This window comes from Ectothiorhodospira sp. BSL-9 (genome assembly GCF_001632845.1).
Classification (GTDB): Bacteria; Pseudomonadota; Gammaproteobacteria; order Ectothiorhodospirales; family Ectothiorhodospiraceae; genus Ectothiorhodospira.
In genome coordinates, this window is the sequence record NZ_CP011994.1 from 730,774 (window position 1) to 842,749 (window position 111,976).

Sequence of the window (111,976 nt, forward strand, 5' to 3'; positions counted from 1 at the left end):
TACACCTCGCTGACCTGGTCGGGCTCCAGGTAGCTCTCCAGATAGGCGCACAGATCCTTGGCCATGAACCGGGTGGTGTCCAGGGACGCGGAGGGATTGGTGGCCTGGCTGGGTGTGGCACTCTCGACCATGGGGCATGCTTGCGGGCCTGTCTTGCCCGCGGATCCCGATGAGGATCCGCACGGGGGACTAGATCTCCGTTCGCACCTCCTCTTCGCTCACCTGGGAGGGGCCGGCATGCTCCCGTGCCACCACTTCATCCAGCACTTCGGGGCCCACCAGTCCTTCGGCGATCTCGCGCAGGGCCAGCACGGTGGGCTTGTCGTTTTCCCAGTCCAGATGGGCATGGGCACCGCCGGCCAGTTGCCGGGCGCGCTTGGCAGCGACCAGCACCAGGTGGAAGCGGTTGTCCATATTGTCCAGGCAATCTTCAACGGTAACGCGGGCCATGGTCGGCTCAACTCCTGATTCTTTCGGAAAAAACGGTTAATACTAGGGGTTTGCTTCCCCGGACGCCAGCAAATCCCGCAACAGCGCTTCATGGCGATGCCGCTGCGGTCGGGTGTGCAGGCGGTTGGCGGTAAAGATGGCAGCCAGTTCTGCCAAGGCCCGATCGAAGTCGTCGTTCACCACCAGATAATCGTATTCATCAAAGTGGCTGATCTCTTTGACAGCTTCCCCCAGGCGCCGTTCGATGACGGCGTCGCTGTCCTTGCCCCGGGCATGCAGGCGCTGGCGCAACTCATCACGGGAGGGGGGCACGATGAACACCGACTGACAATCGGGCATCAGACGCCGCACCTGCTGCGCCCCCTGCCAGTCGATCTCCAGGATCACGTCCAGACCGCGCCCCAGTTCCGCCTCCACGGCCGCCCGGGACGTGCCGTAGTAATGATCGAAGACCCGGGCATGCTCCAGGAAGGCGCCATCCTCGATCATGCCCAGAAACTGCTCGGCATTCACGAAGTGATAGTGCTCCCCATCCACCTCCCCATCGCGGGGTTTGCGGGTGGTGTGGGATACGGATACCACGAGACTGGGCCGCGCCTTGAGCAGAGCGGCCACCAGCGAGGTCTTGCCCGCCCCGGAGGGGGCGGAAATGATGTAAAGGGTTCCCCTGATCAAGGGTCGGGCCTCCGGCCAATATGCAACGAAGGCCCTAGGTTAACCCAATGAACGGCCTGAGTGCAGGCGCCAGGCGCCTCAGTCCATCAGATCCACCTCGATGCCCTGTTCGTACAGGGACTGGGCGCGGCCATCCAGATAGCGCTGCAGTTCCGGTTCCTCCCGATAGGCGCCGGTGGCCACGTAGGCCATCACCGACTGCACATGGAAGCTGCGCAGATACCCCTCCGTGCGGATCACCTCGCCATCCTCGGCCGTGTAGAGGGCCATGGTGGGGGTGTAGAGCACGCCGGCCTCACGGGCCCATTCCCGGGCCGTGGTGCTCACACCATCGGGGGTGACCAGCGGGGTGTCGGACCAGATGTCCACCTGGGCCACCTGGAAGCGCTCCAGCTGGGCCTGAGTCTCCTCACGCTCCAGGATATCCCCATGCAATTCATCACAGGCAGAGCATTGGGCCTGTTCAAAGAAGACCACCAGGGGCTTGTCACCTTCCTCGAGGGCCGCCGCCAGATCCATGGGGGGCTGCATCCAGTCCTGGCGCACATGCAGTTCTCCCGAAGCGGGTTCACCGCCGGCCTGCTCGAAATACTCGGGGAAGCTCATCTCATTCTCGAGGCCCTCGCCGATGTAGGACAGGGCGGCACGGAAACGATGCGGCTCGTAATAGCCATTGAGACGTGCCACGGTCTCGAAGTCTTCATTGAACATGAGCAGGGTGGGGGTGAACTGCACGCCCAGATCTCGGGCAAAGTCCCGCTCCGTGGTGTCACGGCCCTCCATGTCGGTGACCTCTCGGGCCCCCCACATGTTGATGGCGATGACGTGGAAGTATTCCTGGGTCTTTTCGGCGATGTCCCGCTGACCGAAATTATCGCGGATCAGCTTCTCGCAGTAGGGGCAACCGTCCTGGTAGAAATACAGCATCAGCCGCTTGCCCTCAGCGGCGGCCTCCTCCACATCCTCGCGGATATCCAGGAAGGACTCATGGAACCAGGGGGGCGGCTCCACCCACCCGGGATTGACCATGCCGGGCGCCAGCCGGGGGCCGTCTTGCGCGACCCCCGCAGCGGGCAGGCACATCAGGGCGATCAAACTCACCCAGCGATAGAGTTTTATTGTCATGTTGCCTCCTTTGGCTCAGGCCACCGGCCTTGAATGAACGTAGACCAAGGGCGCGAGGCGGGCAACTTGATAAAACTCAATCCGAACCGCCGTCACCCTCCGACGCTGCATCACCGCTACGCTCACCCATGCCGGTCTGCAGCGCGTTGTAGCGCGCCCAGGCATGGAACCCGCGGGCATTGGCGGTAATGGGCTCTTCCACGGTTCGGGCATGGGGGATCCGCTCGCGCAGATAGCGGGACATCACCTGACCACCGCCGCCCGTGATGAGCACAAAGGGATAGTCATCCACCTGCCACAGGGAGTTGATCTCCACCAGCAACTTGGTGGCCAGATCCTGGAACACCTGATCCCGCAGGCCACTGATATCCACCTTGCGCCCGGAGACATTCAGCTCGCCGTCGATGATGGCCTCGTCCAGGGTGTAGGTCTCACGCTCCAGGCCGTACCTGGCATTGAGCAGCTCGGCGATTTCGTCGTATCCGTGGGAGATGCCGATGGGCACCGTGCGGCTGAAGGCCGGGGCGTATTCGCCGTCCACGATGGTGGCGAAATCGCTGGTGCGAAAGCCCACGTCGATGATGCCCACCCGGCCATCCAGCATGGGGCTGTCCTCGCGCAGGTTGCCCCTTTCATCCAGCACCATGGACCAGAAGGTGCCCACTGGCTGAGGCACCACGTCGATGCGGTCCAGGCGCACGCTGTAGGCATGACGCTGACTGCCGATGCGGCGGATGACCTCGTGATCCCCCTGCAGGCGTCGCACCAGGTCGTCGGCCATGTGCATGCGCCCCGGCGGCAGGCCGGTGACCACGAAAAAGCTGTTGAGGCTCTCCTTGCAGTACAGGGCCAGCGTGCCCAGACAGAGGATGAGGATGTCATCCCCCTCGGCGCGGGTGGAGGACAGCCCCCGGTAGGCGATGCGGGAATGGCGGATGGCCAGATCTCCCAGGAAATACTCCCGCCCCCCAACCGAGACGCGCAGGTCCTCCGTCGGCGGCGGGCGCCTGAAGCCCAGGGACATGGGGGCGTGGGTCCCTGCCTCGCCCACCACGCTGGGGAAGACGTAACCGTTCTGCCCATCCTCCGCCTTGATGTAGCCGTAGCCCATGTCCAGCCCGATACAGCGATCCATAAATGTCGTCCCCTCTTGGATGGAGGTCAGTGGGTGGGTGGTTCAGTGATGACGTGGGTGTATTACAGACCCTTCAGCCCCGGTTTGGCAAACACATCATTCGCAAAACGCACAAGACCCGGCAGTGCCGGGCCTTGTGGGATGAAGTGACCCGTGGGTCACCCTACTCCCGGTGGTAACCGGTGACCCGGTCCACCTCGTTGCGGGACCCCAGGATCACCGGCACGCGCTGATGGATCTCATTGGGGCTCAAGGTCATCATGCGCTCCCGACCGGTGGTGCAGGCGCCGCCGGCCTGCTCGATGAGAAAGGCCATGGGGTTGGCCTCATACATCAGGCGCAGCTTGCCGCCCTGCCCCTTGGCCTGGATCTTGGAATCCAGGGGATACATGAACACCCCGCCACGGGTCAGGATGCGATGCACCTCGGCCACCATGGAGGCGATCCAGCGCATGTTGAAGTCCTTGTCCCGGGCGCCGTCCCTGCCCTCCAGGCATTCGCCGATGTAACGCTTCACCGGCTGTTCCCAGAAGCGCATATTGGAAGCATTGATGGCGAATTCCTGGGTATCTTCCGGGATCTGCACATTGGAGTGGGTGAGCAGGAACTCACCGAAATCACGGTCCAGAGTGAACATGTTGGTGCCGGTGCCGGTGGTCAGCACCATCATGGTGGAGGGCCCGTACACACAGTAGCCGGCGGCTACCTGCTCCGTACCGGGCTTGAGGAAATCTTCCTTGCTGGGGTTACGCACGCCGGGCGGCGCCTTGAGGATGGAGAAGATGGTGCCCACCGAGACGTTCACATCGATATTGGAGGAGCCGTCCAGGGGGTCGAACAGCACCAGATACTTGCCCCGGGGCGCATCTTCCGGCAGATGATAGACGTCGTCCATCTCTTCGGAGGCCAGGGCGGCCACGTGGCCGTTGTGGGCCAGGGCCTCGATGAAGATCTCGTTGGTGATCACGTCCAGCTTCTTTTGCTCCTCCCCCTGCACGTTCTGGGTGCTGGCGGTGCCCAGCACACCCACCAGATCACCCTTGTTGACCAGGTCGGAGATCTTCTTGCACGCCACGGAGATGTCGTTGAGCAGGCCGGTGAACTCCCCGGTGGCCCCCTCGAACTTGCGCTGGGTTTCGATGATGAAGTTGGTGAGAGTGGTACCGATATGCATGTTGCCGTTTTCCTATGGTGGTGTTGAAAGATCCTGACGCAGCCATCGTTGTTGTGGTTTCGGCCGGAGTACTCCGGGGGCCACGCATCACTGTTGGCTATACTAACAGAACCTTTTATCACCTCCCATGGCGGGAGGGGGGCCAAAGCCCCTCTCCCGGGGAAAGCACCTACTCCACCGTAATCGTGATCTGCTCGGACACCACCGGCGGATCAAAGCTGGCGTGCCGGTAGTCCATGAACAGCAACTGCAGGGTATGCGTGCCGGACTCCAGTTCCAGCTCCGCCTCCGTCTGGCCACCACCGAAGTGCACCGTCTGATCGGTGAAGGGCAGCGGCGCATCCAGGTTCACATCATCCAGATCCTTGTTCACCAGCAGGTGATGATGACCCGTATCAGGGCGATCCACCCCGGCTGGAGCAACCCCCGCCCCCTTGAGCCCCATGCGCACCGTCACCGGCGAACTCACGGTCTCCCCATCCGTTGGTGTGATGAAATAAACCTCTACCCCTTCTGGCGGCGCCGGGCGATTGAGATCCGCCTGGACAACCCCCAGGGGCAACAATGCGGCGACAGCCAAAGTGACCACTGCGCGGGACATCACGCTCATAACACGCCTCCTTCCAGTTATTCTGTTCGTTTGCCTGTTCCTGCTTGTTGACTATAGCACTGCGGATTAATTGGCGCAGATGGCCGCTTTGCAAATGCCGCACCGCTTGATCGGCATGGCCAAACTCCAGATACTCACAGGCACATCTTCAGGATTCTGCCGTTCCCTATGGGAAATGGCAGCCGCACATCCACACGACCGGGAGTCATCCATCATGTCCAGCACAATTTCCCTTGAGCCGCATCCCGCGGCCGCTCTACCCACCCATCCAACGATCCAGCTGGCCGAGGCCGCCACCGATGGCGCCGCAGACAAGGCCGAGGCATCCGCACACACCCTGCCCTCAGCCCTCACCGGCGAGCGTCGCACGCTGCAAAGCAAGGCGGGCAGTCTGTGCTATTACCACGCAGCCCCTAAAAGCGAGGAGCAGCGTACCGACGTCCCCCTGCTGCTGATTCACAGCGTGAACGCCGCTGGCTCCGCCTATGAGGTCAAGCCGCTTTACGATCACTACGCCAAATGGCGTCCGGTGTATGCCCTGGAACTGCCCGGCTTTGGTGGCTCGGATCGCAGTGACCGTGCCTATACGCCCCGCCTGATGACGGACGCCGTTCATGCCATGGTGGAGGAAATCAAACGCCTGCACGGCGAGGGCCAGGTGGACGCCGTTGCCCTCTCCCTGGGCTCGGAGTTCCTGGCCCGCGCCGCCCATGAGTCTCCCGACGCCTTCCGCAGCATCGGCCTGGTGAGCCCCACCGGCTTCAAGGGCACCGGTCGCCTGGATGGTCCGGCGGAGAGCACCCGGGGCATGCCCTGGCTGCACACCTTCTTCGTGCGTGCCCCCTGGAGCCAGGGGCTGTTCAATGCCCTCACCAAGCGCAGCGTGATCCGCTACTTCCTCAACAAGGCCTGGGGCTCCAAGGACATCGACCTGGGCCTGCTGGAATACAGCGTGGCCACCACCCGCCAGCCGGGCGCCAAGAATGCTCCCTACCACTTCCTGGCCGGCAACCTCTTCAGCGCCGACATCACCACCATCTACGAGTCCCTGAAGCTGCCGGTGTTCATGGTGCATGGTGAGCGGGGCGACTTCGTGGACTTCAAGGGTAAGGCAGTGGTGGCCAAGCGCCCCAACTGGCTCATCTACGAGATGCCCACCGGTGCCCTGCCCTATTTTGAAATGCCCGAGTCCTTCGTGGCCGAATACGAGGCCTTTTTGCAGAACCAGGTGATGAAGGCGTAAGGCGGATTCCCTCTGATGGAATTCATCTACGATTTCGCCATCTTCCTGGCCAAGGCGCTCACCATCGTGGTGGCCATCCTGGTGGTGCTGGGCAGTCTTGCCAGCACCGCCGCCAGCGCCCGGGATCGCGGCCAGGACCACCTCAATGTGCGTCGTCTCAACGACCGCTACCGCCACATGGAGAACACCTTGAAAAGCCGTTTCGCCGCACCCAAGGGGTGGGCGGCGCGGCTCAAACGCCTGCGCGGTGGCAAAAAGGCCGAGACCGGGCTGGATCCGTCCCCGGACCCGGATCGAGCCCGGGTGTTCGTGCTGAAGTTTCACGGCGACATCCGGGCCTCCCACGTGGAGAGCCTGCGCGAGGAGGTGTCCACGGTGCTCACCCAGGCCCGGGAGGGTCTGGATCACGTGGTGGTCTGCGTGGAAAGCGGCGGTGGCATGGTGCCCCATTACGGCCTGGCGGCCTCGCAGCTGGTGCGTCTGCGTGATGCGGGCCTCAAGATCACGGTCTGCGTGGACCGGGTGGCGGCCAGCGGCGGCTACCTGATGGCCGCCGTGGCCCACCGCATCATCGCGGCGCCCTTTGCCATCGTCGGCTCCATCGGTGTGGTGGCGCAACTGCCCAACTTCCACCGCTGGCTCAAACGCCGCAACGTGGATATCGAGCTGCTCACCGCCGGCGAATACAAGCGCACCCTCACCGTCCTGGGCCGTAACACCGCCGAGGGCCGGGCCAAGTTCCAGGAAGACCTGGAAGAAACCCACACCCTGTTCAAGACCTTCCTGTCCCGCTATCGCCCCGCTCTGAACATGGATCAGGTGGGCACCGGGGAGCACTGGTACGGCGAACAGGCCCGCCCCCTGGGCCTGGTGGACGAACTGGGCACCAGCGACGATGTGCTGATGAAGCTGGCCCGGGAGCATGATCTCTACGAGATTACCTACAAGCGCCGCCAGAGCCTGGGCAAGCGCATGGGCACCGCGATGGAGAGCATCACCGACCGTTTACTGGGTGGGCGGGGATAACAAAAACGAAGCCCGGATATCGACCAGTCTCCCTGGTGTCGGGGGCCGGTGCGCGGGTTTCAGCCGCAGGAAGCGGCTGCAAAGCCTACATGGATGTATTCACGGCGTCCCGCGCACCGGCCCCCGACACCAGGGAGACGCCCCCGGACTCTGAACCCAGGCACCCTGGCATTTGTGCAACAAGGAAGCAGGCCAAAAAAAACGCCACGAAGGGCAACCCTCATGGCGTTTTTCCATCTGGTCGGAGTGAAAGGATTCGAACCTTCGACCCCCGCCTCCCGAAGGCGGTGCTCTACCAGGCTGAGCTACACTCCGATTGACTGTGGAACTGGCCGTCCCGACAGGGTGCGTATTGTGCTACGAAGCATCGTGAAAGTCCAACACCGCAGAGCCCCGTCCATCACCCACCGTACTCAATACCCCCGACCCACGGAAAACCGCGCCAGGGACGCCATGGCATCCCGGTAAGGGCTCTCCGGCAGGACGGACAGGGCCTCAATGGCATTATCCGCCTCCTGCTCCGCCATGCGACGGGTGTACTCGATGGAATCCGTGGCCTGGATGGCGGCCAGCACCCGCTCGGCATAATCACGCCCGCCCTTCTCGATGGCCTCACGCACCAGGGCCGCATCCGCCTCGCTGCCCACACGCATGGCATGGATCAATGGCAGCGTCGGTTTACCCTCGGCCAGATCATCACCCATGTTCTTGCCCATCGCATCAAGGTCACCGCTGTAATCCAGCACATCATCAATGAGCTGGAAGGCCGTGCCCAGGTGCATCCCATAAGCCGCCAGCCCCTGGATCACCGCCTCGGGCTGCTCCGCCAGCACCGGGCCGACCCGCCCGGCGGCATCGAAGAGCTTGGCCGTCTTGGACTGGATCACATGCATGTACCGCTCTTCGGTGGTATCCGCGTCATGGCAGTTGAGCAGCTGCATCACCTCGCCCTCGGCCACCGTGCTGGTGGTGTGGGAAACGATCTCCATGATGCGCATGTCGCCGATCTCCACCATCATCTCGAAAGAGCGGGAGTAGAGGAAATCGCCCACCAGCACACTGGCCTCGTTGCCGAAGCGCGCGTTCGCGGTCTCCCGGCCTCGGCGCATTTCCGAGGCATCCACCACGTCGTCGTGCAGCAGGGTGGCCGTGTGGATGAACTCGATGACCGCAGCCAGCTCGATGTGCTGCTTGCCCTGATAGCCGCAGGCCCCGGAGGACAGCAGCACCAGCATGGGGCGCAGGCGCTTGCCGCCACTGCTGATGATGTAGTGGCCCAGCTGGTTGATGAGCACCACAGGGGATTGCAGACGCCGACATATGCAGTCGTCGACCGCCTTCATGTCGTCGGCGATCAGGTCGCGAATCTGGTTAAGGTCCATGGACGGAATTTGATCACTAAGGGAGGGAGCCTCGGGCATGCTAGGAACGGAGTGGTTAAGTGTCAAGGCGTATCCCTGAGTTTGCGTGTGTTTCTATTTGACCACCGCTTGCGGCGCAGGTAAACTTCCGCGTCTTTGGATTGAAGACCTTTTCGGAGAACATCAAAGATGTACGCGGTTATCGCTACCGGTGGCAAGCAGTACCGGGTTGCCCAGGGTGAAAAGCTCCGGGTCGAGAAGCTCGACGCGGAGGAAGGCACCTCTGTGGAATTCGACAACGTCCTGCTGGTCGGCAGCGGCGAAGACATCAAGGTGGGTGCACCCTACGTGGAAGGCGGCAAAGTGACCGCGACCATCAAGTCCCACGGGCGCGGCGAAAAGGTGGAGATCATCAAGTTCCGCCGTCGCAAGCACTCCCGCAAGCAGATGGGGCACCGCCAGCACTACACCGAGCTGGAAATCACTTCCATCGCCGGCTGATAGAAGAGGTAACAGCAAATGGCACATAAGAAGGCAGGCGGCAGTACTCGTAACGGCCGCGACTCAGAAAGCAAACGTCTTGGTGTGAAGCGCTTCGGCGGCCAGGCCGTGATCGCCGGCAACATCATCGTTCGTCAGCGTGGCACCCAGTTCCACCCCGGCCTGAACGTGGGCTGCGGCAAGGATCACACCCTGTTCGCCAAGGCGGACGGCAAGGTGGTATTCGAGACCAAAGGTCCCAAGGGCCGCAAGTACGTGAGCGTACTCGCCGCCTGATTGCCGGCCACAAGCGGCAGCAAGGACTCCAAAGCCCCGGCCTTCCGGGGCTTTTTTAATGCCCCTACCTCCCCCGTGGAACCACAGGAGAGGGTGTCGCTTTGCCCCCGGGCGACGTATCCTGACAGGGCACCCACCACCCCGGAACAAGAAGCCACCCCATGAAATTCGTTGATGAAGCCACCATCAAGGTCAAGGCCGGAGACGGCGGCAACGGCTGCGTGAGCTTTCGCCGGGAGAAATACGTCCCCTTTGGCGGCCCGGACGGCGGCGACGGGGGCGACGGCGGTTCCGTCTACCTGGTGGCCACCCACGACCTGAACACCCTGGCGGATTTTCGCTTCCAGCGGCACTTCGAGGCCGGGCGCGGTGAGAATGGCCGTGGCCGCAACATGACCGGCCACGCCGGCGAGAACCTGGAAGTGGAAGTGCCGGTGGGCACCCTGGCCTTCGACGCCCAGACCGGCGAGCTGATCGGCGATCTGGTGGACCATGGCCAGAAGCTGCTGGTGGCCCAGGGCGGTTTTCACGGCCTGGGCAACACCCGCTACAAGAGCTCGGTGAACCGGGCGCCGCGCCAGTCCAAGCCGGGTACGCCCGGGGAACTGCGCCAGCTGCGCCTGGAACTGAAGGTTCTGGCCGATGTGGGTCTGCTGGGACTGCCCAACGCGGGCAAGTCCACGCTGATCTCCAAGGTCTCCGGCGCCCGCCCCAAGGTCGCTGATTACCCCTTCACCACCCTGCACCCCAACCTGGGCGTGGTCCGCGTGGGGCCGCTGCAGAGTTTCGTGATGGCCGACATCCCCGGGCTCATCGAAGGTGCGGCGGAGGGGGCAGGACTGGGCATACAGTTCCTCAAGCACTTGTCCCGCAACCGCCTGCTGCTGCACCTGGTGGACATCGAACCACCCGATCCTGAGCAGGCGCCTGAGCAGGCGGTTCGCGTGATCGAGCAGGAGATGGCCCAGTTCGACCCGCAATTGCTGGAACGCCCTCGCTGGCTGGTGATCAACAAGGTGGACCTGATCCCGCCGGATGAGCGCGAGGCGCGCTGTCAGGCCGTGATCGAGGCTCTGGACTGGAAGGGACCGGTCTTTCACATCTCCGCCTTCACCGGCGAGGGCACGGACACCCTCACACAACAGGTCATGAGATACCTGGAAGAGCATGACAGCGACACGTGAAGCACTGGGCAAGTCCCGCCGCTGGGTCGTCAAGATTGGCTCGGCACTGATCACCAACGACGGCCAGGGCCTGGACATGCAGGCTCTGGCCGGCTGGGCTGACCAACTGGCCAGGCTCAGCCGCGCCGGCCACGAGATCATCCTGGTGTCCTCCGGGGCCGTGGCCGAGGGCATGACGCGCCTGGGCTGGACGGAGCGACCGTCGGCCCTTTATGAGTTGCAGGCGGCGGCCGCCGTGGGGCAGATGGGCCTGGTGCAGGCCTATGAGAGCCATTTCCAGAAGCATGGCCTGCATGCGGCACAGGTGCTGCTCACCCATGATGACCTGGCCGATCGGCGTCGTTATCTCAATGCCCGCAGCACCCTGCGCACGTTGCTGCGCATGCACGCCATCCCGGTGGTGAATGAGAACGACACCGTTGCCACCGAGGAGATCCGCTTTGGCGACAATGACACCCTGGCGGCCCTGGTGTGCAACCTGGTGGAGGCGTCATTGCTGGTGATCCTCACCGATCAAAAAGGCCTTTATGACCGTGATCCGCGCACCTTTCAGGATGCCCGCCTGGTCTCGGAAGGGCTGGCCTCGGACCCCAGTCTGCTGCGTCTGGTGGCTCCCACCTTCGGCCGACTGGGCAGCGGGGGCATGGCTACCAAGCTCACGGCCGCGGCCCGCGCGGCCCGCTCAGGCACCCACACACTGATCGCCTCCGGGCGCACGTCCGGGGTGCTGGAGCGGATCGCTGCCGGTGAGGACCTGGGCACGCTGCTGCGCCCTGACCGGGAGCCTCTGGCTGCACGCAAGCAGTGGATCGCAGGGCAGTTGGTTTCCCGCGGGGAGTTGCTGCTGGATGCCGGTGCTGCACGAGTGATCAAGGAGGCGGGCCGCAGTCTGCTGCCGGTGGGGGTCACCCATGTGAAAGGGCGTTTCTCCCGGGGCGAGGTGGTCACCTGTCTGGACCCGGATGGCCGCCCGGTGGCCCGGGGGCTGGTGAATTACGCCGCTGACGAGGCCCGTCGGATCATGGGGCGGCGCGCCGACGAGATCGAGTCCATCCTGGGCTATGTGGATGAACCGGAGCTCATGCATCGGGACAATCTGGTGGTGTTGTAGGGTGCGGGGAGCGCAGCCCGGCCGGGTGCGGACAGACTGCAGAGGTAGCGGCCCTGCCGGGTGCGGACAGACTGCAGAGGTAGCGGCCCTGCCGGGTGCCGGATGTCTGTTGGCGGGACGCCGTGAATACATCCATGTAGGCTCTGCAGCCGCTTCCTGCGGCTGAAGCCCGCCAACAGACATCCGGCACCCGACAGTGCCTTGATGCATTCCAGCCTGGATGCCTGTTACTCGATCTTGATGTAGGCGAAACCCTTGGTGTTCTGCAGCTCGGCCAGGCGCACCACGCCGGATGGCACCATGGAGACCCCGTCGTACAGTTCATCCTCCGGCAGATCCAGGGCCGAGCGGGTGAGGTCGCACAATTCCACCTTCACGCCGTGCATGGAGATCAGTGAGCTGAGCCGACCGCGCAGGTTGTCACGTTCGGCGGCCAGGGTGTCGTCCTCGGCGAAGGGGGAGTCTTCCAGGGGGTCGTCGGTCAGGAAGCGGATGCCATGGGAGACGGCGACGATGCGGATGTCGTGATCCATCAGTTCATTCTCGTAGTGCACCGCCATGTTGTTGATGCTGGTGAGCATGGCGCTGAACCGGCGGGGATCAGAGAAATCGGCGTGGTAGACCACGCGAGCGGCGGGGTCCGCAGCGGCAGCCGTGGACGGCACCACCAGGAAGGCCAGGCTGATGAGAAGCCAGGCCATGGCCAGGCCCTGCCAGCGTTTCAGTCCCGAAGCCGCGGTTCGGCCTTCGTGAGCGCTCATCCCGTTCGGACAGGATTGTGTCATGACGTATCCTCCATTGGTGTTCCCCATCGCCTCCTCTGGCGGCGGGTGCAGCCAAGAGTGGCAGCCGCACTGCGGTGGATCAATCTGCAGCGCAGCAAGTTCATGAAAGATGCGGGCATCAGGGGAATTGACATTCCCCCCGCTTCCATGCAAGATTGCCGGCTTTTCCGGAACTGACCCGAATTTTCAGGAGATTACCTTGGCCAACATCGCCTCAGCTCGCAAGCGTGCCCGCCAGAGCGAAAAGAATCGCCAGCACAACATGGCCGCGCGTTCGCGCTTTCGCACTGCCATCAAGAAGGTGCTGAAGGCTGTGAAAGCAGGTGACAAGGACACCGCCACCAGCGCCTACCAGGCGGCTGTGCCGGTCATCGACAAGTCCGTCTCCAAGGGCGTCCTGCACCGCAACAAGGCAGCGCGTCACAAGAGCCGTCTGAACGCACGAGTGCGGGCGCTGTAATCGACGTGGCTCCCTTCTCCCCTTGGGGGAGAAGGGCTGGGGATTCCCTCACCCCAACCCCTCTCCCCGGGGGAGAGGGGCTTTCTGGTTCATCTGTGATGATGTGCCTGTGAACCCGGTCATTCCGGGTTTTTTTGTACCCGGCCACCCGTGAGCTCGCGTCAACCGATGAGCCGACTGCTCAAGTCCACTGCCGTCGTCAGCGCCATGACCCTGGTGTCGCGGCTGTTTGGCTATCTGCGGGACATGGTGCTGGCAGTGAGTTTCGGGGCCAGCGGGGCCACCGACGCCTTCTTTGTCGCCTTTCGCATTCCCAACTTCCTGCGCCGGTTGTTTGCCGAGGGGGCCTTCTCGCAGGCCTTCGTGCCGGTGTTTGCCGAGTTCCGCGAGCAACGCGGTCACCAGGCCCTGAAGGATCTGGTGGATCATGTCAGCGGCGCCCTCACCCTGGTACTGTTCATCACCACCTTGCTGGGGGTGATTGCGGCGCCCCTTTTGATCAGCGTGTTTGCCCCCGGATTTCACGGGGAGGATGGCCGTCATGCCCTGGCCACCGACATGCTGCGCATCACCTTCCCCTACCTGCTGTTCATCTCGCTCACCGCCATGGCCGGGGGCATCCTCAATAGCCTGGGGCGGTTCGCCGTGCCGGCCTTCACGCCTGTGTTCCTGAACCTGTCCATGATCGCCGCCGCCGTCTGGGGGGCGCCGCATTTCGAGGAGCCCGTGGTGGCCCTGGCCTGGGGCGTGTTTGTGGCCGGCATCGTTCAGCTGGCCTTCCAGGTGCCCTTCCTGATGCGCCATGGCCTGATGCCACGCCCCCGGCTGCGCCGGGCCCACGAGGGCGTGAAGCGCATCGCCAAGCTCATGCTCCCGGCCATCTTCGGCACCTCGGTGGTGCAGATCAATCTGCTGGTGGACACCCTGATCGCCTCGTTCCTGGCCGCCGGCTCCATCACCTGGCTGTATTTCTCCGACCGCTTCGTGGAACTGCCCCTGGCCCTGTTCGGCATCGCCATCGGCACGGTGATCCTGCCGCGCCTCTCCGGAGAATATGCCCGCAAGGACCCGCAGGCCTTCAGCAAGACCCTGGACTGGGCCCTGCGTCTGTCCCTGCTCATCGCCCTGCCCTCGGCCCTGGGCCTGATCCTGCTCGCTGCCCCCATCCTCGCGGCACTCATCCAGTATCAGGAGTTCCTGGAGAGCGACACCCGCATGGCCGCCCTGTCGCTGATGGCCTATGCCATGGGTCTGCCCGCCTTTATCCTGATCAAGATCCTGGCGCCGGGGTACTTCTCCCGCCAGGACACCAAGACCCCGGTGAAGGTGGCGGTGATTGCCATGCTGGCCAATATGGTGCTGAACCTGGCCATTGTCGTGCCCTGGGTGTGGATGGGCTGGCCCGGGCCCCATGCCGGCCTGGCCCTGGCCACATCGCTGTCGGCCTACCTGAATGCCGGGCTGCTCTATCGCGGGCTGCGCCGCGATGGCATCCTGGTGATCCTGCCAGGCTGGCTGGGACTGTGGTGGCGCATGCTGCTGGCGGCCGGCCTGCTCACCCTGCTGTTGCTGCTGCTGACCCCGGAACTGAGCCAGTGGAGTGAATGGCCGGCGCTGACCCGGGTGAGCGCCCTGCTGGGCCTGATCGCCCTGGGTGGCGGGGCCTATGGGTTGGCACTGCTGGCCACGGGCGTACGACCGCGGGCGTTCCTGCTGAGGTGACCCGCCGGGACGGCTGCGACCCTGTAAACGTTCCACCCCCCCACGTATAATCGAGGCTTTTGCGGCCAATCCCATGGAACTGATTCGCGGTGCCCACAACCTGAGGCCCCGACACCGGGGCTCGGTGGTCACCATCGGCAACTTCGACGGTGTGCACCTGGGGCATCAGGCGGTGCTCGGGCAACTGGCCGAAAAGGGGGCCGAACTGGGCCTGCCCACCGTGGCGGTCACCTTCGAGCCCCTGCCACGGGAATACTTCATGGGCGAGCGCTCGCCGGCCCGGCTGCAACGCTTCCGGGACAAGCTCCTGGCCATGCGCCGTTTTTCCATTAACCGGCTGCTGTGCCTGAACTTCAACCCGGCCCTGGCCGGGATGAGTGCCCAGGACTTCATCCGGGAACTGCTGGTGGAGCGCCTGGGTGTGCGTCACCTGGTGGTGGGTGATGACTTCCGCTTTGGCAAGGGCCGCGCCGGCAACTTCGAAACCCTGCGCGAGGCGGGGCGTGTGCATGGTTTCGATGTGGCGCACATGCACACCTTTCACATCGATGGGGCCCGGGTGAGCAGTACCCGCATTCGTGGCGCCCTGGCCGAAGGCCGCATGGACGAGGCCGAAAAACTCCTGGGCCGCCCCTATCGCATCAATGGGCGCGTGGCACATGGCGACAAGAAGGGCCACCTGCTGGGCTTCCCCACCGCCAACCTGCGCCTGGGCCCCTGCCCCATGGCAGTGCGCGGCGTGTTTGCGGTGGAGGTGTTCGGCCTGCCCGGCGAACCGGTGCAGGGCGTGGCCAACGCCGGCACCCGTCCCACGGTGGGGGGCATCCAGAACCGCCTGGAGGTGCATCTGTTCGATGTGGATGCCGACCTCTACGGAAAACACCTGCATGTGGACCTGCTCCACCGCCTGCGGGATGAACAACGCTTCGCCTCCCTGGATGAGCTGCGCGCGCAGATCGCCCGGGACGCTGACCATGCCCGTGCATTCTTTCAGGTGCGGCCCAGCGACGCCCGTTCGCCGGACTGAATCGAGGATTTCCAGCTTGACCGACTATAAAGACACCCTGAACCTGCCCAAGACCGACTTCCCCATGCGCGGCAACCTGGCCAAGCGCGAGCCGGACATGCTGGCCACCTGGGAACAAGAGGGGCTGTACCAGCAGATCCGCCAGGCCAGCGCCGGTCGGCCCCGCTTCGTACTGGCCGACGGTCCGCCCTATGCCAATGGGGACATTCACATCGGTCATGCGGTGAACAAGATCCTCAAGGATGTCATCGTCAAGAGCCGCACCCTGGCGGGCTACGACGCCCCCTACGTGCCCGGCTGGGATTGCCACGGCCTGCCCATCGAACTGCAGGTGGAGCGCAGCCAGGGCAAGGCCGGCAAGGGGGCGGACGCCCGTGCCTTCCGCGAGGCCTGTCGCCACTACGCCCAGGATCAGGTGAACCGCCAGCGCGAGGACTTCAAGCGCCTGGGCGTACTGGGTGACTGGGAAAACCCCTACCTCACCATGGACTACGCCGTGGAGGCGGACATCATGCGCGCCCTGGGCCGCATCATCGACCGTGGCCACGTGATCCAGGGCAACAAGCCGGTGCACTGGTGCGTGGACTGCGGTTCCGCCCTGGCCGAGGCTGAGGTGGAATACGAGGACAAGACCTCCCCGGCCATCGACGTGCGCTTCCGTGCCCTGGAAGACGAGGATCTGCTCAGACGCATGCATGTGGATGGTGATGCCGGCAGCGGCCCCATCAGCGTGGTTATCTGGACCACCACCCCCTGGACCCTGCCCGCCAACCAGGCCGTGGCCCTGAACGGGGAACTGGAGTACGCCCTGGTGGCCGTGAATGACGAGCGCCTGCTGGTGGCCACCGAACTGGTGGACAACCTCATGCAGCGCTACGATCTGGAAGGGCACCACATCATCGGTCGTGCCCAGGGCGCAGCCCTGGAAGGCCTGCTGCTGCAGCACCCCTTCTACGACCGCCACGTGCCTGTGATCCTGGGTGAGCACGTGAACCTGGAGGCCGGTACCGGCGCTGTGCATACCGCCCCGGGCCATGGTCAGGACGACTATATCGTCGGCCGCCGTTACGACCTGCCCGTGGAAAACCCGGTGGGGGGCGATGGCCGCTTCCTGCCCTCCACCGAGCTGTTCGCCGGGCTGAACGTGACCGAGGCCAACGGCCGCATCCTGGAAGTGCTCAAGGAACGCGAGGCGCTGGTGCATGTGGAGAAACTGCGCCACAGCTATCCCCATTGCTGGCGCCACAAGACCCCCATCATCTTCCGGGCCACCTCCCAGTGGTTCATCAGCATGGACAAGGCGGAACTGCGCGACGGCGCACTCAAGGCCATCGAGCAGGTGCAATGGGTGCCCGACTGGGGCCGCGCCCGCATCGAGGGCATGGTGGGCAACCGCCCGGACTGGTGCATCTCCCGACAGCGCAACTGGGGCGTGCCCATCCCCCTGTTCATCCACAAGGAAACCGGCGCCCTGCACCCGGACACCCAGGCCCTGATCGAGGCCGTGGCCCAAAAGGTGGAGCAGGAAGGCATCGAGGCCTGGTTCTCGCTGGACCCGAAGGAACTGCTGGGAGAAGACGCCGAACGCTTCGAAAAGCTGAGCGACACCCTGGACGTGTGGTTCGATTCAGGCGTGACCCACACCACGGTGACCGAGCGTCGCCCGGGCCTGGGCCTGCCGGCGGACCTGTATCTGGAGGGCTCCGACCAGCACCGGGGCTGGTTCCAGTCGTCCCTGCTCACCTCCGTGGCCATGCGCGGTGCCGCACCCTACAAGGCGGTGCTCACCCACGGCTTCACCGTGGACGCCCAGGGCCAGAAGATGTCCAAGTCCAAGGGCAATGTGGTGGCCCCCCAGAAGGTGATGGACACCCTGGGGGCCGACATCCTGCGCCTGTGGGTGGCAGCCACCGACTTCAGTGGCGAGATGGCCGTATCCGACGAGATCCTCAAGCGCACCGCCGATGCCTATCGGCGCATGCGCAATACCGCCCGGTTCCTGCTGGCCAACCTCAACGGTTTCGATCCGGCCACCGACCTGCTGCCTGCCGAACGCATGCTGCCCCTGGACCGCTGGGCCGTGGACCAGGCCCTGCAGGTGCAGCAGCATGTCATCCGCGCCTACGAGCAATACCAGTTCCACCAGATCTACCAGCGGGTGCATAATTTCTGCTCGGTGGAGATGGGCAGTTTCTACCTGGACGTGATCAAGGACCGTCAGTACACCACCCAGGCGGACAGCCGCGCGCGCCGCTCGGCGCAGACGGCCATGTACCACATCATCGAGGCCATGACCCGCTGGCTGACGCCCATCCTCTCCTTCACCGGCGAGGAGATCTGGCAGCAGATCCCCGGCGAGCGCAACGCCTCGGTGCTGCTCAACACCTGGTATGACGGTCTCTTCCCCCTGCAGGACGATGCGCCCCTGGGTGTGGAGGACTGGCGCCGGGTGCTGGAGGTGCGCCAGTGCGTGAGCCGTGAACTGGAAAAACTGCGCAACGAAGGCGGCATTGGAGCCTCCCTGGATGCCGAGGTGGATCTCTACTGCGATGCCGGCCTGCAGGAGATCCTCAGTCGCCTGGGGGATGAACTGCGGTTCGTGCTGATCACCTCCTACGCCCGGGTACATGCCCTGGGTCAGGCACCGGCCACGGCCGTGGCTTCCGCCCTGCCCGACGGCACCGCCCTGGCCATCCGCGCCCTGCGCTGCGAGCATGCCAAGTGTCCCCGCTGCTGGCATCATCGGGAGGATGTGGGCAGCAGCGCCGAACACCCGGAGTTGTGTGGACGCTGCGTGGAGAACGTGGCGGGCGAGGGGGAGCAACGGGCGTTTGCCTGACCGGGCCGCCGCTTGCCCTCCCCCCAGAAGACAACCCAAGGCAAACAGAGACCCAACAACATGCTCAAATGGCTATGGCTCTCCTTCGGCGTGATCGTGCTGGACCAGATCACCAAGCGTATCGCCGAATATCAACTCGTGCAGTTCGCCCCCATGGAGATCCTGCCCTTCCTGAACCTGGCCCTGGTCTACAACCAGGGCGCCGCCTTCAGCTTCCTCAGTGACGCCGGGGGCTGGCAGCGCTGGTTCCTCACGGCCCTGGCACTGCTGGTCAGTGCCGTCATCATCTGGTGGCTGCATCGACTCCAGCGGGGCGAGACAGGCACCGCCATCAGCCTGGCGCTGATCCTGGGCGGTGCCATCGGCAATGTCATCGATCGGGTCCTGCACGGGCACGTGATCGACTTCATCGACGTTCACTACGCCGGCTACCACTGGCCCACCTTCAACATCGCCGACAGCGCCATTACCGTGGGCGCCGTGATCCTCATCGCCACCAGCTTTCTACCCGCCTCCCGTCAGAGGCAGGGCTCGTGATCGCCCCCGGCAGCCGGGTGCGGATGCACTACACCATCACCCTGGAAAACGGCCAGGTAGCCGACAGCACACGGGAAGATGACGGCGAGCCGGTGGAATTCACCGTCGGCGAGGGAGAGTTGCACGGCGCCCTGGAAGGACTGGTCACGGCGCTTTCGGAAGGGGCGTCGAGCACCACCACCCTCCCCCCGGAGCAGGCCTTCGGCTTCGCCACCGCCCAGGCGGTTCAGACCATGGAACGCAGCGACTTCCCCGAGGACATGCCCCTGGAACCCGGCCTGCTGGTGGGCTTCGACACCCCCAAGGGCGAGCAGATCCCGGGGCTCATCCGGGAGATGGAGGGGGACCGTGTCATTGTGGATTTCAACCACCCGCTGGCGGGACACACCATCACGGTGGAGATTGAGGTGCTGTCGGTGGAAACGCCGAACTGAATCAGTAGTGGCCTGCCCACTCCACGAAATGTGATCAGGAGAACAACTTCACCAAAGTGGCCACCAGCGCAGCTTGAGCAAGCAGCAAACCTGCCATCCACTTGATCAGGTCCGCTTTCAATCGATGCTCCATCTCACGCACTTCGGATCTCACCAGCGCGATATCCTCCTTGGTGGCAACCTCTGCCTCGCGTTGAGCATTTTTGAAAGCCAGCGCCACAGCTTCTGCTTGCTTCTCATCGAAGCCTGCCTTCTCAAGGGTCTTGATAAACTCGTGAGTGTCGAAGGTGATGCTTGCCAAAGCCTGTAGCCCCATGAACGAGCGGAGAATTCGAGGATAGTCCAATTTGCATAAGGAGGACAGCCCCCTTTGCCCCCAAGCATCGCAGGCCCATTCGGCAGCCGCGCGCCGTTGTTGTAGGATATCGCCCTACCAGCCATCCTCACTCTCAGGCCAGAAGAACATGCATATCCTCCTCGCCAACCCCCGTGGATTCTGCGCCGGTGTCGACCGGGCCATCGAGATCGTGGAACGGGCCCTGGACCTGTTCGGCCAGCCCATCTATGTGCGCCACGAGGTGGTGCATAACCGCTACGTGGTCAACGAACTCAGGGGGAAGGGGGCCGTCTTCGTGGAGGAACTGGATCAGGTGCCCGATGGCGCCACGGTGATCTTCAGTGCCCACGGCGTGCCCCGAAGCGTGCGGGACGAAGCCGACAAGCGCGGCCTGCGGGTCTTTGACGCCACCTGCCCGCTGGTCACCAAGGTACACATGGAGGTGGCCCGCCATGCGGCCCGGGGTGAAGAAGTCATCCTCATCGGCCACGCCGGGCACCCGGAAGTGGATGGCACCCTGGGGCAGTATGATCGCAGCAAAGGGGGCGAGATCTATCTGGTGGAGAACATCCAGCAGGCCCGGGAACTGCAAGTGAAGGACCCGGGCCGCCTGGCCTACGTGACCCAGACCACCCTCTCCATGGACGACACCCAGGGCATCTTCCAGGTTTTGCGGGAGCGTTTCCCCAACATCCAGGGGCAGCGCCGTGACGACATCTGCTACGCCACCCAGAACCGCCAGGATGCCATCAAGTCCCTGGCTGGGCAGTGCGACCTGATCCTGGTGGTGGGTTCGCCCAACAGTTCCAACTCCAATCGCCTGCGGGAAATTGCCGAAAAGCTGGGAATACAGGCCTACCTCATCGACGGCGCCGAGGACATCGACGCCCGCTGGCTGGAAGGCCGTCAGCGCATCGGCATCACCGCCGGCGCCTCCGCCCCGGAACTCCTGGTGCAACAGGTGGTGGATCACCTCAAGCCCCTGGGCGTGGAAACCTGCGTGGAACACGAAGGCCGCAGCGAGAAGGTGACCTTCTCCCTACCAAAAGAGCTGAGACCCACTTAAAAGGGGACAGACACCTTTTTCGCTCACACTGCCACGTCCAGCTCACGCAGATAGTCGTCGTAGGTGCCGTTGAAATCGGTCACGCCGTTTTCGTTCAGCTCGATGATGCGTGTTGCCAGACTGGAGACGAACTCGCGGTCATGGCTGACGAAGATCAGCGTGCCGGGGTAGTTCTCCAGGGCCAGGTTCAGTGCCTCAATCGATTCCATGTCCAGGTGGTTGGTGGGTTCGTCCATGATCATCACATTGGGTTTTTGCAGGATCAGCTTGCCGAACAGCATGCGGCCCTGCTCACCACCGGAAATCACCTTCACCGATTTGAGGATGTCATCGTTGGAAAACAGCATGCGACCCAGGGTACCGCGCACCAATTGGTCGCCGCCGGTGGTCCACTGCGCCATCCAGTCGATCAGGGTCTCGTCGTTCTTGAAGTCGTCGGCGTGTTCCTGGGCAAAATAGCCCAGATCAGCGCTTTCGGCCCATTTGACCGTGCCCGTCATCGGTGGCAGTTCATTCACCAGGGTGCGTAGCAGCGTCGTCTTGCCGATGCCGTTGGGCCCAATGATCGCAACGCGCTCACCGGCCTCGATGTGCAGACTCAGGTTCTTGAACAACGGCTCGCCATCGAACCCCTGGCTGACCTTGTCGAGGATCACGGCCTGGCGGTGCAACTTCTTGTACTGATCGAAACGGATGAACGGGCTGACCCGACTCGAAGGCTTGACCTCATCCAGCTGGATCTTCTCGATCTGCCGGGCGCGGCTGGTGGCCTGCTTGGATTTGGAGGCGTTGGCCGAGAAGCGGCTGACGAAGGTCTGCAGCTCGGCAATCTGGGCCTTCTTCTTCGCGTTGTCGGACAGCAAGCGCTCGCGGGCCTGAGTGGCGGCCGTCATGTATTCATCGTAGTTGCCGGGGAACAGGCGCAGTTCGCCAAAGTCCAGATCCGCCATGTGCGTACAGACGCTGTTGAGAAAGTGGCGATCGTGGGAAATGATGACCATGGTGCTGTTGCGCGAGGTCAAAACGCCTTCCAGCCAGCGGATGGTGTTGATATCCAGGTGGTTGGTGGGCTCGTCCAGCAGCAGCACTTCCGGATCGGAAAACAGCGCCTGGGCCAGCAGGACGCGTAGCTTCCAGCCGGGCGCGATCTCGCTCATGGGCCCGTTGTGTTGCGCCAGCGGAATACCCAGGCCGAGCAGCAGCTCGCCAGCACGGGCTTCGGCGGTGTATCCGTCCATCTCGGCAAATTCGGTTTCCAGTTCGGCCACCTTCATGCCGTCTTCTTCGCTCATTTCCGCCAGGGAATAGATGCGGTCGCGCTCGGCACGCGTCTTCCACAGCGCCTCGTGACCCATGATCACGGTGTCCAGCACGCTGTAGCTCTCATAGGCGAACTGGTCCTGACGCAGCTTGCCCAGGCGCACATTGGGCTCGAGCATCACCTGGCCGCCGGAAGGCTCGAGATCGCCCCCCAGGATTTTCATGAAGGTGGACTTGCCCGAGCCGTTGGCACCGATCAGGCCGTAACGGTTACCCCCGCCAAACTTGACTGATACGTTCTCGAAGAGAGGCTTGGCCCCGAACTGCATGGTGATATTGGCGGTGGATATCAAAAGAATGTCCTGCGGAAAAAGGAGGGTGTGGTTGCCGGGCGGCGATGGGGAGGTCTGAAAACCCAACCGGGCATGGTACGGGCTCTGGGCCGTTATTGACAGGGTTGTCCGACGAGCGTAGGGCATGGTCAAAAAGGTGTCTGTCACCTTTTTAGTCACCATACATTTTTACAGTTTGCCACCGCGGGAGCTGGCCTGCCGGCGATGCGCTGCGGCAGCAGCGCCCAGACCATGCCATGTGCTCACCGCTTTCGCGGGCGGGGCCCGCTTCCACAGGGGGCAGGCTCAGATCGTCTCTATGCCTGGCGCACCAAAAAAAGCGGGCGCCTTAGGCGCCCGCAACCACTTCACTCCCTGCAGAGGAGACTTTACTTACGACCGGCAGTGAACTCCGGGTAGGCCTCGAGGCCGCATTCGGCGATGTCCACGCCCCGCATTTCATCCTCTTCGCTCACCCGAATACCGATGGTGTACTTGAGGATCAGCCAGAACAGCAGGCTGGCGGTGAAGACGAAGGCGAAGATGGAGAGCACACCCACCAACTGGGCCACGAAGGTGGCGTCCGGGTTGGAGAGCAGCACCGCGAACACACCCCAGATGCCAGCCGTACCATGGGCGGAGATGGCGCCTGCCGGGTCGTCGATCCGCACCTTGTCCAGCAGGACGATGGAGAAGACCACCAGCACACCACCGATGAAGCCGATCAGCACCGCCAGTGCCGGATGGGGCATGAGCGGTTCCGCGGTGATGGCCACCAGGCCTGCCAGGGCGCCGTTGAGACCCATGGTGAGGTCGGTCTTGCCGAACAGCAGACGGGAGGCGATGAGCGCGGCCACCACACCACCGGCGGCAGAGAGGTTGGTGTTGGTGAAGACACGGGCCACGGCGTTGGCGGACTCAACATCCGACACCTTGAGCTCGGAACCACCGTTGAAGCCAAACCAGCCCATCCAGAGGATGAAGATGCCCAGGGTGGCCAGCGGCATGTTGGCACCCGGCAGGGCGTTGACCTGACCCTTGGGACCGTACTTGCCCTTACGAGCGCCGAGCAGCAGCACGCCGGCCAGGGCAGCCACGGCACCGGTCATGTGGACGATGCCGGAACCGGCGTAGTCCAGGTAGCCCAGCTGATCCAGGAAGCCTTCACCCCAGCTCCAGAAACCCTGGATGGGATAGATGAAGCCGGTGAGGACCACGCAGAAGGCCAGGAAGGCCCACAGCTTCATGCGCTCGGCTACGGCACCGGAGACGATGGACATGGCCGTGGCCACGAAGACCACCTGGAAGAAGAAGTCGGCCATGTTGGAGTAGTAGATATCCCCACCGCTGGCGATGACCTCTTCAGCCGTGTTGTCCATGGTGCTGAGCACGGGCCAGAAGCTGGGAATCAGGGCGTTGATGCCGCCACCGTACATGATGTTGTAGCCGATGATCATGTACATGATGCAGGCGATGGAATACAGCGCGATGTTCTTGGTAAGAATCTCCACGGTGCTCTTGGAGCGGACCAGGCCCGCCTCGAGCATCGTGAACCCTGCGGCCATCCACATGACCAGGGCACCGGACACGAGGAAATAGAATGTGTCTAGCGCATATGCGACTTCTATGACTTGGTTTTCCACAATGAATCCCCCGCCAAGTGAGTGTTTGTTCGTGATTTAGAGTGCGTCTGTACCGGTCTCGCCGGTGCGGATGCGAATGGCCTGTTCCAGCGGGAAGACGAAGATCTTGCCGTCGCCGATCTTGCCGGTGTTGGCGGATTTGCTCACCGCCTCGATGACCTGATCCACCAGGCCATCATCCACGGCGACTTCCATTTTCACCTTGGGCAGGAAATCCACCACGTACTCGGCCCCCCGGTAGAGTTCGGTGTGACCCTTCTGCCGCCCGAAGCCCTTGACCTCCGTGACGGTGATGCCCTGCACGCCGATCTCCGACAGGGCTTCACGCACGTCGTCCAGCTTGAAGGGCTTGATGATTGCTGTGACCAGTTTCATGTTCGCTGCTCCTTGGGTGGGCGCCCGACCAGGCCGCCCACCGTGTGCGTGGGTGTCTCGTGGTCGGGTTAGAAGGACATGACGTAGGAGACGTTGAAGCGCGGATCGTCGTCCTCGTCGGTATCGTTCTGGGTGTAGGCCAGCGTGAAGTCGCCGAAATCAGTGGCCTTGCTGACGTGCAGGGACCACCAGGTATAGTCTTCCCAGTCACTATCATCCCAGTCCACGTAGCCCACGGTGCCGCCCAGGGAGTAGCCGTCCATCAGGTCGAAGCCGTAACCCACCTCGTAGGCGATGGAGCTTTCCAGGTCGCTATCGTCCGCATTGGTGACGAAGTTCACCAGGCCGTAGAAGCCCATGTAGTCCAGGCCGCCGTAGATCTCGCCGAAGTTGGCGTCGGCGGCACTCTCTGCGGCAGGATAGGCGTAGTAGATATAACCAATATCAAAGCCCACCCCGGACGTACCAACCTCGCCAGCCACGCCGAAGTAGAGATCCATTTCATAGCCGCCGCGATCGGCGCTGGTTGAAACTTCACACTCTCCGGCTGCCTGAGATGCCGCAACCTGGCCAGGTCCGGCAGCGCATTGGACCGAATCCACGCTCGTTTCACCAAGACTGGAAATCCAGGTTCCTACGTAGAATCCACCCTCATGCTCATAGTCGATACCACCCTGAACGGCGGCACCATCGTCAGACTCCGTGACACCCCGGAAGATGTAGTTACTGGTAAACCCGATATTCGCGCTCACCTCGGCCGATGCCGTGGAGGTCACTGCGGCGCCAGCCAGCAGGGCGGTGGTGACGGCGGCGGTCAGGGCGGTTTTGGTCAGGGCCTTGCTCATGGATGTTTCCTCTCGCAGGTTCGTTGTTCACATCTGTGGTGTAAAAGTCACTGCCGGGAGGGTTTTAGCATTTGGCGTGCCAGGTTGGTTTTTCTCTGTTTTTCAGGGCCTTGTGGATTGGTTCACGATTCTGGCCGTGGAGGGCGCCCTGTTTTGGGTGAGCGAGGGGGGATTCTTGCACCATTGTGGGGCAGACTTGAAAAGGGACTTCGGGGATGGGGGGCGGCGGGCGGGGTGCCTGCCCTTCGGCCCACTTAAGGCGTAAAATGGGCACGACATACGAACACGGCACGGAGGTGCACCATGATCGACAACAAGAGCCTGGATGAAATGGTCCGCAAATTGAGCGGGATGATGCCCGAGTCCGTGCAGCATGTTCAGGCGGACATTGAGAAGAACCTCAAGGCCGGCCTGTCCGGTGCCTTCCATCGCATGGATCTGGTCACCCGTGAGGAGTTCGAGGTACAAGCCGCCATGCTGGAGCGCACCCGCGAACGCCTCTCAGCCATGGAGGTACGGGTGAAGGCGCTGGAGAAGGAGTTTTTGGCACCCCGGGCACAGGGGGATGAGAACCCGGCGGGGGATTTGTAACACACAACCACCCAAGCAGAACCGGGCGGGGGTCCCCTGCCCGGTTCGGCAACCCGCCACAAACCTACCGATTCAACAACTTCTCGATCTGCGCAAAACTTTGCACCGGCCCCTCCGAGGTGATCTCCACCCCCAACTGCCGGCCGATCTGCGTCAGTGAGAACAACCCTCGCAACAACTCGCGGCGCCGCTCGTCATACTCCACCACCAGGGCGTGCTGACGCCCCGCATCGCGCAGGGTGACCACCACATCCCCCACCCGGGCCGTGACCACATCGTAATGGTCCATCACGCTCAACTCGCCCCGGGGCGTCATCACATGCTGCACCAGCAGGGCGTTGTGGGAGATGCGCTCGTCCGAGACGGCCTTGACCGGCTTTTCCCCCATGATGTCCCGGGCGGTGACCACACCCCGCACACCGTCCTCGGGGTCCACCACAATCAACAACCGCACCCCGGCATGAATCATCTTCTGCAGGGCCGCGTCCATGGGCATCTCCGGTGGCGCGGTCACGGCTTCCACACGGCGGAAATCGGTCATCACGTCCCCGGCCGGATCCTCCATGGTCACCCGCGAGGGCAGACCCTGGCCAAACCGATGGACGGTGACATGTTCAGACAGCGTGTGGGACGGAATCAGTGCATAGCGTGCAGCCATGGCGGTCTCCTTTGGTATCGGGCTTTTGTTTATTCTCTCCACGCCCCGTTGGGGTGTGGGGTGCCTCGATGGTCAGGTTACGCCTGCCGGTGGCAGTTGTCGATTACCGGGCGGGGTGGTGGGTTTTTGGGATCGGGGTGCCTGTGGGAGCCGCCCCTGGCGGCGAAGGGCGGCGGGCAGTGAGGTCTGTTCGGGCAATGTGCCCGCCGCTATTCGCGGCCGAAGGCCGCTCCCACGGTGCCCGGGGTCAGGTCCGGGCGAAGCCCATCACAGTAGCCAGCTCATGCCCCGGGTCCGGCACCTTCATGAAGGCCTCGCCGATCAGGAAGGCATGCACGCCCGCTGAACGCATCCGCTCCACGTCCGCACGGGTGTGAATGCCACTCTCGGTGACCAGCAGGCGGTCCGCAGGCACGCGCTCCACCAGGTCCAGGGTGGTTTCCAGACGGGTTTCGAAGGTTCTGAGGCTGCGATTGTTGATGCCGATCAGAGTGGCATCCAGGGTGAGGGCCCGTTCCAGTTCCTCGGCGTCGTGCACCTCCACCAGGGCATTCATGCCCAACTCGTGGATGAGCAGCAACAGGTCCTTGAGGTTCACATCCCCCAGGGCCGAGACGATCAGCAGCACGCAATCGGCGCCCATCACCCGGGCCTCGTAGACCTGATAGGGGTCGATGATGAAGTCCTTGCGCAGCACGGGGAGAGCGCAGGCAGCGCGGGCCTCCTGCAGGTAGGCCTCATGACCCTGGAAGAAATCATGATCGGTCAGCACCGACAGGCACGCCGCCCCGCCCTGCTCATAACTTCGGGCAATGGCCGCTGGGTCGAAATCCTCCCGCAACACCCCCTTGCTGGGGCTGGCCTTCTTCACCTCGGCAATCACCGCCGGATCACCCGCCTGAATGCGATCCCGGAGGGCCTGCAGGAAGGGACGCACGGCCGGGGCCGCGTCGGTGAAGCGGATCAGGTCGTCCAGTGGGGTGTGTCGGCGGCGTTCAGCCACTTCCTCGCGCTTGCGGGCGAGGATCTTCTTCAGGATATCCGGTGCGTCGCTCACTGGATGGCCCCCGACAGCGATATCAGTTCGTCCATCTTGGCAGCCGCGCCACCATTGTCGATGACCTCGGCAGCCCGCTGGATACCCGCGTCCAGCGTTTCGGCCAGGCCAGCCACGTAGATGGCGGCACCGGCGTTGAGCAGGGTGATGTCCCTTGCCGGCCCGGGGCGACCCTCGAACACGCCCCGGATCAACGCCAGACTCTCCTCGGCGCTATCCACCCGCACGGCATCCAGGGGTGTACGTTCCATACCGAACGCCTCGGGAGCGATGATGCGGGTGGTGATTTCGCCATCGCGCAGTTCCGCCACCCGGGTGGGCGCGCCGATGCTGATCTCGTCCAGGCCGTCCTCGGCATGCACCACCATCACGTGGCGGCTGCCCAGCAACTTGAGCACCTGGGCCAGGGGTTCCAGCCAGTGGGTGCTGAACACGCCCAGCACCTGATTGGGGGCGCCGGCCGGGTTGGTGAGCGGGCCGAGCACATTGAACAGGGTGCGTACACCCATCTCGCGCCGGGGGCCCACGGCGTGCTTCATGGCGCCATGGTGCCGGGGGGCGAACAGGAAGCCCACGCCCACCTGGTTGATGCAGCGGGCCACCTGATCCGGGTCCAGGTCCAGGTTCACGCCGGCGCTCTCCAGCACATCGGCGCTGCCGGAACGGCTGGATACGGAGCGGTTGCCATGCTTGGCCACCCGACCTCCGGCAGCGGCCACCACGAAGGCGGCGGCGGTGGAGATATTGAAGGTGCCGGAGGCATCGCCCCCCGTGCCGCAGGTGTCCACCAGGTGTTTTGCGTCCACGTCCACCCGTGTGGCCAGTTCACGCATGACGGAAGCGGCGGCGGCGACTTCGTCCACCGTCTCGCCCTTCATGCGCAGCCCCACCAGGAACCCGCCGATCTGCGCTGGCGTGGCCTCGCCGGTCATGATCTGGCGCATGACGGTGATCATTTCCTGCCCGGAGAGATCCCGGTGTTCGGTTACGGCCCGGATGGCCTCCTGCATGTTCATGGTGTCGCCCGCCCCCTGTCGTGGTGTCTGGCGGGATTTTCACGGCCCCCGGGCGACCGGTCAACCACCAAAGGCGTGCGCAGGAAGTTCTGCAGCAGTTCGTGGCCCTGGCGGGTGAGGATGGATTCCGGATGAAATTGCACACCTTCAACGGCCAGTTCCCGGTGGCGCACCCCCATGATCTCGTCCAGTTGACCGTCCGGCGTTTCGGTCCAGGCGGTCACTTCCAGGCAGTCGGGCAGGCGTGTCTTGTCGATCACCAGGGAGTGATAGCGGGTGGCTTCCAGGGGGTTCTCCAACCCATGAAACACGCCCATGTCCTTGTGATGCACCATGGAGGTCTTGCCATGCATGATCTCCCGGGCATGGATGATGTGCCCGCCAAAGGCCTGTCCGATGCTCTGGTGCCCCAGACACACCCCCAGCAGCGGCACCCGGCCGGCGAATCGGCGGATCACCTGCAGGGAGATGCCGGCCTGATCGGGGGTGCAGGGGCCCGGTGAGATGACGATGCGTTCCGGGGCCATGGCCTCGATCTCGTCCACGGTGATGGCATCATTGCGATGCACCTCCACCTCGGCACCCAGTTCACCCAGGTACTGCACCAGGTTGTAGGTGAAGGAGTCGTAGTTATCAATCATCAACAGCATGGTCTGGACGGGCTCCCGCAGCGGTCTGTTCGTGTGGTTAAAGGAGCATCGTGGATGCCCGGTTCCAGGTCAAGCCGGTCGGTGTCCACCAACGATCCGGTGGATCAGGGCCATCTTTTCCATGGCCTTCAGGGACAGGATAAACGGATAGGCGGGGCTGTGGCCCATGCTGCGGTTGAGGCTGTTGAGGGCATAGGTGAGCGGTAGCCAGTGATCCATCAAGGGGGCGAATTCACCTTGTTCGTAGGGGTCGAAATCTGGCGCGGCGCGCAGTTGGCAGCCCTGGTCAATGCGCGGCCCCACCTCCAGCCCCCATTCATGGGCCGTCTCCAGGGTGTCCACGATGTGCAGATAGTGGGCCCAGGTCTCCGCCCAGTCTTCCCAGGGGTGACTGCTGGCATAGCTGGTGATGAAGTGTTGACCCCAGTCTGACGGCGGCCCCTGCCGGTAATGCCGCTGCAGGGCCTGGGCATAATTCTCCCGCTCATCCCCGAACAGCGACCGGAAGGTCTCCAGCCAGGGTGAGTCCCTGATGAGCCGCTCCCAGTAGTAATGGCCGGACTCGTGCCGGAAATGCCCGAGGATGGTGCGATAGGGCTCGGCCATCTGTTCGCGCAGACGCTCGCGGGTGGCGGGGTCGGCCTCGGCGATGTTGATGGTGATCAGGCCCCGGGCGTGCCCGGTCATGACACGTTCGGTTTCGTAGAACTGGGGTTCCACATCGGCCATGAAGGCAAAGGCCAGCCCCAGGGCGTCGCGGGTACGGGGCACAACGGGCAGTTTCAGGCGCAACAGGCTGTAGACCAGCCGACGCTTCTCCGTCTCCAGGCGATACCACAACTTTTTGTTGCCCGGCACGCTCAGATCCGGAATCACCTGGTTGAGACGGCAGGCGGCGCAGAACCGCTCATCCTCTTCGGCGGGCACCATCCAGTTGCACACCGCATCGCGGGCGTAGTGGTTGCACATGCGATAGCGCCTCTGGGATACCGCGCCCACCGGTCGCCACAATCCGCCCTCTTCCGGGCTCAGGGCCGCCACTTCCAGGGTATCGGGCAGGAATCCCAGGGTGTGGCCACAGCGGGTGCAACTGGTGTTTTCAAAATAGACCAATTGGCCGCAAGAGCCGCAGTTAAACAGTCTCATGGAATTATCAGTGACCTTCTGATGGGCTCTTGATCATTGAGCATAGCGGATAGCATACGCCCTATGGAGCGGAGCGACCGAATCCTGCCCGGGTCAGGTTGATGGCGCTGGAAATCACTCCCACGTGACTGAAGGCCTGGGGGAAGTTGCCCAGGAAGGCACCGCTGGCGGGGTCGATCTGCTCCGGGAGCAACCCCAGGGGATTGGCGCGGTCGCAGAGGGAGTCGAACAGTTCCATGGCCTCGTCGTGGCGCCCCTGCCCCACGAGGTTGTCCACCAGCCAGAAACTGCACAGCAGGAAGGCCCCCTCGTGACCGGTGAGGCCATCGGGGGATTCCTCCGGCAAGTAGCGATAGAGCAGCCCATGACCGGCGCCCAGATGTTTCGCGATGGCCGCCGTCGTGGCCACCATCTTCGGGTGGTCCGCCGGGATCACACCCCGCAGGGGCAGGGCCAGCAGGCTGGCATCAAGACCGCCTCCCCCCAGGTGCTCGGTGAGGGATTCCAGTTGAGGGTCCCAGGCGCTTTCCAGGATGGCCTCGCGGATGATCCGGGCCTCGGCGCGCCAGTGCTGCACATCCCCGGGCATGTGATGGGCCTCGGCCAGGCGGGCGCCACGTTCCAGAGCAACGGCACACAGGGCGGCCGAATAGGTGAAGGGGCGGCCCGCAGTGCGCACCTCCCAGATGCCGTGATCCGGGTTGCGCCATTCCCGCGCGGCGGCCTCCACCAGGCGTTGCAGCTGTTCCCAGAGCCTGGTGTCCAGCGGTCCGCCCCACTGCACCCAGCGGTAGGCGCAATCCAGGATCTCGCCGAACACGTCATGCTGGCGCTGTTCCGCCGCGCCATTGCCCCAACGCACGGGTCGGGCGCCGCGATAGCCGCTCAGGTCCGGGTCTTCCCGTTCCGGGGGCGGCACATGGCCATCCACGTCATACAGCACCCGGGGCCAGCCGGCCCGGTCCACCGCGTCCAGCACCCAGCCGATGAAGCCTTCCGCCTCATGCTGCAGGCCGATGCGACCCATGGCGTAGACCGAGAAGGCAGCATCGCGGATCCACGCATAACGGTAGTCCCAGTTACGCGGCCCGCCCAGGGCCTCGGGCAGGGATGAGGTGGGGGCGGCGATCATGGCACCCGTGGCGGTATAGTCCATGAGCTTGAGGGTGATGGCGGAGCGCCGCACCATCGCCTCCCGTGGACCCTGGTAATCGAAATGGGTCATCCACCGACGCCAGACCTCCATGGTGGCTTCCAGGGTTTCCTCGGGGCGATGCAGGTGGTATCGGTGGGCATGGGCCCCCCAGGCAAGCACCAGGTGATGGGTGTCCCCTGCGCGCAGGTCGAAGCGCTGATCCAGCCCCTCCAGGGCCAGGCTTGAGGCAACGTGCAGTTCCAGGTCGGGGTGACGTGCGGGCCGCAGGGTCAGGCCGCCCCCATGGGGATCGCAGCGGGCCCCGCCCCGGGGGTGAATCCGCACACGCAGGCGCACCCTCCCACTGACCACCCGGATGTGACGCAGCAACTCACTGCGCCCCGCCGGGGCATCTTCCGACAGATCGGCCCTGGCCCGCAGGGTAAGCGCGTCGGTCACCTCCACGGTACCGTCGGGACCGCTCATGCGGGTGACCAGCACGCCGGTATCGGGCTCATAGTAGTGGCAGGCGCTGAGCAAGGGCTCGGGGGCCACGCTGAAGTCGCCCCCCTGTTCGTGGTCCAGCAGGCCGCAGAACAGGGGATCACTGTCGAAACGTGGCACACACAACCAGGAGATGGCACCGTCCCGGCCCACCAGGGCGGCAGTGGTGCCATCGCCGATGAGGCCATGATCCTCGATGGGGAGGTAATGGCCGCGGCGGGTGATGGGTTTTTCCTGATGGGTCATGGTGTGTTCTGGTTTTTGTGGGTGTGCGGAGGGTGGACAGGGAGAAGGGAGTGATCCGGGTCGGGTGTTTGCAGGATGACCACCGACTCTTCTGGCAGATACACGCCGCCGGCCTCGACGGTCACCCCCGGCGCCGAGGAAAGCAGCACGCCGCCGGCCTCCTCCGGCAACGGTACCCGTTGCCCTGCGGGGGCCAGGTTGCAGGCCACCAAGATACCGGGGCGGGACATCATCCACCAGCGGGCCTGCTCATCGCCGTGGGCCGTCACCCGGTCCAGCCGGTCGTCGCCGAAGGCGGGATGATGCCGGCGCAGATGAATCAGGTCCCGGTGCCATTGCAGCAGGTCCCGGTGCGGCTCACGGTCAGGCTCTTCCCAGTCCAGACGTGAGCGTTCAAAGGTCTCCCGTGCCTGGGGATCGGGGACCTGCTCCGGGTCCCAGCCGAAGGCAGCGAACTCCCGGCGGCGCCCTTCCCTCACGGCCTCGGCCAGCTCCGGCTCCTGGTGATCGGTGAAGTACAAAAACGGCGTCCCTGCACCCCACTCTTCCCCCTGGAACAGCATGGGCACGAAGGGGGCGGTGAGCACGATGGCCGCGCCCACCTTGAGCAGGCCGGTGGACAGGAGCTGGGTGCTGCGATCACCCACGGCCCGGTTGCCGATCTGGTCATGATTCTGCAGGCACCCCACGAAACAGCGCCCCGGCAGATCGGCGGCGCTGCGGCCGTGATGGCGGCGCCGGTAAGTGGAATACTGCCCGGCATAGCAGAATCCCCGGGTTACCGCACGACTCAGATGCGCCAGGTCGCCGAAGTCCTCGTAATAGCCCTGACGTTCCCCGGTCAGGGCGGCATGCAGGGCGTGATGGAAATCCTCATTCCACTGGGCATGCAGCCCGAAGCCGCCTACGGCCCGGGGGCGGAGGATGCGCGGGTCGTTCAGGTCGCTCTCGGCGATCAGGGTGAGGTGGCGGCCCAGACGGGCCTGCAATCGGTCCACCTCTTCAGCGAGCGTCTCCAGAAAATGCAGGGCGGAGGTATCGATGATGGCGTGCACCGCGTCAATGCGCAGACCATCCATGTGATAGTGCTCCAGCCAGTGCAGGGCGTTGTCCAGGAAGAACCGGCGCACCTGGGGGCTGTCGGCCCGGTCCAGGTTGACGGCATCCCCCCAGGGGGTGTGATAGGCATCGGTGAAGTAGGGGCCGAACTGCCCCAGATAGTTGCCGCTGGGCCCCAGATGGTTGTAGACCACGTCCAGCAGCACGGCCAGGCCCTTGCCATGGCAGGCGTCCACCAGGCGCTTGAGCCCCTCGGGGCCACCATAGGGTTCGTGGGGGCAAACAGGGCCGCACCGTCATAGCCCCAGCCCTGCCGGCCCGGAAAGGCGGCCACGGGCATGAGTTCCACATGGGTGATGCCCAGGCCTCGCAGATGATCCAGTCGGGGGATGATGGCCTCGAAGGTGCCCTCAGGGGTGTAGGTCCCCACGTGGATCTCCTGGATCACGGCACTGGCCAGGGGCGGTGCCTGCCAGCCCGCGTCCTGCCAGGTGAAGCGGTCATGATCCAACCAGCGGGATGGCCCATGCACCCCCTGGGGTTGCCAGGGGGAGCGGGGGTCCGGGAAAGGCCCTTCGCCGTCCACGAGGAAGGCGTAGTCGGTGCCATGGGTCAGTGGCCCGCCGCCGGACCACCAGCCGTCACCCAGGGGCTTCAGGGGGCGGCGTTCACCCTGGCAGTCCAGATCGACCTGATGGGCGCGGGGGGCCCAGACACGGAGAATATTCATTTGGGTTGTCAACCGGTTGCCTTAAAATGAAACGACCCATTCAGCTACAAATACTCCCCTCTCCCCCGGGGGAGAGGGGCTTGTATCGTTCATCACCGGTGATGACTCGCCACCGTGATGCATGAGCGTCAGCTGGACTCTCGATTCTGCCCGGGTGCCGGGGGCGGTGCCGACGCAAGCAGTGCCACGGGAAAGCGCGCCAGCAGGTCCGCCACTGTGTGCTCGCCGCCCTCCAGGGTGTCGCCGGTGAGCCAGTGGTACCAGCGCCCCCTGGGCAGGGTCAGCCGGGTGTCGGACCATGCCCCGCCCAGACGCAGGGCGAGGCGTGGCGCGATGACCACCACGCCCTCGGCATGATCAGCCCCGCCCGGATCCGGCCCGCGCCGGTAGGCGACCACATGATCCTGCCGGTCCCCCTTGGCATGCAGCGGACCATACCCGGCCTGATCATTGAACCAGTGTGGATGATGGGCCCGCAGGACCAGGGTCTGATGGGTTACCCAGAGTTTGGGCAGGCCCGCTTCCATATCTTCAAGAATGCGCTCGGGCGTGGGGCTGGCTCGGCACACCTCCAGCAACCGCTGCCTTGCGGCAAAATCCACCTCGCGGCGATTGTCCGGGTCCACCATGCTCAGATCCCACAGCTCCGTGCCCTGATAGATATCCGGAACCCCGGGTGCTGTCAGCTTGATCAGGGTCTGGGCCAGACTGTTCACCCGTCCCGGTTCGATCAGGGGGGCCACGAAGGCCTGCACCTGCCGCAGGAAGGCTTCATCATTCAGCGTGGCCTTGACGAACTGCTGCACGGCCTGCTCGTATTCCAGGTTGTTGCGGGTCCAGGAGGTGTGCTGCCTGGCCTCTCTGGCGGCCTTTTCCATGAAACCCTGCAGACGGGGTAGCAGCGCCCTGGTGGCCTGTTCATCCACCTGACCGGGCCAGATACCCACCAGGGTCTGGTAGTACAGATACTCGATGGCGGGACCGGGCCCCTCTGGTGAGCGGTGCCGGGCGTTGTGAGCCATGAACCCCCTGACGGCCGCATCCCAGCCCTCGGGCACCTCCGAGAGCAGGCACAGGCGAGCGCGCACGTCCTCGCTGCGCTTGGTGTCGTGGGTGGAGGTGGCCAGCATGGCCTGGGGGTGGCGGCGATGGGCCTCGGCGCAGGCCGCATGGAAGTCCTCGAGTGGGAGACCGAACCGGCCCGGGTCGCCGCCTACCTCGTTCAGGGCGATCAGCCGGTGGTGGCGGTAGAACACGGTGTCCTCCACCCCCTTGGCCATGGCTGGACCAGTGAGCTGCTGGAAGCGCAGCGCCAGTTCCGTCTCCAGGGTACCCTCGCGGGTCAGGGTGAGCAGGGCCTGGAGAAAATCGAGCAGTTCCACATCCAGGTCGGATCGCCGCGCCTTCACCTGGGTCAGGGCCTGCTGGATGTGCTCGTGATCCATGGGGAGGGCAGGCTCGCCAGCGCGCACATAGCTGCGATACACGGGGAAGCAGCAGGCCGCCTCCAGCAACACCTGCTGGAGCTGATGCCGGGTGTAGTCCCGGTGGCGGCGCTGACCCTCGCAGATGCTGACGAACAGGGAGGTGAGGCGGTTCAGTTCGCTGCCCAGCAGATCCTGCAGCACCTGGCGCTTGGCCTGATAGACCTGATCCCCGAAGGGCTCGGTCTCGCCGGTCAGTTCTACCCAAAGGGCCGTCAGCGGCGCTTCGCCCGCCGGGTCCACCCACAGGCCCTGCACACGGTTGAGGAAGTCATAGCCGGTGGTGCCGGCGATGGGCCAGTCCTCGGGCAGCTGTTCGCCGGGCTCGAGGATCTTTTCCGCCACCACCCAGGCCCCGGGGCAGGCCTGGGCCAGTCGCTGAAAGTACTGGGCCGGGTCGCGCAATCCATCCGGATGATCGATGCGCAGGCCTTGCACACTGCCCTCCTGATACCAGCGCAGAGGCAGCTGATGAATGGCCTCGAAGACCTCCTCGTCCTCCACCCGCAGGCCGGCCAGATCCTTGATGTCGAAGAAACGCCGGTAACCCAGATCCCGGTCGGCGGTGCGCCACCAGGCCAGGCGGTAGTTCTGGTGTTCGATGAGGGCGTCCAGGGTGTCCGGGTCCCGGTTGATGCGGTCCACCCGGGCCAGGATGGCCGCCTGGGCATCCGGTTCGTCGCGGCAGGCGCCGGCCAGCAATTGGTGGATCACCGCCTTGTCCCGGTGACGCCGTTCCCGCTGGCCGCCGGTGGCCGAGCCCGGACGTGGCAGGCGGGCGCAGGATTCCGCCAGAAAGCCCAGCAGTTCGCTGCCGCTGTCCTGGTGGGCGCCCCCCAGGATGCCGGCCAGCGACCAGGGGTCCAGCGGGAAGCTGTGCTCGTGGTAATTCAGGGTGAAGTGGCCTGCCTGGAAACGGACTTCCAACTCGCTGTTTTCCAGGATGCGGCCATAGTGGTCCCCCAGCACCGGCAGCAGCACCTTGTTGGGCCAGCGCTCCTCCGAAGCCTCCCAGTCCACATCGAAATACGGGGCATAGCGGCTGGCGGGGCCGTTTTCCAGCACGTCCCACCACCAGGGGTTCTGGTCGCCGGCCACCGCCATGTGGTTGGGGACAATATCCAGCACCTGGCTCATGCCATGGGCCTTGAGGGCCTGGCAGAGGCGCTGGCGGGCAGGCTCGCCCCCCAACTCCGCGTTCACCCGGGAGGGGTCCACCACGTCGTAGCCATGGGTGCTGCCGGGGGTGGCCTGCAGGCAGGGGGAGAGATAGACGTGACTGATGCCCAGCCTGGCCAGGTAGGGCACCTGGGCAGCGGCATCGTCCAGGGTGAAATCCGGTCTCAGTTGCAGGCGATAGGTGGCGGCGGGAGTCTTGGCCATGGGGCGCCCGGGGTGACCTGTTCGAGGCCTCTAATATGCATGGCCAGCCCCTATCTGGGAAGGGGAGGATTGCTGAGGCGCCGTATCCGCTGGTGGGAAGACCCCCTGGTGTTTTTCCCACTTTCGACCTAACGCTCATGCATCACGGTGGTGAGTCACCCCAGATGATGAAAGATACGTTACAAGCCCCTCTCCCCTCAGGGGAGAGGGGTTGGGGTGAGGGGCGAGGGCCAGCACAGTGCCTCCCCCCACCCATCGACAAAAGGGAATTGGCCAGGAAGCGCCTTGATGAGCTGGCTGCCACCGCCAGGACTCACGATGTCACCAGCCCCACAGGCGCTGAGTGGGATGCCATGCAGTGATCCTTCTCGACACCTGTGCCATCGTGTGGGACGCCCTGGACCGGGACCGGTTGACTGACAAGGCCAAGCTTGCAATTGCACGAGCGGATGAGAACCGGGCCTTGATCATCTCACCGGAGATTGCCGAGTTGTCGGTGAACTTTGGGACGGACATCAACAGCGATCCAGCCGACCGGATCATAGCGGCCAGCTTGTAACAGCCGACACAAAACTTCGCCAGAGCAGTCTCATCGATTCGGTCTGGTGAGCAATGCCTCAGCCGGACTGAACCTCCAGCCCGGCCTCCACCATGGCCACGGCGCGGAAAATGGCGCGGCCCTTGTTCATGGTTTCGGCCCATTCGTTGTCGGGGAGGGAGTCGTGGACGATGCCGGCGCCGGCCTGGATGTGCAGGGTTTCGTCCTTGATCACCGCCGTGCGGATGGCGATGGCCGTGTCCATGTTGCCTTGCCAGGACCAGTAACCCACTGAGCCGGAGTAGATGCCCCGCTTCACCGGCTCCAGTTCGTGGATGATCTCCATGGCGCGGATCTTGGGGGCACCGCTTACGGTGCCTGCCGGGAAGGTGGCGCGCAGCACGTCCATGGCGCTCAGGCCCGGGCGCAGGCGTCCGGTCACGTTGGAGACGATGTGCATCACGTGGGAATAACGCTCCACCACCATGCGCTCGGTGAGGGCCACACTGCCAATCTGTGAGACGCGGCCCGCGTCGTTACGGCCCAGGTCGATGAGCATCAGGTGCTCGGCCAGCTCCTTGGGGTCGGCCAGCAGGTCCTGTTCCAGGGCCCGGTCGGCGGCCTCGTCCTCGCCCCGGGGGCGGGTGCCGGCGATGGGGCGCACGGTGACCACGTCGTCCTCCAGGCGCACCAGGATCTCCGGCGAGGAGCCGACCACGTGGTGGTCACCCAGGTCCAGATAGAACATGTAAGGCGAAGGGTTGAGGCTGCGCAGGGCCCGATAAAGGTCCAGCGGGCGAGCGCTGTAGGGGATGGACAAACGCTGCGAGAGCACCACCTGCATGACGTCGCCATCGACGATATAGCGCTTGCAGCGCTCCACGGCCTCTTTGAACCCGGCCTCGGTGAAGCCGGACACGAAATCCGACTCCTGCACCCGGCGAGTGCTCCCGGGCACCCCGGGACTGGCCGAGGCCTGGCGCAATTCGGCCTGCAATGCGTCCAGCCGGCGCTCGCCTGCCTCCCGCTCGCCGGGGCCGGCATGCACCACCAGGTACAGCCGTCCGGCCAGGTTGTCGTAGGCTACCACCTCATCGCAGACCATGAGCAGGATGTCGGGCACCCCCAGGGGGTCGGCCTTGTCGCCATCGGCCAGGCGCGGCTCGATGTAGCCGATGGTGTCGTAACCGAAATAGCCCACCAGGCCTCCGCTGAAGCGGGGCAGATCCGGCAGGTCCGGCACCCGATAACGGGCCTGGAAGGACTCAAGCCACTGCAAGGGATCATCCACCCGCAGGGACTCGGTGACCTCACCGCCCTCCTCTACCTGAACCTCCTTGCCCGTGACCCGCACCACCTTGCGGGCCGGCAGGCCGATGAAGGAATAACGCCCCCACTTCTCGCCCCCCTGCACCGATTCCAGCAAACAGGAATACGGCTTGGCCGCCAGCTTCATGTAGACACTCAAGGGGGTGTCCAGGTCGGCCAGCACCTCCCGCACCAGCGGGATTCGGTTATAGCCCTGGGAGATCAGGTGGTCGAAGTGTTCAGGGGTCATCGGGGATTCGTCATCAGGCGGTCCGAGCCATGAGGTCGGGCAGTTCGGTGAGGCTATCAATCACCGCGTCGGGGCGCTGCTCGCGGATATCGCCGCCATGGTTGTAGCCATAGCTGACGCAGACGATGGCAAATCCGGCAGCTCGGGCAGCCGTCACATCACTGCGCGAGTCGCCCACCATCAGGGCGTCCTCCGGTGCCACATCGAACTGCTCCGCGGCAAACAGCAAGGGGGCTGGGTCCGGCTTTTTCTGTGGCAGCGTGTCGCCGGCCACCACCACCTCGAAATAGCGGTCGATGTCCATGGCCCGCAGCAGCGGCGCCGTGAAGCGGGCGGGTTTGTTGGTGACGCAGCCGATGCGCACATCATCCCGGGCCAGGGCCTCCAGACCCTCCCGGACGCCGGGGTACAGGTGACTGCGCTTGGCGTTGTTTTCCCGGTAGATCTCGGTGAACGCCGCCAGGGCACGCTCATAGAGTGCCGGCTCCGGCTCGCCGTCCAGGTTGTTGGTGAGCGCCCGCTTGACCAGGCGCTCGACACCGTTACCGACCCAGTTGCGCACCTTGGCCTCGCCGCGTACCGGCATGTCCAGGCGCTCCATCATGCGATCCACGCTGAAGGCCAGATCAGGCACGCTGTCCACCAGGGTGCCGTCCAGGTCGATGAGAATCATCTTGGGGGCTTGAAGGGTCATGGTCGCACTCAGGCCTTGGCCAGTTCCGCGCGCATCTTGTTGATGATGCTGTCGTAATGATGGGGGTCTTCGCTGCGTGCGGCGCCGAAGATGGCCGATCCCGCCACAAAGGTGTCGGCGCCCGCGGCCTTGATCTCGGCGATGTTGTCGGCCTTGACGCCGCCATCGATCTCCAGACGGATGTCCAGACCGGACTCGTCGATACGACGGCGGGCCTCGCGCAGCTTGTCCAGGGTGGCAGGGATGAAACTCTGCCCCCCAAAACCGGGGTTCACGGACATCAGCAGGATCATGTCCACCTTGTCCATCACGTAGTCCAGGTAGGACAGGGGGGTGGCAGGGTTGAACACCAGACCGGCCTTGCAGCCCTCGGAGCGGATCAGCTGCAGGCTGCGATCGATGTGATCGGAGGCCTCCGGATGAAAGGTGATGTAGTCAGCACCCGCCTTGGCAAAGTCCGGGATGATGCGGTCCACCGGCTTCACCATCAGGTGCACATCGATGGGGGCGGTGACCCCATGCTTGCGCAGGGCTTCGCAGACCAGCGGGCCGATGGTGAGGTTGGGGACATAGTGGTTGTCCATCACGTCAAAGTGGACGATGTCAGCGCCGGCCGCCAGCACGTGGGTCACCTCTTCGCCCAGACGGGCAAAGTCGGCGGACAGGATGGACGGTGCAATCAGATCGGCTTGGGCCATGGGTCTTGCCTCGTTATCGGTGATACCCGTTGGCGGTATCGTTAGTTATGTCGGTATGACTTCCTCGGTGGTTCGGGCAATGTACCTTATGGCGCCGGGAAAATTAACCCGGTACTCAAATGCCCCATGGGCGGGGCGGTGATTCATCACTCGGGCTTGCGGGCCATGGCCACGGTGTATTCCCGGCCCTGCTTCACCTTGTCGTAGTGACCAAAGACTTCCTTGAAGGCACGCTCAATGAAGCGGCGCAGGCCGGTGATGGTGACCACGTAGATGCGCCCCCCCGGATGAAGGTGCTCGAAGGCATCGTACAGGTAGAGGTAGAGCATCTCCTTGCCCACCTTGGCGGGGAGGTTGGAGGTCACCAGGTGAAAGCGGCGATCCCCCGCATGGGAAAACCCGTTGCTGAGGAAGGCCTCGGCGTTGGTGATGCCGTTGCGGGCCGCATTGGTATTGGTGTACTCCACGGCCACGAAGTCCTTGTCCACCAGCATGGTCTGACCCTTGGGCGCCAGGCGAGCCAGGGTGAGGCCGATGGGGCCATAACCGCAGCCCAGATCAAAGCAGTCGTCGGTCTCCTGGACTTCCATGTGATCCAGCAGCAGGCGGGTGCCGGCGTCTATTCCCCGGGGCGAGAACAGGCCCCAGGTGGTTCGGTAATCAAGGGTGTGTCCGCGCAGGGTCTCTGAGAACGTGATGTCCTCCCGCAAGGACTGGATGTACTGGGCGCGTTCCAAGGTGGGCTCCGGGGGGTCAGTCGTCCGTCTGTCCGGCCAGTAATTCACCGAACAATCGTTCTGCGTCATCGATGGCCCTGTCCTGCTCGGTGTCCAGGACGCAGAAATGTCCCATCTTGCGGCCAGGGCGGGCCTCTTCCTTGCCGTAGAGGTGCAACTTGGCGCTCGGGTGGGACAGCAGGCGCCCCCAGTCGGGCTCCCCATCCACCCACAGGTCCCCGAGCAGATTGACCATCACCACGGGCGAAAGCAGGCGGGTGTCGCCAAAGGGCAGACCGCACACCGCCCGGACCTGCTGCTCGAACTGGGAGGTGACGCAGGCATCCAGGGTGAAGTGACCGCTGTTGTGGGGGCGCGGGGCCACCTCGTTCACCAGCAACTGACCGTCGGTGGTGATGAAGAATTCCACGGCCATCAGGCCCACGTAATCCAGGGCCACGGCCAGGGCGATGGCCGCCTCGCAGGCCTCGCGGACCGTGGCATCCGGCACCCGGGCAGGGACGATGCTCATGTGCAGGATGCCGCCCCGATGAATGTTCTCGGCCACCGGATAACACTGGCAGGCGCCATCGCTGCCACGGCTGAGCACCACCGAAACCTCCACGGCCAGGTCCAGCTTTTGCTCCAGCACACAGGGCACGCGCCCGAGCCGCTCGAAGGCCTGGCGGCAGGCCTCGGCACTGTCCACGGGGATCTGCCCCTTGCCGTCGTAGCCCAGGGCGGCACGCTTGAGGATCGCGGGGCCACCCACGGACTGGAAGGCCGCCTCCACCTGCTCCACCGACTCCACCACCTCGAAGGGGGCGGTGGCCAGCCCGGCGCGGCGGATCATGTGCTTTTCCCGGGCCCGATTCTGGGTGTGCTCCAGGGCCTCTGCACCCGGGCGCACCGGCACATTGCCGGCCAGGTAGCGCAGGGTGTCGGCGGGGATGTTCTCGAACTCGGTGGTGATGGCGGCGCAACGCTGTGCCAGTTGATCCAGGGCCCAGCCATCCCCGTAGGCGGCGTGCACATGATCATCGGCCATGCGACCGGCCGGACTGCCCGGATCCGGGTCCAGCACCATCACGCGATAGCCCAGCGTGCGTGCGGCCACGGTGAACATGCGGCCCAGCTGGCCGCCGCCCAGCATCCCCAGAGTGTGGCCAGGCAGGATCATGACGACGGCGGCAGTTGCATGGCCAGCACCGTGTCGCGCTGCTCGGCACGGAAGCGGGCCAGTTGCTCCGCCAGCGCCGCGTCATCGGTGGCCAGCATGGAGACAGCAAACAGCCCGGCGTTGGCAGCCCCCGCCTCGCCGATGGCGAAGGTGGCCACGGGGATGCCCTTGGGCATTTGCACAATGGAAAGCAGGGAGTCCTCCCCCTTGAGATAGCGGGAGGGCACCGGTACACCCAGCACCGGCACGGTGGTCTTGGCCGCCAGCATGCCCGGCAGGTGGGCGGCGCCACCCGCACCAGCGATGATGCAGCGAAGCCCCCGCTCGGCGGCCTGCTCCGCGTACTCGAACAGCAGGTCCGGGGTACGGTGGGCCGAAACCACGCGGGCCTCGTGAGGCACGCCAAAGGCGTGCAGCTGATTGACGGCGTGCTGCATGACGGGCCAGTCGCTCTGGCTGCCCATCACCACGCCCACGATGGGGGATTGATTTGGCATCGGCGAAGGGTAATGGAACCGGGTTTGAGTTGAAAGATAAAATTCCAAAGATACAAGATATTGGCGGGGGCGGTCACGCGCGACAGCCGGCGGGTGCATCCGCTCACGGCAGGTCGTACACTGCGTGCCTGATCCACATTTGTGCGAAGCCTCCATGCCTGCCCTGTTTGAAAGCCAAGTGTCGTCCCTGCCCCTGATCCACAAGGGCAAGGTGCGTGATATCTACGCTGTGGATGACCATCACATGCTCATCGTCACCACCGACCGCCTGTCGGCCTTCGACGTGATCCTGCCCACGCCCATCCCGGACAAGGGCCGCGTGCTCACACAGATCTCCGCATTCTGGTTTGACCGCCTCTCTCACGTGGTGCCCAACCAGCTCTGCGCGCTCACCCTGGCGGATGTGATCCCTGATGCCGCCGAGCGTGCGCCGCTACAAGGGCGCAGCGTGGTGGTGAAACGTCTCAAGGCCCTGCCTGTGGAGGCGGTGGTGCGCGGCTATCTTATCGGCTCGGGCTGGAAGAGCTACCAGGCCGACGGCACGGTGTGCGGCATCACCCTGCCCCCCGGCCTGAAAATGGCCGACCGGCTGCCCGAGCCCATCTATACCCCCTCCACCAAGGCGGAGGTGGGCGCCCACGACGAGAACGTGGACTATGCCCACACGGAACGCACCCTGGGCCCCGAGGTGGCGGCCCAGGTTCGGGACACGGCCCTGGCCCTCTATAAGGAGGCGGCGGCCCACGCCCTGGAGCGCGGCATCATCATTGCCGACACCAAGTTCGAGTTCGGCCTGGATGAACAGGGCGTACTGCATCTGATTGACGAGGCCCTCACGCCTGACTCCTCGCGTTTCTGGCCAGCGGACACCTATGCACCCGGGATGAGCCCGCCCTCCTTCGACAAGCAGTATCTGCGCGACTACCTGGAAACCCTGGACTGGGACAAGACCGACCCGGGTCCAACGCTACCCGAGGAAGTGGTCTCTCAGGTGGCAGCTCGCTACCAGGAGGCCCTGGAGCGGCTGACGGGGCAGACACTGGCAGGCTGACGGCCAGACGTTCGGCTGAAAAGAACCAGGAGGCAGGAAACCATGAGCAGTCTCATGTCCGGCACAGGGCTTTTCGTTACCGGCACCGATACCGGCGTGGGCAAGACGGTTGTGGGCTGCGCCCTCCTGCGGGCCTTGCGGGCCCGGGGTGTGAACGTCACCCCCCGCAAGCCCGTGGAATCGGGTTGCCGGGAAGAGCATGGGGGGCTGTGGCCGGAGGATGGAGCGCGACTCATGGAGGCCGCAGGAGGCGGCAGTCTGGAGCAAATCACGCCGTGGCGCTTTGCCCATGCCCTGGCACCGGACCGGGCCGCGCGCCTGGCACGCACCCGGATCATGCTGGATGCGCTGGAATCCGCCTGCCAGCCCACACCGGGAGAGGAAGGATTCCGACTGGTGGAAGGGGCTGGCGGCTTCCTGTCGCCTCTGGCGGAGGACGGCCTCAATGCCGACCTGGCCATGCGCCTGGGCCTGCCGGTGCTGCTGGTGGCCCCCGATCGGCTGGGGGTGCTCAATCACATCCTGCTGACCGCCGAGGCCATCAAGCGCCGTCAGCTGCACCTGGCCGGAGTCGTGCTCAATGACTGCGCCGGACCGGGTCCGGAGGGAATGGATAACCGGCAGGATCTGGCGCGCAGACTGCAGGTACCTACCTGGTCGTTTGCGGCGGTGGAGGACGGGGAACTGCCATCGGACCTGGATGGACTGGCCGACTGGGTGAGGGGCATTTTGTAAGCTCCCTCAATGCCTGGTGTTTCGCTCGCTGAACAGCATCTCCAACCGCGCCCCCAGGGCGCGGTAGAGCTCCACCTCAGCCTGGGATTGCAGACACCGGGCGAAGGGAGGCACCCAGCCCGAGAGATGATGCCAGATCACCCGCCAGCCAGCCGGTGCATTGGATAGATCCTGCTCCAGATACCAGGCCGCGTAGATGAGCTCCATGGCCAGGGAATCGGGCTCGCGCCCCTGCAGGGAGATCCCTGCCTGGCGATACAGGCGTTCCAGATTCGTCCCTCCGCCCGCCAGAACCTGTGAACTCCAGGCCGATTCCCGGGCAGGGCAGTCATCCGTCACCAACAGGCGATCGTACTCCCGGCGCAAGGCCGGGAGCCCCAGATGACGAATCTCCATGACCGCGGGTGACAGCCAGGACCAGCCCCTGGCCATTTCCTCCAGCGCATCAACGGTCTCCTGGGTGGGCGGCGAGAGCAATCCACTCAGTATGCAGAGCTCGTCCACATCCAGTTCATCACCGGGCAAGTCGTTTACCATCAGTCGATTTCCATACGGCGGCCACTCACGGCCGTCAGGCATCAATCAACCTGCGGAACCATGAGCCGGGAGAGGTAGCCTCACCCCGAGCCCGATCCTGGCCGCAGGCCACGACTATGCGACCGGGGCTAACGGGAGGAAAATCGAAAACGCTCCGGATGTTGAGCCGGGTCAAGAAAGAGGAACCGCCACGGCAAGGTTGCGGTTCCAGAAGAGAGACGTATCGGGAATCAGGAGGCCTTGGTGGCCTCAGCAGCCTGCTCGACGGCCTCCAGCACCTGCTCATCCATCTCGGGCAGTTCAGGCGCCTGTTCACCGCTGGCCTTCACCTGCTCAATCAGGGATTCAGACACCTTGCGCAACTCGCGATATTGTTCGGCCAGTTTTGCACTGCCTTCCAGGACTGCCTGTAGCTGCGTGAGTTTTTCGTCGGCCTCCCGCTTGTCCTTGCGCAAAGTGCTGAGCTGAGCCTCCACCTGCTTGCGGGCATCCGACTCTTCGTTCTTCTGCTTCTTGAGCTGCTTGAGCTTCTTGACCACGTTTTCGGGGGTATCGGCCAGCGACTTGTTGATCGCCTTGAGGGCCTTTTCCTTTTCCACCAGAGAAGCCTTGATGGCCTTCATTTCCTTGGTGTGGGCCACACGCTCTGCGGCCATGTCCTGTTCCCCGCTTTCCAGCTTGGCCTGGGCCTCGACGCGGGCGGCTTCCGCCTGCTTCTGGGCCTTTTCACTGGCCTTCACCTTCTTCTCCATGGCGTCGATGGCTTCCTTGGCCTGCTCATTGGTCTGCTTGATCTTGCGGTCTGCTTCGTTACCCTTCTGGATGGCAACATCCAGGGCGACCTTGAGTTCGTCGGCACTGCAATCCGGGTCCAGACCCAGGGCGTCTGTTGCGCCCTTCATCAGTACTTGCTTGCTGACGGCAAGTTCTTTCCAGACTTTCAGCTGTAATTCTGATTCTGCTTGGTTCACATATCACTCCTGCTAACGCATATGCATGTCAATTGATGGGTGTCGCCATTCGTGGGCGCGCATTCTATCTCATCTGGAAAGCGAATGCTGCACCCGAAGTCAAGCACCGCGGACCGCCCCCTGGGCCGGCCCGGCGGCTTCACCCATCGGTCGTTCAGGCGGCCCGATAAACGCCGCGACGCGGTGAGTCCAGCTTGCCCTGGCGCTTCAGGTAGCCCAGGGTCTGGCTGATGTTCTTGACGTTCAGACCGGCCTGCTCCGCCTGAGCACGAATCTCACTGATGGTCATCTCGCCCTGATTGGATACGATCTGGCACAGCACCTGGCTGGGACCCGCTTCGGAAGCGGCGCGACCGGCACCATTGCCACGACCGCTGACACGGCCACCCAGCTTTCTGATTTCCCGATCCAGCGCTGCCAGTTCCTTGCGATGCTGCTTCACCAATTCACGGCGTTTCTCACGCAGGGCCTCACGCTCCTCACGACGGGCCTCTTCCTTCTCGGCGGCCTCCTGTTCTTCACGCTGACGCGCCAGCGCAAAGAGTTCTTCAGACGACATCTCGTGGGGGTTCTTCATCTGCTCGGTCATTCTTCTCTCCAGAATCTTATTGAATACATGTTCAACGCAAGCGCCCGGACCATCGGGCCCGGGCGCCTTTTCTTATCCTCGGTCATCCATGCCTGGCGCCTTGATCACTCCAGACACGATCCCGTGTGCCGGGCGGATTATGGCATAGAGTGAAAACACTTTCATATTTTTATCATCCCCGAATTGCAAGGCTCTCGAGTCTTTCGAGTGCAACTTTCTAACGTTGCTCAATGGCGTTTACACATGCATGCACTGATCGCCACCATGCCCGGATTTGATATTTGCTTCCGCAAAGGCGCCCCACATCAGCGGGCGGCGTGTTGCATGAATATCAGCAAACGCTTATTTTGAAAGGCAGACACAAGATACCAAGGAGGCATCCATGCCCCAGGATATTCAAACCGACGTCGCCATCATCGGCGCAGGCACCGCCGGCCTGTTCGCCATGAAGCAGGTTCGCATGGCCGGCAAGTCGGTGACGGTGATAGACCCGGGCCCACTGGGCACCACCTGCGCCCGGGTTGGCTGCATGCCCTCGAAGGTTGCCCTGCACGCCGCCCACCTATGGCATCAGCGGCAGGAGATGGCCGAGTATGGCGCCCAGGGCATTGAGCAACTATCGCTGGACCGGGACGCGGCCTGGGCCCGGGTCAGCGCCATGCGCGACCGATTCGCCGCGAAGACAGAGGAGAACGCTCGCAAGGCCATGGGCGAAAACCTGCTGGAGGGACCGGCCCGCTTCGTGGAACCCACCGTGCTTGAGGTGGAACTCCCGGGCGGCGATCGCCAGGTGGTGCGCGCCCAGGCCGTGGTCATTGCCAATGGCTCCCGCCCGGTGGTGCCCGAGTGGCTCGAACCCTTGGGTGACCGGGTAGTGACCACCGACACCCTGTTCGATGTCAAACACATCCCCGACTCGGTGGGCGTACTGGGCCTCGGTGCCATCGGCCTGGAAATGGGCCTGGCCCTGTCACGCCTTGGGGTGCGCGTCGTGGGCGCCGACATTGCCAGGCTGCCCGCAGGCATCAGCGACCCGGAACTGGGGCAGCGCGTGATCGAGCAATTCAGTGCGGAGTTCCCCCTGTGGCTGGGCGAGAGCGCCGAATTGAGCAAGGAAGCGGACGGGATCCTGATGAAGACATCCCAGGGACAGGAAAAGGTGGACATGATCCTGGCCTCCCTGGGGCGCCGCCCCAACACCGACACCCTCAACCTGGCCGAAGCAGGCTTCGAACTGGACGACAAGGGTCAACTGCGCTTCGATCCGGCCACCCAGCAGGTTCAGGATTTTCCCGTATTTGTGGCAGGCGACGTGAACGGCCACCGCCCCCTGCAGCATGAAGCGGGAGACGAAGGCACCATCGCCGGCTTCAACGCAGCCCGGGGCATCACCCGCTTTCGCCGCCGTACACCCCTGAGCATTGCCTTCACTCATCCGGACATCGCCGTGATCGGTGAGCGCCAGGAGGACATGGACCCCAACGAGATCATTACCGGTTCAGCCGATGGCAGCGGCAATGGCCGCTCCGTCATCCTGGGCGCGCAGAGCAATCTGATTCGTCTTCATGCCGATGCAAAGACCGGTCGCTTGCGAGGCGCATCGCTGATGGCCACACACGGCGAACACCTGGCTCATTTACTGGCCTGGGCCATCCAGCGTGGAGAAACGGCGCAGGGCCTTCTCGCGATGCCCTTTTATCATCCTGTGGTGGAAGAAATACTCCCCGATGCACTGCAGGAAATCGTCTCCAGGCTCCCGGAAACACATGACCTGCCCAAAGGATTTCGCCGCGAGGAATGAACAACGTTTTCACTGATTTGACGGGGTCTTTCCTGCCCGATGACCGTATTGTGATCGGGCGTGAAAACCCCCGGGTGTGATTTTTCCAGTGAATGCGCTATACTTTGCTGCTCTGTCTGAGGAGCGCTGCAACGGATCATCGAATCCGCCAGGCTCAGACACCTCCTAAAACGGCGCTCGCTGTACCCGCGAAAGTGGTCGGCGAGCTAAAAGTTTTGCTCCCTTCCGACCGCTTCGCACTCGCCCAAAGATTTAAGGAGTGTGTTCATGAACGCAGTCGTTGATAGCCAGAACCACGATTACGCCGTAGCCGATATCAACCAGGCCGATTTCGGCCGTAAGGAAATCGCCATCGCCGAGACCGAAATGCCCGGTCTGATGGCCACCCGCGAAGAATACGCCAAGTCCCAGCCGCTGAAGGGCGCCCGCATCGCCGGCAGCCTGCACATGACCATTCAGACGGCCGTGCTGATCGAAACCCTGAAGGCCCTCGGCGCAGACGTGCGCTGGGCTTCCTGCAACATCTTCTCCACCCAGGACCACGCTGCTGCGGCCATCGCTGCCGGCGGCACCCCCGTGTTCGCCTACAAGGGCGAAACCCTGGAAGAGTACTGGGACTACTGCCACAAGATCTTCGAATGGTCCGACGGCGGCACCCCCAACATGATCCTGGACGATGGCGGTGACGCCACCCTGCTGATCCACCTGGGCGCCCGCGCCGAGAAGGATCTGTCCCTGGTGGACAACCCCACCAACGACGAAGAGCGCGTGCTGTTCGCCCAGATCAAGGAACGCGTCAAGAGCCAGCCGGGCTGGTACTCCAAGGTCCTGAAGAACATCCAGGGCGTGACCGAAGAAACCACCACGGGCGTGCATCGCCTGTACCAGATGGCGAAGGAAGGCTCCCTGCCGTTCCCGGCCATCAACGTGAACGACTCGGTGACCAAGTCCAAGTTCGACAACCTGTATGGCTGCCGTGAGTCCACCGTGGACGCCATCAAGCGCGCCACCGACGTGATGATCGCCGGCAAGACCGCCGTGGTCTGCGGTTATGGTGACGTGGGCAAGGGCGCTGCCCAGTCCCTGCGTGCGCTGTCCGCCGAAGTGTGGATCACCGAAATCGACCCGATCTGCGCCCTGCAGGCAGCGATGGAAGGTTACCGCGTGGTCACCATGGATGACGCCTGTGACAAGGCCGACATCTTCGTGACCGCCACCGGCAACAAGGACGTGATCACCGCCGATCACATGTCCCGCATGAGAGACCAGGCCATCGTCTGCAACATCGGTCACTTCGACTCCGAGATCGACGTGGCTGGCCTGCGCAAGTACGAGTGGGACAACATCAAGCCCCAGGTGGACCACATCATCTTCCCGAAGGGCAACCGCATCATCCTGCTGGCTGAAGGCCGCCTGGTGAACCTGGGTTGCGGCACGGGCCACCCGAGCTTCGTGATGTCCAACTCCTTCACCAACCAGACCCTGGCCCAGATCGAGCTGTGGGTGCATGGCGACAAGTACAAGAACGACGTGTACGTCCTGCCCAAGCACCTGGACGAGAAGGTGGCTTCCCTGCACCTGGGCAAGATCGGCGCCAAGCTGACCAAGCTGACGGACGACCAGGCTCAGTACCTGGGTCTGCCGATCGAAGGCCCGTACAAGCCGGAACACTACCGGTACTGATTGCGGCGCCGTGGGCTTGGGGTGCCTTCGTGCCCCCTGGCACGGCACGCGAGCCAGGCAGCGCCCTCCGGGGCGCTGCCACTGGGTGGCCCCGGACTCCGGGGCCTTCCCGTGTCAGCGGCTTCCATAGCGTGTTCGCGCAGCCCTGCCCCGCCCTTTTGAATTTCCTTCCCTTGATCGTATTCATCCGGCAAGACTCAAGCATCGACGCCGGCACTGGATGGCGAGAACCCGAACAGGTCGATAAAACCTCCTGAAAAGGCCCCAGCCCATCAGGCCACGAGGAATCCTGCCCATCCATACCCACGTCACCCGTCTGCCAACGATCGAATGCCTTCCCGCACCACATGCGAGGACCTGACATGAAGACCCAGAAACAGCACGAACGCACGTTCAGTTTCGAATTCTTCCCGCCCAAGAACGACGAGGGCGCGAAGAAACTAAAGGACACCTGGACCGAACTGGCCAAGCTGGAACCCCGATTCTTCTCGGTGACCTATGGCGCCGGCGGCTCCACCCAGGCCCGCACCCTGGAAACGGTGCTGGATATCCACAAGAACTCCGGCGTCGATGCCGCGCCTCATCTGTCCTGCATCGACTCCACTGCCGAGCAGATGCGCGGCATCCTGCAACTCTACAAGGACAACGGCCTGCGCCACATCGTGGCCCTGCGCGGCGACCTGCCCTCGGGCATGCGCGACCCGGGCGAGTTCCGCTACGCCAATGAGCTGGTGGAATTCATTCGCAAGGAGACAGGCGATCACTTCACCCTGGAAGTGGCGGCTTATCCGGAGTTCCATCCCCAGGCACCCAATGCCCTGAAGGACCTGCAGAACTTCAAGCGCAAGGTGGATGCCGGCGCAGACTCGGCCATCACCCAGTATTTCTACACGGCTGAGGCGTATTTCCGTTTCGTGGAAGACTGCGAGAAGCTGGACATCAACATCCCCATCGTGCCGGGCATCATGCCCATCACCAACTACAAGCAGCTGGCCCGTTTCTCGGATGCCTGCGGCGCCGAGATTCCTCGCTGGATCCGCAAGCGCCTGGAAGCCTATGGCGAGGATACGGCGTCCATCAAGGCCTTCGGGGAAGAGGTGGTCACCGACATGTGTGCCCAGCTGCTGAAGGCTGGCGCACCGGGCCTGCACTTCTACACCATGAACCAGGCCGGCCCCATCCAGGCCATCTGGAAGAACCTGGGGCTGAAGCCGGAACCGAAGTAAGGTCCGAAGGCCCGCAGCCCTCACCCCAACGCCTCTCCCGCAAGCGGGAGAGGCGTTTTTGCTTGTATCAGCCTGCCGAACGCGCGGCGCGTTTGCGCTCGTGCTCCAGCAGCAGCTTCTTGCGCAGGCGGATGGAGGTGGGGGTCACCTCCACCAATTCATCGTCCTCGATGAACTCCAGGGCCTGCTCCAGTGACAGGCGCAGGGGCGGGGTGAGGATGATGTTCTCATCGGAGCCGGCCGCGCGGATGTTGGTGAGCTGCTTGGCCTTGAGGGGGTTCACCACCAGATCGTTATCCCGACTGTGGATACCGATGACCATGCCCTCGTACACCTCCTCACCGGGGCCGATGAACATGCGGCCCCGATCCTGAAGGTTGAACAGGGCAAAGCCCAGAGCCTTGCCGGCACCGTTGGCGATCAGCACGCCATTGTTACGTGGTGCCACCGCGCCGGGGCGGTAGGGGCCGTAGCTGTCGAACACGTGATGCAGGATACCGGTGCCCGAGGTGGCGGTGAGAAACTCCGTCTGAAAACCGATCAGGCCACGAGAGGGCACCCGGTAGTCCAGACGTACCCGGCCCTTGCCATCCGGGATCATGTCCAGCAACTCGCCGCGGCGGCTGCCCAGCTTCTCCATGATGGCGCCCTGGTGCTGCTCCTCCACATCCACGGTGACCATCTCGTAAGGCTCTTCCTTCTCCCCATCCTTCTCGCGCACGATGACCTCAGGGCGCGACACGCCCAGCTCATAGCCCTCGCGACGCATGTTCTCGATGAGGATGGACAGGTGCAGCTCGCCCCGCCCGGAGACGCGGAATTTGTCCGGGTCTTCCGTTTCCTCCACCCGCAGGGCCACATTGTGCTTCAGCTCTTCCTGAAGCCGGTCACGGATGTTGCGGGAGGTGACGTACTTGCCATCACGGCCGGCAAAGGGGGAGGTGTTCACCTGGAAGGTCATGTTCACCGTGGGTTCATCCACGATGAGCGCCTTGAGGGGCTCGATGGCGGAGGGGTCGCACAGGGTGTCGGAGATATAGAGCTCGTCCATGCCGGTGAAGGAGATGATGTCACCGGCGCTGGCCTCGGGCACTTCCACGCGCTCCAGCCCCTTGAAACCCAGGATCTGCAGCACGCGCCCATTACGGACGTTGCTTTCCCGGTCCATCACCTTCACAGGAGTATTGGTCTTGATGCGCCCCCGCTTGATGCGGCCGATGCCAATCAGACCCTGGTAGGAGTTGTAGTCCAGGGACGACACCTGCAACTGGAACGGACCATCCGGGTCCACGGAGGGCGGCGGCACCTTGTCGACGATGGTCTGGAACAAGGGTGTCATGTCGCCTTCGGTGACATCATGCTCCAGGCCGGCGAAGCCCTTCAGGGCCGAGCAGTACACCACCGGGAAGTCCAGCTGTTCCTCATCGGCACCCAGGCGATCGAACAGGTCGAAGATCTGATCCACCACCCAATGGGGCCGGGCGCCGGGGCGATCCACCTTGTTGATCACCACGATGGGCTTGAAGCCCATGGCGAAGGCCTTGGCCGTCACGAAGCGGGTCTGAGGCATGGGGCCGTCCACGGCGTCCACCAGCAGCAGCACCGAATCCACCATGGAGAGCACACGCTCCACCTCGCCACCGAAGTCGGCGTGTCCGGGGGTGTCCACCACGTTGATGCGGTAGCCCTGCCAGTCCAGAGCGGTGTTCTTGGCGAGGATGGTGATCCCACGCTCCTTTTCCAGGGCGTTGGAGTCCATCATGCGTTCCACCACCTGGGCCCGAGCATCGAGGGTACCCGACTGCTGCAGCAATTTGTCCACGAGGGTGGTCTTGCCGTGGTCCACGTGGGCGATGATGGCGATATTGCGAAGCTTGTCGGTCATGAAACGTTCGGCCTTCCGGGGGTGCGGTCATTGCAGGGTGAGAGATTATACTCCCCATTGCCGGGCGGGGATATGCGCGTCATGGCATGATAGACATCACCGTCCGCGCGCCGGATAGGAGAAATGACATGAAAACCCGATATCAGGACATTGCCGCCTACGAGACCAAGGATGGCTCGGAGATCCGTGAACTCATGCACCCCCGGCTGCATGGCGACGGGGCACAGAGCCTGGCGGAGGCGTTGGTGCACGCGGGCGCTTGCACTGCCCTGCATCGTCACCCCATCACGGAGGAGATCTATCACTTCACTCAGGGCGGGGGCATGATGCAAATGGACTCGGAGGAATTCCCGGTCACTACTGGAGATACCGTGCGTATCCCGCCAGGCACGGCACATCGGGTGCGCAATACCGGCAACATTCCCATGCGCATCCTGTGCGCCTGCACGCCGCCCTATAGCCACGAAGACACGGAACTCCTGGAGTAGAACCGCTACGCCGGCCGATCGTTCTCTGGCGGCATCTGTAGATGAAAGCCCTGATTCTTGAGATTGGCGAGCACCTGCATGGGATCTTCTCGGGCCAGCCGGCGATCCGGGCTGAGCACCAACTCCAGGGCGAACTCCGGCTTGCCAAATACATTCAGCAACGCTTGAGGGATGTTGGAGAAATCATCCTTGGCGGGCAGATAGACGTAGGTGTCCTGCCGTCGGGGGCTGCGATAAACGTAGCACTGCATCATCAGTCCTCGGTGGATTGCAATTCTTCAAAGATCACTTCAGGTTCCGGCAGCGCTTCCACGGGATCGGGACGGGGCTGCACCCGTGGCGAAGCGCCCTCCACGTCCCAGACCTCCATGCGCCGCACATCGTCACGACGGTATTCAAAGGCCACATGACCGCCCTGCACCACCTGCTGGACAAATAGAGAACGGCCGGTCACGGCAATGAGATTGCCCTCACGCACCGCGCCTCCAGCCAGGGTCAGGCGCACACGCTCACCCTCCAGTTCACCCCATTCGACAGCGATGGCCTCCCGGTAGGCCCGCTGCGCACGCTGGCCATCCGGCGCCAGCCGGAAACTCTCCGCCGGCGGCAGCGGTCGGGCCGTGGTGGGGCCGAAGGGGTCGAACTCAACGATCTCCAGGGGCTCGCCGGTCTCTGCCTCGATCTGCCGCACCAGGGCCTGATTGGGCAGTTCCTCGTCCCAGGGACGCGTCACCGGCATCTGAATATCCACGCCGATGTCATGCCGGGCCAGTTTTTCCTCGACGGTGCGGTCTGCACCGCCATACAGGGCGGCGGCCACCACCACCAGCCCCATCAGGCTGACGATAAAACCCAGCCGGGCCCGCCGCCAGTGCAACAGCAAAAAGGCCAGCGAGACGCCAGGCACCAGATTGATCACCCCCCAGAGGAATTCCCGGCGAAACCCGGCCACCACCACGAGGGCGTAGCCCAGAAGCGTGAGCGCTGCACCCAACAGCAGGGCGCCGTCCTCCACTGTCATGTACCTACCCTCATCATGGTCGGGGAATCGAACAGGCCCAGAGTATAGCGCGACTGCGTTGCGGTCCGCTCACGCCGGGGTTAACCTCGGGGACCAAAGGGAATGTTCATTGCAACCTCAAGGAGAGAGGCCCATGCCCAGGGATCATGGCATCACACTGGTGGAACTACTGGTCACACTCGCGGTGGCCATCGTTCTGGCCACGGTCGCGCTGCCCGGCTTTGCCGGCCTGCTACAGGAGCAGCGACTGGTCACCACCACCAACGATTTCATGGCAAGCCTTCGTCTGGCCCGGTCCGAAGCCGTGCAGCGGGGCGAAGGTGTGCTGATCTGCCCCTCGGCGGATGGCAGCCACTGCCAGGAAGATGGGTACACCGTGGGTTGGATCGTGCGCGTGGCGCCTGAGTACCCGGCGGACATCTCCGAGCCGGGCGAGGTGTTACGGGTGCACGGTGGTCCACCGGCTGCCGTGAGCATCGAGGCGAACGGCACCATGAGCCAGTACATTGCCTATCGGCCGGACGGGCAAACCCGGCAGATCAACGGTGGCCTGCAGATGGGCACGGTGTCTTTATGTCATGGAGACAAGGGGCGGCGGATCATCATCAGCCGCACCGGGCGGGCTCGGGTGGAGGAAGTGGAATGCTGAGGGGGGCAATGGGCCGCTCCCACGGGGTTCTCCTGGGGTCCGGAGTCGGGGAGGCGGCCCTGTTGCCTGTGGATCAGCCTACCCAGGCGCTGCACCAGCCGCCTTCGGCGACCAGCTTGCCGGGGAATACGGCGCAGGGGCCCCAGTCCTCGGCGCTGGGATCCGTCCAGAGATCGCAATTGCTGCAGATCTGGCCTTCCTCGTAGGAGGGGTGGTCGGCGTCGGCGGCGTCATGCACATAGTCCAGTGCCTGAGCCTCGGCGGAGTCCTCCTCCAGACGCTCCATGGCCTTGGCTTGGGTGCTCCAGCCCAGGCCGGCCACCGGCACGGCCAGCAGGCCATAGGCGCCCAACTTCAGAAAACCGCGGCGGCTGGCGTTATGGTCACGATCTTTCATGTCTCTCCTCCTGCAATGTGCTTGAGTTGAAGCTGAAAATCGATGCCCGCCCGGGCGTGTGGCCTGTGACTCCTCTATCATCCTGCGTAGCATCTCCCTGCGCGACCACAGTGTGTCGCTGGACGTGACATTCGGTTCACACCCTATCGAAACGGGTATTTCGCTGCAACTCGCACCCGACGTGAATAACGCTCCCCTCACCTGCGTTATCATGGCCCCCGCATAAAGACCTGAAGAATCCCCCATGACAGATTGGACCACGGAATCCGCCCGCCAGACCTACAACATTGATCACTGGAATGGTGGCTATTTCCATATCAATGATGAGGGTCGAGTGATCGTCAGGCCGCCGGCCCATGCGGGACACCCCGGCGTGGACCTGTATGAGCTGATCTCCCGGGTGAAACCCATGAATATCGACGTGCCGGTGCTGGTGCGCTTTCCCGACATCCTCACCGACCGGGTGGAACGCCTCACGCAGGCCTTCCGGCAGGCCTTCGAGGAGACCGACTATCCCGGGCGCTACACCGCCGTTTATCCCATCAAGGTGAATCAGCAGCGCAGCGTGGTGGAGCGCATCCTCACCTACGGGGTGGACAAGGTGGGCCTGGAGGCAGGCAGCAAGCCGGAACTCATGGCCGTGCTGGCCCTGTCGCGCCCGGGCGGGGTGATCGTGTGCAATGGCTACAAGGACAGGGAATACCTGCGCCTGGCCATGATCGGCCAGATGCTGGGGCATCGGGTGTACATCGTCATCGAGAAGCCCTCGGAGCTCAAGGGCGTGATTGCCGCCGCCCGGGATCTGGGCGTGAAACCCTGCCTGGGGATGCGCGTGCGCCTGGCCTCGGTGGGCAAGGGCAAGTGGCAGAACACCGGGGGCGAGAAGGCCAAGTTCGGGCTCTCCTCCGCCCAGTGCCTGCAACTGCTGGAGCAACTCCGCGCCCACGACATGCTGGACTGCATGCAACTGCTGCATTTCCACATGGGCTCACAGATCGCCAACATCCGCGACATACAGGCGGGGATGTTCGAGGCCTCCCGGTTCTTTGCCGAACTGCACCGACTGGGTGCGCCCATCCAGGTGGTGGACGTGGGCGGCGGCCTGGCGGTGGACTACGAGGGCACCCGCTCGCGCAACCTGTGCTCCATGAACTACAGCCTGCAGGACTATGCCAATAGCGTGGTGCGCATCCTGGCTAACACCTGCCGGGAATATGACCTGCCTCACCCGGAGGTATTCACCGAGTCGGGTCGTGGCACCACCGCCCACCATGCGGTGCTCATCACCGATGTGATCGATACCGAACGGGCACCGGTGGCCGCCGACATCCAGCCCCCGGATGAGGATGCTCCGGCCGTGCTGCTGGACATGTGGCGCCTGTTCGAGCAGACCGAAGACAACGCTCCCACCGAGGTCTTCCACAACATGCTGGACTGGCTGGGGGAGGTGCGCTCCATGTTCTCCCATGGCCTGCTGGACCTGGAGCACCGAGCCCTGGCCGAGCAGATCTACTTCGCCACATGCCGGCGGCTGCTGTCTACCCGGGCGGATCGCCTGCCCCGGGACATCGGTGATGAACTCAACGAGAAGCTCTCGGACAAGTACTTCTGCAACTTCTCTGTGTTCCAGTCCATTCCCGATGCCTGGGCCATCGACCAGATCTTCCCCATCATGCCCTTGCATCGATTGAATGAGCGCCCCACGCGCCGGGCCGTGCTGCAGGATCTCACCTGTGATTCAGACGGACATGTGGATCGCTACGTGGACGGCGAGACCACGGCCCCCAGCCTGCCGCTGCATGAGCTGCGCGAGCATGAGCATTACCTGCTGGGCATCTTCATGGTGGGGGCGTATCAGGAGATCCTGGGGGATCTGCACAACCTCTTCGGGGACACCGACGCCATCAACGTGGTGCTCAAGGAGGATGGGGGCTACGAGGTGGTGGAGCCGGAACAGGGTGACACGGTGGCCGAACTGCTTCGCTATGTGCACTACGACACCGAACTGCTGGCAGGGGCCTACCGGCAGAAAGTGGCGGATTCCGGGCTGAACCAGGCGCGTCAGGAGCAGATCCTGGCGGAGCTGGATCATGGGTTGTCGGGGTATACCTACCTGGAAGAATGAGGCGGTGTCAATAAGTCCGCAGGGGCCGTTGATGAACAGCCCCTGCGGGATGTGGCCTGGTCGTCAACTGTCGGTCAGATCACTCCGGATCCGAGGGCGGCATCTGCAACCCACCCTCTTCGTCGTCATCCGACGGCGCCCCCATGCCGTCCGGGGGCTCGGGGGGTTCGCCCATGGCACCACCGGGTTGATCACCTGGTGCCGGCGGCGGTGGCGGCGCGCCAGCCCCCCCACCTGCCGGAGGCTCGGGTGGTTGCCCCATATCTCCGCCTGGCTGCCCGCCCGGCGGGGGTGCGGCACCATCCGGAGGTGCCCCAGCTCCGCCACCCGGCGGTGGCGGCTCGGCACCGCCGGGGGGTGCACCGGCCCCGCCACCGGGGGGTGGGGGCTCAGTGCCACCCGGGGGTGGAGCGGCACCATCTCCGGGAGGTGGCGCGGCCCCTCCACCCGGCGGGGGCGCGGGCTGTCCACCACCGGGGGGTGGCGCCGCGCCGCCGGGGGGCTCCGTGCCACCGGCCGGGGGCGCGCTATCGGCACCTGGGGTATCGAATCCGCCGCCTGGCGGTTGCTGTTCCATCGCCTCTCGGTCGGCGGGCTCAAAGCCCTGCCCGGCCATCACTGCAAACGGCACCACCGCCAGCAGGGCCAGACCTTTCGCTGAATGTCTCATGACTGACCTCCCAACGTTGTGGTGATTACTGACGTTCCTCGGCCATCTGGACCACCTGGTCCAGCAGTTCCGGGTCGTTCTGCAACGCCATGGCCACTTCGTTGTATTCCTCCACGTTCATGCCGGTGCCTTCAACGGCCTGCACCATCTCCTCCTGGGCTTCCTGATGCAGGGCCTGGGCCTCTTCGGCATCCGCGGCGTTCTCCAGGCGCTGGGCGAAATCATCGTTCACCTTCTGCACTTCCACGAAGGCATCCACGAAAGCGTCAATCGTGTCATCGGACAGATCCACATCCGCCCCAGGCATGGCACCCTGCTGCTCCGGCGGCGGCGCGCCACCTTCCTGGCCGCCCCAGTCCTGAGCGTAGGCGACGCCGGACACGGCAAACAGGCTGGCGAAGGCGAAGGTGAGTGCTGTCTTGCGAAATTCCATAGGGTCCTCCAGAGGGAAATGATCAGGATGTGGAGGACATGCTGCACGGGTTATGCCAATAACCCGACAAAGACGGGAAAAAACTTTCAGAACAAGACATTAAGAAACAATCACGGCTCGACTGACCATCCCCCCACCCCAGTGCGAAGATGTATCAAAAAAACACATGGGCCAGGCCGTCGGTGTCACATTGGCATGAGAGGCCAGAGCCGCAGCCCGGGCAGGCCCTCCGGGTTATCTTTGCAGACAGCGATGGTCAATCCCCTCGCGGGATATCCGGCGCCCGGCGTCGGAGCCTCTCGGCCCCCGCCTCATCCCCGCGCGCCTCCAGCACATCAGCCATCAGAAAAAGGGCCTGCCCCTGTGCCCGGGTAGCACGAAAATGCTCGTTCACATACTCTGCCCTGGCCATGGCCTGCTGGTGGTCCCCCTGCTCAAAACGGGCACGGGCGATCCGCAGTTCCGCCTGAGCCAGGCCCTCACGCAATTCCATCAGATGCGGTGCCACTTCATCACGATACTCGGACTCCGGGAACTCTCGCACCAGATCACGGAACAACGCGAAGGCCTCCCGGGCGGCGGCTGAATCCTGATCCGGATCCGGCACCTGTTCCCCCTCATGCAGGGCCTGCCAAGCGGCAAACCGGGACAGGCCCGCCAGGTAATAGCCATAATCAGCATGAGGGTGATCCCCGAATGCTCTCAGGAAGGCCGTGCTCTGCTCCCAGGCGGTCTCGAATGCGCCATCCGCAAGACACAGATAGGCCACCTCCAGTCGAGCATCGGCCATCACCGCCGCCTGGGTCCCCTGCTGACGGGTGAGCCCATCCATGGCCTGAGTCGCAGCCTCGCAGTCCTGCTCGTTCAGGGCGCGCTCAAGAGGCGAGTAATCCACCTCGCCGGGTTCGTCCCGGGGCACGCTGGCGCAACCCGCCAGTACCAGGCTCATCATGAGCAGGGCGATCAAGGGAAGGGGGAGATTCGGGAGTGATGATTTCATGGGATCGGGGGAGCGTCAGCCAAGCCGGCGACACCTTAGCATGCCACGATGACAGGAACAGTAGTGGATCGGGCATGCGGGCGGCGCGGGGACTGTATGCCCCTGCGTGGCTGACACGGTCACTGCTTGCTATATTGGGATTCTCGTCCGCACACCAACGGCTGGCAGGTGCTGTCAGCACCAACCATCGGAGCCTTGCCCATGCGCATCCGCTGGCCAGCTCTCACCCACACGCTCCTGTGGGCACTCCTGGTTGCAGGACTCCCGGCGGCTGTCCTGAGCAGCGGGCCCACCATCGCTCAGACCGATGACCCAACAGGCCTGCCGCAGGAAGCGATCACAGACGAACTGCTGGTACGCACCCAACCCCACATGGGGCAAGCGCGGGCGCTTTCAGCGCCACGCACAGGCCCCGGCCTGCGATCCCAGGGCTGGCAACGCGTGAAGATCCCCGATGGCATGGACCTGGACGAGGCCCTTGAGTGGCAGCGCCAACAGGTGGGCGTGGTTCATGTGGAGCCCAATTACCGGGTCAAGCTCGTTTCAGTCCTCCCGGATGACCCGGCGCTTTACGAGCAATGGGCCCTGGGTACCAACGTAAACCGCGCAACGCCCTCTGGTGACATCAATGCGCCTCCTGCATGGGCACGGACCACCGGGAGTCGGGAGATCGTCGTGGCCCTGCTGGATTCCGGTGTCGATCTGGGACACGAGGATCTGGCCGCGAACATCTGGGTGAACCCCACGCCGCAAGCCCCCGACACCTGTCCGACGCCGGATTCGGGCCAGGCCTGCTACCCGGGTGACCAAAACGGCTGGAACTTCATAGACAACAAGCCTGACCCCACGGACGATCACGGCCATGGCACTCACGTGGCCGGCATCGTGGGCGCCGTGGGCAACAACGGCATCGGCGTGGCGGGAATCAACTGGGAAGTGAGCCTCATGCCGCTCAAGTTCCTGGATGAACGCGGCAACGGACGTATCTCGGATGTCATCGACGCCATTCACTATGCTGTGGACAACGGCGCCCATGTGATCAACGCCAGCTATTCCACCCCAGGCGAGTCCGTCGCCGAGCGTGAAGCCATTGAATATGCCCGGGACGCAGGTGTGCTCTTCGTGGCGGCCGGCGGTAACGATCGCCGCAACCTGGATGAACGCCCCATCTATCCGGCTGCCCACCAGCTGGAGAATGTGATCGCCGTAGGCTCCAGCACTCGCAACGGCACCCTTTCCTCCACTTCCAACACCGGCCCGAACACCCTGCACCTGGCGGCACCGGGCGAAGGCATCCTGAGCACATGGCCCAAGGGCATCTCCTGTGCCGGCAACACCGACGCCTCATACTGCCTGGTGAGTGGCACATCCATGTCGGCTCCCATGGTCACCGGCGCCGCTGCCCTTCTCTGGTCTCAGATGGACATGGATGATCCCACCACGTGGAGACGCGTACGCGAGCGCATCCTCACCACCACCCGCACGGAGGGAGGCGCTCATCACACCCTGACGGGCGGCATTCTGGATCTGGACCGATTACTGAATGCGGACCCAGCCACCCTGCCCCCTTTCCAGCCCACGCATCTTGAAGTCCGCTCGGGTGATAGCGGTATGGAACTGAGCTGGTTGAACAACTCCGCCATTGCCACAGGCCAGAGCCTTGAGCGTTGCGCAGCTCATGAACTGAATCAGGGCCAATGCGCCGAGGGCGACTTCCAGCCTTTGGGACCTGCGCCCCCCCAGGCCAGCCAGTTCACGGACATGGGCACCCAGGGACAGGAAGGGACCCTCTACACCTACCGGGTCCGCGCCTCCAGCGACCAGGGAGAATCCCCCTGGTCCAACATGGCACAGATCTCCACGCCCCCGCTGGCCCCTACCGATCTCAACGCCACCCGTTTCAGTGACGGCATTCGCCTCACCTGGACCAACCGCTCCCAGACGGCCGAGCGCCTCCGCCTGGAGCGGTCGCGCGATGGAGATAATTTCTCAGAGATCGCCGAACTCCCCCGAGACGCCGAACGCTATGAAGACACGCTCACCCGGGAAGGTGACTACCGATATCGTCTATGCGCCGACCATGGCATCACCGGTTGTTCAGACTACGCCACCACGGCCGCAGTGCAATTTCGTCTGAGAGTTTCCTCCAACGGCAGCACCTGCCTGGTGAACTCCGCCACCGCCGGACTACCGGCCCAGGAACGGGATACCGTGCTCACCGCCCTGCGGGAGGTGCGGGATGAGAGGCTCACGCCCCATGCACCTGGCCGGTGGCTGGTAGCCACCTATTATCGCGCCAGCCCCACTTTGGTGGAGTGGATGCAGGGGTCGGAGAGGCGGGAGCAGGTGGTATTGGGGATGATTCTCAAAACCTGGGAGTGGGTGGCCGAATAGGCTGGTCGCTCGCGAAGTATCGTGCCGAAACCTCCCAAACTTATCCTGAGGCATACCTCTACACCCAAGGCTTGTAGGAATATCCCTACAAGCCTTGCGATCAATGCGCCCATTTCCCTGACGAAGCGCATGGAAATACAACCTCAATTTTTTCAGACTTTATTCACCTATTGGAGAACTCTCATCAACAGGTCAATCAGTCACCATTGCAGCCATCAAGCCAATACTTGCCATAGCTGATCTAAAGGGAAGACTCATGCAAAAACAACAACCGGGATACTTTACCCGCTCCTGCTTAGTCGTTGCCTGTGCCGCCGCATTTTCCGTCCCACTCTCGGGATGCCTTGGAAGCTCATCAAGCAGCACCACATCGCCAACGGATCCTATAACAAGCGAACCAGACGCGTTGCCCACCATCACCGGTACAGTGGATATTCCTGAAGCCAACTTCCAGCCCACAATAAGCCAATCCAGGCACCAAAATGCTGTCCGGCTCGCAGGTGACTTCCTCATTGGGACGGCAAACGCACAAGCAGGCCCGGGCCCCTATTGGATTGAGTTAATCCGCGTAAATCCCCATAGAGACGACGATGTAATATCAGGCATCGATGGTCAGCAATTGAGATCACCAATATCCGACGATGGCACCTACACGATCGAGATCCCACAAGATATCGAAATAAGCACGAGATTGGTACTTCGGGTTATCCAAGATGGTGAAAGCGAACCGGTCCTCCGCGCGATTGTCACCGGAGACCGAGTGAACGTCGATCCGATTTCAGAGTTCATAACCGCAGCACTCATGGACAGTCAAGTCCAATTGGACCAAATCTCTGTTGACGAAGTAATGAACCTTCGCGCGGCCGCAGAATCGGTGAGCATTGACGAGGCCGATCGCGGCACCACCGAAAGTTGGATTAATGCCCTCAAGGCGTCCGCAGGAAATATCGTCAATAGTGAAATTACTGAACTGAGCCTAGCCCCAGCGGATTATAGCTCCCTGGGCACCCACTATAAGACGTACCACATTGGCAAAGGGCTAGGCTTTGAAAGTGAAATGCCTCGAGTGGCCACACAATTCGAAGAGGGACACGGATTCTCCTTCCGCTCCGACTCCAACGGTGAAGCCGAGCTTGCTGAATCCACATTTTATGTCAACGTCACTGACTTGTCACTCAATGAAAACCAATTGAATTCATACACGACCAATGAACCCCCACACATTGTAACCGGGCTACGCTTCAGACAAGGAGGCGCATTAAGCGTGGCCATGCCTGGTGAAACAAACTACGAGCAACTGGATCACGGTACTTTTGCTGCTGTACATGCGCCAGGCACCTTCCGACTTCAAAGTATACCGGCGATACCAACAGACAGCTCCATCGAATGGGATGAGCCTTATGCCTTTGTGGGGCTCAATCGAGACTCTCAAAGACATTATTACCAATCTGGCGCCCAGGGACCGGAAGATCTCGACCTTGAGTCTGAAGCCGACCTTCAGGGATGGCGCGAATCCCTGGCTTTAGATCTTATGGTTGCGAGCGGCACCCGCCCTGAACTGCGAGAGAGTTACGGCTTGGTGCGAATCGCACACGAACTCGGTAACAATGGATGCAATGGCATTCGAACTGAGGCCATGCTTGCACAGAATCCCGACGGTGAGGGAGGTTATAGCATCGGGGAAGTGTTATCAGAAGGATTCATTCATGCTGGCTGTAACGATGTTTCCATAGATCCGCCACCGGAAACAATTAGACTAATTGCACTACAAAATGGTCGTGGCGAAATGATGCTGCAGGTCGATGGAACAGATATCAGCATGACTGGACATGGCGAGCCCGAAGGGCGTCTCTGGGTGATACCAGAGCGCGATGTCGCGAAGAGCGGGGACGATTACACCTTCATTGAAGAATCCCTCTTGATCGGCATGGCGGTGGACCCCGGCTTTCCTGACGTTGCAAAAACAACATGGCAGTTTTTCGGATACGAGTCTACGTATGACACATCGTCGTCAGGCCCCATCAGGATCAGCGGCTTGCTAGGCGGCCAAGTTGGTTTCTGCGGAGAGGTTGATCACGTAAGTCGCCTCGCCTTTTATCCGAACCGCGAGGCGCAAGTCAGTCGAGTTGGCTCGGGTGAAATCAACCTCGAACATGCTGATCCTAGTAAGGTAATTTATGAAGATTCGGCCCAAGTCGCTTATGAACAGAATGGCGGCATCACCATCACGATCCCCGGAGACAATGACTCAGGGCGTTGGGAAGCTAAGGGTTTCGTCAGTGCCGATGGAGAGATGATGCTTTTGGTTAGCCGTGAGTATGCTACTGACAACACCTTGAAGGGCACGGGCATCATGATCGCGGTTAAAAACGAGGAGCGAGAGGATCCCTGCTCACAATAATAACGCTTGCGGTAACATCAGATGGCTTCCATAAGTGCTAGTGAGTGACACCATGACTTCTTAGTATCGAACAACGAAGCCAATTCCGTGGGTGGGGTTGACCCCACCCACGGTGCCTTAGCAACTGCAACAGAACAATTTTTTTTGGATGCCCCTGTACAGGTCGCGCTCTAGGAACGCCAGAAACGTGAAGGAAATCCTGGGCGCGCACCATGGCGGGTCAAACCTGCCACCTCACTCCTCAGAGCCACACCACAGAATAACCTCACGGAGTCAGTCGACAGCCAAGTCCGTGAGAATCACCCCACGTGCCGAGAAGGTATTGGGCTCGATGGAAAACACCTGACCCACATTCGACAGATCGCCCAGACCATGTGCGTAGATGAAACCTCCATCGGAAACCTGCATGGCAGTGCCGGTGTTTGCCAGATTAGCGCTCAACAGGTTGATCTGCCCGCCCCGGAAAGCATTGGCAGCGATGGCACGCTGATTGATCACCGCGCCATGGGCTTCGATCAGACTCACGTTGTCGGCACGCAGGCCTTCGCCCGATCCATGACCGGATAAATCCGCAGCACGGGCATCAATGCGCGAAGCCCGGCGCGCCCAGGCCCCGATGTCTCCACCGTCCAGTCTTGCGGACCGCAGATTGGCATCGCTCATGTGGCGGGCATGGATTGCCCAGCGGGAACCCTGCAATGTGGAAAACCGGCCCGTCAGGGTCGAGCCGTTATTGACAGTGGCCCCGTCCCGGAACCCCACAAACCCACCATTGGGGGTCAACACGGCACTGGAGCCCCTGTTGGCCAGCAGGCCCACGGCATCACCGCCAGCCACCTGCTCAAAAATCACGTCAATTTTCGGTGACTCACTGCCGAACTGGAGGTTGAAGAATGGCGCGCTACCGCGGTCATCGTCCGCATTGGCGAAGCCGGTAGTATCCACCATGACCGGGCTATTGCCGGTCAGACGAATGTGGGACAGATCGGTGTTATGCATATTGACCTGTTCATTGAGCACCACGCCCTCCAGGATCGTCACCACGACGCCCTCACCACGCTCGCCGCTGTGCCGGCTTCTCACGGCAGAGGCCACGCCCAGCGCCTCGTTCAAGGACTGGAAGTGACCATTGGCGCCCACAGTGAACTCCACGCCCCCATCGACAACCACCACGCCCTGATCCTGGTTGGCAAAAGGCCGCCCCGGCGGCTGAGAACCCCGCGGCAGGCGTGAGTTCACCTGATCCCGGATTTGCTCGGAGAGGAGATGCGATGCTCCTCGATCATCAATCCAGTAGAGGCCAGGCACTCCCGGTCCTGAGGCCTGCACCTGCAGTGACCAGGCAAATGCCAACAGGGCAAACACCAATGCCATGCTTCCTGGAAACAACCCACCAATGCTCCAACCCGCGGCGATCCTACGATGATTCCTGCGTGCCATGATATGCCCTCCTCAGAGCCAATCGTTAAGCGAGAATGGCCAGGCCCGGTGGCCCGGCCGGCAGGCCGTGCCCCGGGTTTTCATTCCTGGAAAAACCCTTAAGGGCAGCAGCGCCCCCAGGCTTTCATGGCAACGTGTCTCCCGGATGAAGCGTGGCTGAAGCTTTTGTGGCGATGAGGTGCTGATCACCCCTGACATGACGGCATGGGACTGCATGAACCCAGGGGAAGAGCAAACCTGCCCCCCCCACTGGCCTCAAAGCCCGCTTGCCCTGTATCTTGTGGGACTTTCCCGAGCCCACGAGATGCTGAGCCTCAGATGACCCAGACCACCGCATCCGAACCACCGCACAGTGCCCACCGGATCGGGCCCATCTATCTGGCGCCCGGGGTCATGCCGTTTCATGGCTGGACCTTCTTCTACGCGGGATTCGTGTCCATCGGCCTGATCGTGTTCATCACCATCGGGCAGACGTACATCCTCAACGAGCACCTGAACATCCCCATCGAGGAGCAGGGCACGCTCAGCGGGGATCTGGTGTTCTGGACCGAGGTGGTGGCGCTGCTGCTGTTCATACCGGCAGGGATACTCATCGACAAGATCGGGCGAAGGCCGATCTACATCGCCGGGTTCATGCTGATTGCCGCCTGCTACGTGCTCTATCCCATGGCGGGCTCGGCGGAAGACCTGTTCATCTACCGCATCTTCTACGCCATGGGCATCGTGGCCATTGCCGGGGCCTTGTCCACGGTGCTGGCGGACTACCCGGCTGAGCGCTCACGGGGCAAGCTGGTGGCCGTCATCGGCATGCTCAATGGGCTGGGTATCGTGATCATCGGGCAGATGTTCGGGGCCTTCCCCGACATCTTCACCAGCCGTGGCGTGAGCGGCACCGATGCCGGTCTTTACACATTCCTCATGGTGGCAGCTCTGGCGGTGATCTCCGCCGTCATCATTGGTTTCGGGCTCAAGCCGGGCGTACCCGCGTCCCGGGAGCCCCAGCCGCCGGTGCGGGAGCTGCTGGTGACCGGCTTTGCGCAGGCAAGAAATCCCCGCATCCTGCTCTCCTACGGCGCCGCGTTCATTGCCCGGGGGGATCAGTCCATCAATGCCACCTTCGTGGTGCTGTGGGGCACCACCGTCGGCATCGGCCTGGGGATGAGTACGGGCGAGGCGGTGATGCAGGGAACCATCATCTTCATCGTCACACAGGTGGCAGCCCTGGTGTCGGCACCCTTCCTGGGGCCCATCATTGATCGCCTCAACCGGGTGACCGCCCTGGGCGTGTGCATGGCCATCGCGGCTGCGGGCAACCTGGCCATGATCTTCCTGACCAACCCCCTGGCCACCTATGCCTATGCCTTCTTCATCCTGATGGGCATTGGTCAGATGGCCGTGTTCCTGGGGGCCCAGTCGCTGATCGGCCAGGAGGCGCCCAAGCCCAAGCGGGGTTCGGTGCTGGCGGCCTTCAATATCAGCGGGGCACTGGGCATCCTGCTGATCGTGCTCATCGGCGGGCGACTGTTCGACCAGATCGACCCGCGGGCGCCATTCATCCTGGTGGGCATCATCAACTTCCTGCTGATCTTCGCCAGCCTGTGGGTGCGCATCAAGTCACCGGGAAGGACCATCACCCAGGTGGAACTGGATCGGGATACAGGCCTGGGCGCGGAGGATGATCCGTGGATCGATCCCACCCATCGGCCCGGCGGCGGCGCTTAACCTGAAAGAACCAAGTTACTGTGAAAGAACCAGAGTTCAGCTACAGCCACTCCCTTCTCCCCCTCGGGGGATAAGGGCTGGGGGTGAGGGGATGAGGGGGTGAGGGCCAGGAGATCCCAAAGGGTTCACCAGTGCGGGCCGCGCCTCAGAGCCTTCCGCTCAGGTTGAGCGGGATGCGACCCTCGCTGTCCTCCCGACCCATGAGGCTCAGTGCCTGACCCAGTCCGGGTTCGGCCTGGTCACGCGCGCCCAGTCGGCCCTGGATCTGCCAGGGCCCCACCGGGCTCAGGCGAGCGGTGGCCTCCAGGAACAGCGGGCCTCCATGGTCACGGGCCACGGCCCGGAGCCAGCCGTTATCGTCGGTGCTCAGTTCGGCACGCAGGTCGCCCAGGGGGATGGCCTGGGGCAGCCCCGAAGCGGCCCCCAGCCAGCCCAGGGTGCCTTCGGCCCGGGTGAAGCCTGCCTCGTGATGGACATGCACCACCGGAATGTCGGCCAGAATGCGCCCCTCGACGATCACCGGAAAATCCACAAAGGCATCGGCCAGGTAGGCGGCTGGCAGGTCTGCCCGCAGGTTTTGCAGACGCATCCCGGTGGTGCGCAGACCCAGTTGCGCACTGCCCCCACTCCCGGGCCGGGCGAACTGGATGTGTGTGCGCAACTCGCCGCGCAACAGCGGCCAGGCAGACACCTGCCAGGCCACCCCCTGTAATGACAGCTCTTCCCAGCGCAGTTGCTGCACCTCGCCGGACCACACGGAACCGGACAGGCCTTCCACAGCCAGTTCCGGCGGCAGCCAGCCCCGGTCGCGGGCGAGATCGTGGGCCAGGGTGGCGGGCAATGTAACCATTAGGAAGACGAGGTAGGCGATGAGGCCCGCCAGGACGTAATGCCAGGGCTTGAGAACGAGGCTTTTCAGGGGCACGTGACTAGGGAGACTCTATCGTAGGGAATGGAAGCAGGGTTCAGGCTTACCGAAGGTAAGCGGGCCGTCAACTCTCCAGCACAAGGCGCACGTTCACCCGCCCACCGGCGGACTGGCGATCCACCACCAGGCTGCTGACCTGGATGCCGTACTGGCGACGTAGTTCGTCCAGCCACAGCAGCATGTCATCGAAGGGGGTGTTCTCCATCCACACGCGCACCGTATGACCACCCTCGGGCTGGACGCGCCGCAGGGTACCTGCCAAGGGGCCGGATTGGGCGGTGGCGTCGATGATGCCCAGCAGGGATTGTCCGCCCATGTCGGCGGGGGCCGCCTGGGTCTGGCCACGGGCGCTGCGGATCTGACTGGCAGCCTGCTCCATCCAGGCCAGGTCGGCCTGCAGACGGGCCACGTCCTGCTCCATGGCGGCTACCCGGTCACTCAGCGGCAGCCAGATCAGCCAATAGGGCAAGGCCACGCAGAGGAAGAGACCACCCACCACAAGGATGCGCCGGTCCCGCACCGACTGTTCACGCCACCATGCCTTGATCATGATCCCGAACTCCTGATCAGAATGCGACTCTCCACCCGGTCGTTCCGGGCGCTGGCCGACTGGATATCCACGGCCCAGCCCGCTTCCTGTTCCAGTTTCTGCTTGAGCCGGTCCAGGCCCTGCAGGTCACGCAAGTGCAGGTCCAGATCCAGCCGACCCGCCTGATAGCGCAGGCCCTGGATGCTCAGACCCTCCTCCCCCGCCAGGGCCGGTGCGGCCCGGGTGAGCAGATTCTGAAGGTCAGAACCCGACCCATCGGGGCCGGATGACAGACCCCGCAGGGCCGTTTCCATCTGACGTCGGGGGTCAACGATACGGCCGCCGGGGAAGGTCTGCTGGTAGACCTCGATCATGCGTTCCTCCAGGGCGGTCTGTTCGGCCCCCAGGGACTGCAGGTTCCAGCCCAGGCCGACAAACTGGATTACCACCCAGGCCAGCAGCACACTGGCAGCGATCCGCCAGGACCGCCACAGGTGGTCCATGGAATCCCGGGGGCTGTAGGGGCCGCATAGCAGGTTGAGCGGGGGGCGGGCAGGCCAGTGCGCCGCCAGGTGTTCCAGCAGACTGGATGGGCTCTCGCTCAGCGTGAGCTCCATACCATGACTATCCTCCTGAAGGGTCCGAAGCGCATCATCGCCGGGCCGGCCAGACCCATGGCGCAGGACCTTCAGGTGCTGCGGGCGTTCCCCCTCCGGGGTCTCCTCCAGGCAGCGACGCAGCAGAAAAGCGGCGTTGTCCCGCTCCAGGGTCGTGCCCCTGCCCTCACCCATGGACAGCCAGCCGCCCTCGCCTTCCAGCCACAAGACCCAGGCATCCGCCTCGGCAGGCAGCACGGCGGTGTCCGGGATCATCGCCGCGGGCTGGATGCCGGCCCCGCGCAGGCCATCCAGCCAGGCCTGCATGTCCGCCTGGGAGACCACGGCCACCGTCAGGTCGCCATTGGCGCGGCGGGTGCCGGGGGCAAAATGCAGGATCTCCACGTCGTCCGCCAACTGATCTTCCAGGGCATAGGGCAGCGCCCGGCGAAGTGCCCTGGGGTTGCGGGTGGGGATGCGGGCCTGGGTCAGCAGGACCCGGGCGCCGGGGGCCAGTACCCGGCAGGCGGCATCCGGGGCCTGGGCCCGCAGGGCATCCAGCGTGTCGGTGCCCAGGGGCGTAAGTCTGCCATCGGACGCCTGGAGCACACCCTGCCAGGTGCTGTCTTCCGGGTGGGGCCTGAGGATGAGGTGACGCTGTGTCAATGGATCGGGCTCCTGGGGCGATGGCCCCCTATCCATTCAGCGATGGTGGGATCAGCTGTATCCATCTGGATATCCTCGGAAGTGTTCCGGATGGCCATGGGCAGGCTCAGGCTACGGCCGGCACCCTCGACCTCGGTCAGCACCACAGAACCATAATGAAAGGTGTCCAACTCATCGCCTTGGTATCGGGTTTCAATGCTCAGATACACGCTCTGACCCGGGGCCAGGGAAAAACTATGGGGTGAGGCCTGTGCGAAGCGTCCGTCCTCCATCTGGGCGACCACATCCCAATGGGTGATTTCCCCAGAGACATTGGTCAAGCGGCGGGTCCACCCACAGTCATGGACGCAGGCCCCATGCCCGAGACTGGCCAGGTTCAAACGGCTCGGATCACCCGCACCTGGAGGGCCATGTTCCCCGCGCAGGCTCGGGTTTGCCGCTTCATAGGCTGATCGGGACTCGTCCAGAAGCAGCGGTGCACTGACCGCCCTCACGGTATCCACCCGCCCGCTGCCTCGGTCAAAGGGTGTGGCCGGCTGACCTTGATGGTCCCGGATACCCTCCCACCGGGCCGTGGTCATGACCGCGGAGCGGGCCTGCGCTGGCGTCCAGTTCCGATGCAGGGATGTGATCAATGCCATCAGACCTGCCACATGAGGGCTGGCCATGGAGGTGCCATTCCAGATGGCGTAGCCTACGCCGTCCACCACCGGGGCCAGGATGGCCGACCCGGGCGCCACCACATCGGGCTTGATCACGTCGGGCGCCTGCCGGTTCCACCCACGCGAACTGTACGATGCTACGCGGTCCGCAGCGGCGGGGTCATGACGGACTTCAGTCCCCGAGAGGCTGCCCATCAAGGGTTTACCGCCTTCCCGTGCCTCACTCATCCACTGCGCCAGACGTTGGGCGTCCTTTTGGGTGATATGCACGGCAGGCAATACGTGTGCATCCAGCACCAGCGCCGATTCATCGCCTGGATCCACCTCGGCCAGGATCATCCCGGCACCACCATTCTCCCTGACATATTGTCCCTTCTCCACGCGGGCATTTTCACCACGATCGCAGATCACGATCTCACCATTGAAACGGCCCTCAAACTTCCCTTCACAGTAGCGATCCTGGACATCCTTTGCGTGGATGATCGGGGCGCGGTCGAGGCCCCGGGTCAAGGCCACCCCCGTGATCCTCTCGTTTTCATCACCCCAGGCCACCTGCAAGTGGTTGACGTAACTCAGTGCGTGCGTGCTGGAACCCACCGTGAAGACCCAGGGTGCATCACCGGGAGTATCCACGGTGGCTGCGTCTGGTCCGGAGTTGCCTGCGGCGACCACCACATGGATCCCCAGGTCGATGGCCGTCAGCAACGGGAGGCCCAGCACGGAATCCTCCCAGGGGTTGTAGTCCGCGCCGCCCAGCGAGAGATTGAGCACATCCACCCCATCCATGACGGCCTGTTCCACGGCGGCGATGAGGGCCGAATCACGAAAAAAACCATCCTCGTTGGAATAGGCATGATAGGCGATGAGGTTGGCGTGGGGCGCCACGCCCGAGATATTGGCGTTCAGGCGCAGCCCCGAGGGGGCGTATACCGTGACCTCCCGAACAAAATTCCCCACCGCCGTGGCGGCCACATGGGTGCCATGACCATCGCGGTCCATGGCGTTCAACCCTGGATCATCCAGTACCCAGGCACCAATCAATTTATTGTTACAAGAGAAATTAGGATTGTAGAGGCGATCGTTGCGAGGATCGCACACCCCGTAAAAATGACCACGGGGGTTGTCATGCACATAGCCATCATCACCGACTTGCGCAAATGAGGGACTGTGTGGATTGATGCCGGTATCGATGATACCCACCACAATGCCCTCACCCATGGTGGGCGGCAGCCCCGGATGGGCCTTGCCCGACCAGATGGCGGGCGCACCGATCAGGGCTGCACCGGGAGATACGAATTCTGCCCCAGGCACGTTGAGGTTGATGCTGCCGCCACCGGAGCTGAAGCAGGCCGGAAGGACGAGGGAAACCCCCGCCGTCGTCAGCAGAATGACGGTGGTGCGTGGACCTCCATGACGCCGATAGGCCCAGAAGGCCACGATGAGGATCAGCAAGGGAAGGCCCAGCCACCTCCATGACCACACGAACGCCCAAGGCGCATCTTGTTGGCCTTCGTATGGCCATACCGTGTCGTCCGCCGCCCCATGCATCCTCGTGAAGCCTTCGGGCTCCACGGCCAGGATGTCGGGATGCTCCCGAATACGCCCTGCCTCGGATGCACTCAAGTGAACGGCCAGCCCATGCATTGTGACGTCGTATTCCCGGACAATGGTCAGGGGTCTTTCCAGATCGGATTCCAGATCCCGGATGATGCGTTGTCGCTCCCCCCGGAGGTATTCACGGTACTGCCTGACCGTGGCTTGCTCCATGTCCAGTCGTACTGCGCCGGCCACTCTTGGGTGGGTGGCGGGATAACCCGGAACACCCCCTTCATAGCGAGCGATGGGCTCCCCGGAAAGCGTGACGATATGAATCGACTGTTCCTCGGCCAGGGCCATGAGGGGCAGGAGCCATAACGCCATGAAAATACACCATTGCCTCACTTGCCGGGGCAGGATCACAGCCTCAACACATGCCTTCATTTGTGGTTACATCCATCGCCGACTGATCGCATTTCAGACGATAACACAGCCCCGCTGACCGGGATGCCACGGGACAGCGCCCGAACCCAGGACCACCTTCAGGGCACATGAAGGCCCTCATGGGCCACAGGGGATCTGCTCACGCAGGATCACTCGCTGCTCGGCGATATCCAGCAGGCTGCAGAGCAGGAAGCGGCGGCCGGCCAGTTCGGTGCGCACGGCCAGACGATAGTAGCGGGACGTAAACTCTGTCTCCTCATCATCATCCGCGTCCGCCTCGCCGAAGACCTCGCGAAGGATCTCCGGCGCCTCGGCCAGGTTCATGCCGGCCCCCGTGCCGGGCAGTGCCGTCAGGTAAGGGGCCACCGCCCGCCAGACCTCGTCGTTCACCCCCTGCACCAGCCGCAGTTCCGTGGGACTGAGCATGAGCTGGTTACCGCTCAGATAGGGTGGCTCCTGGCTGTGATAGCCGGGGTCGTCGGTCTCCGGGTCCAGCCAGTCGATGATGCTGCGGGTGAGGCCGTCGCTGTCCAGGGTGACACCCTGGGCCTCCAGGGACACCGCGTCCAGCAGTTGCACGAAGCGTTCGTGCACGGATTCATCCTCGGTGGCCAGATCATTGATATTGAACCGGCAGTGCATATCCTCCAGCCACACGGTGAGATCGGCATCCTCCAGGACCACGGGGATGGGAGGGGAAACGCAGCCCTCCCAGGGCAGGTCCACATCATCATCCTGGTGTACCTCACCCAGCAGTCGCAGGGCATAGGCCTCGGCACCCAGGGACAACTGGTAGGCCTGGTCGTGGGTGAACACATTGGTGGTGCGGCGGATGTCCATGTGCTGTCGGGTGGCCATGGACACCGCCGCGATGGTGGCCAGCGTCACCACCAGCAGGGCGGTGAGCAGCGCCACCCCCCGCTGTCTGGCCGGTGACTGGAAGGTTCGGCGCGCCATCAGCGCACCGCGTACAGGCGGGAGACCCGGCCCATGCCGTCCAGGTCCAGGATGACCTCCACCGCCAGGGGCAGGCTGGCCAGGCCGCCCTCCTGGCCGGCGGGGGGCCAGTAGTCCAGGGCTGACGTCCCGTCGCCCTCCCGGAAATGGAAGCGTACCTCCCAGTCCCGCAGGGCGGCCGCGCCCTCCCGGCTCAGCAGGGGCATGCGCCCGGTGGGTTCTTCATGGCCACCATCCAGGGCGGACCAGTAAAGCCGGTACAGCGTGCCCTCCTGCATTTCCCAGGCAACGCGCTGCAGGCTGCTGCGCCCCGTGCCGCTGCGGGCCCCGGCGCGGATCAGCTCCAGGCGCGGCGGCTCACGCAGGCCGGAAAAGCGCAGCGGTGGTCGAAGGTCTCCATAACCGTCCCTGGCAGATCGCTGAGCGATCTGTTCAAGATCACGCCCCATCAGGGTGAAGGCCAGCTGCACCTGGCCCAGACGCTCGGCGGAGGCCGAGGTGATGGCCTGGGAGTCCAGAACCGTGCGCAGTCCTCCGTAGGCCATCACCGACACCAGGGCAAAGATGCCCAGGGTGACCACCAGTTCCAGAAGGGTGAAACCCCGCTGCCCGTGCCTGCTCGTCATGGATTGAGGAACCCCGTGAGCCGGGCCAGGTAGGGTGTGCCCGGGTCGTCCTCGGCGCGCACTGTCACCTGGATGCGGGGCACGGCCCCCAGGGTGTAGCCGGCCACGTCCAGGTCCCGGGGCTGGATCTCCACCTCCCAGTACCATTCCCGTTCCGCCATGATCACTGCACCGCGTCGTGTGCCCCGGGCGGGCTCTTCCATGCCCGCGCGATAGCGCGCCATCACGTTGCTGGCCACCCAGTGAGCATGGGTGCGATCCCGCAGGTAGGCGGCATTACGGGCGTTTTCGCTGGCCACCTTGATGATGGCGCCCATGGCCACCGCCAGGATGGTCACGGCCACCAGCACCTCCAGGAGGGTGAAGCCTGATTGCCGGCGTGCCTTGGTGGGAGTGGCCCTCATAGCCGGTCCTCCGGGCGTTTCACCTGGATACGGCCATTGGGCTGCCCCTCGATGATGAAATAGGGGCGGCGGGTTCGGTCGGCATGCAGGTGCAGTTCGAAGGGGGTGATCTCGCCAGTGATGCCCAGGTAGACGTGGGGGGCCGGATTGTCCAGGGTGCGATCCAGGCTCACGGCGATGCCCTCCAGATGCAGCTCCAGTTGGATGTCCAGGTCCTCCAGTCTGCGTTCCCGGAACTGGCGGTCCGTCTCCAGGGGCAGCCATTCATAGGTACGCTCCCCCACCTCGAACTCCCGCAGAAAGGTGTAGCCGTGGCGGGAAAAACCCACCGCCGTCTCCTCGGCGGTGAGGATGCCTTCGTCCCGGGCCAGATCCATCAGGGCCACGATGCGACGCGCTTCCTGCTCGATCATGCGATCACGGCCCCCATCCCCCACGGCGATCACTGCAAAGGTGAACATGATGCCGATGATGAACAGCACCACCACCAGTTCCAGCAGGGTGAAGCCCCGGCTGCGATGAATCTCAGTCACCCCAGTTGCCGATCTCCGCGTTCATGCCTTCGCCGCCTGGGCGTCCATCGGCCCCGAAGGTGTAAAGGTCAAAATCCCCCCGGGAGCCGGGATGCAGGTACTGATACTCGTTGCCCCACGGGTCCCGGGGCAGGCGGTCGATGTAGCCGCCCTGGCGCCAGTTCCGTGCCTCGGGCTGACCGGAGGGGCGTTCCACCAGGGCCTGCAGTCCCTGATCAGTGCTGGGATAGTTGAAGTTATCCAGCCGATAAAGGTTCAGGGCACTCTCCAGGGCGCGGATATCATTCTGGGCCTTGGTGATGCGGGCATCGTCGGGGCGGTCCATGACGCGGGGGACGACGATGGCGGCCAGGATGCCCAGGATGACCACCACCACCATGACCTCGATGAGGGTGAAGCCCTGTTGGGCGTGTCTGCGGAATGTCATGGGTTCAAGTCTCCTTTTGCAGAGGAACGGATGGGGCCGGTCCGTCAGGTGACCAGCTGGTTGAGTTCGAAGATGGGCAGCAGGATGGCCAGGACGATGATCAGGACCACCACGGCCATCACCAGGATCAGCAGGGGTTCGAGCACACCCATGAGCATGGCGATGCGGGTTTCCAGTTCCCGTTCCTGATTGGCCGCCGCCCGGTCCAGCATGTCGTCCAGGGCACCGCTGGCCTCGCCGCTGCGGATGAGGTGTACGGTCATGGGCGGGAAGTAGCCACTGCGTTCCAGGGCCACGCCGATGCCCGAGCCCTCGCGCACCCGCTGGGCCACGGCCTCCACCGCCGCGCGCATGGGGCGGTTGGCCATCACCTGGGCGGCAATGCGCAGCGCCTCCAGCACCGTCACACCACTGGCGGAAAGGATGGACAGGGTACGGGCAAAGCGTGCGGTATTGATGCCTCGGGTGAGCCGGCCGATCAAGGGCAGACGCAGCAGGAATCGGTGCCAGGCATGCAGGGGCCCTGGGCGACGCAGCAGGCGTTCGACCGCCAGGGCACCGAGGGCCAGCCCGCCCAGTAAATACAGGCCGTAATCCCTGAGACCATCACTGACAGCGATCAACGTGCGGGTCAGCCAGGGCAGTTCCTGACCGATGCCCACGAACACCTGTACCACTTCGGGCACCACATAGGTGAGCAGGGCCACGGTCACCAGCAGGGCCATGGTGGTGAGGATGGCCGGATAGAACAGGGCCAGCTGGATCTTCTGACGCATCTGCTGGCGGTTTTCCGTGTAATCGGCCAGGCGGTCCAGCACCACGTCCAGGTGGCCGGACTGCTCTCCGGCGGAAACGGTGGTGCGGTAGATATCCGGGAACACATGGGGAAAGTCTCCCAGGCCCCGGGCCAGGGTATGTCCTTCCATCACCCGGGTGCGCACCGCCATGAGCATGCTGCGGATGCGGGCCTTCTCGCTCTGCCGGGCCACAGTGCCCAGGGCCTCTTCCAGGGGCAGCCCCGAGCGCACCAGGGTCGCCAGCTGCCGGGTGATCAGGGACAGGTCCATGGCACTGATGCCACGGGCGATGCCCGGCAGCTGCAACCGCCGCTTCTCCCGTTGCTGCACCGCCTCCACGGACAGGGGGGTGAACCCCCGCTCACGCAGTTGCTGGCGGACCTGGCGGGGGGTATCCCCTTCCAGCACACCCCGGACCTGACGGCCCGTGGGCTTGAGGGCAGCATACTCGAAGGCGGGCATGGTGCTCAGTCTTCCTTGGTCACGCGGAGCACTTCTTCAACGGTGGTGTCGCCGGCCAGGATCCGGCGCACGCCGTCCTGGCGGATGCTGGGGCCATGCTGGCGGGCATGGCGCTCCAGGGCCTGCTCTCCGGCGCCATCATGAATCAGGGTGCGCAGGGCATCGTCCACCTCCACCAGTTCATAGATGCCCGTTCGCCCACGATAGCCCAGTTGATTGCACTCGGGGCAACCGGTGGCACGATACAGGGTAGGTGGCTCACCCGGCGGCAACCCCAGCAGACGGCAGTCGGTCTCGCTGGCCTGATAGGGTTGCCGGCAATGGGGGCAGAGCAGGCGCACCAGACGCTGGGCCAGCAGGCCCACCAGGGTGGAGGACAGCAGGAAGGGCTCCACCCCCATGTCCCGCAAACGTGTAATGGCACCCACGGCGGTATTGGTGTGCAGGGTGGAGAACACCAGGTGGCCGGTCAAACTGGCCTGCACGGCAATGTGCACGGTGTCCACATCGCGGATCTCCCCCACCATGACCACGTCCGGGTCCTGGCGCAGGATGGCCCGCAGGCCGCGGGCGAAGGTCATGTCCACCTTGCTGTTGATCTGCGTCTGACCCACCCCATCCAGGTAATACTCGATGGGGTCCTCCACGGTGAGGATGTTGCGCTTGCGGTCGTTGAGTTGGGTCAACGCCGCGTACAGGGTGGTGGTCTTGCCCGATCCGGTGGGGCCGGTGACCAGCACGATCCCATGAGGACGGGCGATCACCCGCTGCATGGTCTCCAGGCTATCGGGATCCATGCCCAGGTGGGTGAGGTTCAGTCGCCCGGCCTGCTTGTCCAGCAGGCGCAACACGATCCGCTCGCCATGGCCACAAGGCAGCGTGGACACCCGCACGTCCACTGCACGGCCCGCCACCTTGAGGGAAATGCGGCCATCCTGTGGCAAGCGTTTTTCCGCGATGTCCAGGCGCGCCATGACCTTGATGCGGGAGATGATCAGCGGTGCCAGCACACGGGGCGGCTCCAGCACCTGGCGCAGCACACCGTCCACCCGGAAGCGCACCGTCAGACGGGACTCGAAGGGTTCGATGTGGATATCCGAGGCGTTCTCCTTGATCGCCTCGGTGAGCAGGGCATTGATCAGGCGGATGATGGGGGCATCATCTTCCGTTTCCAGCAGGTCCTCGGGCTCGGCCAGGCTCTGGGCCACACTGTCCAGATCGTCCTCTTCACCCATGCCCTCCATGAGTTGCATGGCATCGTTGGCACTGCTCTCGTACCGGGCCCGCAGGATGGCGTCGAAACGGGCCTCGGGGGCTGGCTCCAGTTTCAGGGGGCGGCCCAGGTGGCGACGCAGTTCCGCCAGGCTCTGACTGCTCACATCCTCCCGGCAGACCACGTGCACCGCCGCCCCCTCCTCTTCCATGACCACCACGCCATGGCGACGGGCAAAACCGAAGCTCACCCCCCGAACCTCGGGGGTCGACTCCGGTTCCGGTGAGGCTTCCGGCAGGAGTTCGCCGGGGATCTCCAGTTCGTGACGGGCGTTCATCGGCGTGACGGCGGCGGCTGGATCGACAGGCCAGCGGCCCGGGCCTGGCTGCTGGCCTCAAAGGGGGGCGGCAGATGCAGCAGCTCATCCCATTCCGGCAGAACGGGCACCGCATCATCACCCATCATCAACACCCCAAGCTCCCGTGAGTAGAGCTGCTCGGCGCGCATGTGATTGTATTTGCTGGCCGTGAGGCCCGCCTGAGTGGCGCGGTCACGGACGATCACCGGGCGCAGGAACACCATGAGGTTACGCTTTTCCTTGCGTGAGGACTCGTAACGGAACAGACGCCCCAGCCCGGGGATGCTGCCCAGCCCCGGCACCTTGCTCTCGCTCTGCACCAGCACGTCGTCGATGAGCCCGCCCAGCACCACCATGTCACCATCGTCCACCATGACACTGGTACGCAGGCTGCGTGTATTGGTGATCAGATCGGCGGCATCAAGGCTGGCTACCGTGGGGGCCACCTGGGAGACCTCCTGCTCGATCTGCAGCTTGACGGCATTGCCCTCGTTGATCTGCGGTTTGACCATGAGTTTCACGCCCACGTCCTGACGCTGAATGGTATCGAAGGCCTGCCCGGACTGCTCGATGGCACGCCCTGAGCGGAAAGGCACATTCTGACCAACGATGATCTCAGCCTCCTCATTATCCATGGTGAGCAGGCTGGGGGTGGAGAGGATGTTGCTGGCCGAATCACTGGCCAGGGCGTTGATCAGGGCGGCAATGGTGGTACGACCCGAGTAGCCAATGCCCCCCAGCGCAAGCCCGCTGCCAAAATTCACATTGGACAGATCGCCTGATTGCACTCCACCAGCCAGACCGATCAGGCTGGGACTGGCCCCCTGAAAGTTCAGGATGCCGATGCCATCGCGCTCGGAGCCCACGGCCCACTGAACGCCCAATTCCCGGGCGCGCTCGGTGGAGACCTCGGCGATCACCGCCTCCACCAGGACCTGGGCACGCCGCACATCCAGTTGCCGGATCACGGCCCGCATGTCGCGGATGATATCCGGCGGGGCGTTGATCACCACGGCATTGGTGCTTTCATGGGAATGCACGTGAATGCTGGGCGCCTGATCTGCTCCCCCCCCGGAGAGGAAGGAGCCAGCCAGGCCGGAGAGGACATCGGCCACGTCTGCGGCATTGGCATAGCGCAGGTACACCACCTGGGTGTTGCCCCCTTCCACGGGGATGTCCAGATGGGAGATCACCGCACGGATGGCCACCCGACGCTTGGGCTCACCGCCCAGCAGAATGCTGTTGGTGCGCTCATCGGCGATCACCCGCACCTGGGCCGAGGAGCGCTGACGACCCTCGGCCGACTCCATGGTGGTGACGATGCGCGCCACCTCGGTGGCCGAGGCGTGCTCCAGGGGGATCACCTCCATGTCCTCGCGGCTTTCCTGGTCGATGCGGCCAATGATCTCCACCAGGCGATTGACGTTGCTGGCGGTATCGGAGACCACCAGGGTATTGGATTCCGGCGACGCTGCCAGATGACCGCTTTGCGGGACCAGGGGGCGCAGGATGGGGACCAGTTGCGCAGCATCCACGTGGTTGACCGTAATCACGCGGGTCACATAGTCACCTCCACGGGCCTCCCTCGGGCCGGAGATGGTAGGCACCTCACCTTGCTTGGCGATGGCATCGGGTATCAGGCGGACCACTCCGTCGGACTCGATGGCGGCAAACCCATGCACCCGCAACACCGAGAGAAAGATGTCGTACAACTCCGAGCGATCCACCGGACGGCCCGACACCAGGGTGACACGTCCACGCACCCGGGGATCGACGATGAAGTTGGTACCGGTCTCCTCGGAGACATAATCAATCACCGCGTTGATGTCCACGTCGCGGAAGTTGAGGGTGGCCTCCGAATGGTCACCGGCCAGTGCCAGCAGGGGCGCCGCGCCCAGGCAGAGCAGAAAAAGACCCACCAGGGAGAGGCGGGCACGGCGTATTGCCATCGCGGGCCATGGCCGAAAATCAATTAGCACGTTGCGTCCTCTTGTCTGATGTCGGGCATGGTGGGGGCATGGGTGTGCATCATTTGTCCCTTGGGCCAGATTCAGGAACCCAGGGGCAATGTCACCGTCATCATCCGCCCCTGCCGTTCCACTTCCAGGGTGACCTCACGTGCCTCGGACAGCTGCCCGGCCAGGGCCTGTGGATCGTCAATATTTCCCACCGCCACGCCATTGATGGCGGTGACCACGTCCCCGGGCCTCAACCCGGCCTGGCGGAACAGGGCCGCATCGCGTCGGGGAGCGATGGAAAAGCCCTTGATGCGGCCCTGCTCCATCACTGGGCGGATGCGCACCGCCTCCATGAAGCGGTTGGGATTCTCCAGCCAGTTGTCACGGCGTGCGGCAAGATCCGCCGCCAGTCCTGCGTTCACGGGTGCCTCGCCATCGGATGATCCGACCTGTGAGGCCGTGGGCCTTGAGGCCCCTCGCTGCACCGCAGCCTCACCCATCAGCTCCCGGGGCAGGCGCAGCATCTCGAAACGGCCCTGCCGCGAGAGGATCACCCGGTCCGCAAAGACCTGTTCCAGGGTGGCGTTGCCAGGCAGGGAGGCACCCACCAGATAATGTCTTTCATCCGTGCCCTCTCCGGAAATAAGGGCTACACCCAGGCTGGGATCAGCAAAGGCGATCACACCCTTGAGGCTCAAGCGCAGGCGGGTTTCCGGGGCTTCGGTGGGAACGGGCGGCGATTCCACGGTGCGCTCGGCTTCACCAAACAGACTCAGCCGGGCCACACGTTCCAGACCATCATCCCGGCGCTCCTGAGTGACGATGGGAGGTGGCCCAGGGCGGACAGTCCCTGCGGCCGACATGGGTGCCGATGGGGGGGCCAGCATGTCCCAGGTCACCCGGGCCAGGGACCAGGCCAACAGGATCACCAGTGCCAGCGTCACCCAGGGCGCAAGGCGGGTCAGATCATTGGGCTTGGGCCTGAAACGCCCCGGGCCAGCAAGGCTGGACACACTGAACATGGAGAGTGACCGTGTGAAAGAAAGGGTCTTGAACTCCGAATGCTATCACGCGCCTGTGCCTTGGCAATACGCATCGAGGTCCGTCACAGTGTTGAACTTGAGCTTTGGTTTATACTCCGCCAATAGTCAAAGTCTGATGACATCAGAAGGCAGGCACATGGACATCAGGAGGAAGGGAGAACGGCGGCGTTATGACTCACGCCCCTCCTACCCGTTCAGGGACAGCCAGGGGGTGTGGGTCACCCGCAACCGGCGTCGCCAGGTGGATCGGCGCTCCACTAACGGCGAGGGCCCACTGACAGGTGCCGAGGCCGTCACATCCAGGCCGCCAGGGCAAACCGGCTCCATGCTGGACACGGCCCAGCGCTCATCCCCGGCACTGCGCAATCTCAAGGGGCGAAGCCTGCTTCTCCATTACCGGGACGTGGTGGTCAATCTCTACGAGGGCAAGGATGACTTCCTGCTGGGCCGGCGCAACACCTGCGACCTGGTGGTTCCGCAGGATCACGTCTCCAGGGAGCATGCCCGCATCGTCCATCGCGACGGACGCTTTGTGCTCATCGAGCAAAGCCTCAACGGCACCTACCTGCAGGAACCCTCGGGCGATGAGCGGCTGGTTCATCAGGAGACCATTCCTCTCAAGGGGTCGGGCTACCTGAGTCTGGGTCGCCCGCTCACGGAAAACACCGACAATCTGGTGTATTTCTATTGCCGTGAGGCGAACAACCCGGACCCAGGCTGAGCCCTCAGCCGGGCAGCGATTCCAGCAGCAAGGAGCGCCCCGTCATCTGCTCCGGTTGCTCCAGCCCCATCAGTTGCAGCACCGTGGGTGCTATGGCGCTCAGCCCGGCGCCGGTCATCAGGCGCCAGCGCTCCTGGTCGATGATCATGCAGGGCACGGGATACATGCTGTGCTGGGTGTGGGGCTCGCCGGTCACCGGGTCGATCAGTTCCTCGCAGTTGCCATGATCGGCGGTGACGATGGCTGAGTAGCCCTGTGCGATGGCCGCATCCAGCACCCGACCCACCTGGGTGTCCACGGCTTCCACGGCCGCCACGACCGCCTCGTACACCGCCGTATGGCCCACCATGTCGCCATTGGCGAAGTTCACCAGCACAAAGTCGTACTGGCCGCTCTCCAGGGCCTTGATGGTGGCGTCGGCCACTTCCGGCGCACTCATCTCCGGCTTCAGGTCATAGGTGGCCACCTGGGGCGACGGGATCATCTCATGGTCCTCACCCTCGGCCGGTTCTTCCACGCCCCCGTTGAAGAAGAAGGTGACGTGGGCGTATTTCTCGGTCTCGGCGCAGTGGAACTGCTTGAGACCCTGGCGGCTGATGATCTGGGCCAGGGTGAGCTCCGGGCGCTCGGGGGGGAAGGCCACGGGCAGATCAAAGTGGGCATCATAAAGGGTGAGACAGGTCACTGTGACCGGCTGGAAGCTTCCCCGCTCGAAGTGCTCGAATCCGGCCTGACTCAGGGCTTCCGTGAGCTGACGCGGCCGGTCGTTGCGGAAGTTGAAGAACACCACCGAATCATCAGCCTTGATGGTGCCCTGCTTCTGGATCACCCGCGGCTTGATGAACTCGTCGGTCTCACCTGCCTCGTGGGCACCGCTCAGGGCAGCACGGGCGTTGGATGCCTTCACGCCCTTGCCATGGACCATGGCATCGAAGGCCAACTGAACGCGGTCCCAGCGCTTGTCACGGTCCATGGCGTAATAGCGGCCACTGACGGTGGCGATGCTCCCGCCCACCTCCTTGAGCAGGGCTTCGAGTTCCGGCAGGTAGTTGGGAGAGGCTTTGGGAGCCGTATCACGCCCATCGGTGATCATGTGCACCATGGGCTTGGCGCCATGCTGAGCGCATAGGCGAATCAGGGCATGCAGGTGTCGGGTATGGCTATGCACGCCACCGTCGGACACCAGGCCCACCAGATGCAGCGGTCGACCGGCGGATTTGGCGGCCTTGGCTGCCGCCACCAGGGCCTCGTTTTCCGCGAAGCTGCCATCCTCGATGGCATCATCAATACGCACCAGATCCTGACGGATCACGCTGCCACAACCCAGTGTCAGGTGCCCCACCTCGGAGTTGCCCATCTGTCCGTCCGGCAGCCCCACCGCACGGCCCGCCGTCTCGATTACCGTATGGGCGTTCCGGGCGAGAAAGGCGTCCAGGCGCGGGGTGTTGGCATCATGGAAGGCGTTGTTGAGTTTACCGGGATTGACCCCGACGCCGTCCATGATGATCAACAGGGTGGGACGGCGGGGGGTGTTCGGGGATGACTGCGACATTCAGGTGTCCTGTCGTTGACGATTGCGACGTTCCTCGGCCTCGGCACGGTCGAGCTCTTCATCCATATCGGACTCGGACAGGGGGCCATCGGTTGCATCGCCAGGATCCCTGCCCTCGGCCTCGGCCTTCTTCTTGATCATGATCCGGGAGAGGATGATACCGATCTCGAACAGTACCCACATGGGCAGTGCCAGCAGGGTCTGAGAGATGATATCCGGCGGCGTGAGCACCATGCCGACGACGAACACACCCACGATCACATAGGGGCGCTTGGCCGCCAGTTGCTGGGGTGTGGTCAGCCCCATGGCCACCAGCAGGATGGTGGCGATGGGCACCTCGAAGGCGATGCCGAAGGCCAGGAACAGCAGGATGATGAAATCCAGATAACGGGAGATATCCGTCATCACCGCGACGCCTTCCGGGGCCGAGGCGGTGAAGAAGGCGAATATCAGGGGGAAGACCACAAAGTAAGCGAAGGCCATCCCCAGATAGAACAGCAGGGTGCTGGAGACCAGCAGCGGCACCGCCAGGCGTTTTTCGTGCTTGTAGAGCCCCGGAGCGATGAACGCCCAGGCCTGATAGAGCAGGAAGGGCACGGAGATGACGATGGCCAGCATCAGCACCAGCTTGAAGGGGATCAGGAAGGGCGCGGCCACCTCGATGGCGATCATGCTGGCGCCTTCCGGCAGGTGGGCCATCAGCGGCCCGGCCAGATAGGTGTAGATGGTGTTGGCGAACGGGAACAGGGCCAGGAACACCACGAGGATGCACAGCACACTGCGCAGCAGCCGCGTGCGCAGTTCAAACAGGTGGGAAAGGAGGGTGCCCTCACCTTCCTCGCCGGGTTGGGCGGATTCAGACTTTTGATTCATCTTGGGACTTCGCCGGCTTGTCTGGATCGTTTCCGTTGCGGGATGCGTTGCCCTTGGCCTGGGCCTTGATCTGGTCGGCGGGCTTGGGGAAGTCTCCGCTGCCGTCTTCCTTGATCTCTTGCTCCATGGACTTGACCTTGTGCTGGGTCTTGTCCACTTCGCGGCGCAGGTCCTGCTCGGTATCTTCCATCATGGTCTTGAGGCGATTGATTTCCTTTTCCTGGTCCTGAAGCATCGCCTTGAGTTCGTCGGTGCGCAGCTCCTGCTCGATATCCGAGCGCACGCTGCTGACGAAGCGTTTGACCTTGCCCACCCAGCGCCCGATCTCACGGGCCAGCTTGGGCAGGCGCTCCGGACCCACGACCAGGAGTGCCACCAGGGCGATGATGATCAGTTCCCAGAATCCGAAATCGAACATGCGCGCGCGTCAACCGACGTTTGAGGGTGGCCGGGGGGGTGCCCCGTGGGGCGGCCCAGGAGCTGTTTCAGGACTGGCGTTCGCCTTCCTTGGGCTTTTCTTCGGTCGCCTGGGCGTCGAACACACGACCGCCCTTGTCTTCCAGGGGCTTGCCTTCTTCGGGCTCGCCCGGTTTGCCGGCGGTGGTGTCACCCTCGGTTTCACCATCCTTGACGGACTGCCTGAAGTTCTTGATGGCGCTGCCCAGGTCCCCGCCCATGTTGCGCAGCTTCTTGGTGCCGAACAGCAGGACCACGATGACCAGAATGATGAGCAATTGCCAGATGCTGATGCCGCCAAAACCCATGTGTTGCCTCCTGATGACTTTGAGGGTGCCTGAATCCAGGCGCCGATATGCCGGTTATACCAGAAACCACCCCTTCAGGTCGCCCACCCTGTGGGGGCGGCCCCGAGGCAGAGCAGCCCCCGTGGGAACCTGGCCCCGTGGGAGCGGCCCTCGGCCGCGAATGGCAGGCCTGACCCAGCCCCCCTGGGTTTGCCATCGGGGCAAGCCCTTCCGAGGGGGGTGTTCCTTACGGCGGGACGCCGTGAATACATCCCTGTAGGCTTGATCGCCGCATCCATGCGGCGAACACCCGCCTCCAGGAACACCCCCCTCGGAAGGGCCGGATACCTGTGGGGCTTCGCCTGTTGAAAGACTTCGCGGCCGAGGGCCGCTCCCACAGGGCTGGCGGGCTTAGCCCTGGCGGCTGGCCTTTTCCTCCAGGCCCGACAGGCCGAAGCGGCGCTCCAGTTCGGCCAGCACCTGCTGTGGCCCCAGCCCCTGGTGGGCCAGCAGGACCAGGCTGTGGAACCACAGGTCGGCCATCTCGTAGACCAGTTGATCCGGGTCGCCGTTCTTGGCGGCCACCACGGTCTCCGTGGCCTCCTCGCCCACCTTCTTGAGAATGCTGTCCAGCCCCTTGGCATACAGGCTGGCCACGTAGGAGCTGGAGGCATCGGCGCCCTTGCGCGACTCCAGCACCTGGGCCAGCTGCTCCAGCACGCGATCATCACTCATGGGTGCCTCCCCCATAAATGGCTTCGGGATCCTTGAGGACCGGGTCCACGTCCACCCACTGGCCGTCCCGGTACTGGTTGAAGAAGCAGTGATGCCGGCCGGTGTGGCAGGCGATGCCACCCTTTTGCTCCACGGTGAGCAGCAGGGCATCGTAGTCGCAGTCCAGGCGGATGTCGTGCACCACCTGCACATGCCCGGAGCTCTCGCCCTTGTGCCACAGCCGCCCCCGGGAGCGGGACCAGTAGACGGCCTCGCCCTTTTCCAGGGTGTGCGCCAGGGCCTCGCGGTTCATCCAGGCCATCATGAGGATCTGGCCGGTGCCCTTCTCCTGGGCGATGACCGGTATCAGGCCCTGGTCGTTCCAGCGGACGATGTCTAGGGGATTCTGTGTCATGAGTCGTGAGTCGTGAGCCATGGGGGCTGCATGCCCCGGGTTACTGAATATTCAAAGTCGGACTTCCACGCCCTGGGCCCGCATGAACTGCTTGGCCTCCTCCACCGTGTGCTCGGCAAAATGGAAGATGCTCGCCGCCAGCACCGCGTCGGCGTGGCCCTTGGTGACCCCGTCCACCAGGTGCTGCAACTCACCCACCCCACCGGAAGCGATCACCGGGACGCTTACCGCATCGGAGATGGCCCGGGTCAGGGGCAGGTCGAAGCCCTGGCGGGTGCCGTCGCGGTCCATGCTGGTGAGCAGGATCTCGCCGGCACCGTTGGCCACCATGCGCTGGGCCCATTCGATGGCATCCAGCCCCGTGGGCTTGCGGCCACCGTGGGTGAAGATCTCCCATCTCAGGGGCTCGCCCGGTGCGGAGACCTGCTTGGCATCAATGGCCACCACGATGCACTGGGAACCCACCTTGTCGGCAGCCTCGCGCACGAAATCCGGGTTGAACACGGCCGCCGTGTTGATGGACACCTTGTCGGCACCGGCGTTGAGCAACCGGCGGATGTCGTCCACCTTGCGGATGCCGCCGCCCACGGTCAAGGGGATGAAGACCTCCTCAGCCACCTGTTCCACCACGTGGACGATGGTCTCGCGCTCGTCGGAACTGGCGGTGATGTCCAGGAAGGTGATTTCGTCGGCGCCCTCGGCGTCGTAGCGGCGGGCCACCTCCACCGGGTCACCCGCGTCGCGGATGTCCACAAAATTCACGCCCTTGACCACCCGACCGCTGTCCACGTCCAGGCAGGGAATGATGCGTTTGGCTAGCATCGGCTTGCGCCCTCCTCAGCCGCCGGCATGCTGATCCACCAGGGCCTGGGCCTCGGAGAGCTTCACGCCGCCCTCATACAGGGCACGTCCGACGATGACACCGTCGATGCCCTCGTGGGCCACTTCACACAGGCGGCGGATGTCCTCGATGGATGTGACGCCGCCGGAGGCAAACACGGGCACCCTGACCGAGCGGGCCAGACTCACCGTGGAGTCGATATTCACGCCCTGCATCATGCCGTCCCGGGAGATGTCGGTGAAGATGATGCCGGCCACGCCATCCTGCTCGAAGTGCTGGGCCATATCCTCCACATCGTGATGGGAGAGCTTGGACCAGCCGTCGATGGCCACCTTGCCGTTGCGGGCGTCCAGGCCGACGATGATGCGGCCGGGGAATTCCAGGCAGAGGTCGTTCACGAAGTGGGGCGCACTGACCGCCTTGGTACCGATGATCACCCACTGCACCCCGGCATCCAGATAGACCTGTACGGTGTCGTCATCACGGATACCGCCGCCCACCTGCACCGGGAGGTCCGGGAAGCGGTTGACGATCTCGCTGATGATGTCCGCATTGCGGGGCTTGCCGGCAATGGCCCCGTCCAGATCCACCAGATGCAGGCGTCGGGCGCCCTCATCCACCCATCGGGCAGCCATTTCCACCGGGTTTTCGGAAAATACCGTGGAGTCATCCATGCGCCCCTGGCGCAGGCGCACGCACTTGCCTTCTTTCAGGTCGATGGCCGGAATCACCAGCATGATCACAATCCCCTGGGTTGGTCTCTAAACGCCGCCGGTCCAGTGCATGAAGTTCTTCAGCAGGGTCAGGCCCGGGGCGGCGCTCTTTTCCGGGTGACACTGGATGGCAAAGATATGGTCCTGGGCCAAGGCCGATGCAAACGGCAGGCCGTACTGCGTGGTGCCAGCCACTATCTGGTAGCTGGACGGCACCACATGGTAGCTGTGCACGAAATAGAAGCGGCTGTCCTGATCGATGCCTTCCCACAAGGGATGGGCACGTGCCTGGTGCACCTGATTCCAGCCCATGTGCGGAATCTTGAGCCGCTGGCCCTGCGCGTCGACCTGATGATCCTCAAAACGGCGCACACCACCGGCGATCAGCCCCAGACAATCGGTGCCTCCATTCTCATCGCTGCGGTCCATGAGCACCTGCAGGCCCATGCAGATACCCAGGAAGGGTCGCGTGGTCGCGACCTCGGTGAGCACGGGGATGAGTTTCCGATCCCGCAGCGCCGCCATGCAATCCCGGGCCGCCCCCTGGCCGGGGAAGACCACCCGGTCCGCCTCGAGGATATCATCGGCGCCTTCCACCAGGCGCACCCGGGTATCGGCGGGAGCCACATGCTCCAGGGCCTTGACCACGGAACGCAGATTGCCCATGCCGTAATCGACCACTGCGACAAATTTCATGAGATCAGGATCTTCAGCAAGGTCTTGGGAAGGGTTTACAGGCTGCCCTTGGTGGAGGGTGTCACCCCCTGCATGCGGGGGTCCGGCTCGGCGGCCATACGGATGGCACGCCCAAACGCCTTGAACAGGGTCTCGGCCACGTGGTGGGCGTTATGCCCCCGCAGGCTGTCCAGGTGCAGGGTGACACGGGCATGGTTCACAAAGCCGTGGAAAAATTCCTCGAACAGGTCCACATCGAAATCACCAATGCGTGCCCGAGGGTATTCCACGTGATACTCCAGGCCCGGGCGACCGGAAAAATCCACCACCACCCTTGAGAGGGCCTCATCCAGCGGCACATAGGCATGGCCGTAGCGCCGGATACCCTGCTTGTCCCCCAGGGCTTCGGCGAAGGCCTGCCCCAGGGTGATGCCCACATCTTCAACCGTGTGGTGGGCGTCGATGTGCAGGTCCCCCTCCGCCTGGATGCTCAGATCCAGGCAGCCATGGCGGGCCACCTGATCCAGCATATGGTCCAGGAAGGGTACGCCGGTGGCGAACTCGCCGCGGCCCTGACCATCCAGGTTCAGGCACACGTCGATGCGGGTTTCCAGGGTATCTCGCTTGATCTGAGCTGTGCGGGGGTTCATGGCTAAGACAGACCGGATGGCAAATCGGCATCCTACCACAGCCGGCGCCAACACAGTGGGGAACAAATTCGCATCTTGCTTGTCTTGGGCACCCACCTTCGGTAAGGTGCCAAAAAAGTGCAATATTGACTTCGGTTGTGTTCAGGCGGTCATTGCACCGCGGGAGTGGTTGAACCGACATGTCGGCCCCGAAGATTCTTGACCTCGGCAGTCTCAAGCAGGCCTGCAAGAGTTGCAGCCTGCATGACCTGTGTCTGCCACTTGGGGTGGGAGATGAAGAGCTCCAGATGCTGGAGCGGATCATCAACCGCCGCCGTCCCCTGCAACGCAAGGATCACCTCTACCGACCAGGTGACCGACTGCACTCCATATACGCAGTGCGCTCCGGCACGGTGAAGACCTACACCCTCACCGACGACGGCCAGGAGCAGATCACGGGCTTTCACCTGCCCGGCGAGCTGCTGGGGCTGGACGCCATCAGTGACGGGGTGCACCCCTGCGCCGCCCGCGCCCTGGAAACCACCAGTATCTGCGAGATCCCCTTCGATCGCCTGGAGGAACTCTCCGTGCGCATCCCGGGGCTGCAGCACCAGCTCTTCCGCATCATGAGTCGCGAGATCCAGACCGACGAGCAATTCATGATGCTGCTGGGCAAGAAGGCCTCCGACGCCCGCCTGGCAGCCTTCCTCCTGAGCCTGTCCACCCGCCTGGGCATGCGCGGTTTCTCCCGCACCGAATTCAACCTCACCATGTCCCGCAACGACATCGCCAATTACCTTGGCCTGGCGGTGGAGACCGTGAGCCGGCTGTTCACCCGGTTCCAGAGTGCCGGCCTGATCGAGGTGAATCGCAAGCTGATCACCATTTTCGACCTGGAGGGCCTGCAGGTGGTGGCGGGTGCCCAGCCGGTGGAAGAACTCCGGAACTGCCCAGGCCAGTGCGAGGGCGATCAGCCCCAGGGGAACTGAAGGCTTTGTCCCTTCCGGAAGATCGAGCCTCCGCTTGATGACGCGGTTACTGGCCCTCCACCTGTAGCCCGTGCAGCCTCAGGCGGGCGCGCAGCGTGTTGCGTGACATGCCCAGCTCCTCGGCCACCCGACTGCGGTTGCCCGCGAAGGCCTCCAGCAGGGATCGCAGGGTGAGTCCTTCGACTTCCTCCAACAACTCCCTCACCTGTCCACCAGCGATGGCTCGCTGGATCAGGGCCGTCAGTGCGGTCTCAGTGTGGGAGTCGGCAGCACCTTGCGTGTTCGCGCCACCGGAAAGGGGGAAATCATCGATGCACCCGACCCGGGCCCTTACTGCGGCCTGATAGACGACGTTCTTGAGTTCCCTTACGTTGCCGGGCCAGTGATATGCCACCGCCGTAGCCTCTGCCTGATCGGAGAACCCGGTGATTCGCAGCCCCAGGTTCAGGTTGACGTCCGATACAAAGGCCCTTAGCAGGGCACGGACATCGTCGGGCCGCTCACGCAGGGGCGGGATACTAATAGGCAGCTGCGTAAGCCGATAGTAAAGATCCCGGCGAAATCGCCCGGCCTCCACATCTTCCTCCAGGTCGCGGTTGGTGGCGGCAATGATGCGCACATCGGCGGCGCGGGGCTCGGAGTCACCCAGCCGATTAAACTGCCGGTCCTCCATGAAGCGCAGCAACTTGGCTTGAAAGGTGAGAGACATATCCCCAATCTCATCCAGGAGCAACGTGCCGCCGTGGGCCGACTCAATCCTGCCCACGCCATCGGTGACCGCGTTGGTATAGGCCCCACGCGCATACCCGAACAGCTCCGCCTCCAGCAGACCTTCGGGGATGGCCGTGCAGTTGATGGCCACATAGGGCTGTTTGGCCCTGGGGGAATGGCGATGGATGCAGTAGGCCGAGACCTCCTTGCCCACCCCGGTCTCGCCGGTGAGCAGCACATTGAGATCGTTGGAGGCAGCGACGCCCAGTTGCTTGTAAACGCTGAGGATCTGCGAGGAGGTACCCAGGATCGCCGGGCAGTCTTCACGCAGCACGTCCGCCTCCGTGCTGTTCAGGCAACTCACGTGGGCCTCGTCGATGGCTTTCATGAGTTGCTCGCGACAAAGGGGATCGGTCAGCACATCCAGGGCCCCCAGGCGCGTGGCGAGGATGACCTGTTCGGGCACCAGCCCCTCCCCCACCACCAGGGTGGGCAGATCGCCGCTGGATTTCATCAAGGCTTCAAGCCATGGAAGCCTTGGGGCGTCTGCCCCGCTCTCCCGGACCAGCGCCACGGCGGCTCGCTCCGGGCCAGCCACGTCATCCGGGTGCACGTACTCAAAGGCGATGCCCTGATCACGCAACCAGCGCTCCAGTTTCCTGCACTCGCAGCCATGCCAACCGATCAGCATGACGTTGCCGGTCATGGTATCCATCGCTCTCCTCCTGGCCCCGCCATGTCTGCTGAATACCGCATGGCTTCTATGGGTGTGCCTTTATGGCATAAGCATGACGGCTGCACCGATAAGCTACATTGATTATTATCAATTTAAATACCCGGGTAACCAGAGTGACTTTCGGGGGCAAGTGCTGGTCGCGCCTGAAACACAAGTGGGGCATGGATGGTGGTAAATGCCGAGGCTTCACGAGCAAAAAAAACCCCCTGACCCATCACGGGCAAGGGGGCTCAGGAGACCCCGCAAGGGGCCTGGAGGATCGCTTGGCCGGCCTTATCGGGGGCGCACGTCATGCACCCGGCTGATATCGGCCTCACCGCCCGGGCCATGGCAGCTGACGCAGCCTTCCTGCATGGGGTCCGGGTTGTCCAGGGTCGCGGTGATGGAGCCACCGCGCTGCAGGATGTGGTCACGCAGCCAACCTTCGTCGGTGTGACAGGAGGTGCACACCGAGGCGATGGGACTGAATCTCTCGTGCTGGTGGATATCCGTCAGGTTATTGTCGGCACCGAACTGACCGGTTCCGGCGCTTGTGAAGTCCGCATTATTCCAGTCGAAGGTGCGGATGCTGGAGCCGATCACACCGGCCTGCAGCGGCAGCTGGTAGCTGTCCTCCACGTGGCAGGTGTTGCAGTTGCCGACGCTACCTGGGAAGTGGGCCTCACCCTCCCAGGGGCCCTGGGGATCCCATTCTCCCGCTGGGGTATCACGATCCAGGGGGCCACCGAACACAACGTCGCGCAGTTGAATCCCGTCACCGCCCATCTGGGCACGGTGCACATGGTGAATCATGCGCTTGAAGTCCTTGGACTCCTCGCGCTCGCGGTCGTAGATCCCAAGGTTGCCCAGGCGCCCAAAGGCGATGAAGGGCTGTGTGCCCGCCGATATATCCGTGTTGTTCGGGTTATGGCAGAGCACGCAAAGCTCCGGATTATTGCGACGGTTGCCACCATGCTTGGCAAACCGGATGTGGCAGGACCGGCAGGTTTCCTCCACGTCCACCACCTTGCGCCGGGGCTCGGCCACGGCGTTGCCGATGGCGAACTCGGTGGTGCGGTGCAGGGCGTTGACGAGTGGGGTACGACCATCGTCCCAGATGCTGGCCACCTCTCCCCGGGTCTCCAGGGGAACAACCTGATTCTGCACCGCCACGGTGCCCACGCCGTGTTCGGGTAGGTTCGCCAGAGCTTCGGGCGGCAGTGCATAGTTTACCTCGTAGTAGCCGTTGCTGGCTGCACGGATGTTCAATGTGGATCCATTGCCACCATCGCTCCAGCAGGCCGCGTTACAGCCCACATCCGTGGTCCGACCAGGCCAGCTGGGATCGGTGGACTGGGTGTAGTCCGCTGAGATGAGACCGGAAGCATTCTGCTCACGCCAGCCGATGACGAAACCCAGCTGAAAACGGGCGTTGTCGCCATGGCGCAGGAAGGTGTTGAGGCCATCGTCGCGGACCCGCAGACGGAAGCTGATGGTGCCCTCCTCACGATCCAGCGTGGCCCCTTCGGAGCCGAACTGAATGGTGAGTTGGTCCTGACGAATGGCGGCACGGGTGAAGCTGAGGTGGGCGCGCCCCATGCGAACCCGGTTGTTACCGCCTTGATCGATACCTCGAAGCCCGATATTGGCCATGTCACCAAGAATGCTCTCGTTATGGCAGCCACCGCAGGCGTTGCCGGTATCCCACAGTTGCTGCCCCTCATGATGTTCACCGAAAGGGTCACCGCCCCGCCAGTCCGTCCCGTCAAAGCCCGCACGGTGCCCACTGCGCCAGTCACCCCGATGACCCGCCGTGCTGGCCCCAAAACGCACTGCCATCATTGCAGGCAGACGCTCGTCGTGCTCACTGTCGTTCTGGTACCAATACACATTGTCGTGGCAGGAAGCACACACCTCCACGGTGCGGGCCCCACCCTCGTGCCAGTTATCCCCGTCCGGGGTGACCACGGCCAGTTGCTGACGGGCCAGGCGATCCTCGCCACCAGCCAGCAGGACCAACTCATCATGGGTATCCTGACCCATGTGGCACTTCACGCAGTTGTCGATCCCATAAGAGGCCGTGCGAGGAAGTGGCTCACCATCCGGGGCCACACCATGATTGCTGTAGTTACCCACGGGGCTAACCCCACCATCTTCATGCACGGCCTGGGGGAAACGCAGCTTGCTGAAATCGTTATTGCGAATGAAGTAAGGGACGCCGGCGGCCACGCTGGGCAGGGTCTGCCCGCGGTGGATCTTGTGCACCATCTGCTTGAAGTCGATGCTGCGACCACTGACCGGATCCACACTGCCGGGATTGTGGCAGGTGACGCAGTACTGGGGCTCCACCCGGTTGCCGCCGTGTTTGGCCAGGGTGCCATCGTGGCAGGTGTTGCAGCTCTCCAGGGAGATCATGTCGCGGGTGGCATCCACCCCGTGCATGGGGATACCACCAGTCGCCGGAATGAAATCGAACCAGGCGTTTGTGGCGGGCATGCCACCGCCCAGCTGCATACCGACACGGTGGGTCCACTCAGGGTTGTAATCCACTGTATACGTGAGCGTGTCGCCAGAGCCTTCGATACGCACGCCCCTCGGGAGAGTAGTACCATCAGCCCAGGTACAGCGAACATCCAGCCCGAGATCCTCCGAGAACGCATGCGTATCGTGTGAGCCACCTTCAACACATCGCCACAGGTCTTGCAGATTCTCACCACTGATGGTTCGGCTTGCCTGATTCACATTGAGACTGTAGGTATAGCGATATTCGCCATTGCCCAGGTTTTCAAGGTCACCACTGTTTTCCACGGCCCCCTGGATGGCGTTCCCGAACATGGGAGCCCCCTCGGGGTTATTGTCGGACATGGCGTGGGTCCAGCCCGCAGGATTCACCTGCCTCTCCCGGGTGATGTAGTTCACCCAGTCGTAACCATCCCCATACCGGCTCCTTGGGGCCAGTTTGGCAAAGGTGAAACTCGCATTCGTGAGGTCGGTGATCGGGGCGCCCGTTTCGTCCAGTAGTGTGAATTCCACCACAGGGTGTCCGTCCTCGATGCTGGCACGGGTGATGCTCAGCCCAAGCCCCGCCGCTGGCGCGCTGGCCACCGGGGTGGTGCTGGGTTCATCCACCGAACCATCGAAGCCGCTGTCGTCGGGCAGGCAGCCTGCCAGACCCAGGGCCAGGGTTGCCAGCAACAGGGTGACCAGGGCGCGTGGTGCGCGCCAGGTCAGCGGTCGTGATCGGATGTAATCATCGGTCTTGGATGACATGCTCCCCACCTCCGGGTCTGGATGGTCATGCGGCCTGGGTTGGCATCCCTTCCCTGGATGTTTTTGTTGGTATGGCATGGTGTCTGGCCCTGTGGTTTTCAGAACCGGTAGCGCAGGGCGCCGGCGATCAGGTGCGTGGTGTAGTCGGGGCTGTCATGGTCCAGCAGGATCATGTTGCCCACGCCGGTCACGCCCACGCCGTCAGTGCCCCAGTCCCTCTCCCGGTAACGCTCCACCATGTAGCGCAGGCGAAAGTCCAGGTTGTCGCTGACCTTGTAATCCCCGTAGAGGCTGAACTGGGTGAGGCGGCTATCCAGGCTCGGGTACACGCCACCTCCGCCGCCTTCCACCAGGGTGCGCATGCGCCCGGAGGTCTCCACGTGCAGGACCTCGGCGCCGACGGTGAGCCGGTCGGGCCTCAGGTCGTACTCACCGCCCACGCCCAGGGTGACGGACTCGTCGTCGCGGTCGGAACGCCAGTTGCGTGGGTCGGCAAACGCCAGAGCCTCGCGTCCCGCCTGGCGGGCCTCGGTGTTCTCATAGGCATAGAAGCCGTAGGTGGTGATGCGATCCGTGGGCACCCAGGACAGGTCCACGGCCCATACCTGACGTTCGGCCCGTTGCAGGCCCAGTTCCGAGCGGGTGTAGTCGTCGTCGATCCACTGCACCCGGGGGGTGACCTGGATGCGGTCGGCGATGTGGAAGCTGGCATACACGCTGGCGGTGCGCCGATCCCGGTCGGCCAGGTAATACTGGCGCAGTTCTTCGGGGCCGGTTTCCCGCTCGTACTGGGAGCCCCGCTGTTCGGCATAGCCCAGTTCCATGTTGACACTGGTGCGTGGCAGGGCCCGGCTGCGCAGACCGATCCTGTAGGCTGTCTCGTCCGTGTCCCTGCGATCGGAGAAGGTGCGCTCGCGTTCGTCCCGAACCACACCCAGGTTCAGGTGTGTGCGGTCCTGCACCCGGTAGCTGGCGTCCAGGTGGTAGCGGTTCTGGGTGTAGCTGACCGGCCGTGTGGCCACCACGCGACTATCCAGTTCGTATTCGTAGGCATTGGTCCGGTTGTCCCGATCGTCATACCGATAGCCGGCTCGCAGGTTCAGTCGCGGGTGCGGGCGTCCGCTGGCACGCAGGTTCACCAGTGTGGTGTTGATCCGCCCATTCAGCGAACCCGGCAGCCCCGCCACATCCTCCACGAAGCGTTCATCCTGCGTCATGCGCCCCAGCGCCAGATCGGCCCCCACGCGTCCGGAATCGCTGAAGCTGTATCCCAGCGAGCCTGTCACCTGGTGGAACTGGTTGTCGGGCTCCAGGCTCACGGTGCCTGCCTCGGTCTCGGTCCCTGCCCCGGCCCAGTCCGGGCGCGTGGCGTCCGGCACGTCCAGGCTGCGACCATCCCGTTGCGAGAAGACGGATAGCCGGTATCCCAGGCGGCCCTGGAGTTCGTCACCGTCATAGGTGACATCCGCCTCGAACCGGGTGGTCTCGTAATCCACCGGGACGGGCACCAGGGAGGAGCGTTCCTGGGTCCAGAAGTGATTGTTGTTCACGCCCCGGATGATGGTTCCGTCCTTGCGCTCATAATGCACAGCGGAACTGGCACGCCAGCGGGTATCCAGGTTGACCCGTCCACCAGCCCCCAGGCCCTGGCGCGAAGTGCCCACGTTGCGCTCGCTCAGGAAGGCGTCGGCCACATCCCGGCCCCCGTCTTCAGGCAGACTCAGATTGCCCGAGCCACTCCCGCGATACGGGGTGCCCAGATCCCGGTAGAGGGTGTTGGGGCTCTCCCGGTAGTAGAAGAAGCTGCTGTAGCGCCCCTGATCACCGGCATCCAGACGCAGACGGCGTGAATCCAGGCCCAGGTTGCGCCCCTCCAGCCGCCAGTAGCGGGCGCTTTCGCTGTTGTAGGCATCCTGGCCCTGCAGCAGGAAACCCAGATCCAGGAACCAGCCTTCCTCATTCACCCCGGTGAAACGCCCCAGGCGAAAGGAGTCATTGTCCAGGTAGCCCAGGCCGAGACGAACCTCCCGCTGCACCTTGTGCTCCACGTCGGGTCGGTCCGCGATGGCAGCGGCGGCCTCCTGAGCCGCTTCGCGCACTTCGTCATCGGGCTGGGCCCAGGCCGGGACATGGGCCAGGCCCAGGGCACACAAGGCGGTGATCAGCGCCGTCTTTCGTGGTTTATGCATGACGTGTTTTCCTCTCATCCCCTGTTTGCCGTCGCCCGCGCCATCATTCCTTGAAGACGTGGCCGCGGGGATGGTTGGTGCCGTGGATCTGGCTATGGCAATTCAGGCAGCTGCGCCCCTGCACCCGGAAGTCCATGCTGGCCCCGCTCAAGCCCACATCGGAATGGCTGCCCAAATGGCATTGCTGGCACAAGCCGGGAGCCCTGGCATTGAGCAGGGGGCGATGGATGGAGCCATGCGGGTCGTGACAGGTCACGCAGGACTCACGGGCCGGGTTGTGTTCCCAGAGGAAAGGTCCCCGTTTCTCGGCGTGGCAGTTGAAGCAGGTCTCGTTGATGGTATGCCCCACCAGCTTGTTGGGACCGGGAGTGCCATGGGGGTTATGGCAATCGGTGCATTGCATGATCCCTTCCGGCACCGGGTGGTGGGAGGGCTTGCCGAAATCCGAACGGCGATCCAGATGGCAACTCCCGCAGACCTCAATCTGGGTGTCGGCCTTGAGCAGCTTGGGGCGCTCGTTGTGCATGGCATGGCAGTTCACGCAGGCCAGGCCGGAGAATTCGTGGGTACTGCCCTTCCAGTGGCGCCGGGCACCTTCCTCGTGGCAGCTCAGGCAGGGCTGGTTGAGACGCTCGGGGGTTTCCTTATCGATATTGAAAAGGGTTTCCATGCCCTGGCCATGGCAGGCGTTGCACATGCCCTGGGAGAAAGGGGTGCGCTCGTCGGCAGTGAACGCATGAGGCGAATTGAAGATCCGCTGCACGTGTTCCTCGATCTGGGCGGTGCGGTCCACCACCACTTGGGGGATCTTGTCCACACCCCGGATCGGACGTTCAGGATCCGCGTCCGTTGCCCAGACCGTGCTCGGGCCCGCAATCGCCAGCCCGATGGCCGCGACGATCAGAATCAACCATTGCCTCATTACATCCCCCTCTGGCGCCTGGTCCTTTGTTTTTGGGGCCCACCCCCGATACTGGGTCGTTCGGGGGCGGTTCAGCGGACGGACCAGCCTTCAAAGGGAGGACAGCAGAACTCGTGCCAAAACCATGAAAATGGTAATGGATTGATTAGAGGGTGTTTTTTGTGAGGTCTTTCGAGCAAGACCCGAGCAGATATTGATCAATCGCAAGCGAGGGCGATCAAAATATGGCAAAAAGGGGACAGACACCTTTCTCTTCGAAAAAGGTGTCTGTCCCCTTTTTCCTTTTTTCAGGCTGGTGGAACGCGCAACTGGAAGGTGACCGGCCCATCGTTGATGAGCGAGACGACCATGTGGGCTCCGAATCGGCCCGTGGCGACATGCGGCCAGGCGTTACGGGCCTGGCTCACCAACTCGTTGAATAACCGCTCGCCTTCCTCGGGTGGGGCGGCGGGCGTGAAACTGGGACGCATGCCCTTGCGGGTGTCGGCGGCCAGGGTGAACTGGGGTACGAGCAGCAGGCCACCCTGGATATCGCGTACGGACAGGTTCATGCGCCCCTCGGCATCCTCGAACACACGGTAACCCAGCAGGCGCTCCAGGAGGCGTTCGGTCTGGGCGGGACCGTCGCCCCGCTCCACCCCCACCAGCACCAGCAGGCCGGCATCGATCGCGCCCACCGTATGCGCATCCACTTCCACGCTGGCGCGCGTCACCCTCTGCAGCAGGCCGATCATGTCAGACGGTCCGCCAGGGCGTTGGTGGCGGCCACCAGTTCGCGGGTGATGCCTGGCTCGCTGGCGGAGTGACCGGCGTCGGGCACGATGTGCAGATCCGCCACCGGCCAGGCCTTGTGCAGGGCCCAGGCCTGATCCACGGGGCAGACCACATCGTAACGACCATGCACGATGGTGCCCGGGATATCGGCCAGACGATAGGAATCGCGGAGCAACTGGTCCGGCTCCAGAAAGCACCGGTGCTTGAAGTAATGGCATTCCACCCGGGCCAGGCTCAGGGCCACATAAGGGTCCTGGAAATGCGCCACCACGCCTGGATTGGTGGTCAGGGTCGCGGCCCGGCCCTCCCACTGAGACCAGGTCTTGGCTGCCGCCATGCGCGCCACCTCGTCGTCGCTGGTGAGTCGGCGGTAATAGGCCGCCACCATGTCAGTGCGCTCCGCCTCGGGGATGGGGGCCAGATAGTCTTCCCAGTAGTCCGGGAACAGGCGCCCGGCCCCATCCTGATAGAACCACTGGATATCCTGGGGCCGGCACAGGAAGATTCCCCGCAGGATCATGCCCAGCACCCGCTGCGGATGGCGCTGGGCATAAGCCAGGGCCAGGGTGGAACCCCAGGAGCCACCGAAGACGACCCAGCGATCAATACCCAGGTGCTCGCGGATGCGCTCCATGTCGTCCACCAGATCCCAGGTGGTGTTGTTCGCCAGGCTCGCGTGAGGGGTGGAACGGCCACAGCCCCGCTGATCAAACAGCACGATCCGGTACCGGGCGGGATCGAAGAAACGCCGATGCCACACATCACAGCCAGCGCCCGGTCCGCCATGGAGGAAGATCACCGGCAGCCCGGAGGGATTGCCGCACTCCTCCAGGTACAGGCGATGGGTGTTGTCCACGCTCAGGTGCTGGGAGCCATGGGGCTGGATGCTGGGGTAAAGAAGGTCGCTGGGCATGGGCGCTCACCGGTGGGGGAAATCTTGCTCCATATTTTAAGAGTAATGACACGATCCATGTGTCGGAGAGTTCAAGAAATGGGGGCATTGACGCCCAGGCCAGGCGGCGCAATGGGGCAGCGTCCTGAGACCAGACATGCCTGGCATGAGGGAGCAAGAACAGGGTTTTTTCGGGCCGACGACGCCGTGTAGGAAAATCCCTACAGAAAAAACCCGCAAAACGGCAAAAAAGGGCCTTTTCAGGCATTACAGACCCAACACTCCGTGTGGGATCATATTCCCCATGGTGCAAGACGCGCCGGGCAAAGGACCCTGGATTGCCGGGATCAAGGATTGAAACCAGCCAGGCGTGGAAAGAATCCACTTGGGAGGCAAGGACGCCGCTTCAATCACCTTATGCCAGGATGGCATGGCCCTCGTCAGGGATGGCGAGGGTTTTTTTTGCCCGCACGGCACAGCCGTCTTCCCCGGACTTGCCCACCGCCCCCCCAGTGGTTATCGTCGGGCAGCCATGACCCAACCCAGACGCCCTTCCCGCTCCCTCATCCGCTGCACCGGTCGCGCCATCGGCGATTTTCGCATGATCCGCGAAGGGGATCGACTGCTCCTGGGCCTCTCGGGAGGCAAGGATTCACTCACTCTGCTGCATCTGTTGCTGTATTTTCAGGCCCGGGCACCGGTGCGTTTTGAACTGGGCGCGGTCACCATCGACCCCCAGACCGGCCTGACCGACAAGCGAGCGCTGATTCCCTATCTGGATGACCTGAAGGTGCCCTATCACTACGTGAGCGAACCCATCCTGGAGCGGGCCGAAAAACATCTGGACAACCATTCTTACTGCGCCTTCTGCTCACGCATGCGCCGTGGTCTGATCTACCGCACCGCCCGGGAGCACGGATACACTGCGATCGCGTTGGGCCAGCACCTGGATGACCTGGCCGAGAGTTTTCTCATGAGCGCCTTCAATGGGGGCCGCCTGAAGACCATGAAGGCTCATTACCGGATTGAAAGCGGTGACCTGCGGGTGATCCGCCCACTGGTATACGCACGGGAGCGTCAGATCCAGGATTTTGCCCGTTCTGCCGCACTGCCCATCCAGGAAGAGAACTGCCCCACCCGCTACGGCACCCCCACCCAACGCCCGCGCATGAAGGCGTTGCTGGCCCGGGAGGAGGCCGATAACCCCCATCTCTTCAAGAGCCTGGTGCGCACCTTGATGCCACTGATGTCCGTGGGCCTGGATGACGTGCCCCAGGCGGATGAGACCGACGCGCCTGGCACCGCCAATCCAATGGAGTCGATCGTTTCATGGAAGCGCTGATCCGGCTGGCCTTCACGCTGCTGGCCCGCCTGCCGCTGAGGGTTAATCACGCCCTGGGGGCGGGACTGGGCTGGCTTGCCTGGGGATTGCGTACTGAGCTGCGACGCGTGTCGCTGATCAACCTGGCACTGTGTTTTCCCGAGCAGGACGCCCGCTGGCATCGGCGCGTGGCCCGGGCCAGCCTGATGGAAACGGGCAAGACCCTCACGGAAGCCCCCTGGCTGTGGCATGCCGGCCCTCAACGGATCGCGGCCCTGCGCCAGGCCGGCGAGGGCGAAACGCACCTGACCCAGGCCCTGGCACAGGGCCGGGGCGCCTTCTTCGTATCGCCGCATCTGGGCAGTTGGGAATACTCCGGATTACAGGCCGTGAGCTTCGGCCCCATGACCAACCTCTATCGCCCGCCGCGCATGCAGGCCCTGGAAGCCCCCTTGCGGGAGGCCCGCCAGGCCACCGGCGCCCAACTGGTCCCCACGGACCGCCGCGGCATCCGCCTGATCAAGGAAGCGCTGGCCCGAGGGGAAATCGTCGGCATGCTGCCGGATCAGACTCCCAAGGGGGCCCAGGGGGTGTTTGCACCCTTCTTTGGTCAGCCGGCCATGACCATGACTCTGCTGCCCAAGCTGGCGGCCCACCGCCACACGCCGGTGGTCTTCGCCTTTGCCGAACGACTGCCCCGGGGGCAGGGCTATCGTTACCGGTGCATGCCGGCGCCGGAGGCCCTTTACGACGAGGACCCGCAGGTGGCTGCCACGGCCGTGAACCAGGCGGTTGAGGCACTCATACGGCAATGTCCCGAGCAATACATGTGGAGTTACAAGCGGTTCAAGGTCAGGCCCGCTGGCACGCCTGGGTGGTATTGATCCGGGCAATCACTCATCGAGAAACGCCACAGCCACCTCACGATCACCCACTCGCACCACACGCCCATGGACCAGCGGCGGAGCCTCTCCGTCCCCCAGGGTGCCTTCAACACGCACCTGGATCCGCTCCCCCATCACCGGGGCATCTTCCCCTGCGACCAGCAGCAACACGCCATTACCGCTCAGATCACGGGTTTGAACCCTGCGGGCGGGGCGACCCTCACGAAACAATTCCACCGCCACCTCCACTGGCAGACGGGGATGCTGACGCCGATCCGATTCCATCTCTTCAAGACTCCCAAGGGCTGGCACGGTCCGGCAACTTGGCGGACAGGGCATTCATGACAATAGGTTCTTATAACCTGATTTATACATATTAGATCAATCACCATGCCTGGCTATATATTGACCCATCGCAAGTAACCCGCGATTGGACCCGGATTAATTCTAAGGATATGCTGATATTGAATTTGGGGAGCCGACCCGAGGATCGGCAGCCTCAGACGAGAAGACCAAACACCTGGAGAAGCTTGCCCGCCATGATACGCAAACACATTACATCCGCCACCCTGGCCCTGGCTGCCATCGGCGCCGTATCGGTAGTCCAGGCAGACGTCACCCGGGGCGAACTGATGGCCACCACCTGCTTTGCCTGCCATGGCACCGACGGGCACAGCCCCGGATCCATGCCCAGCATCTACGGGTATCCCCCCGAAATCATGATCAACCAGATGAAGGCCTTCCGCGATGGTCGGCGCCCGGCCACGGTCATGGATCGTCATGCCACCGGCTACACCGATGAGGAGATCGAACTCATCGCCGAATACCTGAGCCGACAATAACAAGCAGGGGGCTTTACATCATGGAACATAGATTTTCCCGCAGAAACTTCCTCCGTGCACTGGGGGCCGGAGGAGCTGCCACCGCACTGGCCGCCTGCGGCACCATGCCGGGAGCACGCCGTCGCGGCCCCAACGTGGTGGTTGTGGGGGGCGGTCCCGGAGGCGCCACCACGGCCAAATACCTGAAACGGTTCGACCCCAATATTCAGGTCACCCTGGTGGAGCCCAAGGCCACCTACCATACCTGCTTTGGCTCGAACTGGGTGCTCGGCGGCCTGGCCGAAATGGACGACATCGAGCAGACCTATGGGGCGCTGAGGGACAGGCACGATGTGAATATCGTGCAGGACACGGTCACCGCCATCGATCCCGACGCCAGGCAGGTGCGCCTGGCAGGAGGAGACACGCTTTCCTACGACAAGCTGGTGGTCTCCCCGGGGATCGACTTCCGCTTCAATGCAGTGGAAGGCTACAGCGAGGCCGTCTCCCGGGACATCCCCCATGCCTGGAAGGCGGGTGAGCAAACCCGCATCCTCAGGGATCAGTTGCGCGCCATGGACGATGGCGGGGTCTTCGTGCTGGTAGCCCCGGGCAATCCCTTCCGCTGCCCCCCAGGACCCTATGAACGGGCCAGCATGGTGGCCCACTACTTCAAGGAGCACAAACCCCGCTCCAAGGTCATCATCCTTGATAACAAGGAGAACTTCTCCAAGCAGGGGCTGTTCATGGCCGGCTGGGAGCGCCTTTACGGGGACATGATCGAGTGGGTGCCCAGTTCCCAAGGGGGGCAGGTGGAGCAGATCGACCCGGATACACGCACCGTTTACTCCGACGGGGGACTGACCCGCTTTCGGGCCGATGTACTCAACTTCGTGCCGCCACAGCAGGCGGGCGCCATCGCTCGGGAGGCCGGTCTGGCAGACGACACCGGTTGGTGCCCGGTGGATCAGCTCAGCTTCCGGTCCGAGAAGGACGAGGACATCTTCGTGATCGGGGATGCCTGCATCGCCGGCGCCATGCCCAAATCAGGACATTCGGCCAACACCCAGGGCAAGGCGGTGGCGGCGGCCATCGTGCGGGCCATGAACGATCAGGACATGCTGCCGCTGTCCACGGTGAACACCTGCTACAGCCTGATCGGCCCCGATTACGGCATCACGGTAGCGGCGGTGTACCGCTTCGAGGATGGCGGTATCGCCGGGGTGCCTGGCTCAGGCGGTGTGAGCCCCTCTGAGGCCAGCGATGCCTTCCGGCGCCAGGAGGCCCGTTACGCCCAGGGTTGGTACGACAGCATCACGGCGGACACCTGGGGCTGACAAAACCCGGGGCAGACCTTGGGGTCTGCCCCGGGGGGCGCTCCCACAGCCCCTCGCCCACCTGAGTCCACCTGACCATCAGGCATTGAGGTCGGGGATCAACTGGCTCTCCATCCGGGCGATGGAGTCCTTCAGGATCAGCTTGCGCTTTTTCAGACGAGTCAGGCGGATCTGATCCACGAAGGGGCCTTCGGAGAGGCGCTCAATGGCCTCGTCCAGGGCACGGTGCTCCTCTTTGAGCTCACTCAGCCGCGTTCGCGCCGAGTCCAGATTCGGGATAGTCAAGCAGAATCCTCCGCCAGGGGGTCGGGGTCATCATCCCAGATCCCCGGCGTGGGCGCCATGCCCTGCATCCGGCGCCGCGCTCGATCATGACAGGGGGTACACGCGGTCGGATTGCACCAGTTCCCGGGCTGGGCCTTCCGCAAGGGCCGGTGCAAACAGATAGCCCTGCCCCAGCTGACATCCCAACTCGCGCAGATGCGCGGCCTGACTGACTGTCTCGATACCCTCGGCAACAACGGTCTTGTCCAGGGCGCCGGCGATGGAAATCACCGCCTGGATGATGGCGGCGTGCCCGGCATCCACGCTCAGACGACGCACGAATGAACGGTCAATCTTGACCACATCGAAGGGGAAGTCCTGCAACTGGCTCAGGGAGGAGTAACCTGTGCCAAAATCATCAATGCACAGGGAAACGCCGATGGCCTTCAGGCCCTGCATGACCTCCAGGGCCTGGGCGGCGTTTTCGATCAGGGCCGACTCGGTGAGCTCCACCTTGATGCAGGCCCCAGGCACCTGGTGTTGCTCCAGGGCCGCGGCCAGCACGGACACCAGCTCCGGATCCCGCAGCTGCTTGCCCGACACGTTCACATTCACGGGCAGGCAGGGTGCGCCGACGGCGGTGCGTTGCCGATGCCAGCGGGCCGCCTGGGCCACGCTCTCGCGGATAACCCAGCGCCCCAGGGGCAGGATCAGGCCACTGTGTTCGGCCGCGGGGATGAACACATCCGGGGGGATGGCCTTGCCGTCCACGCCCCACCAGCGGGCAAGGGCCTCAAACCCGGCCAGGCGCCCTGTATCCAGGGAAACCAGGGGCTGGTAATTGAGCTGGAACTCATTGTGCTCCAACGCCCTGCGCATGGCGTTTTCCAGGTTGAGCCTCTCCACTGCACGCGTGTGCATGGCGGTATTGAAAACGGCACTGCCCCCCCGGGCCCGGGACTTGGCCTGATACATGGCCGTATCGGCATTGCGCAGCAACTCATCGGCGCGTAGATCCTCATCCGTGCTCTTGGCAATACCAATGCTGAAGGTGATGAAGAGTTCCTCATCCCCGGCCCGGATGGGTTCGGCCATGGCATCGCGGATACGTTGCACCACCTTGTGGATCTCGTCTTCGTCGGGCAAGCCCTCCAGCAGCACCGTGAATTCATCGCCCCCCAGACGCGCAACGGTGTCGCCGGGACGCAGTAACCCACGCAGACGGTCACCCGCCTGCACCAGCACCCGGTCCCCCATGGCATGCCCCAGGGAGTCGTTGATGATCTTGAAGTCGTCCAGGTCCAGAAACAGCACCGCGAACTCGAAATCGGCACGGCGGGCTCGGTAGATGGCCTGCGTGAGCCGATCCAGGAACAGGGTCCGGTTGGGCAGGCCGGTGAGGCCATCATGCAGGGCATCGTGCTTGAGCCGCTCCTGGATGCGTCGCTGCTGGGTGATGTCGGTCATGGACCCAGCGATGCGGCGGGCAACGCCCTGTTCATCACGCACCGCCAGGCCCCGAAAGCGCATCCACAGGTAGCCATCGTGCTCATGCAGCACACGCTGCTCACTTTCCAGCCAGTCACTGCGCCCCTCCAGGTGGGCCTTCACGTCCCGCCGTAAACTGCCCACATCATCAGGATGCACACGCACGAACCAGGCCTCCGGAGAGTCCCCCAGATCCATGTCCCGGCAACCCAGCATGGCTTTCCAGCGGGGCGAGAAATAGATGCGGTCGGTGTCCAGGTTCCAGTCCCACAGGCCATCATTGGCCCCGGCGGCCGCCAGCTCGTAGCGCTCACGTTCCACCGACAGTTCGTGCATTTTCTCGGTCAGGGATCGATTCTTGCGCTGCACGTCTCGTTCCAGGGACTCCAGGCGATCCGCCAGGCCGAGAGTGATGCGCTCCAGCAGGGTCAGTTCATCGGGCAGTCGCGGACGACGGGAAAGATCCAGTTGCTCCCGGGCCGCCTCAAAGCGATGCTCGGCCAACAGAGGAAGTAGCCGGGCCACGCGCCGCAGTCGCGCCAGGGGTTGCCGGGTCAGGGCCACCACAGCCAGCATGAAGACCATCAGTCCGGCCAGACCGATGAACAGGTTCTGCCAGCGAGCCGCCGCGATCTGTCTTCGAGCCTCGGTGACATCCGAGATGACCGCCGCCAGGACGCGATCCTCCGGGTGGGTTCCCGGCAGGTCGAAGGGCATCATCTCGAAAAAGCGATCCCCCATCAGCGCCTCCCGACGACCCTGCCCCTCCATGGTGCTTTGCACCTGCCTTGACGTCTTGCTCTCCAGCAGCGGTCGCAACACGTCCTGCCGGGTGAGGGCCACCAACTGCCCCCCCTGGCTCTGGGGGCGCAGATCCAGCGTCCCATCCGGCAACGACTTGCCCATAGGGTCCTCGATCAGGGCAATATCCAGTTGCGAGATGCCCTGGAAAGCGAGCACCAGATCACCCAGGGTACGACCCAGCACGATGACCCCCAGGGTCCCGTCCTCCCCCAGGATCGGCGCCACCGCCTTGGTCAGGCACAGACCCTGGCAATGGGTGAACACCAGGGGTTGTTCAGTGGACAGCACCTGGTCGATGGCCTCCCGCATCCTGGGGCAGTCCTCGCAGGGCGGCACCCCCACACTGGACTGCAGCATCACCTCCCCATCGGCGTCCAGAAACACGGCCATGGCCAGATCCGTATCCATCTGCAAGGACGCCCACAGCGGGCTGAAGACGGTGGCCAGCCGATCGGCGTCCCGCGCCTGCAAGGCCTCCCGCACGCCGGATAAGGCGGGAACAAGATGGGCCAGGCTGAGCAATTCCGCATGGGACTGCTGAGTCAGGCCCTCCAGTTGCTCCAGGGCGCGGGTCTGCTCCAGGGCACGCTGGTCCTCGTACTGCTGTTGCAGGTTGTGATGACTGAACAGGGCAAAGGTGGCCAGCAGCAGGAGCAGCAGCACGCCGAAGATGGCCAGAAACTTCCACTTCAGGCTGACAAATCCTTGGGAGAGGGCTTCCTGGTACATGTTCAGAAGGTGAACGAGGCTTGCAGGGCGAACAGATCCCAGCGAGCCTGCCCGCCGCCCTGGTCAAATTCCGGGTTGTCCGCCAGCGGTGTGAGGGCCGTGCCGTCAATGTGATGCCACTCGGCCCGCAGCAACCATTGGGGCGTCGGCCGCCAGCCCGCGCCCACCGTCCATTGGTGCTGATAGAAGCGATGTGGCGCACGCCCCGCCCCCGGAATTTCCAGTAGGCCGAACTCCCGGGACTGGCGTGTGCCACTGCGATCACTGGTGTCGTTCCAGTGCTGTTCGTGGCGCACGAAGCCCTCCCATTGATGATTGAAACGATAGGTGCCCTGCAGATAATACCCAGCCTCGGTGAATGCACCGTCGGTGAGTGGCCCGTAACCCTTGGGGTGAAGACGCCGGATCACCCCCTCGGTGGTGAGGCTCAGTCGCTCCCGGTTCCACTCGGCGCTGAGCACCAGGGCATCCACCGCCGTCTCACCGGGTTCGAGCGGCCGTGGCGGATCACCGGGGCGGTACTCGGTACGCACCCGGGAATAGGTGGCTCCCAGGCGCAGGGCACCCCCATCCCGTTCATACAGCAGGCGGGCGTTCTGGCCGCTGGTGAGCAGGAGTTCCCCCGGGGCATCCTGGGTGCGCAGGAAGGCGGCCTGGGTCTCGTCCTGCAGGGTGGTGGGCACGGCCAGGCCCAGGTCGAACTGGAACAGGCCCCTGTCCGTAAACCACTGCCAATAGGTATGCAATCCGTCCACACCGATGTAGAAATCCCGAACGCCCAGACCCTCCACGTAGATGGTCTGGGGCAGGAGGATGCCCGGCCGTGTGGTGGCCACGTCCCGGGTCTCGTTATAGAAGCCGATGGGGATCTTGGCACGACCGAGGCGAACGCCGCCGATCACCGCACCGTCCAGAAAACGATAGTCCACAAAACCGTAGTCCAGGCGAGGATCGCCGTCATACAGCTCACCGGCGCGACGGCTCACCACCTGGGCAGCCAGGGCCAGGGAGGGGGTGACCGCGTAGCGGGCATTGAGCCCCAGTTCCGTCAACTCGAAGCTGCCATCCCGGCTCGGCCCGTAATAGTCGTTACCGCTGGAATACAGGTACCCCTGACTGACAAACCCATGCAGTTCCAGTGGCCCACCGGCCTGCGCCTGCGCCACCCCAAGGCCCCACAGCGCGAGCAGGAAGATGCAGATTCCCTTGCCCGAGCATTTCATCGCCCCGCCTCCATGCTGATCACCCGAACCCCCGGATGGTCTACCGGGCCGGTCACGTAGCCCACCCCCCCGGGGGTCTGACTCACCCGGCGCAGCATCTCCTGACTGGACTCCACGGTGACCGGCCCGCGCCCCGTCCCCGAGAAGATCACGCGGTTCCAGGCATTTTGCAACTGGTAGGGGAAGACGCCGAGCACTTCCTTGCTGAAGGCCTCGTGGTCCGGGTGACGACTGTCCAGCACAAACACGGTGAGGCGTTCTCCCTGCAGGCTCTGCAGGCGCATGCTGAAGATGGCACGAAGCATGGGCAGGGTAATGGCGTTGTCCGGGAGGGATTCGTGGGCGATCACGACTGGAGGAGGGGCCGCATTGACCGACGGTGCAACAAAAAGGGTTGCCAGCAAAAGACAAGCGCGGCCCGCGGCCTTCAGTTCCCTGAAGAAGCGATCATTCCCTTCCATCCTGTCCCTGACTACCCCATGGACCGGCCCTTTGTGTTGTCTGCCTGCGTGGTGTGATCTGTCCCGCTCGAGCCCAGAATTTACACGCGATCGACGTGCTTCAACCTTATCCCAAGCCCCGGGTCGCGTCCACTGATGACACGCCCACCCGGACAGATGGCGGTCTGGCCTTGCACCTGAGTATGATGAGGGGCCATTGCAGTCAGACGAGCGCCCTGATGGCCCAAAACCCACCTCATGCCGACCCCCATCATGACCATACCGCCTGCATCCGCAGCGCCATGGACAGTGCCGAACGCCTGTGCCGGGAACGGGGCGTGCGCCTGACCCCCTTGCGCAAACGCGTGCTGAAACAGATCTGGCAAAGCCACGAAGCAGTCAAGGCCTATGAACTGATCCATCAACTCAGTTCAGACGACCACACCGTGAAGCCACCCACCGTGTACCGGGCACTGGAGTTTCTGCTGGCCCAGGGCCTGGTGCATCGCATCGAGAGTCTCAACGGTTATGTGGGCTGCATCCAGCCCGAGCAAACCCACGACACGCTGCTGCTCATCTGCCGGCAATGTGGCGTGGTGACGGAATTGGCAGATGCCGGGGTCACCGAGGCGCTACGTCAAAAGGCGTCGGCCCAGGGCTTTGCGCTGGACCAGCCCATCGTGGAGGGGCGAGGCCTGTGCCGGCAATGTGCCAGGCGGCAGGGGGATGAGGATGATGGCGCGGCGGCAGGCTAGCAGCGCCCTTCTCCCCTCAACCCACGGTTACCAGTAGTTCTCGGTGGTGATGTGGCCCGGCTCGCGACGCCGGTTGCGCGTCATCCCTCTCGCCTTGAGCACGGCGCTGGTGTCGGCAACCATGTCCGGGTTGCCGCAGATCATCACCTGGGACACATCCGGCGTCAGCGGCAGCCCCGTGTGCCGCTCCAGCAGGCCGTTCTCGATGGCCGCTGGCACCCGCCCCGGCAAGGCTCCCCGAACCTCTTCACGACTGACGAAGGGCACGAACTGGAACTGGCTGTCCCGGTCCCGAAAGCCCTGGATGGTCTCCTGGTAGGTGAGTTCCTCGGCAGTACGCACGGCGTGCACCAGCACCACCTTGTCGAACCGTTGCCAGGGCGCCTCCGTCTTGAGTATGGACAAATAAGGACCGAGCGCCGTCCCGGTGGCGAACATCCACAGCACGTCAGCGTCGGGGATCTCATCCATCACAAAGAAGCCATTGGCCCGGGACATCAGTTCCACCGTGTCTCCAGGGCCCAGTTCCTGCAGACGGTTGGTCAAGGACCCTTCCGGCACGGTAATGAAATAAAAGTCCAGTGGCCGTTCATCGGGCGCATTCACATAGGAATAGGGCCGGGCCACGCGCTCGCCATCGATGGTGACCCCCAGACGGTTGAACTGCCCCGCCTTGAAATCGTCCACGGGGGCTTCCACCCGCAGCGAATACAGTCGCTGAGTCCAGCGCTTGAGTTCAACCACCTCGCCCGTCAACCAACCTGCCATGACATTTCCCTTGACCCTTGATGGGCCTCAATCGATCTGCCTATAACGTGTCGTCCCCCGACGTTTTTTTCAACGCCCCGGGGTTTGGGGTTATTCTTGAACCATGCCTTCTTTCAGTATAGACAGTCATTCCCATTTCGATGTGGAGGCCTTCGAGCCCGACCGGGAGGCCTGCTGGGAGCGCGCCCGTGCCGCTGGCGTCGCGGCCCAGGTGGTGCCGGCCATTGGCCGTGACAACTGGGAGAGGGTCCGCGACGTGGCCCATCGCTACCCTGGCATCCACCCGGCCTATGGTCTGCACCCGGTCTATCTGGACCGGCATCGGCCCGAGCACCTGGACGAACTGGCTGACTGGCTCGGCCGCGAACCGGCGG

At 63.6% G+C, this 111,976-nt stretch carries 105 protein-coding genes, 1 tRNA gene, 3 pseudogenes and 1 riboswitch (2 of these 110 running past the window's edge); of the genes and pseudogenes, 34 read left to right on the forward strand and 75 right to left on the reverse strand.

The window, feature by feature from the left end:
• From spoT to ECTOBSL9_RS03675, 7 genes are all read right to left on the reverse strand, one after another.
• Positions 1–131, reverse strand: partial view of a bifunctional GTP diphosphokinase/guanosine-3',5'-bis pyrophosphate 3'-pyrophosphohydrolase gene (gene spoT, locus ECTOBSL9_RS03645; protein WP_063463918.1) — the beginning only. Its footprint begins 2,059 nt before the window's first position; only the first 131 of its 2,190 coding nucleotides appear in the window; it begins with the start codon at positions 129–131; the stop codon falls past the left edge of the window.
• 58 nt (positions 132–189) lie between these two features.
• The gene (gene rpoZ / locus ECTOBSL9_RS03650; protein ID WP_063463919.1) at positions 190–450 is read right to left on the reverse strand and encodes a DNA-directed RNA polymerase subunit omega; all 261 of its coding nucleotides are present in this window, start codon (positions 448–450) and stop codon (positions 190–192) included.
• Positions 451–492: 42 nt separating this feature from the next.
• Positions 493–1,125: a guanylate kinase gene (gene gmk / locus ECTOBSL9_RS03655; RefSeq protein WP_063463920.1), complete on the reverse strand. Its 633-nt coding sequence runs from the start codon at positions 1,123–1,125 to the stop codon at positions 493–495.
• Positions 1,126–1,203: 78 nt separating this feature from the next.
• Entirely contained in the window at positions 1,204–2,250 is a 1,047-nt protein-coding gene (locus ECTOBSL9_RS03660) for a thioredoxin fold domain-containing protein (protein ID WP_063463921.1), read from the reverse strand.
• A gap of 76 nt (positions 2,251–2,326) precedes the next feature.
• Positions 2,327–3,385, reverse strand: a complete 1,059-nt coding sequence (locus tag ECTOBSL9_RS03665) for a ParM/StbA family protein (RefSeq protein ID WP_063463922.1) — start codon at positions 3,383–3,385, stop codon at positions 2,327–2,329.
• A 163-nt stretch (positions 3,386–3,548) separates the two neighbouring features.
• On the reverse strand, positions 3,549–4,559 hold the full coding sequence (locus tag ECTOBSL9_RS03670) for a class 1 fructose-bisphosphatase (RefSeq protein WP_063463923.1): 1,011 nt from the start codon (positions 4,557–4,559) through the stop codon (positions 3,549–3,551).
• A gap of 169 nt (positions 4,560–4,728) precedes the next feature.
• Positions 4,729–5,160 (reverse strand): DUF4399 domain-containing protein, encoded by a 432-nt coding sequence (locus ECTOBSL9_RS03675; RefSeq protein ID WP_082830031.1) that lies wholly within the window; start codon positions 5,158–5,160, stop codon positions 4,729–4,731.
• A 223-nt stretch (positions 5,161–5,383) separates the two neighbouring features.
• Between ECTOBSL9_RS03675 and ECTOBSL9_RS03680 the strand changes: the two genes are divergently transcribed.
• Both ECTOBSL9_RS03680 and sohB read left to right on the forward strand, forming a co-directional pair.
• The gene (locus tag ECTOBSL9_RS03680) at positions 5,384–6,412 is read left to right on the forward strand and encodes an alpha/beta fold hydrolase (protein WP_082830032.1); all 1,029 of its coding nucleotides are present in this window, start codon (positions 5,384–5,386) and stop codon (positions 6,410–6,412) included.
• A gap of 15 nt (positions 6,413–6,427) precedes the next feature.
• The gene (sohB, locus tag ECTOBSL9_RS03685) at positions 6,428–7,438 is read left to right on the forward strand and encodes a protease SohB (protein WP_063463925.1); all 1,011 of its coding nucleotides are present in this window, start codon (positions 6,428–6,430) and stop codon (positions 7,436–7,438) included.
• Positions 7,439–7,676: 238 nt separating this feature from the next.
• Here sohB and ECTOBSL9_RS03690 read toward each other — a convergent pair.
• Positions 7,677–7,753: transfer RNA gene (locus tag ECTOBSL9_RS03690), tRNA-Pro, on the reverse strand.
• 98 nt (positions 7,754–7,851) lie between these two features.
• On the reverse strand, positions 7,852–8,820 hold the full coding sequence (ispB, locus tag ECTOBSL9_RS03695; protein ID WP_063463926.1) for an octaprenyl diphosphate synthase: 969 nt from the start codon (positions 8,818–8,820) through the stop codon (positions 7,852–7,854).
• Positions 8,821–8,988: 168 nt separating this feature from the next.
• Here ispB and rplU point away from each other — a divergent pair, with 168 nt between their 5' ends.
• From rplU to proB, 4 genes are all read left to right on the forward strand, one after another.
• On the forward strand, positions 8,989–9,300 hold the full coding sequence (gene rplU / locus ECTOBSL9_RS03700; RefSeq protein ID WP_063463927.1) for a 50S ribosomal protein L21: 312 nt from the start codon (positions 8,989–8,991) through the stop codon (positions 9,298–9,300).
• A gap of 18 nt (positions 9,301–9,318) precedes the next feature.
• The gene (gene rpmA / locus ECTOBSL9_RS03705; RefSeq protein ID WP_025282991.1) at positions 9,319–9,576 is read left to right on the forward strand and encodes a 50S ribosomal protein L27; all 258 of its coding nucleotides are present in this window, start codon (positions 9,319–9,321) and stop codon (positions 9,574–9,576) included.
• Between the two features lie 161 nt (positions 9,577–9,737).
• Entirely contained in the window at positions 9,738–10,760 is a 1,023-nt protein-coding gene (gene cgtA / locus ECTOBSL9_RS03710; protein ID WP_063463928.1) for an Obg family GTPase CgtA, read from the forward strand.
• Entirely contained in the window at positions 10,744–11,871 is a 1,128-nt protein-coding gene (gene proB, locus ECTOBSL9_RS03715; protein WP_063463929.1) for a glutamate 5-kinase, read from the forward strand. Before cgtA ends, proB begins: the two co-directional genes overlap by 17 nt.
• 227 nt (positions 11,872–12,098) lie before the next feature.
• Here the strand turns inward: proB and ECTOBSL9_RS03720 are convergent, their stop codons facing one another.
• On the reverse strand, positions 12,099–12,632 hold the full coding sequence (locus tag ECTOBSL9_RS03720) for a DsrE family protein (protein ID WP_063463930.1): 534 nt from the start codon (positions 12,630–12,632) through the stop codon (positions 12,099–12,101).
• A 223-nt stretch (positions 12,633–12,855) separates the two neighbouring features.
• On the opposite strand from ECTOBSL9_RS03720, the gene rpsT reads away from it, so the two are divergent.
• The 6 genes from rpsT to ECTOBSL9_RS03750 all read left to right on the forward strand — a co-directional run bounded on the left by rpsT (position 12,856) and on the right by ECTOBSL9_RS03750 (position 19,675).
• On the forward strand, positions 12,856–13,116 hold the full coding sequence (rpsT, locus tag ECTOBSL9_RS03725) for a 30S ribosomal protein S20 (RefSeq protein ID WP_025282995.1): 261 nt from the start codon (positions 12,856–12,858) through the stop codon (positions 13,114–13,116).
• Positions 13,117–13,284: 168 nt separating this feature from the next.
• Positions 13,285–14,838, forward strand: a complete 1,554-nt coding sequence (gene murJ, locus ECTOBSL9_RS03730; RefSeq protein ID WP_063463931.1) for a murein biosynthesis integral membrane protein MurJ — start codon at positions 13,285–13,287, stop codon at positions 14,836–14,838.
• 73 nt (positions 14,839–14,911) lie between these two features.
• A complete protein-coding gene (gene ribF / locus ECTOBSL9_RS03735) occupies positions 14,912–15,865 on the forward strand; it encodes a bifunctional riboflavin kinase/FAD synthetase (protein ID WP_063463932.1) in 954 nt (317 codons plus the stop codon).
• A 16-nt stretch (positions 15,866–15,881) separates the two neighbouring features.
• Positions 15,882–18,704 carry an isoleucine--tRNA ligase gene (gene ileS, locus ECTOBSL9_RS03740; protein WP_063463933.1) on the forward strand — a complete coding sequence of 941 codons (2,823 nt, stop codon included), beginning with the start codon at positions 15,882–15,884 and terminating at the stop codon, positions 18,702–18,704.
• Positions 18,705–18,764: 60 nt separating this feature from the next.
• Positions 18,765–19,241: a signal peptidase II gene (gene lspA, locus ECTOBSL9_RS03745; protein WP_063463934.1), complete on the forward strand. Its 477-nt coding sequence runs from the start codon at positions 18,765–18,767 to the stop codon at positions 19,239–19,241.
• On the forward strand, positions 19,238–19,675 hold the full coding sequence (locus ECTOBSL9_RS03750) for a peptidylprolyl isomerase (protein ID WP_063463935.1): 438 nt from the start codon (positions 19,238–19,240) through the stop codon (positions 19,673–19,675). The genes lspA and ECTOBSL9_RS03750 overlap by 4 nt, the downstream gene beginning before the upstream one ends.
• A 34-nt stretch (positions 19,676–19,709) precedes the next feature.
• On the opposite strand, the gene ECTOBSL9_RS03755 is transcribed toward ECTOBSL9_RS03750, so the two are convergent.
• Positions 19,710–19,976, reverse strand: a complete 267-nt coding sequence (locus tag ECTOBSL9_RS03755) for a hypothetical protein (protein ID WP_063465990.1) — start codon at positions 19,974–19,976, stop codon at positions 19,710–19,712.
• 163 nt (positions 19,977–20,139) lie between these two features.
• On the opposite strand from ECTOBSL9_RS03755, the gene ispH reads away from it, so the two are divergent.
• A complete protein-coding gene (ispH, locus tag ECTOBSL9_RS03760) occupies positions 20,140–21,078 on the forward strand; it encodes a 4-hydroxy-3-methylbut-2-enyl diphosphate reductase (RefSeq protein WP_063463936.1) in 939 nt (312 codons plus the stop codon).
• Between the two features lie 23 nt (positions 21,079–21,101).
• On the opposite strand, the gene ECTOBSL9_RS03765 is transcribed toward ispH, so the two are convergent.
• From ECTOBSL9_RS03765 to ECTOBSL9_RS03780, 4 genes are all read right to left on the reverse strand, one after another.
• Positions 21,102–22,691 (reverse strand): ABC-F family ATPase, encoded by a 1,590-nt coding sequence (locus ECTOBSL9_RS03765; RefSeq protein WP_063463937.1) that lies wholly within the window; start codon positions 22,689–22,691, stop codon positions 21,102–21,104.
• 368 nt (positions 22,692–23,059) lie between these two features.
• The gene (locus ECTOBSL9_RS03770) at positions 23,060–24,313 is read right to left on the reverse strand and encodes an ammonium transporter (RefSeq protein WP_063463938.1); all 1,254 of its coding nucleotides are present in this window, start codon (positions 24,311–24,313) and stop codon (positions 23,060–23,062) included.
• A 36-nt stretch (positions 24,314–24,349) separates the two neighbouring features.
• Complete coding sequence (gene glnK, locus ECTOBSL9_RS03775) at positions 24,350–24,688, reverse strand: P-II family nitrogen regulator (protein WP_063463939.1); 339 nt, start codon at positions 24,686–24,688, stop codon at positions 24,350–24,352.
• A gap of 68 nt (positions 24,689–24,756) precedes the next feature.
• Positions 24,757–25,533: a TorF family putative porin gene (locus tag ECTOBSL9_RS03780; RefSeq protein WP_063463940.1), complete on the reverse strand. Its 777-nt coding sequence runs from the start codon at positions 25,531–25,533 to the stop codon at positions 24,757–24,759.
• A 303-nt stretch (positions 25,534–25,836) separates the two neighbouring features.
• Between ECTOBSL9_RS03780 and ECTOBSL9_RS03790 the strand changes: the two genes are divergently transcribed.
• Positions 25,837–26,124 carry an accessory factor UbiK family protein gene (locus ECTOBSL9_RS03790; RefSeq protein ID WP_063463942.1) on the forward strand — a complete coding sequence of 96 codons (288 nt, stop codon included), beginning with the start codon at positions 25,837–25,839 and terminating at the stop codon, positions 26,122–26,124.
• Between the two features lie 64 nt (positions 26,125–26,188).
• Here ECTOBSL9_RS03790 and ECTOBSL9_RS03795 read toward each other — a convergent pair whose 3' ends face one another.
• From ECTOBSL9_RS03795 to treY, 8 genes and pseudogenes are all read right to left on the reverse strand, one after another.
• On the reverse strand, positions 26,189–26,782 hold the full coding sequence (locus tag ECTOBSL9_RS03795; RefSeq protein WP_063463943.1) for a CBS domain-containing protein: 594 nt from the start codon (positions 26,780–26,782) through the stop codon (positions 26,189–26,191).
• Positions 26,783–27,029: 247 nt separating this feature from the next.
• A complete protein-coding gene (trpC, locus tag ECTOBSL9_RS03800; RefSeq protein ID WP_063463944.1) occupies positions 27,030–27,839 on the reverse strand; it encodes an indole-3-glycerol phosphate synthase TrpC in 810 nt (269 codons plus the stop codon).
• Entirely contained in the window at positions 27,836–28,855 is a 1,020-nt protein-coding gene (gene trpD / locus ECTOBSL9_RS03805; RefSeq protein WP_063463945.1) for an anthranilate phosphoribosyltransferase, read from the reverse strand. The genes trpC and trpD overlap by 4 nt, the downstream gene beginning before the upstream one ends.
• Complete coding sequence (locus tag ECTOBSL9_RS03810; protein WP_063463946.1) at positions 28,852–29,505, reverse strand: aminodeoxychorismate/anthranilate synthase component II; 654 nt, start codon at positions 29,503–29,505, stop codon at positions 28,852–28,854. Before ECTOBSL9_RS03810 ends, trpD begins: the two co-directional genes overlap by 4 nt.
• A gap of 69 nt (positions 29,506–29,574) precedes the next feature.
• Complete coding sequence (locus ECTOBSL9_RS03815) at positions 29,575–30,651, reverse strand: putative zinc-binding metallopeptidase (RefSeq protein ID WP_063463947.1); 1,077 nt, start codon at positions 30,649–30,651, stop codon at positions 29,575–29,577.
• Between the two features lie 61 nt (positions 30,652–30,712).
• Complete coding sequence (locus ECTOBSL9_RS03820) at positions 30,713–32,536, reverse strand: glycoside hydrolase family 15 protein (RefSeq protein ID WP_063463948.1); 1,824 nt, start codon at positions 32,534–32,536, stop codon at positions 30,713–30,715.
• Positions 32,533–34,325, reverse strand: a pseudogene (gene treZ / locus ECTOBSL9_RS03825) (malto-oligosyltrehalose trehalohydrolase). The gene ECTOBSL9_RS03820 and the pseudogene treZ overlap by 4 nt, the downstream one beginning before the upstream one ends.
• A 128-nt stretch (positions 34,326–34,453) precedes the next feature.
• A complete protein-coding gene (gene treY / locus ECTOBSL9_RS03830) occupies positions 34,454–37,192 on the reverse strand; it encodes a malto-oligosyltrehalose synthase (protein WP_063463949.1) in 2,739 nt (912 codons plus the stop codon).
• 358 nt (positions 37,193–37,550) lie between these two features.
• Here treY and ECTOBSL9_RS03835 point away from each other — a divergent pair, with 358 nt between their 5' ends.
• On the forward strand, positions 37,551–37,751 hold the full coding sequence (locus ECTOBSL9_RS03835; RefSeq protein ID WP_205631991.1) for a hypothetical protein: 201 nt from the start codon (positions 37,551–37,553) through the stop codon (positions 37,749–37,751).
• Between the two features lie 58 nt (positions 37,752–37,809).
• Here the strand turns inward: ECTOBSL9_RS03835 and trpE are convergent, their stop codons facing one another.
• The 6 genes from trpE to purE form a co-directional block, all read right to left on the reverse strand.
• Complete coding sequence (gene trpE, locus ECTOBSL9_RS03840) at positions 37,810–39,288, reverse strand: anthranilate synthase component I (protein ID WP_063463950.1); 1,479 nt, start codon at positions 39,286–39,288, stop codon at positions 37,810–37,812.
• A 13-nt stretch (positions 39,289–39,301) separates the two neighbouring features.
• A complete protein-coding gene (locus tag ECTOBSL9_RS03845; protein ID WP_063463951.1) occupies positions 39,302–39,982 on the reverse strand; it encodes a phosphoglycolate phosphatase in 681 nt (226 codons plus the stop codon).
• 8 nt (positions 39,983–39,990) lie between these two features.
• On the reverse strand, positions 39,991–40,680 hold the full coding sequence (gene rpe, locus ECTOBSL9_RS03850; RefSeq protein WP_063463952.1) for a ribulose-phosphate 3-epimerase: 690 nt from the start codon (positions 40,678–40,680) through the stop codon (positions 39,991–39,993).
• Positions 40,681–40,826: 146 nt separating this feature from the next.
• Positions 40,827–41,486: a class I SAM-dependent methyltransferase gene (locus ECTOBSL9_RS03855; protein ID WP_082829721.1), complete on the reverse strand. Its 660-nt coding sequence runs from the start codon at positions 41,484–41,486 to the stop codon at positions 40,827–40,829.
• On the reverse strand, positions 41,434–42,576 hold the full coding sequence (locus ECTOBSL9_RS03860) for a 5-(carboxyamino)imidazole ribonucleotide synthase (protein ID WP_063463954.1): 1,143 nt from the start codon (positions 42,574–42,576) through the stop codon (positions 41,434–41,436). Before ECTOBSL9_RS03860 ends, ECTOBSL9_RS03855 begins: the two co-directional genes overlap by 53 nt.
• Entirely contained in the window at positions 42,573–43,073 is a 501-nt protein-coding gene (gene purE / locus ECTOBSL9_RS03865) for a 5-(carboxyamino)imidazole ribonucleotide mutase (protein ID WP_063463955.1), read from the reverse strand. Before purE ends, ECTOBSL9_RS03860 begins: the two co-directional genes overlap by 4 nt.
• Positions 43,074–43,227: 154 nt before the next feature.
• On the opposite strand from purE, the gene ECTOBSL9_RS03870 reads away from it, so the two are divergent.
• Positions 43,228–44,124, forward strand: coding sequence for a phosphoribosylaminoimidazolesuccinocarboxamide synthase (locus ECTOBSL9_RS03870; RefSeq protein WP_063465991.1), 897 nt, complete (start codon positions 43,228–43,230; stop codon positions 44,122–44,124).
• A gap of 42 nt (positions 44,125–44,166) precedes the next feature.
• Positions 44,167–44,859 carry a dethiobiotin synthase gene (gene bioD, locus ECTOBSL9_RS03875; protein WP_371258998.1) on the forward strand — a complete coding sequence of 231 codons (693 nt, stop codon included), beginning with the start codon at positions 44,167–44,169 and terminating at the stop codon, positions 44,857–44,859.
• A 6-nt stretch (positions 44,860–44,865) separates the two neighbouring features.
• On the opposite strand, the gene ECTOBSL9_RS03880 is transcribed toward bioD, so the two are convergent.
• From ECTOBSL9_RS03880 to ECTOBSL9_RS03890, 3 genes are all read right to left on the reverse strand, one after another.
• A complete protein-coding gene (locus ECTOBSL9_RS03880) occupies positions 44,866–45,396 on the reverse strand; it encodes a molecular chaperone (RefSeq protein WP_063463957.1) in 531 nt (176 codons plus the stop codon).
• Positions 45,397–45,626: 230 nt separating this feature from the next.
• A complete protein-coding gene (locus ECTOBSL9_RS03885) occupies positions 45,627–46,298 on the reverse strand; it encodes a hypothetical protein (protein WP_063463958.1) in 672 nt (223 codons plus the stop codon).
• A 223-nt stretch (positions 46,299–46,521) separates the two neighbouring features.
• Positions 46,522–46,956: a hypothetical protein gene (locus ECTOBSL9_RS03890; protein WP_063463959.1), complete on the reverse strand. Its 435-nt coding sequence runs from the start codon at positions 46,954–46,956 to the stop codon at positions 46,522–46,524.
• A 382-nt stretch (positions 46,957–47,338) separates the two neighbouring features.
• Between ECTOBSL9_RS03890 and ECTOBSL9_RS03895 the strand changes: the two genes are divergently transcribed.
• The 3 genes from ECTOBSL9_RS03895 (at position 47,339) to metF (ending at position 51,666) form a co-directional block, all read left to right on the forward strand.
• Positions 47,339–48,757 (forward strand): dihydrolipoyl dehydrogenase, encoded by a 1,419-nt coding sequence (locus tag ECTOBSL9_RS03895; RefSeq protein ID WP_063463960.1) that lies wholly within the window; start codon positions 47,339–47,341, stop codon positions 48,755–48,757.
• Positions 48,758–48,869: 112 nt separating this feature from the next.
• Positions 48,870–48,943: riboswitch (S-adenosyl-L-homocysteine riboswitch) on the forward strand.
• An 81-nt stretch (positions 48,944–49,024) separates the two neighbouring features.
• Entirely contained in the window at positions 49,025–50,440 is a 1,416-nt protein-coding gene (ahcY, locus tag ECTOBSL9_RS03900) for an adenosylhomocysteinase (RefSeq protein ID WP_063463961.1), read from the forward strand.
• Between the two features lie 362 nt (positions 50,441–50,802).
• Positions 50,803–51,666, forward strand: a complete 864-nt coding sequence (metF, locus tag ECTOBSL9_RS03905) for a methylenetetrahydrofolate reductase [NAD(P)H] (protein WP_063463962.1) — start codon at positions 50,803–50,805, stop codon at positions 51,664–51,666.
• Positions 51,667–51,733: 67 nt separating this feature from the next.
• Here metF and typA read toward each other — a convergent pair whose 3' ends face one another.
• On the reverse strand, positions 51,734–53,551 hold the full coding sequence (typA, locus tag ECTOBSL9_RS03910) for a translational GTPase TypA (protein WP_063463963.1): 1,818 nt from the start codon (positions 53,549–53,551) through the stop codon (positions 51,734–51,736).
• A 128-nt stretch (positions 53,552–53,679) separates the two neighbouring features.
• On the opposite strand from typA, the gene ECTOBSL9_RS03915 reads away from it, so the two are divergent.
• Positions 53,680–54,039, forward strand: coding sequence for a cupin domain-containing protein (locus ECTOBSL9_RS03915; protein ID WP_063463964.1), 360 nt, complete (start codon positions 53,680–53,682; stop codon positions 54,037–54,039).
• Between the two features lie 5 nt (positions 54,040–54,044).
• Here the strand turns inward: ECTOBSL9_RS03915 and ECTOBSL9_RS03920 are convergent, their stop codons facing one another.
• On the reverse strand, positions 54,045–54,290 hold the full coding sequence (locus ECTOBSL9_RS03920; protein ID WP_063463965.1) for a YcgL domain-containing protein: 246 nt from the start codon (positions 54,288–54,290) through the stop codon (positions 54,045–54,047).
• A 2-nt stretch (positions 54,291–54,292) separates the two neighbouring features.
• Entirely contained in the window at positions 54,293–55,060 is a 768-nt protein-coding gene (locus ECTOBSL9_RS03925) for a hypothetical protein (protein WP_063463966.1), read from the reverse strand.
• Positions 55,061–55,193: 133 nt separating this feature from the next.
• Here ECTOBSL9_RS03925 and ECTOBSL9_RS03930 point away from each other — a divergent pair, with 133 nt between their 5' ends.
• A complete protein-coding gene (locus ECTOBSL9_RS03930; protein ID WP_063463967.1) occupies positions 55,194–55,709 on the forward strand; it encodes a GspH/FimT family pseudopilin in 516 nt (171 codons plus the stop codon).
• A 73-nt stretch (positions 55,710–55,782) separates the two neighbouring features.
• Here the strand turns inward: ECTOBSL9_RS03930 and ECTOBSL9_RS03935 are convergent, their stop codons facing one another.
• On the reverse strand, positions 55,783–56,106 hold the full coding sequence (locus tag ECTOBSL9_RS03935) for a high-potential iron-sulfur protein (RefSeq protein WP_063463968.1): 324 nt from the start codon (positions 56,104–56,106) through the stop codon (positions 55,783–55,785).
• Positions 56,107–56,350: 244 nt separating this feature from the next.
• Here ECTOBSL9_RS03935 and speA point away from each other — a divergent pair, with 244 nt between their 5' ends.
• Positions 56,351–58,231, forward strand: coding sequence for a biosynthetic arginine decarboxylase (gene speA / locus ECTOBSL9_RS03940; RefSeq protein WP_063463969.1), 1,881 nt, complete (start codon positions 56,351–56,353; stop codon positions 58,229–58,231).
• Positions 58,232–58,310: 79 nt separating this feature from the next.
• Here speA and ECTOBSL9_RS16850 read toward each other — a convergent pair whose 3' ends face one another.
• The 3 genes from ECTOBSL9_RS16850 to ECTOBSL9_RS03955 all read right to left on the reverse strand — a co-directional run bounded on the left by ECTOBSL9_RS16850 (position 58,311) and on the right by ECTOBSL9_RS03955 (position 60,334).
• Positions 58,311–58,901, reverse strand: coding sequence for a hypothetical protein (locus tag ECTOBSL9_RS16850; RefSeq protein WP_156500031.1), 591 nt, complete (start codon positions 58,899–58,901; stop codon positions 58,311–58,313).
• 25 nt (positions 58,902–58,926) lie between these two features.
• Positions 58,927–59,334: a DUF4168 domain-containing protein gene (locus tag ECTOBSL9_RS03950; RefSeq protein ID WP_063463971.1), complete on the reverse strand. Its 408-nt coding sequence runs from the start codon at positions 59,332–59,334 to the stop codon at positions 58,927–58,929.
• Between the two features lie 256 nt (positions 59,335–59,590).
• Positions 59,591–60,334, reverse strand: a complete 744-nt coding sequence (locus ECTOBSL9_RS03955; RefSeq protein ID WP_082829723.1) for an outer membrane protein assembly factor BamD — start codon at positions 60,332–60,334, stop codon at positions 59,591–59,593.
• A 201-nt stretch (positions 60,335–60,535) separates the two neighbouring features.
• Here ECTOBSL9_RS03955 and ECTOBSL9_RS03960 point away from each other — a divergent pair, with 201 nt between their 5' ends.
• The gene (locus tag ECTOBSL9_RS03960) at positions 60,536–62,728 is read left to right on the forward strand and encodes a S8 family serine peptidase (protein WP_063463973.1); all 2,193 of its coding nucleotides are present in this window, start codon (positions 60,536–60,538) and stop codon (positions 62,726–62,728) included.
• Positions 62,729–62,984: 256 nt separating this feature from the next.
• On the forward strand, positions 62,985–65,129 hold the full coding sequence (locus ECTOBSL9_RS03965; protein WP_156500032.1) for a hypothetical protein: 2,145 nt from the start codon (positions 62,985–62,987) through the stop codon (positions 65,127–65,129).
• Between the two features lie 273 nt (positions 65,130–65,402).
• Here ECTOBSL9_RS03965 and ECTOBSL9_RS03970 read toward each other — a convergent pair whose 3' ends face one another.
• Positions 65,403–66,503, reverse strand: a complete 1,101-nt coding sequence (locus ECTOBSL9_RS03970) for a hypothetical protein (RefSeq protein ID WP_063463975.1) — start codon at positions 66,501–66,503, stop codon at positions 65,403–65,405.
• A gap of 384 nt (positions 66,504–66,887) precedes the next feature.
• On the opposite strand from ECTOBSL9_RS03970, the gene ECTOBSL9_RS03975 reads away from it, so the two are divergent.
• Positions 66,888–68,291 carry an MFS transporter gene (locus tag ECTOBSL9_RS03975; protein WP_063463976.1) on the forward strand — a complete coding sequence of 468 codons (1,404 nt, stop codon included), beginning with the start codon at positions 66,888–66,890 and terminating at the stop codon, positions 68,289–68,291.
• 145 nt (positions 68,292–68,436) lie between these two features.
• On the opposite strand, the gene ECTOBSL9_RS03980 is transcribed toward ECTOBSL9_RS03975, so the two are convergent.
• The 13 genes from ECTOBSL9_RS03980 to gspC form a co-directional block, all read right to left on the reverse strand.
• Entirely contained in the window at positions 68,437–69,216 is a 780-nt protein-coding gene (locus ECTOBSL9_RS03980) for a type II secretion system protein N (protein WP_063463977.1), read from the reverse strand.
• A 67-nt stretch (positions 69,217–69,283) separates the two neighbouring features.
• Positions 69,284–69,769 carry a type II secretion system protein GspM gene (gene gspM, locus ECTOBSL9_RS03985; protein WP_240481042.1) on the reverse strand — a complete coding sequence of 162 codons (486 nt, stop codon included), beginning with the start codon at positions 69,767–69,769 and terminating at the stop codon, positions 69,284–69,286.
• Positions 69,766–71,010, reverse strand: a complete 1,245-nt coding sequence (gspL, locus tag ECTOBSL9_RS03990) for a type II secretion system protein GspL (RefSeq protein ID WP_063463978.1) — start codon at positions 71,008–71,010, stop codon at positions 69,766–69,768. Before gspL ends, gspM begins: the two co-directional genes overlap by 4 nt.
• Positions 71,007–73,592 carry a S8 family serine peptidase gene (locus tag ECTOBSL9_RS03995; RefSeq protein WP_168161528.1) on the reverse strand — a complete coding sequence of 862 codons (2,586 nt, stop codon included), beginning with the start codon at positions 73,590–73,592 and terminating at the stop codon, positions 71,007–71,009. The genes gspL and ECTOBSL9_RS03995 overlap by 4 nt, the downstream gene beginning before the upstream one ends.
• Before the next feature lie 177 nt (positions 73,593–73,769).
• On the reverse strand, positions 73,770–74,609 hold the full coding sequence (gene gspK / locus ECTOBSL9_RS04000) for a type II secretion system minor pseudopilin GspK (RefSeq protein ID WP_063463980.1): 840 nt from the start codon (positions 74,607–74,609) through the stop codon (positions 73,770–73,772).
• Complete coding sequence (gene gspJ / locus ECTOBSL9_RS04005; RefSeq protein WP_063463981.1) at positions 74,609–75,235, reverse strand: type II secretion system minor pseudopilin GspJ; 627 nt, start codon at positions 75,233–75,235, stop codon at positions 74,609–74,611. Before gspJ ends, gspK begins: the two co-directional genes overlap by 1 nt.
• Entirely contained in the window at positions 75,232–75,639 is a 408-nt protein-coding gene (gene gspI, locus ECTOBSL9_RS04010) for a type II secretion system minor pseudopilin GspI (RefSeq protein ID WP_063463982.1), read from the reverse strand. The genes gspJ and gspI overlap by 4 nt, the downstream gene beginning before the upstream one ends.
• Positions 75,636–76,172, reverse strand: a complete 537-nt coding sequence (gspH, locus tag ECTOBSL9_RS04015) for a type II secretion system minor pseudopilin GspH (RefSeq protein WP_082829724.1) — start codon at positions 76,170–76,172, stop codon at positions 75,636–75,638. Before gspH ends, gspI begins: the two co-directional genes overlap by 4 nt.
• Positions 76,165–76,599, reverse strand: a complete 435-nt coding sequence (gene gspG / locus ECTOBSL9_RS04020; protein ID WP_063463983.1) for a type II secretion system major pseudopilin GspG — start codon at positions 76,597–76,599, stop codon at positions 76,165–76,167. The genes gspH and gspG overlap by 8 nt, the downstream gene beginning before the upstream one ends.
• Positions 76,600–76,643: 44 nt before the next feature.
• Positions 76,644–77,858: a type II secretion system inner membrane protein GspF gene (gene gspF, locus ECTOBSL9_RS04025; RefSeq protein WP_063463984.1), complete on the reverse strand. Its 1,215-nt coding sequence runs from the start codon at positions 77,856–77,858 to the stop codon at positions 76,644–76,646.
• Between the two features lie 5 nt (positions 77,859–77,863).
• Positions 77,864–79,408 carry a type II secretion system ATPase GspE gene (gene gspE, locus ECTOBSL9_RS04030; protein WP_063463985.1) on the reverse strand — a complete coding sequence of 515 codons (1,545 nt, stop codon included), beginning with the start codon at positions 79,406–79,408 and terminating at the stop codon, positions 77,864–77,866.
• Positions 79,405–81,378 (reverse strand): type II secretion system secretin GspD, encoded by a 1,974-nt coding sequence (gene gspD / locus ECTOBSL9_RS04035; protein WP_063463986.1) that lies wholly within the window; start codon positions 81,376–81,378, stop codon positions 79,405–79,407. Before gspD ends, gspE begins: the two co-directional genes overlap by 4 nt.
• Before the next feature lie 101 nt (positions 81,379–81,479).
• Positions 81,480–82,409 carry a type II secretion system protein GspC gene (gene gspC, locus ECTOBSL9_RS04040; protein WP_063463987.1) on the reverse strand — a complete coding sequence of 310 codons (930 nt, stop codon included), beginning with the start codon at positions 82,407–82,409 and terminating at the stop codon, positions 81,480–81,482.
• A gap of 157 nt (positions 82,410–82,566) precedes the next feature.
• On the opposite strand from gspC, the gene ECTOBSL9_RS04045 reads away from it, so the two are divergent.
• A complete protein-coding gene (locus tag ECTOBSL9_RS04045) occupies positions 82,567–83,151 on the forward strand; it encodes an FHA domain-containing protein (RefSeq protein WP_063463988.1) in 585 nt (194 codons plus the stop codon).
• A 4-nt stretch (positions 83,152–83,155) separates the two neighbouring features.
• Here ECTOBSL9_RS04045 and gpmI read toward each other — a convergent pair whose 3' ends face one another.
• From gpmI to hisB, 10 genes and pseudogenes are all read right to left on the reverse strand, one after another.
• Positions 83,156–84,703: a 2,3-bisphosphoglycerate-independent phosphoglycerate mutase gene (gene gpmI, locus ECTOBSL9_RS04050; RefSeq protein WP_063463989.1), complete on the reverse strand. Its 1,548-nt coding sequence runs from the start codon at positions 84,701–84,703 to the stop codon at positions 83,156–83,158.
• 81 nt (positions 84,704–84,784) lie between these two features.
• Positions 84,785–85,576, reverse strand: a pseudogene (gene tatC / locus ECTOBSL9_RS04055) (twin-arginine translocase subunit TatC); the annotation flags it as partial.
• Between the two features lie 159 nt (positions 85,577–85,735).
• A pseudogene (gene tatB, locus ECTOBSL9_RS04060) lies at positions 85,736–85,994 on the reverse strand (Sec-independent protein translocase protein TatB); the annotation flags it as partial.
• A gap of 67 nt (positions 85,995–86,061) precedes the next feature.
• A complete protein-coding gene (gene tatA, locus ECTOBSL9_RS04065) occupies positions 86,062–86,340 on the reverse strand; it encodes a twin-arginine translocase TatA/TatE family subunit (RefSeq protein WP_063463991.1) in 279 nt (92 codons plus the stop codon).
• A gap of 390 nt (positions 86,341–86,730) precedes the next feature.
• A complete protein-coding gene (locus ECTOBSL9_RS04070) occupies positions 86,731–87,054 on the reverse strand; it encodes a phosphoribosyl-ATP diphosphatase (RefSeq protein ID WP_063465994.1) in 324 nt (107 codons plus the stop codon).
• Entirely contained in the window at positions 87,047–87,448 is a 402-nt protein-coding gene (hisI, locus tag ECTOBSL9_RS04075; RefSeq protein WP_063463992.1) for a phosphoribosyl-AMP cyclohydrolase, read from the reverse strand. Before hisI ends, ECTOBSL9_RS04070 begins: the two co-directional genes overlap by 8 nt.
• 51 nt (positions 87,449–87,499) lie before the next feature.
• Positions 87,500–88,270, reverse strand: a complete 771-nt coding sequence (gene hisF / locus ECTOBSL9_RS04080; RefSeq protein ID WP_063463993.1) for an imidazole glycerol phosphate synthase subunit HisF — start codon at positions 88,268–88,270, stop codon at positions 87,500–87,502.
• A gap of 15 nt (positions 88,271–88,285) precedes the next feature.
• Positions 88,286–89,026: a 1-(5-phosphoribosyl)-5-[(5-phosphoribosylamino)methylideneamino]imidazole-4-carboxamide isomerase gene (gene hisA / locus ECTOBSL9_RS04085; protein WP_063463994.1), complete on the reverse strand. Its 741-nt coding sequence runs from the start codon at positions 89,024–89,026 to the stop codon at positions 88,286–88,288.
• A gap of 24 nt (positions 89,027–89,050) precedes the next feature.
• Entirely contained in the window at positions 89,051–89,698 is a 648-nt protein-coding gene (gene hisH, locus ECTOBSL9_RS04090) for an imidazole glycerol phosphate synthase subunit HisH (RefSeq protein WP_063463995.1), read from the reverse strand.
• Between the two features lie 35 nt (positions 89,699–89,733).
• Positions 89,734–90,327: an imidazoleglycerol-phosphate dehydratase HisB gene (gene hisB, locus ECTOBSL9_RS04095; protein WP_063463996.1), complete on the reverse strand. Its 594-nt coding sequence runs from the start codon at positions 90,325–90,327 to the stop codon at positions 89,734–89,736.
• Between the two features lie 179 nt (positions 90,328–90,506).
• Between hisB and fnr the strand changes: the two genes are divergently transcribed.
• Positions 90,507–91,295: a fumarate/nitrate reduction transcriptional regulator Fnr gene (gene fnr, locus ECTOBSL9_RS04100; protein WP_025280402.1), complete on the forward strand. Its 789-nt coding sequence runs from the start codon at positions 90,507–90,509 to the stop codon at positions 91,293–91,295.
• Between the two features lie 46 nt (positions 91,296–91,341).
• On the opposite strand, the gene ECTOBSL9_RS04105 is transcribed toward fnr, so the two are convergent.
• The 6 genes from ECTOBSL9_RS04105 to pip all read right to left on the reverse strand — a co-directional run bounded on the left by ECTOBSL9_RS04105 (position 91,342) and on the right by pip (position 100,789).
• Entirely contained in the window at positions 91,342–92,721 is a 1,380-nt protein-coding gene (locus tag ECTOBSL9_RS04105) for a sigma-54 dependent transcriptional regulator (protein ID WP_082829726.1), read from the reverse strand.
• A 294-nt stretch (positions 92,722–93,015) separates the two neighbouring features.
• Complete coding sequence (locus ECTOBSL9_RS04110) at positions 93,016–95,991, reverse strand: OmcA/MtrC family decaheme c-type cytochrome (RefSeq protein ID WP_063463997.1); 2,976 nt, start codon at positions 95,989–95,991, stop codon at positions 93,016–93,018.
• Positions 95,992–96,089: 98 nt separating this feature from the next.
• Positions 96,090–98,180, reverse strand: a complete 2,091-nt coding sequence (locus ECTOBSL9_RS04115; protein WP_063463998.1) for an MtrB/PioB family decaheme-associated outer membrane protein — start codon at positions 98,178–98,180, stop codon at positions 96,090–96,092.
• Positions 98,181–98,223: 43 nt separating this feature from the next.
• Positions 98,224–99,102 (reverse strand): DmsE family decaheme c-type cytochrome, encoded by an 879-nt coding sequence (locus ECTOBSL9_RS04120; RefSeq protein WP_063463999.1) that lies wholly within the window; start codon positions 99,100–99,102, stop codon positions 98,224–98,226.
• Between the two features lie 287 nt (positions 99,103–99,389).
• On the reverse strand, positions 99,390–99,836 hold the full coding sequence (gene dtd / locus ECTOBSL9_RS04125) for a D-aminoacyl-tRNA deacylase (protein ID WP_063464000.1): 447 nt from the start codon (positions 99,834–99,836) through the stop codon (positions 99,390–99,392).
• Positions 99,833–100,789, reverse strand: a complete 957-nt coding sequence (gene pip, locus ECTOBSL9_RS04130) for a prolyl aminopeptidase (RefSeq protein ID WP_063464001.1) — start codon at positions 100,787–100,789, stop codon at positions 99,833–99,835. The genes dtd and pip overlap by 4 nt, the downstream gene beginning before the upstream one ends.
• 511 nt (positions 100,790–101,300) lie before the next feature.
• Here pip and ECTOBSL9_RS04135 point away from each other — a divergent pair.
• Together ECTOBSL9_RS04135 and ECTOBSL9_RS04140 are read left to right on the forward strand one after the other, a co-directional pair.
• Positions 101,301–102,110 carry an ATP-binding protein gene (locus tag ECTOBSL9_RS04135; protein WP_063465996.1) on the forward strand — a complete coding sequence of 270 codons (810 nt, stop codon included), beginning with the start codon at positions 101,301–101,303 and terminating at the stop codon, positions 102,108–102,110.
• Positions 102,098–102,973 (forward strand): lysophospholipid acyltransferase family protein, encoded by an 876-nt coding sequence (locus ECTOBSL9_RS04140; RefSeq protein ID WP_063464002.1) that lies wholly within the window; start codon positions 102,098–102,100, stop codon positions 102,971–102,973. Before ECTOBSL9_RS04135 ends, ECTOBSL9_RS04140 begins: the two co-directional genes overlap by 13 nt.
• Positions 102,974–102,982: 9 nt before the next feature.
• Here the strand turns inward: ECTOBSL9_RS04140 and ECTOBSL9_RS04145 are convergent, their stop codons facing one another.
• Positions 102,983–103,258 carry a PilZ domain-containing protein gene (locus tag ECTOBSL9_RS04145; protein WP_063464003.1) on the reverse strand — a complete coding sequence of 92 codons (276 nt, stop codon included), beginning with the start codon at positions 103,256–103,258 and terminating at the stop codon, positions 102,983–102,985.
• A 254-nt stretch (positions 103,259–103,512) separates the two neighbouring features.
• Here ECTOBSL9_RS04145 and ECTOBSL9_RS04150 point away from each other — a divergent pair, with 254 nt between their 5' ends.
• On the forward strand, positions 103,513–103,815 hold the full coding sequence (locus ECTOBSL9_RS04150; RefSeq protein ID WP_063464004.1) for a cytochrome c: 303 nt from the start codon (positions 103,513–103,515) through the stop codon (positions 103,813–103,815).
• 20 nt (positions 103,816–103,835) lie between these two features.
• Positions 103,836–105,131: an NAD(P)/FAD-dependent oxidoreductase gene (locus tag ECTOBSL9_RS04155; protein WP_063464005.1), complete on the forward strand. Its 1,296-nt coding sequence runs from the start codon at positions 103,836–103,838 to the stop codon at positions 105,129–105,131.
• Positions 105,132–105,209: 78 nt separating this feature from the next.
• Here the strand turns inward: ECTOBSL9_RS04155 and ECTOBSL9_RS04160 are convergent, their stop codons facing one another.
• From ECTOBSL9_RS04160 to ECTOBSL9_RS04175, 4 genes are all read right to left on the reverse strand, one after another.
• Positions 105,210–105,410: a YdcH family protein gene (locus tag ECTOBSL9_RS04160; protein ID WP_371259015.1), complete on the reverse strand. Its 201-nt coding sequence runs from the start codon at positions 105,408–105,410 to the stop codon at positions 105,210–105,212.
• A gap of 90 nt (positions 105,411–105,500) precedes the next feature.
• Complete coding sequence (locus ECTOBSL9_RS04165; RefSeq protein ID WP_063464007.1) at positions 105,501–108,416, reverse strand: EAL domain-containing protein; 2,916 nt, start codon at positions 108,414–108,416, stop codon at positions 105,501–105,503.
• A 2-nt stretch (positions 108,417–108,418) separates the two neighbouring features.
• Entirely contained in the window at positions 108,419–109,639 is a 1,221-nt protein-coding gene (locus ECTOBSL9_RS04170; RefSeq protein ID WP_240481043.1) for a hypothetical protein, read from the reverse strand.
• Entirely contained in the window at positions 109,636–109,989 is a 354-nt protein-coding gene (locus ECTOBSL9_RS04175) for a hypothetical protein (RefSeq protein ID WP_082830034.1), read from the reverse strand. Before ECTOBSL9_RS04175 ends, ECTOBSL9_RS04170 begins: the two co-directional genes overlap by 4 nt.
• Before the next feature lie 329 nt (positions 109,990–110,318).
• Between ECTOBSL9_RS04175 and ECTOBSL9_RS04180 the strand changes: the two genes are divergently transcribed.
• Positions 110,319–110,834, forward strand: a complete 516-nt coding sequence (locus ECTOBSL9_RS04180) for a transcriptional repressor (protein ID WP_063464009.1) — start codon at positions 110,319–110,321, stop codon at positions 110,832–110,834.
• Between the two features lie 27 nt (positions 110,835–110,861).
• On the opposite strand, the gene ECTOBSL9_RS04185 is transcribed toward ECTOBSL9_RS04180, so the two are convergent.
• Positions 110,862–111,602 carry a ferredoxin--NADP reductase gene (locus ECTOBSL9_RS04185; RefSeq protein ID WP_063464010.1) on the reverse strand — a complete coding sequence of 247 codons (741 nt, stop codon included), beginning with the start codon at positions 111,600–111,602 and terminating at the stop codon, positions 110,862–110,864.
• Positions 111,603–111,705: 103 nt separating this feature from the next.
• Here ECTOBSL9_RS04185 and ECTOBSL9_RS04190 point away from each other — a divergent pair, with 103 nt between their 5' ends.
• On the forward strand, positions 111,706–111,976 hold the 5' end (the start) of the coding sequence (locus tag ECTOBSL9_RS04190; protein WP_063464011.1) for a TatD family hydrolase. It continues 527 nt past the right edge of the window; the window shows 271 of its 798 coding nt (coding positions 1–271); its start codon is at positions 111,706–111,708; its stop codon lies off the right edge, out of view.

What these genes read in the sequence shown, in the direction of transcription:
- ECTOBSL9_RS03890 (WP_063463959.1), bottom strand. Translation starts at nt 46,956, where the DNA reads ATGACCGAGCAGATGAAGAACCCCCACGAGATGTCGTCTGAAGAACTC.
- ECTOBSL9_RS04110 (WP_063463997.1), bottom strand. Translation starts at nt 95,991, where the DNA reads ATGTCATCCAAGACCGATGATTACATCCGATCACGACCGCTGACCTGG.
- ECTOBSL9_RS04180 (WP_063464009.1), top strand. Translation starts at nt 110,319, where the DNA reads ATGGCCCAAAACCCACCTCATGCCGACCCCCATCATGACCATACCGCC.
- ECTOBSL9_RS03870 (WP_063465991.1), top strand. Translation starts at nt 43,228, where the DNA reads ATGCCTGCCCTGTTTGAAAGCCAAGTGTCGTCCCTGCCCCTGATCCAC.
- ECTOBSL9_RS03670 (WP_063463923.1), bottom strand. Translation starts at nt 4,559, where the DNA reads ATGCATATCGGTACCACTCTCACCAACTTCATCATCGAAACCCAGCGC.
- ahcY (WP_063463961.1), top strand. Translation starts at nt 49,025, where the DNA reads ATGAACGCAGTCGTTGATAGCCAGAACCACGATTACGCCGTAGCCGAT.
- tatA (WP_063463991.1), bottom strand. Translation starts at nt 86,340, where the DNA reads ATGGGTTTTGGCGGCATCAGCATCTGGCAATTGCTCATCATTCTGGTC.
- gspD (WP_063463986.1), bottom strand. Translation starts at nt 81,378, where the DNA reads ATGGCAATACGCCGTGCCCGCCTCTCCCTGGTGGGTCTTTTTCTGCTC.
- ECTOBSL9_RS04045 (WP_063463988.1), top strand. Translation starts at nt 82,567, where the DNA reads ATGGACATCAGGAGGAAGGGAGAACGGCGGCGTTATGACTCACGCCCC.
- rplU (WP_063463927.1), top strand. Translation starts at nt 8,989, where the DNA reads ATGTACGCGGTTATCGCTACCGGTGGCAAGCAGTACCGGGTTGCCCAG.
- gspC (WP_063463987.1), bottom strand. Translation starts at nt 82,409, where the DNA reads ATGTTCAGTGTGTCCAGCCTTGCTGGCCCGGGGCGTTTCAGGCCCAAG.
- ECTOBSL9_RS04155 (WP_063464005.1), top strand. Translation starts at nt 103,836, where the DNA reads ATGGAACATAGATTTTCCCGCAGAAACTTCCTCCGTGCACTGGGGGCC.
- hisH (WP_063463995.1), bottom strand. Translation starts at nt 89,698, where the DNA reads ATGAAATTTGTCGCAGTGGTCGATTACGGCATGGGCAATCTGCGTTCC.
- ECTOBSL9_RS03950 (WP_063463971.1), bottom strand. Translation starts at nt 59,334, where the DNA reads ATGGAATTTCGCAAGACAGCACTCACCTTCGCCTTCGCCAGCCTGTTT.
- hisI (WP_063463992.1), bottom strand. Translation starts at nt 87,448, where the DNA reads ATGACACAGAATCCCCTAGACATCGTCCGCTGGAACGACCAGGGCCTG.
- ECTOBSL9_RS04165 (WP_063464007.1), bottom strand. Translation starts at nt 108,416, where the DNA reads ATGTACCAGGAAGCCCTCTCCCAAGGATTTGTCAGCCTGAAGTGGAAG.
- ECTOBSL9_RS03915 (WP_063463964.1), top strand. Translation starts at nt 53,680, where the DNA reads ATGAAAACCCGATATCAGGACATTGCCGCCTACGAGACCAAGGATGGC.
- ECTOBSL9_RS03815 (WP_063463947.1), bottom strand. Translation starts at nt 30,651, where the DNA reads ATGAGACTGTTTAACTGCGGCTCTTGCGGCCAATTGGTCTATTTTGAA.
- gspG (WP_063463983.1), bottom strand. Translation starts at nt 76,599, where the DNA reads ATGACATTCCGCAGACACGCCCAACAGGGCTTCACCCTCATCGAGGTC.
- gspM (WP_240481042.1), bottom strand. Translation starts at nt 69,769, where the DNA reads ATGATCAAGGCATGGTGGCGTGAACAGTCGGTGCGGGACCGGCGCATC.
- ECTOBSL9_RS03960 (WP_063463973.1), top strand. Translation starts at nt 60,536, where the DNA reads ATGCGCATCCGCTGGCCAGCTCTCACCCACACGCTCCTGTGGGCACTC.
- ECTOBSL9_RS03680 (WP_082830032.1), top strand. Translation starts at nt 5,384, where the DNA reads ATGTCCAGCACAATTTCCCTTGAGCCGCATCCCGCGGCCGCTCTACCC.
- gspE (WP_063463985.1), bottom strand. Translation starts at nt 79,408, where the DNA reads ATGAACGCCCGTCACGAACTGGAGATCCCCGGCGAACTCCTGCCGGAA.
- pip (WP_063464001.1), bottom strand. Translation starts at nt 100,789, where the DNA reads ATGCCCAGCGACCTTCTTTACCCCAGCATCCAGCCCCATGGCTCCCAG.
- speA (WP_063463969.1), top strand. Translation starts at nt 56,351, where the DNA reads ATGACAGATTGGACCACGGAATCCGCCCGCCAGACCTACAACATTGAT.
- sohB (WP_063463925.1), top strand. Translation starts at nt 6,428, where the DNA reads ATGGAATTCATCTACGATTTCGCCATCTTCCTGGCCAAGGCGCTCACC.
- ECTOBSL9_RS03660 (WP_063463921.1), bottom strand. Translation starts at nt 2,250, where the DNA reads ATGACAATAAAACTCTATCGCTGGGTGAGTTTGATCGCCCTGATGTGC.
- ECTOBSL9_RS04115 (WP_063463998.1), bottom strand. Translation starts at nt 98,180, where the DNA reads ATGCATAAACCACGAAAGACGGCGCTGATCACCGCCTTGTGTGCCCTG.
- ECTOBSL9_RS03930 (WP_063463967.1), top strand. Translation starts at nt 55,194, where the DNA reads ATGCCCAGGGATCATGGCATCACACTGGTGGAACTACTGGTCACACTC.
- lspA (WP_063463934.1), top strand. Translation starts at nt 18,765, where the DNA reads ATGCTCAAATGGCTATGGCTCTCCTTCGGCGTGATCGTGCTGGACCAG.
- ECTOBSL9_RS03810 (WP_063463946.1), bottom strand. Translation starts at nt 29,505, where the DNA reads ATGCTGTTGATGATTGATAACTACGACTCCTTCACCTACAACCTGGTG.
- ECTOBSL9_RS03780 (WP_063463940.1), bottom strand. Translation starts at nt 25,533, where the DNA reads ATGAGCAAGGCCCTGACCAAAACCGCCCTGACCGCCGCCGTCACCACC.
- ECTOBSL9_RS03995 (WP_168161528.1), bottom strand. Translation starts at nt 73,592, where the DNA reads ATGGCGTTATGGCTCCTGCCCCTCATGGCCCTGGCCGAGGAACAGTCG.
- rpe (WP_063463952.1), bottom strand. Translation starts at nt 40,680, where the DNA reads ATGGCCCAAGCCGATCTGATTGCACCGTCCATCCTGTCCGCCGACTTT.
- ECTOBSL9_RS03885 (WP_063463958.1), bottom strand. Translation starts at nt 46,298, where the DNA reads ATGAAGGGCGCAACAGACGCCCTGGGTCTGGACCCGGATTGCAGTGCC.
- ECTOBSL9_RS03860 (WP_063463954.1), bottom strand. Translation starts at nt 42,576, where the DNA reads ATGATCCTGCCTGGCCACACTCTGGGGATGCTGGGCGGCGGCCAGCTG.
- ECTOBSL9_RS03720 (WP_063463930.1), bottom strand. Translation starts at nt 12,632, where the DNA reads ATGAGCGCTCACGAAGGCCGAACCGCGGCTTCGGGACTGAAACGCTGG.
- ECTOBSL9_RS16850 (WP_156500031.1), bottom strand. Translation starts at nt 58,901, where the DNA reads ATGAGACATTCAGCGAAAGGTCTGGCCCTGCTGGCGGTGGTGCCGTTT.
- gspJ (WP_063463981.1), bottom strand. Translation starts at nt 75,235, where the DNA reads ATGACGAGCAGGCACGGGCAGCGGGGTTTCACCCTTCTGGAACTGGTG.
- dtd (WP_063464000.1), bottom strand. Translation starts at nt 99,836, where the DNA reads ATGATCGGCCTGCTGCAGAGGGTGACGCGCGCCAGCGTGGAAGTGGAT.
- ECTOBSL9_RS03935 (WP_063463968.1), bottom strand. Translation starts at nt 56,106, where the DNA reads ATGAAAGATCGTGACCATAACGCCAGCCGCCGCGGTTTTCTGAAGTTG.
- ECTOBSL9_RS04145 (WP_063464003.1), bottom strand. Translation starts at nt 103,258, where the DNA reads ATGGAATCGGATCGGCGTCAGCATCCCCGTCTGCCAGTGGAGGTGGCG.
- ECTOBSL9_RS04185 (WP_063464010.1), bottom strand. Translation starts at nt 111,602, where the DNA reads ATGGCAGGTTGGTTGACGGGCGAGGTGGTTGAACTCAAGCGCTGGACT.
- purE (WP_063463955.1), bottom strand. Translation starts at nt 43,073, where the DNA reads ATGCCAAATCAATCCCCCATCGTGGGCGTGGTGATGGGCAGCCAGAGC.
- cgtA (WP_063463928.1), top strand. Translation starts at nt 9,738, where the DNA reads ATGAAATTCGTTGATGAAGCCACCATCAAGGTCAAGGCCGGAGACGGC.
- murJ (WP_063463931.1), top strand. Translation starts at nt 13,285, where the DNA reads ATGAGCCGACTGCTCAAGTCCACTGCCGTCGTCAGCGCCATGACCCTG.
- ispB (WP_063463926.1), bottom strand. Translation starts at nt 8,820, where the DNA reads ATGGACCTTAACCAGATTCGCGACCTGATCGCCGACGACATGAAGGCG.
- ECTOBSL9_RS03925 (WP_063463966.1), bottom strand. Translation starts at nt 55,060, where the DNA reads ATGACAGTGGAGGACGGCGCCCTGCTGTTGGGTGCAGCGCTCACGCTT.
- typA (WP_063463963.1), bottom strand. Translation starts at nt 53,551, where the DNA reads ATGACCGACAAGCTTCGCAATATCGCCATCATCGCCCACGTGGACCAC.
- ECTOBSL9_RS04070 (WP_063465994.1), bottom strand. Translation starts at nt 87,054, where the DNA reads ATGAGTGATGATCGCGTGCTGGAGCAGCTGGCCCAGGTGCTGGAGTCG.
- ispH (WP_063463936.1), top strand. Translation starts at nt 20,140, where the DNA reads ATGCATATCCTCCTCGCCAACCCCCGTGGATTCTGCGCCGGTGTCGAC.
- treY (WP_063463949.1), bottom strand. Translation starts at nt 37,192, where the DNA reads ATGGCCAAGACTCCCGCCGCCACCTATCGCCTGCAACTGAGACCGGAT.
- ECTOBSL9_RS04120 (WP_063463999.1), bottom strand. Translation starts at nt 99,102, where the DNA reads ATGAGGCAATGGTTGATTCTGATCGTCGCGGCCATCGGGCTGGCGATT.
- hisB (WP_063463996.1), bottom strand. Translation starts at nt 90,327, where the DNA reads ATGAACCCCCGCACAGCTCAGATCAAGCGAGATACCCTGGAAACCCGC.
- ECTOBSL9_RS04105 (WP_082829726.1), bottom strand. Translation starts at nt 92,721, where the DNA reads ATGGATACCATGACCGGCAACGTCATGCTGATCGGTTGGCATGGCTGC.
- ECTOBSL9_RS03920 (WP_063463965.1), bottom strand. Translation starts at nt 54,290, where the DNA reads ATGCAGTGCTACGTTTATCGCAGCCCCCGACGGCAGGACACCTACGTC.
- ECTOBSL9_RS03895 (WP_063463960.1), top strand. Translation starts at nt 47,339, where the DNA reads ATGCCCCAGGATATTCAAACCGACGTCGCCATCATCGGCGCAGGCACC.
- ECTOBSL9_RS03970 (WP_063463975.1), bottom strand. Translation starts at nt 66,503, where the DNA reads ATGGCATTGGTGTTTGCCCTGTTGGCATTTGCCTGGTCACTGCAGGTG.
- ECTOBSL9_RS04140 (WP_063464002.1), top strand. Translation starts at nt 102,098, where the DNA reads ATGGAAGCGCTGATCCGGCTGGCCTTCACGCTGCTGGCCCGCCTGCCG.
- fnr (WP_025280402.1), top strand. Translation starts at nt 90,507, where the DNA reads ATGTCGGCCCCGAAGATTCTTGACCTCGGCAGTCTCAAGCAGGCCTGC.
- gpmI (WP_063463989.1), bottom strand. Translation starts at nt 84,703, where the DNA reads ATGTCGCAGTCATCCCCGAACACCCCCCGCCGTCCCACCCTGTTGATC.
- metF (WP_063463962.1), top strand. Translation starts at nt 50,803, where the DNA reads ATGAAGACCCAGAAACAGCACGAACGCACGTTCAGTTTCGAATTCTTC.
- ECTOBSL9_RS03675 (WP_082830031.1), bottom strand. Translation starts at nt 5,160, where the DNA reads ATGTCCCGCGCAGTGGTCACTTTGGCTGTCGCCGCATTGTTGCCCCTG.
- ECTOBSL9_RS04135 (WP_063465996.1), top strand. Translation starts at nt 101,301, where the DNA reads ATGACCCAACCCAGACGCCCTTCCCGCTCCCTCATCCGCTGCACCGGT.
- ECTOBSL9_RS03880 (WP_063463957.1), bottom strand. Translation starts at nt 45,396, where the DNA reads ATGGTAAACGACTTGCCCGGTGATGAACTGGATGTGGACGAGCTCTGC.
- trpD (WP_063463945.1), bottom strand. Translation starts at nt 28,855, where the DNA reads ATGAACATGCAGGAGGCCATCCGGGCCGTAACCGAACACCGGGATCTC.
- ECTOBSL9_RS03795 (WP_063463943.1), bottom strand. Translation starts at nt 26,782, where the DNA reads ATGGCTGCACGCTATGCACTGATTCCGTCCCACACGCTGTCTGAACAT.
- ECTOBSL9_RS03820 (WP_063463948.1), bottom strand. Translation starts at nt 32,536, where the DNA reads ATGACCCATCAGGAAAAACCCATCACCCGCCGCGGCCATTACCTCCCC.
- rpmA (WP_025282991.1), top strand. Translation starts at nt 9,319, where the DNA reads ATGGCACATAAGAAGGCAGGCGGCAGTACTCGTAACGGCCGCGACTCA.
- glnK (WP_063463939.1), bottom strand. Translation starts at nt 24,688, where the DNA reads ATGAAACTGGTCACAGCAATCATCAAGCCCTTCAAGCTGGACGACGTG.
- ECTOBSL9_RS03975 (WP_063463976.1), top strand. Translation starts at nt 66,888, where the DNA reads ATGACCCAGACCACCGCATCCGAACCACCGCACAGTGCCCACCGGATC.
- proB (WP_063463929.1), top strand. Translation starts at nt 10,744, where the DNA reads ATGACAGCGACACGTGAAGCACTGGGCAAGTCCCGCCGCTGGGTCGTC.
- ECTOBSL9_RS03955 (WP_082829723.1), bottom strand. Translation starts at nt 60,334, where the DNA reads ATGAAATCATCACTCCCGAATCTCCCCCTTCCCTTGATCGCCCTGCTC.
- ribF (WP_063463932.1), top strand. Translation starts at nt 14,912, where the DNA reads ATGGAACTGATTCGCGGTGCCCACAACCTGAGGCCCCGACACCGGGGC.
- bioD (WP_371258998.1), top strand. Translation starts at nt 44,167, where the DNA reads ATGAGCAGTCTCATGTCCGGCACAGGGCTTTTCGTTACCGGCACCGAT.
- ECTOBSL9_RS03790 (WP_063463942.1), top strand. Translation starts at nt 25,837, where the DNA reads ATGATCGACAACAAGAGCCTGGATGAAATGGTCCGCAAATTGAGCGGG.
- ECTOBSL9_RS03855 (WP_082829721.1), bottom strand. Translation starts at nt 41,486, where the DNA reads ATGACGCAGAACGATTGTTCGGTGAATTACTGGCCGGACAGACGGACG.
- hisA (WP_063463994.1), bottom strand. Translation starts at nt 89,026, where the DNA reads ATGCTGGTGATTCCGGCCATCGACCTGAAAGAAGGCAAGTGCGTGCGC.
- ECTOBSL9_RS03965 (WP_156500032.1), top strand. Translation starts at nt 62,985, where the DNA reads ATGCAAAAACAACAACCGGGATACTTTACCCGCTCCTGCTTAGTCGTT.
- ECTOBSL9_RS03665 (WP_063463922.1), bottom strand. Translation starts at nt 3,385, where the DNA reads ATGGATCGCTGTATCGGGCTGGACATGGGCTACGGCTACATCAAGGCG.
- gspI (WP_063463982.1), bottom strand. Translation starts at nt 75,639, where the DNA reads ATGAGGGCCACTCCCACCAAGGCACGCCGGCAATCAGGCTTCACCCTC.
- trpE (WP_063463950.1), bottom strand. Translation starts at nt 39,288, where the DNA reads ATGACCCCTGAACACTTCGACCACCTGATCTCCCAGGGCTATAACCGA.
- ECTOBSL9_RS04170 (WP_240481043.1), bottom strand. Translation starts at nt 109,639, where the DNA reads ATGAAATGCTCGGGCAAGGGAATCTGCATCTTCCTGCTCGCGCTGTGG.
- gspK (WP_063463980.1), bottom strand. Translation starts at nt 74,609, where the DNA reads ATGGCGCGCCGAACCTTCCAGTCACCGGCCAGACAGCGGGGGGTGGCG.
- gspF (WP_063463984.1), bottom strand. Translation starts at nt 77,858, where the DNA reads ATGCCCGCCTTCGAGTATGCTGCCCTCAAGCCCACGGGCCGTCAGGTC.
- ECTOBSL9_RS03845 (WP_063463951.1), bottom strand. Translation starts at nt 39,982, where the DNA reads ATGACCCTTCAAGCCCCCAAGATGATTCTCATCGACCTGGACGGCACC.
- ECTOBSL9_RS04150 (WP_063464004.1), top strand. Translation starts at nt 103,513, where the DNA reads ATGATACGCAAACACATTACATCCGCCACCCTGGCCCTGGCTGCCATC.
- hisF (WP_063463993.1), bottom strand. Translation starts at nt 88,270, where the DNA reads ATGCTAGCCAAACGCATCATTCCCTGCCTGGACGTGGACAGCGGTCGG.
- rpoZ (WP_063463919.1), bottom strand. Translation starts at nt 450, where the DNA reads ATGGCCCGCGTTACCGTTGAAGATTGCCTGGACAATATGGACAACCGC.